The organism is Methylorubrum extorquens (assembly GCF_024169925.1).
GTDB lineage: Bacteria > Pseudomonadota > Alphaproteobacteria > Rhizobiales > Beijerinckiaceae > Methylobacterium > Methylobacterium extorquens_A.
The window spans coordinates 1,795,916-1,908,939 of record NZ_JALJXF010000001.1 but is presented as its reverse complement, the minus strand read 5'-3'; the positions used below and the strand labels follow the sequence as shown (position 1 = coordinate 1,908,939).

The 113,024-nt window shown below is 70.1% G+C and carries 100 protein-coding genes (2 of these 100 running past the window's edge); 41 read left to right on the top strand and 59 right to left on the bottom strand.

The window, feature by feature from the left end:
• The 5 genes from J2W78_RS09035 to uvrB all read right to left on the bottom strand — a co-directional run.
• On the bottom strand, window positions 1–2,276 hold the 5' portion of the coding sequence (locus tag J2W78_RS09035; RefSeq protein WP_253369888.1) for a PAS domain-containing protein. 76 nt of this gene lie to the left of the window's left edge; only the first 2,276 of its 2,352 coding nucleotides appear in the window; it begins with the start codon at window positions 2,274–2,276; its stop codon lies off the left edge, out of view.
• A gap of 108 nt (window positions 2,277–2,384) precedes the next feature.
• The gene (locus tag J2W78_RS09030; RefSeq protein WP_253369886.1) at window positions 2,385–3,113 is read right to left on the bottom strand and encodes a glutathione S-transferase family protein; all 729 of its coding nucleotides are present in this window, start codon (window positions 3,111–3,113) and stop codon (window positions 2,385–2,387) included.
• A 21-nt stretch (window positions 3,114–3,134) separates the two neighbouring features.
• Entirely contained in the window at window positions 3,135–3,812 is a 678-nt protein-coding gene (locus tag J2W78_RS09025; protein ID WP_253369885.1) for a YidB family protein, read from the bottom strand.
• An 89-nt stretch (window positions 3,813–3,901) separates the two neighbouring features.
• Window positions 3,902–4,213 carry a hypothetical protein gene (locus J2W78_RS09020; protein WP_253369883.1) on the bottom strand — a complete coding sequence of 104 codons (312 nt, stop codon included), beginning with the start codon at window positions 4,211–4,213 and terminating at the stop codon, window positions 3,902–3,904.
• A gap of 131 nt (window positions 4,214–4,344) precedes the next feature.
• Complete coding sequence (gene uvrB / locus J2W78_RS09015) at window positions 4,345–7,095, bottom strand: excinuclease ABC subunit UvrB (protein ID WP_253369881.1); 2,751 nt, start codon at window positions 7,093–7,095, stop codon at window positions 4,345–4,347.
• 450 nt (window positions 7,096–7,545) lie between these two features.
• Here uvrB and J2W78_RS09010 point away from each other — a divergent pair, with 450 nt between their 5' ends.
• From J2W78_RS09010 to J2W78_RS08975, 8 genes are all read left to right on the top strand, one after another.
• A complete protein-coding gene (locus J2W78_RS09010; protein WP_253369878.1) occupies window positions 7,546–8,223 on the top strand; it encodes a hypothetical protein in 678 nt (225 codons plus the stop codon).
• Complete coding sequence (locus tag J2W78_RS09005) at window positions 8,210–8,632, top strand: transcriptional regulator (RefSeq protein ID WP_253369877.1); 423 nt, start codon at window positions 8,210–8,212, stop codon at window positions 8,630–8,632. The genes J2W78_RS09010 and J2W78_RS09005 overlap by 14 nt, the downstream gene beginning before the upstream one ends.
• Window positions 8,633–8,702: 70 nt before the next feature.
• Window positions 8,703–9,413: a di-trans,poly-cis-decaprenylcistransferase gene (locus tag J2W78_RS09000; RefSeq protein ID WP_253369875.1), complete on the top strand. Its 711-nt coding sequence runs from the start codon at window positions 8,703–8,705 to the stop codon at window positions 9,411–9,413.
• A gap of 138 nt (window positions 9,414–9,551) precedes the next feature.
• Entirely contained in the window at window positions 9,552–10,925 is a 1,374-nt protein-coding gene (creD, locus tag J2W78_RS08995) for a cell envelope integrity protein CreD (RefSeq protein ID WP_253369873.1), read from the top strand.
• 96 nt (window positions 10,926–11,021) lie between these two features.
• Entirely contained in the window at window positions 11,022–11,540 is a 519-nt protein-coding gene (locus J2W78_RS08990; RefSeq protein ID WP_253369872.1) for an ankyrin repeat domain-containing protein, read from the top strand.
• A gap of 87 nt (window positions 11,541–11,627) precedes the next feature.
• Window positions 11,628–13,133 (top strand): glycerol kinase GlpK, encoded by a 1,506-nt coding sequence (gene glpK / locus J2W78_RS08985; RefSeq protein WP_253369871.1) that lies wholly within the window; start codon window positions 11,628–11,630, stop codon window positions 13,131–13,133.
• Window positions 13,133–14,296 (top strand): alpha/beta fold hydrolase, encoded by a 1,164-nt coding sequence (locus tag J2W78_RS08980; RefSeq protein WP_253369869.1) that lies wholly within the window; start codon window positions 13,133–13,135, stop codon window positions 14,294–14,296. The genes glpK and J2W78_RS08980 overlap by 1 nt, the downstream gene beginning before the upstream one ends.
• Before the next feature lie 402 nt (window positions 14,297–14,698).
• The gene (locus J2W78_RS08975) at window positions 14,699–16,384 is read left to right on the top strand and encodes a methyl-accepting chemotaxis protein (RefSeq protein WP_253369867.1); all 1,686 of its coding nucleotides are present in this window, start codon (window positions 14,699–14,701) and stop codon (window positions 16,382–16,384) included.
• A gap of 53 nt (window positions 16,385–16,437) precedes the next feature.
• Here J2W78_RS08975 and J2W78_RS08970 read toward each other — a convergent pair whose 3' ends face one another.
• The 4 genes from J2W78_RS08970 to J2W78_RS08955 form a co-directional block, all read right to left on the bottom strand.
• Window positions 16,438–17,199, bottom strand: a complete 762-nt coding sequence (locus J2W78_RS08970) for a glycerophosphodiester phosphodiesterase family protein (RefSeq protein ID WP_253369866.1) — start codon at window positions 17,197–17,199, stop codon at window positions 16,438–16,440.
• Entirely contained in the window at window positions 17,196–17,669 is a 474-nt protein-coding gene (locus J2W78_RS08965) for a RidA family protein (protein WP_253369864.1), read from the bottom strand. The genes J2W78_RS08970 and J2W78_RS08965 overlap by 4 nt, the downstream gene beginning before the upstream one ends.
• A gap of 79 nt (window positions 17,670–17,748) precedes the next feature.
• A complete protein-coding gene (locus J2W78_RS08960; RefSeq protein ID WP_253369862.1) occupies window positions 17,749–19,917 on the bottom strand; it encodes a peptidase domain-containing ABC transporter in 2,169 nt (722 codons plus the stop codon).
• Window positions 19,914–21,203 (bottom strand): HlyD family secretion protein, encoded by a 1,290-nt coding sequence (locus J2W78_RS08955; protein WP_253369861.1) that lies wholly within the window; start codon window positions 21,201–21,203, stop codon window positions 19,914–19,916. The genes J2W78_RS08960 and J2W78_RS08955 overlap by 4 nt, the downstream gene beginning before the upstream one ends.
• 499 nt (window positions 21,204–21,702) lie before the next feature.
• Here J2W78_RS08955 and J2W78_RS08950 point away from each other — a divergent pair, with 499 nt between their 5' ends.
• The 4 genes from J2W78_RS08950 to argF all read left to right on the top strand — a co-directional run bounded on the left by J2W78_RS08950 (window position 21,703) and on the right by argF (window position 25,498).
• Entirely contained in the window at window positions 21,703–21,915 is a 213-nt protein-coding gene (locus J2W78_RS08950; RefSeq protein ID WP_253369859.1) for a hypothetical protein, read from the top strand.
• A gap of 308 nt (window positions 21,916–22,223) precedes the next feature.
• The gene (locus J2W78_RS08945) at window positions 22,224–23,129 is read left to right on the top strand and encodes a helix-turn-helix domain-containing protein (RefSeq protein ID WP_253369857.1); all 906 of its coding nucleotides are present in this window, start codon (window positions 22,224–22,226) and stop codon (window positions 23,127–23,129) included.
• 199 nt (window positions 23,130–23,328) lie between these two features.
• Window positions 23,329–24,519 carry an aspartate aminotransferase family protein gene (locus J2W78_RS08940; RefSeq protein ID WP_253369856.1) on the top strand — a complete coding sequence of 397 codons (1,191 nt, stop codon included), beginning with the start codon at window positions 23,329–23,331 and terminating at the stop codon, window positions 24,517–24,519.
• Between the two features lie 28 nt (window positions 24,520–24,547).
• On the top strand, window positions 24,548–25,498 hold the full coding sequence (argF, locus tag J2W78_RS08935) for an ornithine carbamoyltransferase (protein WP_253369854.1): 951 nt from the start codon (window positions 24,548–24,550) through the stop codon (window positions 25,496–25,498).
• Between the two features lie 55 nt (window positions 25,499–25,553).
• Here the strand turns inward: argF and J2W78_RS08930 are convergent, their stop codons facing one another.
• Window positions 25,554–26,024, bottom strand: a complete 471-nt coding sequence (locus J2W78_RS08930; RefSeq protein WP_253369852.1) for an SRPBCC family protein — start codon at window positions 26,022–26,024, stop codon at window positions 25,554–25,556.
• Between the two features lie 17 nt (window positions 26,025–26,041).
• Window positions 26,042–26,464 (bottom strand): VOC family protein, encoded by a 423-nt coding sequence (locus tag J2W78_RS08925; RefSeq protein WP_253369850.1) that lies wholly within the window; start codon window positions 26,462–26,464, stop codon window positions 26,042–26,044.
• Between the two features lie 366 nt (window positions 26,465–26,830).
• Between J2W78_RS08925 and J2W78_RS08920 the strand changes: the two genes are divergently transcribed.
• The 4 genes from J2W78_RS08920 (at window position 26,831) to J2W78_RS08905 (ending at window position 32,439) form a co-directional block, all read left to right on the top strand.
• Window positions 26,831–27,637 (top strand): SDR family NAD(P)-dependent oxidoreductase, encoded by an 807-nt coding sequence (locus tag J2W78_RS08920; RefSeq protein ID WP_253369848.1) that lies wholly within the window; start codon window positions 26,831–26,833, stop codon window positions 27,635–27,637.
• Window positions 27,638–27,640: 3 nt separating this feature from the next.
• A complete protein-coding gene (locus tag J2W78_RS08915) occupies window positions 27,641–29,017 on the top strand; it encodes a dihydrolipoyl dehydrogenase (protein WP_253369846.1) in 1,377 nt (458 codons plus the stop codon).
• Between the two features lie 228 nt (window positions 29,018–29,245).
• A complete protein-coding gene (locus tag J2W78_RS08910; protein ID WP_253369844.1) occupies window positions 29,246–31,873 on the top strand; it encodes a histidine kinase dimerization/phosphoacceptor domain -containing protein in 2,628 nt (875 codons plus the stop codon).
• Window positions 31,874–31,881: 8 nt separating this feature from the next.
• Window positions 31,882–32,439: a biliverdin-producing heme oxygenase gene (locus tag J2W78_RS08905; protein ID WP_253369842.1), complete on the top strand. Its 558-nt coding sequence runs from the start codon at window positions 31,882–31,884 to the stop codon at window positions 32,437–32,439.
• 67 nt (window positions 32,440–32,506) lie between these two features.
• Here J2W78_RS08905 and J2W78_RS08900 read toward each other — a convergent pair whose 3' ends face one another.
• Entirely contained in the window at window positions 32,507–33,667 is a 1,161-nt protein-coding gene (locus tag J2W78_RS08900; RefSeq protein ID WP_253369840.1) for a lysylphosphatidylglycerol synthase domain-containing protein, read from the bottom strand.
• Entirely contained in the window at window positions 33,660–34,112 is a 453-nt protein-coding gene (locus J2W78_RS08895; RefSeq protein ID WP_253369838.1) for a (2Fe-2S) ferredoxin domain-containing protein, read from the bottom strand. The genes J2W78_RS08900 and J2W78_RS08895 overlap by 8 nt, the downstream gene beginning before the upstream one ends.
• Window positions 34,113–34,367: 255 nt before the next feature.
• Between J2W78_RS08895 and J2W78_RS08890 the strand changes: the two genes are divergently transcribed.
• The 3 genes from J2W78_RS08890 (at window position 34,368) to J2W78_RS08880 (ending at window position 37,204) form a co-directional block, all read left to right on the top strand.
• Window positions 34,368–35,714 (top strand): capsule biosynthesis protein, encoded by a 1,347-nt coding sequence (locus J2W78_RS08890; RefSeq protein ID WP_253369836.1) that lies wholly within the window; start codon window positions 34,368–34,370, stop codon window positions 35,712–35,714.
• Between the two features lie 97 nt (window positions 35,715–35,811).
• Window positions 35,812–36,096 carry a hypothetical protein gene (locus tag J2W78_RS08885; RefSeq protein WP_056199878.1) on the top strand — a complete coding sequence of 95 codons (285 nt, stop codon included), beginning with the start codon at window positions 35,812–35,814 and terminating at the stop codon, window positions 36,094–36,096.
• 130 nt (window positions 36,097–36,226) lie between these two features.
• Window positions 36,227–37,204 carry a phosphatase PAP2 family protein gene (locus tag J2W78_RS08880; RefSeq protein WP_253369835.1) on the top strand — a complete coding sequence of 326 codons (978 nt, stop codon included), beginning with the start codon at window positions 36,227–36,229 and terminating at the stop codon, window positions 37,202–37,204.
• A 46-nt stretch (window positions 37,205–37,250) separates the two neighbouring features.
• On the opposite strand, the gene flbD is transcribed toward J2W78_RS08880, so the two are convergent.
• From flbD to J2W78_RS08840, 8 genes are all read right to left on the bottom strand, one after another.
• Window positions 37,251–38,624 carry a sigma-54-dependent transcriptional regulator FlbD gene (gene flbD, locus J2W78_RS08875; protein WP_253369832.1) on the bottom strand — a complete coding sequence of 458 codons (1,374 nt, stop codon included), beginning with the start codon at window positions 38,622–38,624 and terminating at the stop codon, window positions 37,251–37,253.
• Between the two features lie 153 nt (window positions 38,625–38,777).
• Entirely contained in the window at window positions 38,778–39,125 is a 348-nt protein-coding gene (gene fliN / locus J2W78_RS08870; RefSeq protein ID WP_253369830.1) for a flagellar motor switch protein FliN, read from the bottom strand.
• Between the two features lie 5 nt (window positions 39,126–39,130).
• A complete protein-coding gene (locus tag J2W78_RS08865) occupies window positions 39,131–39,757 on the bottom strand; it encodes a FliH/SctL family protein (RefSeq protein WP_253369828.1) in 627 nt (208 codons plus the stop codon).
• Window positions 39,754–40,809 carry a flagellar motor switch protein FliG gene (gene fliG / locus J2W78_RS08860; RefSeq protein ID WP_253369827.1) on the bottom strand — a complete coding sequence of 352 codons (1,056 nt, stop codon included), beginning with the start codon at window positions 40,807–40,809 and terminating at the stop codon, window positions 39,754–39,756. Before fliG ends, J2W78_RS08865 begins: the two co-directional genes overlap by 4 nt.
• A gap of 43 nt (window positions 40,810–40,852) precedes the next feature.
• Entirely contained in the window at window positions 40,853–42,475 is a 1,623-nt protein-coding gene (gene fliF / locus J2W78_RS08855) for a flagellar basal-body MS-ring/collar protein FliF (RefSeq protein ID WP_253369826.1), read from the bottom strand.
• A 256-nt stretch (window positions 42,476–42,731) separates the two neighbouring features.
• Window positions 42,732–43,007, bottom strand: coding sequence for a CtrA inhibitor SciP (gene sciP / locus J2W78_RS08850; RefSeq protein WP_056238806.1), 276 nt, complete (start codon window positions 43,005–43,007; stop codon window positions 42,732–42,734).
• A gap of 141 nt (window positions 43,008–43,148) precedes the next feature.
• Window positions 43,149–43,829, bottom strand: coding sequence for a flagellar hook assembly protein FlgD (locus J2W78_RS08845; protein WP_253369824.1), 681 nt, complete (start codon window positions 43,827–43,829; stop codon window positions 43,149–43,151).
• Between the two features lie 9 nt (window positions 43,830–43,838).
• Window positions 43,839–45,230, bottom strand: a complete 1,392-nt coding sequence (locus tag J2W78_RS08840; RefSeq protein WP_253369823.1) for a flagellar hook-length control protein FliK — start codon at window positions 45,228–45,230, stop codon at window positions 43,839–43,841.
• 334 nt (window positions 45,231–45,564) lie between these two features.
• On the opposite strand from J2W78_RS08840, the gene mnmA reads away from it, so the two are divergent.
• The 4 genes from mnmA (at window position 45,565) to J2W78_RS08820 (ending at window position 50,058) form a co-directional block, all read left to right on the top strand.
• A complete protein-coding gene (gene mnmA / locus J2W78_RS08835) occupies window positions 45,565–46,722 on the top strand; it encodes a tRNA 2-thiouridine(34) synthase MnmA (RefSeq protein ID WP_253374004.1) in 1,158 nt (385 codons plus the stop codon).
• A gap of 133 nt (window positions 46,723–46,855) precedes the next feature.
• Window positions 46,856–47,512: a class I SAM-dependent methyltransferase gene (locus tag J2W78_RS08830; RefSeq protein ID WP_253369821.1), complete on the top strand. Its 657-nt coding sequence runs from the start codon at window positions 46,856–46,858 to the stop codon at window positions 47,510–47,512.
• A gap of 37 nt (window positions 47,513–47,549) precedes the next feature.
• Window positions 47,550–48,380, top strand: coding sequence for a TVP38/TMEM64 family protein (locus tag J2W78_RS08825; RefSeq protein ID WP_253369819.1), 831 nt, complete (start codon window positions 47,550–47,552; stop codon window positions 48,378–48,380).
• Between the two features lie 169 nt (window positions 48,381–48,549).
• Entirely contained in the window at window positions 48,550–50,058 is a 1,509-nt protein-coding gene (locus J2W78_RS08820) for a sensor histidine kinase (RefSeq protein ID WP_253369817.1), read from the top strand.
• Between the two features lie 40 nt (window positions 50,059–50,098).
• Here the strand turns inward: J2W78_RS08820 and J2W78_RS08815 are convergent, their stop codons facing one another.
• Both J2W78_RS08815 and J2W78_RS08810 read right to left on the bottom strand, forming a co-directional pair.
• The gene (locus J2W78_RS08815) at window positions 50,099–51,676 is read right to left on the bottom strand and encodes a DHA2 family efflux MFS transporter permease subunit (RefSeq protein WP_253369815.1); all 1,578 of its coding nucleotides are present in this window, start codon (window positions 51,674–51,676) and stop codon (window positions 50,099–50,101) included.
• A 145-nt stretch (window positions 51,677–51,821) separates the two neighbouring features.
• On the bottom strand, window positions 51,822–53,027 hold the full coding sequence (locus J2W78_RS08810; protein WP_253369813.1) for an HlyD family secretion protein: 1,206 nt from the start codon (window positions 53,025–53,027) through the stop codon (window positions 51,822–51,824).
• A gap of 141 nt (window positions 53,028–53,168) precedes the next feature.
• On the opposite strand from J2W78_RS08810, the gene J2W78_RS08805 reads away from it, so the two are divergent.
• Window positions 53,169–53,831, top strand: a complete 663-nt coding sequence (locus J2W78_RS08805; protein ID WP_253374003.1) for a TetR/AcrR family transcriptional regulator — start codon at window positions 53,169–53,171, stop codon at window positions 53,829–53,831.
• Between the two features lie 4 nt (window positions 53,832–53,835).
• Here J2W78_RS08805 and J2W78_RS08800 read toward each other — a convergent pair whose 3' ends face one another.
• Window positions 53,836–55,599 carry an acyl-CoA dehydrogenase gene (locus J2W78_RS08800; RefSeq protein WP_253369811.1) on the bottom strand — a complete coding sequence of 588 codons (1,764 nt, stop codon included), beginning with the start codon at window positions 55,597–55,599 and terminating at the stop codon, window positions 53,836–53,838.
• Window positions 55,600–55,708: 109 nt separating this feature from the next.
• On the opposite strand from J2W78_RS08800, the gene J2W78_RS08795 reads away from it, so the two are divergent.
• On the top strand, window positions 55,709–56,698 hold the full coding sequence (locus J2W78_RS08795) for an L-threonylcarbamoyladenylate synthase (RefSeq protein WP_253374002.1): 990 nt from the start codon (window positions 55,709–55,711) through the stop codon (window positions 56,696–56,698).
• A 181-nt stretch (window positions 56,699–56,879) separates the two neighbouring features.
• On the opposite strand, the gene J2W78_RS08790 is transcribed toward J2W78_RS08795, so the two are convergent.
• From J2W78_RS08790 to J2W78_RS08770, 5 genes are read right to left on the bottom strand one after another with little or no spacing between them, the layout of a single operon-like run.
• Window positions 56,880–58,643, bottom strand: a complete 1,764-nt coding sequence (locus tag J2W78_RS08790) for a PAS domain-containing sensor histidine kinase (RefSeq protein ID WP_253369809.1) — start codon at window positions 58,641–58,643, stop codon at window positions 56,880–56,882.
• Entirely contained in the window at window positions 58,633–58,971 is a 339-nt protein-coding gene (locus tag J2W78_RS08785; protein ID WP_253369807.1) for a circadian clock KaiB family protein, read from the bottom strand. The genes J2W78_RS08790 and J2W78_RS08785 overlap by 11 nt, the downstream gene beginning before the upstream one ends.
• On the bottom strand, window positions 58,968–59,345 hold the full coding sequence (locus tag J2W78_RS08780) for a circadian clock KaiB family protein (protein WP_253369805.1): 378 nt from the start codon (window positions 59,343–59,345) through the stop codon (window positions 58,968–58,970). Before J2W78_RS08780 ends, J2W78_RS08785 begins: the two co-directional genes overlap by 4 nt.
• The gene (gene kaiC, locus J2W78_RS08775) at window positions 59,342–61,069 is read right to left on the bottom strand and encodes a circadian clock protein KaiC (RefSeq protein WP_253369803.1); all 1,728 of its coding nucleotides are present in this window, start codon (window positions 61,067–61,069) and stop codon (window positions 59,342–59,344) included. The genes J2W78_RS08780 and kaiC overlap by 4 nt, the downstream gene beginning before the upstream one ends.
• Entirely contained in the window at window positions 61,059–61,289 is a 231-nt protein-coding gene (locus J2W78_RS08770; RefSeq protein WP_253369801.1) for a hypothetical protein, read from the bottom strand. Before J2W78_RS08770 ends, kaiC begins: the two co-directional genes overlap by 11 nt.
• Window positions 61,290–61,483: 194 nt before the next feature.
• Here J2W78_RS08770 and J2W78_RS08765 point away from each other — a divergent pair, with 194 nt between their 5' ends.
• Window positions 61,484–61,870, top strand: coding sequence for a response regulator (locus J2W78_RS08765; RefSeq protein ID WP_253369799.1), 387 nt, complete (start codon window positions 61,484–61,486; stop codon window positions 61,868–61,870).
• Window positions 61,871–61,894: 24 nt separating this feature from the next.
• On the opposite strand, the gene J2W78_RS08760 is transcribed toward J2W78_RS08765, so the two are convergent.
• From J2W78_RS08760 to J2W78_RS08750, 3 genes are all read right to left on the bottom strand, one after another.
• Window positions 61,895–63,265, bottom strand: coding sequence for an ATP-binding protein (locus J2W78_RS08760; protein WP_253374001.1), 1,371 nt, complete (start codon window positions 63,263–63,265; stop codon window positions 61,895–61,897).
• An 85-nt stretch (window positions 63,266–63,350) separates the two neighbouring features.
• Entirely contained in the window at window positions 63,351–64,034 is a 684-nt protein-coding gene (locus J2W78_RS08755; RefSeq protein WP_253369797.1) for a response regulator transcription factor, read from the bottom strand.
• Window positions 64,035–64,058: 24 nt separating this feature from the next.
• Window positions 64,059–64,391 (bottom strand): PepSY domain-containing protein, encoded by a 333-nt coding sequence (locus tag J2W78_RS08750; RefSeq protein ID WP_253369796.1) that lies wholly within the window; start codon window positions 64,389–64,391, stop codon window positions 64,059–64,061.
• A 166-nt stretch (window positions 64,392–64,557) separates the two neighbouring features.
• Here J2W78_RS08750 and J2W78_RS08745 point away from each other — a divergent pair, with 166 nt between their 5' ends.
• Entirely contained in the window at window positions 64,558–65,184 is a 627-nt protein-coding gene (locus J2W78_RS08745) for a thermonuclease family protein (protein WP_253369793.1), read from the top strand.
• 147 nt (window positions 65,185–65,331) lie between these two features.
• Here J2W78_RS08745 and J2W78_RS08740 read toward each other — a convergent pair whose 3' ends face one another.
• From J2W78_RS08740 to J2W78_RS08715, 6 genes are all read right to left on the bottom strand, one after another.
• Complete coding sequence (locus J2W78_RS08740) at window positions 65,332–65,625, bottom strand: hypothetical protein (RefSeq protein ID WP_253369791.1); 294 nt, start codon at window positions 65,623–65,625, stop codon at window positions 65,332–65,334.
• A gap of 4 nt (window positions 65,626–65,629) precedes the next feature.
• Entirely contained in the window at window positions 65,630–65,977 is a 348-nt protein-coding gene (locus J2W78_RS08735) for a DUF3325 domain-containing protein (protein ID WP_253369789.1), read from the bottom strand.
• Window positions 65,974–67,566 (bottom strand): PepSY-associated TM helix domain-containing protein, encoded by a 1,593-nt coding sequence (locus tag J2W78_RS08730; protein WP_253369788.1) that lies wholly within the window; start codon window positions 67,564–67,566, stop codon window positions 65,974–65,976. The genes J2W78_RS08735 and J2W78_RS08730 overlap by 4 nt, the downstream gene beginning before the upstream one ends.
• Window positions 67,563–67,865, bottom strand: a complete 303-nt coding sequence (locus J2W78_RS08725) for an iron transporter (RefSeq protein ID WP_253369786.1) — start codon at window positions 67,863–67,865, stop codon at window positions 67,563–67,565. Before J2W78_RS08725 ends, J2W78_RS08730 begins: the two co-directional genes overlap by 4 nt.
• 11 nt (window positions 67,866–67,876) lie before the next feature.
• Window positions 67,877–70,219 carry a TonB-dependent siderophore receptor gene (locus J2W78_RS08720; protein WP_253369784.1) on the bottom strand — a complete coding sequence of 781 codons (2,343 nt, stop codon included), beginning with the start codon at window positions 70,217–70,219 and terminating at the stop codon, window positions 67,877–67,879.
• A 242-nt stretch (window positions 70,220–70,461) separates the two neighbouring features.
• Entirely contained in the window at window positions 70,462–70,947 is a 486-nt protein-coding gene (locus J2W78_RS08715; protein WP_253369782.1) for a hypothetical protein, read from the bottom strand.
• Window positions 70,948–71,289: 342 nt separating this feature from the next.
• Between J2W78_RS08715 and J2W78_RS08710 the strand changes: the two genes are divergently transcribed.
• From J2W78_RS08710 to J2W78_RS08690, 5 genes are all read left to right on the top strand, one after another.
• Window positions 71,290–71,481 (top strand): hypothetical protein, encoded by a 192-nt coding sequence (locus J2W78_RS08710; protein ID WP_253369780.1) that lies wholly within the window; start codon window positions 71,290–71,292, stop codon window positions 71,479–71,481.
• A 509-nt stretch (window positions 71,482–71,990) separates the two neighbouring features.
• Window positions 71,991–76,715 carry a malectin domain-containing carbohydrate-binding protein gene (locus J2W78_RS08705; protein ID WP_253369778.1) on the top strand — a complete coding sequence of 1,575 codons (4,725 nt, stop codon included), beginning with the start codon at window positions 71,991–71,993 and terminating at the stop codon, window positions 76,713–76,715.
• A 77-nt stretch (window positions 76,716–76,792) separates the two neighbouring features.
• Window positions 76,793–78,316, top strand: a complete 1,524-nt coding sequence (locus J2W78_RS08700; RefSeq protein WP_253369776.1) for a phosphomannomutase/phosphoglucomutase — start codon at window positions 76,793–76,795, stop codon at window positions 78,314–78,316.
• A 392-nt stretch (window positions 78,317–78,708) separates the two neighbouring features.
• The gene (locus tag J2W78_RS08695) at window positions 78,709–80,139 is read left to right on the top strand and encodes a calcium-binding protein (protein WP_253369774.1); all 1,431 of its coding nucleotides are present in this window, start codon (window positions 78,709–78,711) and stop codon (window positions 80,137–80,139) included.
• 433 nt (window positions 80,140–80,572) lie between these two features.
• Entirely contained in the window at window positions 80,573–82,000 is a 1,428-nt protein-coding gene (locus J2W78_RS08690) for a calcium-binding protein (RefSeq protein ID WP_253369773.1), read from the top strand.
• Between the two features lie 136 nt (window positions 82,001–82,136).
• Here the strand turns inward: J2W78_RS08690 and J2W78_RS08685 are convergent, their stop codons facing one another.
• The 6 genes from J2W78_RS08685 to J2W78_RS08660 all read right to left on the bottom strand — a co-directional run bounded on the left by J2W78_RS08685 (window position 82,137) and on the right by J2W78_RS08660 (window position 89,704).
• The gene (locus J2W78_RS08685) at window positions 82,137–82,397 is read right to left on the bottom strand and encodes a hypothetical protein (RefSeq protein WP_253369771.1); all 261 of its coding nucleotides are present in this window, start codon (window positions 82,395–82,397) and stop codon (window positions 82,137–82,139) included.
• Complete coding sequence (locus tag J2W78_RS08680; RefSeq protein WP_253369769.1) at window positions 82,397–84,601, bottom strand: GumC family protein; 2,205 nt, start codon at window positions 84,599–84,601, stop codon at window positions 82,397–82,399. The genes J2W78_RS08685 and J2W78_RS08680 overlap by 1 nt, the downstream gene beginning before the upstream one ends.
• A 71-nt stretch (window positions 84,602–84,672) precedes the next feature.
• Window positions 84,673–86,208, bottom strand: a complete 1,536-nt coding sequence (locus J2W78_RS08675) for an exopolysaccharide biosynthesis polyprenyl glycosylphosphotransferase (protein WP_253369767.1) — start codon at window positions 86,206–86,208, stop codon at window positions 84,673–84,675.
• A gap of 63 nt (window positions 86,209–86,271) precedes the next feature.
• Window positions 86,272–87,279: an NAD-dependent epimerase/dehydratase family protein gene (locus J2W78_RS08670; protein WP_253369765.1), complete on the bottom strand. Its 1,008-nt coding sequence runs from the start codon at window positions 87,277–87,279 to the stop codon at window positions 86,272–86,274.
• A gap of 647 nt (window positions 87,280–87,926) precedes the next feature.
• Window positions 87,927–88,706 carry a WecB/TagA/CpsF family glycosyltransferase gene (locus tag J2W78_RS08665; protein ID WP_253369763.1) on the bottom strand — a complete coding sequence of 260 codons (780 nt, stop codon included), beginning with the start codon at window positions 88,704–88,706 and terminating at the stop codon, window positions 87,927–87,929.
• Complete coding sequence (locus J2W78_RS08660; protein WP_253369761.1) at window positions 88,703–89,704, bottom strand: UDP-glucuronic acid decarboxylase family protein; 1,002 nt, start codon at window positions 89,702–89,704, stop codon at window positions 88,703–88,705. Before J2W78_RS08660 ends, J2W78_RS08665 begins: the two co-directional genes overlap by 4 nt.
• A gap of 450 nt (window positions 89,705–90,154) precedes the next feature.
• Between J2W78_RS08660 and J2W78_RS08655 the strand changes: the two genes are divergently transcribed.
• From J2W78_RS08655 to J2W78_RS08645, 3 genes are all read left to right on the top strand, one after another.
• Window positions 90,155–91,519 carry a polysaccharide biosynthesis/export family protein gene (locus J2W78_RS08655; protein ID WP_253369759.1) on the top strand — a complete coding sequence of 455 codons (1,365 nt, stop codon included), beginning with the start codon at window positions 90,155–90,157 and terminating at the stop codon, window positions 91,517–91,519.
• A 67-nt stretch (window positions 91,520–91,586) separates the two neighbouring features.
• Entirely contained in the window at window positions 91,587–92,996 is a 1,410-nt protein-coding gene (locus tag J2W78_RS08650) for a mannose-1-phosphate guanylyltransferase/mannose-6-phosphate isomerase (protein WP_253369757.1), read from the top strand.
• Between the two features lie 9 nt (window positions 92,997–93,005).
• Complete coding sequence (locus tag J2W78_RS08645; protein ID WP_253369756.1) at window positions 93,006–93,365, top strand: hypothetical protein; 360 nt, start codon at window positions 93,006–93,008, stop codon at window positions 93,363–93,365.
• Between the two features lie 217 nt (window positions 93,366–93,582).
• On the opposite strand, the gene J2W78_RS08640 is transcribed toward J2W78_RS08645, so the two are convergent.
• The 14 genes from J2W78_RS08640 to J2W78_RS08575 all read right to left on the bottom strand — a co-directional run bounded on the left by J2W78_RS08640 (window position 93,583) and on the right by J2W78_RS08575 (window position 106,214).
• Window positions 93,583–94,272 (bottom strand): response regulator transcription factor, encoded by a 690-nt coding sequence (locus tag J2W78_RS08640; protein WP_253369753.1) that lies wholly within the window; start codon window positions 94,270–94,272, stop codon window positions 93,583–93,585.
• Complete coding sequence (locus J2W78_RS08635; RefSeq protein WP_253369752.1) at window positions 94,269–94,880, bottom strand: MxaH protein; 612 nt, start codon at window positions 94,878–94,880, stop codon at window positions 94,269–94,271. The genes J2W78_RS08640 and J2W78_RS08635 overlap by 4 nt, the downstream gene beginning before the upstream one ends.
• The gene (locus J2W78_RS08630) at window positions 94,877–95,833 is read right to left on the bottom strand and encodes a YncE family protein (RefSeq protein WP_253369750.1); all 957 of its coding nucleotides are present in this window, start codon (window positions 95,831–95,833) and stop codon (window positions 94,877–94,879) included. Before J2W78_RS08630 ends, J2W78_RS08635 begins: the two co-directional genes overlap by 4 nt.
• Window positions 95,830–96,360 (bottom strand): SRPBCC family protein, encoded by a 531-nt coding sequence (locus J2W78_RS08625; protein ID WP_253369748.1) that lies wholly within the window; start codon window positions 96,358–96,360, stop codon window positions 95,830–95,832. Before J2W78_RS08625 ends, J2W78_RS08630 begins: the two co-directional genes overlap by 4 nt.
• Complete coding sequence (locus tag J2W78_RS08620; RefSeq protein ID WP_253369746.1) at window positions 96,360–97,370, bottom strand: vWA domain-containing protein; 1,011 nt, start codon at window positions 97,368–97,370, stop codon at window positions 96,360–96,362. The genes J2W78_RS08625 and J2W78_RS08620 overlap by 1 nt, the downstream gene beginning before the upstream one ends.
• Complete coding sequence (locus J2W78_RS08615; RefSeq protein ID WP_253374000.1) at window positions 97,367–98,005, bottom strand: MxaK protein; 639 nt, start codon at window positions 98,003–98,005, stop codon at window positions 97,367–97,369. The genes J2W78_RS08620 and J2W78_RS08615 overlap by 4 nt, the downstream gene beginning before the upstream one ends.
• Entirely contained in the window at window positions 98,005–99,087 is a 1,083-nt protein-coding gene (locus tag J2W78_RS08610; protein WP_253369745.1) for a vWA domain-containing protein, read from the bottom strand. Before J2W78_RS08610 ends, J2W78_RS08615 begins: the two co-directional genes overlap by 1 nt.
• 4 nt (window positions 99,088–99,091) lie before the next feature.
• Window positions 99,092–100,015 (bottom strand): nonribosomal peptide synthetase MxaA, encoded by a 924-nt coding sequence (locus J2W78_RS08605; RefSeq protein ID WP_253369743.1) that lies wholly within the window; start codon window positions 100,013–100,015, stop codon window positions 99,092–99,094.
• Between the two features lie 5 nt (window positions 100,016–100,020).
• Window positions 100,021–100,890, bottom strand: coding sequence for a DUF58 domain-containing protein (locus tag J2W78_RS08600; protein ID WP_253369741.1), 870 nt, complete (start codon window positions 100,888–100,890; stop codon window positions 100,021–100,023).
• Window positions 100,887–101,918 (bottom strand): AAA family ATPase, encoded by a 1,032-nt coding sequence (locus J2W78_RS08595; protein WP_253369738.1) that lies wholly within the window; start codon window positions 101,916–101,918, stop codon window positions 100,887–100,889. The genes J2W78_RS08600 and J2W78_RS08595 overlap by 4 nt, the downstream gene beginning before the upstream one ends.
• Before the next feature lie 177 nt (window positions 101,919–102,095).
• A complete protein-coding gene (locus J2W78_RS08590) occupies window positions 102,096–102,386 on the bottom strand; it encodes a methanol dehydrogenase [cytochrome c] subunit (RefSeq protein WP_253369736.1) in 291 nt (96 codons plus the stop codon).
• Window positions 102,387–102,535: 149 nt separating this feature from the next.
• Window positions 102,536–103,129: a cytochrome c(L), periplasmic gene (gene moxG, locus J2W78_RS08585; protein ID WP_253373999.1), complete on the bottom strand. Its 594-nt coding sequence runs from the start codon at window positions 103,127–103,129 to the stop codon at window positions 102,536–102,538.
• Between the two features lie 44 nt (window positions 103,130–103,173).
• A complete protein-coding gene (gene moxJ, locus J2W78_RS08580) occupies window positions 103,174–104,052 on the bottom strand; it encodes a methanol oxidation system protein MoxJ (RefSeq protein WP_253369734.1) in 879 nt (292 codons plus the stop codon).
• Window positions 104,053–104,333: 281 nt separating this feature from the next.
• Window positions 104,334–106,214: a methanol/ethanol family PQQ-dependent dehydrogenase gene (locus tag J2W78_RS08575; RefSeq protein ID WP_003599114.1), complete on the bottom strand. Its 1,881-nt coding sequence runs from the start codon at window positions 106,212–106,214 to the stop codon at window positions 104,334–104,336.
• A 370-nt stretch (window positions 106,215–106,584) separates the two neighbouring features.
• Between J2W78_RS08575 and J2W78_RS08570 the strand changes: the two genes are divergently transcribed.
• Window positions 106,585–107,466, top strand: a complete 882-nt coding sequence (locus J2W78_RS08570) for a S1 family peptidase (protein ID WP_253369733.1) — start codon at window positions 106,585–106,587, stop codon at window positions 107,464–107,466.
• 150 nt (window positions 107,467–107,616) lie between these two features.
• Entirely contained in the window at window positions 107,617–107,814 is a 198-nt protein-coding gene (locus J2W78_RS08565) for a hypothetical protein (RefSeq protein ID WP_253369731.1), read from the top strand.
• Window positions 107,815–107,925: 111 nt separating this feature from the next.
• Here the strand turns inward: J2W78_RS08565 and J2W78_RS08560 are convergent, their stop codons facing one another.
• On the bottom strand, window positions 107,926–108,660 hold the full coding sequence (locus tag J2W78_RS08560) for a DUF4336 domain-containing protein (protein WP_253369729.1): 735 nt from the start codon (window positions 108,658–108,660) through the stop codon (window positions 107,926–107,928).
• Window positions 108,661–108,987: 327 nt separating this feature from the next.
• Here J2W78_RS08560 and J2W78_RS08555 point away from each other — a divergent pair, with 327 nt between their 5' ends.
• The 4 genes from J2W78_RS08555 to glmS form a co-directional block, all read left to right on the top strand.
• On the top strand, window positions 108,988–109,887 hold the full coding sequence (locus J2W78_RS08555; RefSeq protein ID WP_253369728.1) for an MBL fold metallo-hydrolase: 900 nt from the start codon (window positions 108,988–108,990) through the stop codon (window positions 109,885–109,887).
• 11 nt (window positions 109,888–109,898) lie between these two features.
• Entirely contained in the window at window positions 109,899–110,426 is a 528-nt protein-coding gene (locus J2W78_RS08550) for a DUF2243 domain-containing protein (protein WP_253369726.1), read from the top strand.
• A gap of 364 nt (window positions 110,427–110,790) precedes the next feature.
• Window positions 110,791–112,176, top strand: a complete 1,386-nt coding sequence (gene glmU / locus J2W78_RS08540) for a bifunctional UDP-N-acetylglucosamine diphosphorylase/glucosamine-1-phosphate N-acetyltransferase GlmU (protein WP_253369723.1) — start codon at window positions 110,791–110,793, stop codon at window positions 112,174–112,176.
• 176 nt (window positions 112,177–112,352) lie between these two features.
• Window positions 112,353–113,024, top strand: partial view of a glutamine--fructose-6-phosphate transaminase (isomerizing) gene (gene glmS / locus J2W78_RS08535; RefSeq protein WP_253369721.1) — the 5' portion only. 1,155 nt of this gene lie beyond the right edge of the window; 672 of the gene's 1,827 nt are visible here — the first part of the coding sequence; the start codon lies at window positions 112,353–112,355; its stop codon lies off the right edge, out of view.

Below are 113,024 nucleotides of genomic sequence, written 5' to 3'. Positions count from 1 at the left end.
TAGGGCTTGCGCAGCAATTCGAACCCATGTGCGTCGTCCTGCGCCAGGACGTGGCTGTAGCCCGAGGTAAGGACCACCGGCAGGTCCGGAAAACGCTCGCGCAGGATGCGGGCCAGCGCGATGCCGCCCATGCCGGGCATCACGACGTCGGAAAACACCGCCTCGAACGGCGTCTCGGTGCGTTCCAGCTCGACCAGGGCCGCCTCGGCATTCTCGGCCCAGACCGGCTGGTGGCCGAGTTCCTCCAGGATCTGGGTGCAGAAGCGGCCGACTTCGAGGTTGTCCTCGACCACGAGGATCCGCAGATGCGCCTCGGCATCCGCATCCGGCCTCGGCCGGGCAGCGGCGGGGGCCTCGAGGGGAGCAACGACCTCGGGCAGGTAGAGGGTGAAGGTGGTGCCCTCGCCCGCGCGGCTCCACACGTCCACATCCCCGCCCGATTGCTTGGCAAAGCCGATCACCTGGGAGAGGCCGAGGCCCGTGCCGCGGCCGACCTCCTTGGTGGTGAAGAACGGCTCGAAGATGCGGGAGAGGTCGGCGACGGCGATCCCGGTGCCGGTGTCGACGACCGAGACCGCGACGAAGGGACCCGCCGAGCCGGCATGGCCGCGGATCGGCGGCATCGGTACGGCGCCGTCGAGGCGCAGGGTCAGGCGTCCCTCGCCGTCCATGGCGTCGCGGGCGTTGACCGCCATGTTGACCAAAGCCGTCTCGAACTGGCTCGCATCGGCGCGGACGTAACAGGGGGCGCCGGGCAGGTCGGTGACCACGCGGATGCGCGCGCCGGTCACCGAATCGAGCATCTCGCAGATGCTGCGCAACCGTTCGCCGACATCGAAGGTCTCGGGCTTGAGCGCTTGGCGCCGGGCGAAGGCGAGGAGCTGGCCCGTCAGCTTCGCCGCCCGGTCCACGGTGTCGGAGACCGCGTCGAGGTAGCGGCGCTTGCGCTCGGGCGCGAGGTCGGGCCGGCGCAGGAACTCGACCGAGGAGCGGATGATGGTGAGCAGGTTGTTGAAGTCGTGGGCCACACCCCCGGTGAGCTGGCCCACCGCCTCCAGCTTCTGCGACTGGCGCAGGGCGTCCTCGGCGTGCCGCTGCTCAGTGATGTCGCGGCCGAAGCCGTAGAGCAGGCCGTCGGCGGGCACGATGGTCCAGAGCACCCGGCAGGTGCCGCCGTCCTTGGTCAGGCAGGTCAGCTCAAGGTCGGTCGAGGCGCCGGCCGCGAGCCGTTCCAGCGCTGCCTCGGCCGCCGCCCGCTCCTCGGGCGCGAAGAAGTCGGGCACGTGGCGGCCCACCGTCTCGGCCCGCGACCAGCCCAGCGTCCGGCTCCACGAGGGGTTCACCGCGCCGATCCGCCCGTCGGGGGTGGCCACGACCTTGAGGACCGGTGAGAGCGTCCAGACGCGGTCGCGGTCGCGCCTTTGCGCCACCACTTCCGCTTCCAGGTCGGCAGCCTTGGAATGGAGCAGGTGCTCCACGCGCCGCCGGGCCGTGATGTCCTGGAACAGCACCGCGACCTGCCGGCGCGACGGCGGCTCGATGCGGAAGGCGGCAAGTTCGAGGTAGCGCCCGGTGGCGACCAACTCGCGCTGGAAGCGAATCGGCCGGCCGGTGCGCAGGACGTCGCCGTAGAGCGCGAGCCAACCGTCGGCCTCGTCGCCGACGATCTCGCGCAGGCGTCTTCCCTCCACGTTCTCGATGCCGGAATGCTGGGCGTAGGCACGGTTGGCGGTGACGTGGACGTAGTCGCTCAAGGGGCCGTGCGGGCCGTCGATGAACTCGATGACGGCGTAGCCTTCATCCATCTGCTCGAACAGCGTGCGGTAGTGCTGCTCACTCTCGGCCAGCGCCGTGCCCTGGGCCCGCTGCTCGGTCACGTCCCGCACCACGCCCGCGAGCCGCAGGGCCGCGCCGTCCGCATCGCGCTCGATCTCGAGGGTGCGGGCGATCCAGCGCGGGGCCCCGGTTCGGGGATCGCGGACGCGGTAGACCGCCTCCTCGGACGAGGCACCCGAGAGGATTGCCGGATCCTCCTCCGGGAAACGCTCGGCGAACGCGGCCAGCGCGTATCGCTCACACACTTCCAGGCCGTGCAGGCGGCAGAAGGCGGGGCTCGGATGCAGCACGCCCGCGCGCAGGTCGAGGGTGAAGACACCGATCCCGGCGGCATCCTGCACCCGGGCGAGTTGGTCCTGCGCCGCCCGCAACGGCTCCACGATCCGAAAGCGCGCCGATTCGGCGCTCGGTTCCTCGGTGATGGGGGGAGTCTCGGGCATGCTCACGCGGGTAGGTGTAGCACGCCGTCAGGCGTCACAAGCGCGACCGTTTGGCTGAGAAACAGTCTTCACGACAATGTCAAAGGTTAACCCGCGCGCGGCGGTTCGTCAGCCGACATCGAGTTCCGGATAGCGCCGGAAGATGCCGGCTTCGTTGAAGGGAAGGCACCGCTCGCTTGCACGATAGGCCGCGATCCGCGGCAGCTGCCCGATTCGCTCCGCGTGGGCGACGATGCCCGGCGTCTGCGCCAGCGCCCGGGCCGCAGCCCTGGGAAAGGCGTAGCGCAGGCCCGCCACGAGCTGGAACAGCGACGTGTCGGCATAGCTCATTGCGCCGCCGACCAGATGCTCCGGCCCCACCGGGTTGCCGGCGAGCACGCGCTCGAACCAGTTCAGGAACTTCGGGATGCGGTTCTCGCAAAAATCCTCTGCGCGGCGGCGCGCCTCGGGTCGCTGATCCTCGTAATACAGGCCGACGCCGACCGGGTGATGGGTGTCGTGCGCCTCCGCCACCATGTCGGCGATCGTGAGCTGGATCTGGTGCGTCCAGATCCGGTCGGCCTCGTCCGCCCCGACGAGGCCGAGGCGCGGCCCGAGATAGAGCAGGATCGCCGCAGTCTGTCCGATCACGCGGTCGCCGTCCTTGAGGAAGGGCGGGGCGAAGGGCGGGCGGACCGGCTCGTCCTCCAGACGGTCCATCATCGCCGCGATGCCGCCGCCCTCCGCCTCGGGCTGGCGGGCGACATCCACGTAATCCGCCCCGGCCGCTTCGAGGGCGAGCCGCACGAACTCGCCGCGGCCGGGGATCATCGGCCAGTAATGCAGCTCGTAGGCCATGGCGGAATCCTCAATCCAGGCTCACCAGCCGCCGCGTTCCTCATGGCTCGGCGCCCGGCCCTGGGGCGTCAGCGCGTCGATCACACCGGGCAGGGCCTGGGCGAGCTGCCCGAGCAGATCCTCGCGCGGCAGGCCGGTCTCGCGACTCAAGCTGTCGAGGGTGTTCGGGCCCAGCGCCTCGGCGAGGCGGTTCGGCGCGATCTCGCGGTTGGGGCCGTGGCCGATCCACGAGCCGATCACGTCGCCGAGGCCGCTGCGCTCGAAGCCCTGGATCAGGCCGTCGAGCCCATGGGAGGCCGCGCCGCTGCCGTCATCCGGCTCACGGTCGAGCCCGGCATAGGGGCCACCGCCGGGCGAACGGTGCCCGGAATGGCCGTCGCCGGGGCCGTCGAGCATGCCGGCGAGGTCGCCGAAATCGCCGCCGAGGTCGTTGCCGGCCTCGCTCCCCTGAGCCGGTGGCCCGCTGCGGCGGCCCTGGTTGAACCCGCCGAGATCGCCGTCGTCGGAGCCGGGTCCGGGGAGGGATCGGCCGTCGGATCCCGGTGAACCGCGGCCGAGGATATCGCCGAGCCCACCCCCGCCCTTGGCGAGCAGCAGCATGAGGAGCGCCTTCACCACCGGCGAGGCCAGCGCCCCGCCGCGCCCGCCCCCCAAAACCTGTCCGACGACTCCGCCGATGACCTGATCGAGCAGCCCCATGCGTTTCCTCCCGCCGGTTCACGCCACCATTCACGCCCGTTGCGGCGGCCGTGCCGGTCCAACGGCGAACGCAGGGGTGGGGTTGCGGATCAGTTCTCGTGGTTCGAGCGGAACGGCTTCGAGAGGTGATCGGAGGGATTGGTGCGCACGGTCTTTCCGCTCTTGCCCTCCGGCACCACCGCGGTCGAGGAGCGGATTGCGCTCGGGGGTGAGACCTCCCCGGTCGGCCGCTCGGCGGAGCGATCGTTGCCGCGCACCGTATCGGTGCCGGAGGGCAGGGTGCCGGCGGTGGGCTGATCGTTGGGGTTGGCCGCGCTCTGGGCCTGCACCGGCACCGACAGGCTCAGGCTGCCGAGGAGGGCACCCAGAGCGGCGCGAATGAGGGGAGAGGGGGATCGCATCGGTCGGCTCCATCACGCTTTGCGCCATTACGCTTGGCGCCGCCGGGCGGCCTCGCAGCCGAGCCGCCCGGCGGTTGCAGGATCTGAAGAGCCAATCGCAGGCGACGGCCGAGGTTCCGCGTTCGGGCGCCTCAGCCCCGCTTGCGCCCGCCGCCGCCCTTGTAGCGGGGCTTCTGGCCGCCGAGTCCTTGCGTCGAGCGCGCCTTGGGCCGCTCCTGCCAGGGCACGGCGTCGGCCGGCAGCTCGCGGTCGGTGCCCGGGCCCATATTGTCGAGGGTGGGCTTCGAGATGCGGCTGCCCTTCTGCCCGTAGCGGCCGGCCTCGCGCTCGATATCGCCCTGCCGGGCCATGGGATCGTCGGAGACCATGAGTTCGGTCGCCTGGAGGCGCTTGAGCTCGTCGCGAAGCCGCGCCGCCTCCTCGAAGTCGAGATCGGCGGCCGCCGCGCGCATCCGTTTCTCGAGGTCGGCCATGACCGCCTTGAGGTTGTGGCCGACGGTGATCGCGTCCTTGGCCAGCCCCGTATCGACGCGGACGTGGTCGCGCTCGTACACGCTCTCGAGGATGTCGCTGATGCCGCGCTTGACCGATTGCGGCGTGATGCCGTGCTCCTCGTTGTAGGCGAGCTGCTTCTGGCGCCGCCGCTCGGTCTCGGCCATTGCCCGCTCCATCGAGCCGGTGATGTTGTCGGCGTAGAGGATGCAGCGGGCATCCGCGTTGCGGGCCGCGCGGCCGATGGTCTGGATCAGCGAGGTTTCGGAGCGCAGGAAGCCTTCCTTGTCGGCATCGAGGATGGCCACCAGCGCGCATTCCGGGATGTCGAGGCCCTCGCGGAGGAGGTTGATGCCGATGAGAACATCGAAGGCACCCAACCTCAAATCGCGAATAATCTCGATGCGCTCCAGGGTGTCGATGTCGGAGTGCATGTAGCGCACCCGTACCGAGTTCTCGTGCAGGTACTCGGTGAGATCCTCGGCCATGCGCTTGGTCAGCGTCGTCACCAGGGTGCGGTAGCCGGCCTGGGCGACTTCGCGGACCTCGCCCAGCAGGTCGTCGACCTGGGAGCGGGCCGGGCGGATCTCGATCACCGGATCGACGAGGCCGGTGGGGCGGATCACCTGCTCGGCGAAGACGCCGGCCGTGCGCTCCATCTCCCACTTGGCCGGAGTCGCCGAGACGTGGACCGATTGCGGGCGCATCGCGTCCCATTCCTCGAACCGCAGAGGGCGGTTGTCGAGGCAGGAGGGCAGGCGGAAGCCGTACTCGGCCAGCGTCGCCTTGCGGCGGAAGTCGCCCTTGTACATGCCGCCGATCTGCGGAACCGTGACGTGGCTCTCGTCGGTGAAGACGAGGGCGTTGTCGGGCAGGTACTCGAACAGCGTCGGCGGCGGTTCGCCGGGCTTGCGGCCTGTGAGGTAGCGCGAATAGTTCTCGATGCCGTTGCAGGCGCCGGTGGCCTCGATCATCTCGATGTCGAAGGTGCAGCGCTGCTCCAGCCGCTGCGCCTCGATGAGGCGGCCCATCCGGGTCAGCTCCTCGACGCGGCTCTTCAGCTCGGTCTTGATGCCCTTGATCGCCTGCTGCAGGGTGGGGCGCGGCGTGACGTAGTGCGAGTTCGCGTAGACCTTCACGAACTTCAGCTCGTTGAGCTTCTTGCCGGTCAGCGGATCGAACTCGACGATGGATTCCACCTCGTCGCCGAACAGGCCGACGCGCCAGCCGCGATCCTCCAAGTGGGCCGGCCACAGCTCGATCACGTCGCCGCGCACCCGGAAGGTGCCGCGGGCGAAGTCCGACTGGATGCGCTTGTACTGCAGCGCCACGAGGTCGGCGATGAGCTGGCGCTGCTCGATGCGCTCACCGAGGGTGACGGTGAACGACATCGCCGTGTAGGTCTCGACCGAGCCGATACCGTAGATGCACGAGACCGAGGCGACGATGATGACGTCGTCCCGCTCCAGCAGGGCGCGGGTGGCGGAGTGGCGCATCCGGTCGATCTGCTCGTTGATCGAGCTTTCCTTCTCGATGAAGGTGTCGGACCGGGGGACGTAGGCCTCGGGCTGGTAATAGTCGTAGTACGAGACGAAGTACTCGACCGCGTTGTCGGGAAAGAAGCTCTTGAACTCGCCGTAAAGTTGCGCCGCGAGCGTCTTGTTCGGCGCGAGGATCAGGGCCGGGCGCTGCGTCTCCTCGATGACCTTGGCCATCGTGAAAGTCTTGCCCGAACCCGTGACGCCGAGCAGCACCTGATCGCGCTCGGCGGTCCTGACACCCTCGACCAGGGCGGCGATGGCGGTCGGCTGGTCGCCAGCGGGGGTGAACTCGGATTTCAGCGTGAACGTCACGCCGCCCTCCGATTTCGCCGGCCGCTCCGGGCGGTGCGGCACCCAGGCCTCGCCGTTCTTGAACAGCGGGTTGCCCTCGACGAGCAGCCGCTCCAGCGCCTCGACGGTGGCCGAGACGCCATCGGTGGCGAGCGAGGGCGCCTCCGCTTCGGGCGCGGTTTCCGGTGCCGGGCCGTCATCGGGCGGGACGAGGCCGAGCGCCTGGGCCAGCCGCGGGTCGACATCGGCTGCGTCGCCGATGGCGAAGCCCGCCTGCGGCGCCTCGGCGAAACCGTCCTTCGCGATCTTCTTGTAGGCCTTCGCCTCACCCTTCTGTCCGCGTCCCTTCCGGGGCGGCTCCGGCACGGGCTCGGCCGCCTTCAGACGGTTGCGGTTGAGCGCCGGATTGAGCAGCGCGGCGAGATGCTCGTCGAGCGGCATCAGCTCGGGCCGGTCGGCCTTCGCCGTCGTCTTCGAGGTCGCCTTGGCCTGTGCTTTGGCCGTCGCCTTGGCGAGTGCTTGGGCCGGGCTCACGCGCGGATTCTTGGGTGCGGGCATGGCGACAATATGGGCCCGTCGGGCGATCTCCGGAAGAGTCCGAACGGTCCGAGATTGTCCCGGCTCGCGGCCGTTTCGGGCCCGGACTGGCTTCCGTGCGTTCTCATCGCAGGGAGACCGCCGTGAAAACGGTCATCCTCCGCGCGGCTGAGGCGGATCTGCCGCGCACGCGACCTATCGGATTCCTCGCCGGACGGATCTGGTGCCGGACGATTTCGACATGATGCACCGGGAGGAGATCATCCGGTTGTTCGAGGGTGACGCGGACGCGTGAGGCTCCTCCTCGACACCTGTCTGCCGATCTGATCATCGGCGCGGCGGCTTCGTTTCATCCCCACTCCGGCCGCCACCGTCCTCATCGCGCTCATCCGAACGAATGCCGCTTGACGGCTCTGCACCCGCGTGTACTTTGCAATGCAAAGCGCGCCTCGACGCGGGAAGACGAACCCCATGCGTGACACCCACGGCGACCTCGACAGGGCGCTGGCCGACATCGTCGCGATCCGGATGCAGATCGCGCGGGACACGGCCTTCCGCGGCCTCGGCGCGGCGACGCTCGCCGCGACCGGCGCGCTTGCCCTCGTCGTCGCGGGGGCCCAGTCCCTGCTGCTCGACGACCCGACCGCACGGCCGGTCGTCTTCTTCGGCCTCTGGGTCGCCGCTGCCGTCACCGCTTGCCTCCTGATCGGCTTCGAGGCGGTGCGCCGCTCGCGCCGGGTCCATTCGGGGCTGGCCGACGCGATGGTGTTCAGCGCCATCGAAGGGTTTTTACCCGCGGGTGGGGCGGGCCTCTGCCTCGGGCTCGTCTTCGCCCGCTTCGCGCCGGACCAGCTCTGGATGCTGCCGGGCCTGTGGCAGGTTCTGGTCGGGCTCGGCCTGTTCGCCTCCGCCCGCATCCTGCCGCGCACCGTGCCGCTCGCGGGCGCGTGGTACCTGCTCGCCGGACTCACGGTGCTGGCCCTCGCCAGCGAGACGCGCCACCTCTCGCCCTGGCTGATGGGCGTGCCCTTCGCGGTGGGGCAGGGGCTCGTCGCCATCATCATCCACCGCCATTCGGGCCCAAGTGACGGATCGACTGACGGATCGACTGACAGATCTGCCGACGGAGACGCCGATGCCGACCTCTGATCGCAGCGACGCCCGCTTCTCCTACGAGGGGCTCGACCGGATCATCCACGAGCGGGCGCGGCTCTCGGTGCTGACCTCCCTGGTCTCGCATCCCCGCGGTCTCGCCTTCCCCGATCTCAAGCGCCTGTGCGGGCTCACCGACGGCAATCTCAGCCGCCACCTCGCCGTGCTGCAGGAGGCCGACCTCGTCAGCCTGGAAAAGGGCTACGACCAGAACCGGCCGCAGACCCTCTGCCGACTGACGCCTTCCGGGCGCTCCCGCTTCCTCGATTATCTCGGGGTGCTGGAGCAGGTGGTGCGCGACGCCGCACAAGCCGCGGGCAAGCCACAGAATGCCGCTGGCCGGTCCCAGGCTGCCGAGGACCGGCCCGCCGCCCAGGACCGTTCCGGCCTCGCCGAACCGGTCTGACGACCACTCCCGACATTCCACCGAACGCCGCGTCCCCCGCGTGTCTCGCACTTCGCCCGGAGACTTTACGATGCAAAGCCCTCTCGATCGCAGATCAGGTCTTCACGCGGCGATCATCATGGACGGCAACGGCCGCTGGGCGAGCGCCCGCGGCCTACCTCGGGGTGCGGGCCACCGGGCGGGCGTCAAGACGATCCAGCGCGTGGCGGAGGCCGCTCCCGCGCTCGGCATCGGCACGCTGACGCTCTACGCCTTCTCCAGCGACAACTGGCGCCGCCCGGCCGAGGAGGTCGGCGGGCTGATGCGGCTGTTGCGGGCCTATCTGCGCGGCGAGACCGACCGGCTCGCCCGCAGCGGCACCCGCCTCACGGTCATCGGCCGCCGCGACCGCCTGCCGCCCGGCATCCCGGAGGCGATCGCGCGGGCCGAGGCCGCGACCGCCACGGGTGACCGGCTGCACCTGCGCATCGCCGTCGATTACTCCTCGCGCGACGCGATCCTCGCCGCCGCCGCCCGGCTCGGGCCGGCGGGCCTCAGCCGCGAGGGCCTGAGCGAGGCCCTGGGAGCGGACGGGGACGTCGATCTCCTGATCCGGACGGGGGGCGAGAAGCGGCTCTCCGACTTCCTCCTCTGGGAGGCCGCCTACGCCGAACTGCACTTCACCGACCGGATGTGGCCCGATTTCGGCGCCACCGACCTCGCCGCGGCGGTGTCCGACTTCACCGCCCGCGACCGCCGGTTCGGCGGGCTGAACCCGCCCGCGGTACCGCGGGCCGCCTGACGCTGTCGCGAGTGCCGCGCGCCGGCCCGTCCGAAACCTAATCCAGAAGTGAGTGCGGAGAGCCCCGCCGTTCCGGCGGGCGACCACGCGGAGGCGATGTGCGCTTCCGCGAACCATCCCCCTTGCCCGGAGCCCCCGATGAGTCTCGCCCCGCCGATCCCAGCCTCCTCGCCCGACCAGGAGACCGCGCGGCCCTTCGCGTGGCACCGGCTGCGGCGGATCGCCGGGCTGACGCTGGTGGCCGGAGCGGCCTGCCTCGGCGCCCTCTTACTCGTTGGCGAGCGCCAGGATCGGCAGCGGGAGGTCGAGGCCGAGATCGCGAGAGCCTGGGGACCGCCGCAGCAGGTCCAGGGACCCGTGATGGTTCTGCCCTTCACCGACGATTCCGGCCAGCCGCGCCATGTCCTCGCAGCGGCCCGGTCGGCGTCCTTCGACGTGACCCTCGACACCGCCGAGCGCCGCCGCGGCCCGTTCGCCGCCACCGTCTACGACGCGCGCGTCAAGCTCGCCGGCCGCTTCGAAGTGCCGGACGAGGGGCAACTGATTGACCTCCTCGGTGCGGCCGGGGCGCGGATCCACTGGGATCGGGCCCTGATCGGTCTCGCGGTGGGGCGCCTGGGTTCGGTCAATCCCGGCGACGGGATCACCATCGACGGGCGCAAGGAGACCTGGGGGACCTGCTCCACCTTCGCGCTCCGTGGCGCGGCCTGCCCCGGTGAGCGCTGGGTTCTTGCCCCGCTCAAGACGGCAGGCCGTCCCGAGGGGGCCGTCGCCTATACGGGCGAGATCGGATTGCGGGGAACGGGGGAGATCACCTTCGTGCCGAGCGCGCCGCAGGCTGAACTGACGCTCGCCTCTCCCTGGCCGAATCCGAGCTTCTTCGGGGACGTACTGCCCGCGACCTACACGATCACGAAGACGGGCTTCACGGCGAATTGGCGGATCGACGAAATCAGCGCGCCGCGAGTCGTGACCGGCACGCTGCCTGGGATGATCCCGGAGGCCACGGCTCGGCTTGCGGGCTCCGGCAGCTTCGGCGTCGCGCTGGTCGAGGGCATGCCCGTCTACCGGATGATCACCCGTGTCGCGAAGTATGGGCTTCTGCCGGTCGTGCTGGCCTTTGCCCTGCTCCTTGCCTTCGAGGCGACGACGCGGCTGCGCATCCACCTCGTGCAATACGCTCTCGTCGGGATCGCCATGACGCTGTTCCCGCTGATGCTGCTCTCGTTCAGCGAGTGGCTCGGCTACAACGCCGCCTTCGGCCTCAGCGCCGGGCTCGTCGTGGCTCAGACCAGTCTCTACACGGCCGCGGTCTCGCGCGAGGTCACCGTCACCACCGTGTTCGGGGGGCTGATGTCGGCGCTGTTCGGCTTCCTGTTCGTGCTGCTCGGGCTTGAGGTTTACGCGCTTCTGGTCGGCACGGTGGCGGTGTTCCTAGCACTGAGCGCCGCCATGGTGCTGTCGCTCCGGTTCGACCCGGCCGGCTCGCGCGCCGTACCGGCCCAGGCCTGACCGGCTGGCCGGACCGCGCGGCGGCGCTACCTACCGGCGCCATGTGAGACCGCCGCGCGGCGGCCCTCCACCCACCGAACCCGTGACGCGAAAACCATGTCCGCTGACCGCCCCGCCCTCGACGACGAGACCCTCGCCTTCGCGGCTCGCCTCTTCCAGTACGCCCGGATGGGCCATGCCGACGAACTGGCCGAGCTGTTCGGGCAAGGGCTGCCGGCGAACCTTCGCAACGACAAGGGCGACAGCCTGCTGATGCTGGCCGCCTATAACGGCCAGGCGGCGACGGCCCGCGTGATCCTGGAGGCCGGGGGCGATCCCGAACTCGCCAACGACCGCGGCCAGACCCCGCTCGCCGGCGCCGCCTTCAAGGGCGATGCGGACATCGTCCGGCTGCTCCTGGAGCACGGCGCGCAGGTCGACGGGGTCGGCGACGGCAGCCGCACCGCGCTGATGGTGGCGGCGATGTTCGACCGCACCGAGATCGTCGATCTACTGCTCGCCCAAGGCGCAGACCCGTCCCGGCGCGACGCTTCGGGGATGAGTGCCGCCGACATGGCCCGGCAGATGGAGGCGCAGAACACACCGGCCCAGTTGGAGCGCGCGCAAGCCGGGTGACCGGTTCCGGCGCACGCCGCCTCGTGTAGGATCGGGGCCGAGCCGGGGTCAAAAATCCCGGACGCGGAAGACGCCGGGAGAGTGGCCATGCCGGATGCGGTCGGGGCGATCGACCAGGGCACCACGAGCACGCGCTTCATCGTGTTCGACCGCCGGGGTACGATCCTGGCGCAGGCCCAGCGCGAGCACGAGCAGATCTTTCCCCGTCCCGGCTGGGTCGAGCACGACCCGAGGGAAATCTGGCGCAACACCCATGCGGTGATGCGCGAGGGGCTGGCCCGGGCCGGGCTGGCGCCGGGGGATCTCGCCGCCATCGGCATCACCAACCAGCGCGAGACCGCCGTGCTCTGGGACCGGCAGACCGGCGAGCCGCTGCACGATGCCATCGTCTGGCAGGACACCCGCACCGACCGGTCCGTCGCCGCGCTCGCCCGCGACGGCGGGCGCGACCGCTTCCGCGCCAGCACCGGCCTGCCGCTGGCAAGCTACTTCTCCGCCTCCAAGCTCGCGTGGCTGCTCGACCACGTGGACGGGGCGCGGGCGAAAGCCGAGGACGGCCGCGCCTTGTTCGGCACCATCGATTCCTGGCTCGTCTGGAACCTCACCGGCGGCCCGGACGGGGGGCTTCACGTCACCGACGTGACCAATGCCAGCCGCACGCAGCTCATGTCGCTCGCGACCCTCGACTGGGACGAGGCCATGCTCGGCGTGTTCCGCATCCCGCGGGCGGTGCTGCCGCGCATCGTCTCCTCCAGCGCCGTGCTGGGCGAGGCCCGCGATCCGTTTCCCGGCGTGCCGCTCGGCGGCATTCTGGGCGACCAGCAGGCGGCGCTGTTCGGGCAGACCTGCTTTTCCGCAGGCGAGGCCAAGAACACCTACGGCACCGGCTGCTTCGCGCTGATGAACACCGGCCCCGAGCCCGTCACCTCTTCGGCCGGGCTCGTCACGACGGTGGCCTACCGGCTCGACGGACAGCCCCCCGCCTACGCGCTGGAGGGCTCCATCGCCATCACCGGCGCCCTGGTGCAGTGGCTGCGCGACAATCTCGGGCTGATCGGCGCGTCGAGCGAGATCGAGGGGCTGGCCCGCAGCGTCGAGGACAATGGCGGCGTCTACGTGGTGCCGGCCTTTTCCGGCCTCTACGCCCCGCACTGGCGCGACGATGCCCGCGGCCTCATCATCGGCCTGACCCGCTACGCCAACAAGGGCCACATCGCCCGCGCCAGCCTGGAGGCCACCGCCTACCAGACCCGCGAGGTGCTGGAGGCGATGGAGCGCGATTCCGGCTGTCCGATCGCCGAATTGCGCTGCGACGGCGGCATGACCGTCAACGACCTGCTGATGCAGTTCCAGGCCGATATCCTCGACCGGCCGACCCTGCGCCCGAAGGTTTCGGAGACGACGGCGCTGGGGGCAGCCTACGCTGCGGGGCTTGCCACCGGTTTTTGGAAAACCCTCGAAGATCTTCGCGACAACTGGGCCGTGGACAAGCGCTGGCATCCGCGTATCGAGGCAGAAGAACGTCGAGCACTGTTCGCCGGCTGGGGCCGGGCGGTGGAGCGCTCGTTCGGATGGGTCGAGGAGGACGCTTGATGGGTGCTCGGATACGCTCGCTTCGCACGGCTCTGCTGATCTCGTCCTTGGCGCTGACACCGCTCGCGGTCGGTCTCGCGCCGGCCCCGGTCCTCGCCGCGCCGGCCGCCGCCTATCCGGGCCAGCAGGAGGGCGATTTCGTCGCCGAAAACTTCAAGTTCGCCAGCGGCGAGAGCCTGGACAAGGTGAAGCTGCACTACACCACGCTGGGCACGCCGCATCGCGGCGCGGACGGCGAGATCGACAACGCCGTGCTCGTCCTGCACGGCACCACCGGCACCGGAAAGAGCTTCCTGATCCCGACGCTCGGGCCGGAGCTGTTCGGCGAGGGCGCGCCGCTCGATGCCGGGCGCTGGTACGTGATCCTGCCCGACGGGCTCGGCCGCGGCGGCTCCTCGAAACCGTCCGACGGCCTCAAGGCGCATTTCCCCCGCTACGGCTATGGCGACGTCGTGGAGGGCCAGCACCGGGTCGTCACCGAGGGGCTCGGCGTCAAGCACCTGCGCCTCGTGCTCGGCACCTCCATGGGTGGGATGCAGGCCTGGATGTGGGGCGAGCGCTATCCCGGCAGCATGGACCTGCTGATGACGGTGGCGAGCCAGCCGATCCCGGTGAGCGGGCGCAACGCCCTGTGGCGGCGCCTCTTGATCGAGGGCATCCGCACCGATCCCGACTGGAAGGGCGGCGAGTACACCGCGCAGCCCCGCAGCTTCGGCCGTATCCTGCCGATCTTCAACATCATGACCGAGAGCGTGCTCGGCCTGCAGAAGCAGGCTCCGACCCGCGCCGCGGCCGACACGGCCTACGACAAGATGATCGCCGGCTACGAGAACAAGGCCGACGCCAACGACTGGCTGTACTGGTTCGATTCCTCCTACGATTACGACCCGTCGCCGGACCTCGAAAAGATCACGGCGAAGGTGCTGGCGGTGAACTTCGCCGACGACGAACTGAACCCGCCCCAGCTCGACGTGATGAACGCGGCGATCGCGCGGGTGAAGGACGGTCGCTTCGTGCTGGTCCCGACCTCGCCCGAGACGCACGGCCACCAGTCGCTGCGGTTCGCCAGCTTGTGGAAGAGCTACCTCGCGGAATTTGTGAAACAGCCCGAGGCCGCGACCGAGAAGAAGAGCTCGCCGGAGCGGCCGGAGGGCAGCCGGTAACGCTTCGGGCGAGGGCGAGGAGGCCGGAGCATGTCGGCGCGTGACATCCTCCGGCTCGTACGGTGTCCGGTTGATCGGTTCGGTTCAGCCCCCATCCCCGTCATTCCGAGGCGCTGACAAGCGAACCCGGAATCCACGATTGACCCCGACGCCATGCTTCGGTGTCCGCATCACGGACGGATCCCGGGTTCCGCCGTGCGGCCCCCCGGATGACGAGGGAGGTGACACCGGAGGAGTTGGCCGGAGACGGCATTGCTCCACACGCAGTCGTGATCCGGCACCCTGCATGTTCGAGCCTGCGGTGCAGGCCGCCGCATGCACTTTCCTGCAGAAATCGAGAGAACCTTAAGTAATCTGCGGCAAGGTGGCGCCCTGAGCGTACAACCTACCCCCGGATTCATGATGCGCGTGTCCCTCAAGACTGCCCTGGCGGGCTCGTTCAGCCTGTTGGCCGTGGTTGCCGCGGTTCAGGGGGGGATCAGCGTCGTCAAACTTGCGGCCATCGATCACGAAGTCCGCGACATCGCCGACAATTGGCTGCCCTCGGTCGGGCTGCTCGGCGATATCAGCACCGCGACGCGGGACGAGCGGGTGAAGACCTACCGCTACGTCGCCGCCTCGCCGACCGGCGCCGTGCTCGCCGAGAACGAGAAGAGCGTGCGGGCGAGCCAGGCGGCCCTCGAAGCCCTACGCCGCGCCTACGAGCCGATGATCGCCTCCCCCGAGGAACGGGCCCTGTACGAGCGCTTCGCCTCGACCTGGACGACCTATACGGGCCGGGTCGAGGCGATCGTCGCCCTGATGCGGGAGGGGCGCCAAGCTGAGGCGCTGGCCCTCCTCACCGGGCCCGAGGCCTTGGGCCTCGCGCAATCCGCGACCAAGGCGCTTCAGGAGAACCTCACCCTCAACAAGCGGGGCGCCAAGCAGAGCGTCGAGGGCGCTGTCGGAAGCGCGGCCTCCGCCACGGCCGCCGCCTGGGTCGCCATGGCCGTGACACTGCTCTCGGCACTCGCCGCCGCCCTGTTCGGCTGGTTCGGGATCTCGCGGCCGATCACGCGGATGACCGGGGCGATGGGTGCGCTCGCGGGCGGCGACGCGGCGGTGGCCGTGCCGGGGCGGGGGCGCGGTGACGAGATCGGCGCCATGGCCGCGGCGGTGCAGGTGTTCAAGGACAACCTGATCCGCACCCGCGCCCTGGAAGAGGAGACGCAGGCCGCCCGCGCCGGCGCCGAAGCGCAGCGCCGGGCCGCCGCGCGCGCCCTGGCCGACGACTTCCAGCGCGCGGTCGGCGGGATCGTCCAGGGCGTGACCGCCGCCGCGACCGAGCTTCAGGCCACTGCCGGGGCCATGACCGCCAACGCCACCCGGACCGCCGACCAGTCCGGCACGGTGGCCGCAGCGGCGGGGGAGGCGGCTGCCAATGTCGGCACGGTGGCCGCTGCGGCCGAGGAACTCGGCGCCTCGGTGCAGGAGATCGGCCGGCAGGTCGACGGCTCGGCGACGTTGGCGCAGGCCGCCGTGGCCGAGGCCGGCGAAACGGCGGCCCTCGTGCGCGACCTCTCGGACGCCGCCGCGCGGATCGGCGACGTGGTCGCGATGATCGCGACCATCGCCGGCCAGACCAACCTGTTGGCGCTCAACGCCACCATCGAGGCGGCCCGTGCGGGCGAGGCCGGCCGCGGCTTCGCGGTGGTGGCCGCCGAGGTCAAGGAACTCGCCAACCAGACCGCGCGGGCGACGGAGGAGATCACCGGGCAGATCGGCCGCATCCAGGGCGCGACGGGGCAGGCGGTTCGGGCCATCGACGGCATCTCGGGCCGCATCCGCGAGATCAGCGGCGTCGCCACCGGCATCGCCGCGGCGGTCGAGGAGCAGGGCGCGGCGACGCAGGAAATCGTGCGCAACGTCGCCCAGGCCGCGAGCGGGACCGGATCGGTCACGCGCACCATCGCGGAGGTGGCGGGCACGGCGGAGGAGACCGGGGCGGCGGCGGCCCAGGTGCTGGCCTCCGCGACCGAGCTGTCGCGCCAGTCTGAGTATCTCGGCGCGGAGGTCGGACGGTTCCTCGATACGGTTCGCGCGGCGTGAGCCGGCAGGGCTCTGCCCTGGACCCGCCAAAGGGCTTGCCCTTTGGGAGCCCGTTACGGACGAAAACCCTCGAAGACCATCTGGTCGGCGTGCTCGCGGGCCAGCACCCGCTGCGCCTCGGTGCGAACCGTCCAGGTCATCACCGGCATGTTCCCGAGCCGGCGGCAGAGATAGGGGACCGGGCCCGGCAGGTCGCCGACGCGCCAGGACAGGAAGTGCGGCCGGCTCACATGCAGGTGGAGCAGGCCCGACAATTCGGCCCGCACGGACGGCGCCAGCAGCGCGTAGTGCGGATCGTCCTGGCTCGCCTCAGCGACGATGCCGCGGGGCAGGTTCGGCGCGATCTCGGCGAGCGTCGCGACGATGCCCGGATCGAAGGATTTCAGCGCCACCGGCGCGTCGAGCCCGGCAACGATCTCGGCGGTGCGGCGGGTGAGCCGCCGGTCGCCGTCGAAGCGCGACTTGATCTCGACGATGACCGGGACGCGGCCCGCGACCCGCGCCAGGAAGTCCGGCAGGGTCGGGATGCGCTCCCCCGAGCCGGCCACGGTCAGCGTGCCGAGTTCGGCGGCCGTGCGGGATTCCACCGGCTCGGAGACGCCGGTGAGGCGCCCGAGCGCCTCGTCGTGGAACACCATCGCCTCGCCGTCGGCGCTGAGCTGCACGTCGCACTCGATGGCGTAGCCGCCCGCCACCGCCGCCTCGGCCGCGGCCAGGGTATTCTCGGGGATGCCGGCGGGGCGGTCGTGCAGGCCGCGATGGGCGATCGGACGGGCGATGAGCCAGTCCGGCGCCCGCTCCAGCCCCCCGCTCACGCGACCTCGAACATCGCCTCGACCTCGACGGCGGCGTCGAGGGGAAGCTCGGCCACACCCACCGTCGAGCGGGCATGGCGGCCGCGGTCGCCCAAAATCTCGACCATCAGGTCCGAGGCGCCGTTCATGATCGGGGCAAGACCCGAAAAACTCGGCACCGCGTTGATGAAGCCGCCGAGCCGCACGCATTGCACGACGCCGTGGTCGAGGTCGCCCACCGCCGCCTGGACCTGGGCCAGCACGTTGAGCGCGCAGAGCCGGGCCGCCGCGATACCCTGCTCGGCCGAAACCTCGGCACCGAGCTTGCCCTTGTGGGCCGGGTCGAGGGTGCCGTCCGGCCCGAAGCAGATCTGGCCGGAAATGACGACGAGGTTGCCGGTGCGGATATAGGGCACGTAGTTCGCGACCGGGGCCGCCGCCTTCGGCAGCTTCAGGCCGAGCGCTTCCAGACGTTCCTTGACCGAGTTCATCACCGTCTCTCCTTGATCCTGCGGGGCTCTGAGCACGGGCGCGGGGCGATCCGCAAGGGGGCGTGTGGCGTAAGGCTCCTCAACCGGCGGTCGCCGTCGCCTGCGCCGAAACCCGCGGCGCGTCGGCGGAAAAGTCGTAGCGCAGATCGGCATGGGCCACGGTCGCCGGGCGGTGGGCGACGATGACCCGCGTCATCTTCAGGTCGCGAAGCGCGGCGGCGATCACCGCCTCGGTCGGCTCGTCGAGCGCACTCGTCGCCTCATCCAGAAACAGGATCTCCGGGCGGCGGTAGAGGGCACGCGCCAGGATCACCCGCTGGCGCTGGCCGCCCGAGAGCGTCGAGCCCATGTCGCCCACAAGCGTCTCGAAGCCCATCGGCGTGCGGGCGATGTCGTCGAGTATCGCGGCGCGGGCGGCGCATTCGCGGATCCAGCCGGGATCGGGCCGCTCGTCGAAACAGGCGATGTTCTCGGCGATCGAGCCGGCGAACAGCCCGTCATCCTGCATCACCCCGGCGATGCGGGCGCGGTAGGCCGCCAACCCCCCGGAGCGGATGTCGCGGCCATCGACCAAGACCGCGCCCTCGGAGGGGGGCAGCAGGCCCATCAGGATCTTCATCGCCGAACTCTTGCCGCAGCCCGAGGGGCCGGTGATGGCGAGGCTTTCGCCCGGCGGCACCTCCAGGCCGAGATTGCGGAACACCCAGGGCTCGTCGTCGCCGTAGCGCAGGGACAGGCCGACCGCGCGCAGACCCGCGCCGCGCACCGGCGGACGCTCTCCGGCGAGGAGGGCAGGGCCCGCGACCGGGGCCACCGCGGCGGGCATCGGTGCGGCGGCCTCCTCCGGCTCGGTCATGACGATGTCCGAGAGCCGGTCGGTCTGCACGTTGAGCATCCGGAGCTGGAAGCCCGATTGGATCAGGTTGCCGATGCGGGTCGAGAACTGGTCGCGATAGGCCAGAAACGCCACCAGCATGCCGAGCGTCATCGACTGGTCGATCACGGCCCGGGCGCCGAGCACCAGCAGGATCAGCCGGTCGGCGCCGAACAGGAACTCGTTGCCGCGCCCGAACACGAGGTCGAGCCGCTGCAACCGCAGCCGCGCGTTCAGCGCCTGGACGAACTGGTTCATCCACGTGCCGCGGCGGCGCTCGCGCAGGTTCAGGAGCTTGACGCTCGCCATGCCGCGCACGGTCTCGATGAAGTGGCTCTGCTGGCGTGCCTCCGCGACGATCGCCTCCTCGGTGCCCTCGCGGTAGGCCTTGTAGGCGGCGATCCGAAGCCCCGCGTTGAGCGCGGTGGCGGCGAGCGCCACGAGGGCGAGCCAGCCGCCGTAGAGGAACAGCATGATCAGCATGCCGACCGACATCAGCCCGTCGAGGAGTGCCTGGACGAGATCGGTGGTGATGCCCTTCTGGATCGTGGCGAGCGTGCCGAAGCGGGAGATCACGTCGCCGACATGCCGCTTCTGGAAATAGTCGAGCGGCAGCCGGGAGAGGTGGTCGAACAGCGAGCCCGACCACTGATAGTTCAGCTTCGTCCCCGTGAGCATGATCGCCCAGCTCCGGGCGACGCCGAGCCCCAGTTGCAGCACGAGCAGCAGGGCGAGGCCGAGGGCGACGACGAGGAGCAGGTCGAGGTCGCCGTTCACGATGACCTCGTCGATGACGATCTGCGATGCGATCGGCATCAGAATCGCGACGAGTTCGATCCCGAGCGAAAGCGCCAGGATCTGCGCCATCGCCGAGCGGATGCCGGCCATGCCCCGGAACAGGTCGGAGAGCGCGAGGCCCTTCACGGCCCGCTCGCGCACGAAGCTCTGGTTCGGTGCCACCTCCAGGGCGACGCCGGTGAACTCCCGCGAGGCTTCCGCGAGGCTCAAACGTCGGCGCCCGCGAGCGGGATCGTGGATCACGATCTCCCGGCGCCCGACCCGCGCCAGGACGACGAAGTGGTTGAGCCCCCAGTGCAGGATGCAGGGCAGGCGCAGGCGGCCGAGATCGGGCAGTTCCACCCTGAGCGCCCGCGTCGAGAGCCCCATCGTGCCCGACAGGTCCATCAGGTTGCGCAGGGTCATGCCCTTGAGCGAGAGGGCGTGGCGGGCGCGCAAGCTTCCGAGATCGACCCGGCGGCCATGGTAGCCCAGCACCATGGCGAGGCAGGCCATGCCGCACTCGGCGGCCTCCGCCTGGAGCACGACCGGCAGGCGCCGCCGGAAGCCGAACTGAAGATCCGACAGCAGGCTCAACGTACCCCTCCTTCGGTGACGAGATCGACGCTGCGCTTGACGTGGTAGAGGGGGTCGAGGAGCCAGCGGTAGAGGGCGCGCTTCTCGAGCGCGATGTCGGCCTCGACCCGCATCCCGGCCTCCAGCCGGCGCGGCTCGCCGTAGGCCGTCACGCTGTCGGCGTCGGGCCGCACGATGATGCGGTAGACGCCGGCCTTCCCGGCATTTTTGGCCGTGTCCCTCGCCGCCTCGGGCTGGGCGTCGCCTTCGAGCGGGGCGCGGGTCACCTCCGTCACCGTGCCCCGGTGCAGGCCGAAGCGCTGGAACGGGAAGGCGGCGTAGCGCAGCATCACGGAAGCCCCGGGCTCGATGAAGCCGATCGCCGAGGAATCGACGAACAGGTTGGCCTGCAGCCGGCCCTCGCTCGGCAGCAGGGTGAGCAGGTTTGCCCCCGCCGCCACGGTCTGCCCGGCCTGCGCCCGGATCGAGGTGAGGATGCCGCGCTCGGGCGCGCGCACCTCGATGGCGCGGCGCGCCTCGCTCTCGGCCCGCTGCTGTTCGAGCTGCGCGGCGGTGCGGTCGAGTTCGGCCAGATCGCGGGCCAGGGTCTCGTCGAAGGTCGCGAGCTTGGCGCGCAGATCGCCGAGCTTGCCCTCGACCTGAAGCCCGCCCTGGCGGAACTGCGCGAGCTGCGAAGTCGCCTGGAGGTAGAGGTAGTTCTGGCTCTGGAAGTCGGCCGCACGGGCAAAGCCGCGGGTCACGAGGTCGGCGAGTTCGTCGGCGCGCGCCTTGAGCGGCGGCACCAGCTTTTCCTGGAGCGCGAGTTGCTCCTCGATCTTGGCCCGCTGCGCCTCGAGGTTGGCGACTTGCTCCCTCAAGCCCTCCTTCTCGGCGGTGGCCATGGCGGCGCGGGCGGCGCGCTGGCGCTCCACGCTCTCCCGCTGCCGGCCGAGTTGGGCGATCACCCGCTCCTGCGTCGGGCCGCTCGCCGAGACCGCGTCGAGGTCGATGGTGAAGAGGAGTTGGCCGCGCTCGACCCGGTCGCCCTCTTTGACGCCGGACGCGCTGACGCGCCCCGCCAGCGGGCTCGCCACGGTGATGAGGCCGACATCGGGGGCGAGCAGGCCCTCGGCATGGACCCGGCGGGTGTAGCTGCCGAGCCAGGCGTAGACGCCGACGAGGATGGCGAAGGCGAGGCACAGGCCGACCACCACGCGGATCGCCAGAGGCTGGATCACCTGAGCCTCGCCGAGCCAGGCGCTTCGTCGTGCCTCCACGACCTCGCGACGGAACAAGGGCGCGTTCACCGGGGGGCCTCCTTGCCCGTCGCAATCAAACGATAGGATGCGTTGTTCTGACGCATGTAGGTCATAATCCGCAACAGAATCAAATTTTTAGCTGCGATCGTCTCGCGGGCGGCCGGTTCCTCGGCGGACAGGTCAATTTTTGTCCCCTGTACGGGGGGCGCTCGTCCCGCCGACCTCACCCCGCAAAGGATTCCGCGAAGGCCGGCCAAGCCGGTCGGCCAAGGGGGGCCCCAAGGGGGAGTGTGCGGCGAACGCGTACGGCCGGTGGCGGAGCGTGGAGACCGGATGCGACTGCTGGTCGTGCTGTGAGGGATCAAGATATGTCCATCCGAGAAGTCTCAAGCCGATCACCCCGGACCGTATACCGCAGCCTGGGTTGCCTGCCGGAATAATATCCGTACCTTATCCAACAGAGCGACGGACTATCGCCGCTCTTATTCCACAGGAAGACAGAAATACAGAACGTTCTTCCAATATCATTCGGACAAAGGAGAAAACCATGCAGCAGAACATTGATGCCGTCCGCGAGCTGAACGCTGCGGAGCTGGATCAGGTCGGCGGCGGTCTGTCTCTCGGCCTCGATCTCGATCTCAGCAGCGAACTCGGGGCCGTGTCCGGTGTCGTCGATCAGGTGGGCGGCCTCGTCGGCGGCACGCTCGATACCGTGCTCGGCGCGGTGGGTGGCCTGCTCGGCGGCCTGCTCGGGAAGTAATTTCTCCTCCTGATACGGTTTCCCACGGAAGCGGCCGACCCCACCGCTTCCGTGGGCCTCGCGCGGGACGCGGCGACCGGGCGCGCCCTCGACGGGCGCCTCCCGCTGGCACGATCGACCGCGGGCCGGGGAACCGGTCGAGGGAACGACCGCGAGGGCGGGCCGTTTTCATCCGTTCGGATCGAAGCGTTGCCGTGTCCGCCGCCGTTCCCTCGGTTCCGGGTGAGGGCGGCCGAGACAGCCAAGGCAATAAGGATTTCGAGGCGCGCCCCGGAGGCGCGCCAGCGAGAGGGAGAACGACGCGGCCGATGAGCGTTCCGTTCGTCAACGCCTCGGTGCAGGGCGATCTCAGCGCCCCGCCCGACCGGATTTTCGGCCAGATCCCCGCCAGCGGCCTCGACGGCATCGCCTTCCTCGATTTCGCCTACGAAACGGCGGGTTCCAGCACACACCGGGTCGATGGTCTTCTTGTCGGCACGTGGCACGGCGGCTGGTACGGTCTGAGCCGGACTACGCTCACCTTCAGCGGCGACAGCCCGACCGGCAGTGAGCCCTGCGACGAGCGCACCGGCGAGGCCTTCGTCCTGCGCGGGCCCGGCTATGCCGGCCGCACGCTCTGGAGCGGGCAATGCCGCGGGCGCTATCTCGCCTTCATGCCCGCCGCGGTGGAGCGGATGATCGAGGCGCCGCTCTCGCATCTCCGGATCGATTCGATCACCTGCGATCTCACCGAGCGGATGACCGTCTCCCATCTCCTGGCTGCCCTGGGGCAGGCGGCCAGCGGCCACGACAGCGCCGCGGACGCGCTTCTGGTCGACAGCGTGGCGCTCGCGGTGCTGCGCGCCTCCGGCGCCCTGTCGAGCCCGCCCACCCGCAAAAGCGCGGCACTCACCGCCCGGCAGGCGCGGCGGGTGCGCCAACTCGTCGCCGAGCGGATCGATGCGCCCCTGTCTCTGGGAGAGATGGCGGCGGTAGCGGGCCTCAGCGAGGGCTACTTCGTGCGCGCCTTCAAGGGCACCTTCGGCGTGACGCCCTATCAATATGTGTTGCGCGAGCGCGTGACGCTGGCCCAGTCGCTGATCCGCTCCGGCACCGTCTCCCTGAGCGAGGCCGCCCTGCGTGCGGGCTTTCCCGACGCGCGGCGGATGGGGCGGACCTTCCGCAAGATCATCGGGCGCTCGCCGACGGAATCGACCCGGCTGCAGCGGGCCTGAACCCGGCGATCGGGTGCCGGACGGCACCGCGGCACGACGATTTCGGGCGGATCGCGGTGCCGCGGGCCGCCCCGGCGCCGTCCTGCGATTGACAGAAGCGCCTCGTTTCTTAGTAATCGCGCGCGTGCCGCCCGTCCCCCGAGGCGGCACTTTCTTTTGGCGACTTCCCCCTGGATCGAGCCCGAGGAGACGGACCCGCGTGACCTCCGCCCTGCTGCCGACCTATGCCCGCGCACCGATCGCTTTCGAGCGAGGCGAGGGCGCATGGCTGGTCGCCGAGGACGGCGACCGCTACCTCGATTTCGGTGCCGGCATCGCCGTCAACGCCCTTGGCCACGCCCATCCGCATCTGGTCGAGGCGCTGACGGCGCAGGCGCAAAAGCTCTGGCACACCTCGAACCTGTTCCAGATCCCGCAAGGGGAGCGGCTGGGCCAGCGGCTCGTGGACGCGACCTTCGCGGACGTGGCCTTCTTCGCCAATTCCGGCGCCGAGGCGAATGAAGCCGCCATCAAGATGGCGCGCAAGTACCACGCGGCGGGCGGCCATCCCGAGCGCTACCGCATCGTCACCTTCGAGGGCGCCTTCCACGGCCGCACGCTCGCGACCATCGCGGCCGGCGGCCAGCAGAAGTACATCGAGGGCTTCGGCCCGAAGGTAGAGGGCTTCGATCAGGTGCCGGTCGGCGACCTCGCCGCCCTGGAGGCCGTGATCGGGCCGGAGACCGCCGCCCTGATGATCGAGCCGATCCAGGGCGAGGGCGGCCTGCGGGTGATCGCGAGCGAGACGCTGCGGCGCCTGCGCGCCCTCTGCGAGGCGCACGGTCTGCTCCTCATCATGGACGAGGTGCAGACCGGCGTCGGCCGCACCGGCAAGTTCTTCGCGCATGAATGGTCGGGCGTCACGCCGGACATCATGAGCGCGGCCAAGGGCATCGGCGGCGGCTTCCCGCTCGGCGTCTGCCTCGCCACGGCCGAGGCCGCCCGCGGCATGACGGCGGGCACCCACGGCACCACCTTCGGCGGCAACCCGCTCGCCATGGCGGTGGGCAACGCCGTGCTCGACGTGGTGCTCGGTGACGGCTTCCTGGCCCATGTCGAGCGCATCGATCTGCTGCTGACGCAGAAGCTCGCGGGTCTGATCGACCGGCACCCCCACGTCTTCGCCGAGTTGCGCGGGCAGGGGCTGATGCGGGGCTTGAAGCTCAACCTGCCGAACACCGAGTTCACGGCGGCCGCGCGCGCGCGGCACCTGCTGGTGATCCCGGCCGGCGACAACGTGGTCCGCCTCCTGCCGCCGCTGATCGTCGGCGAGACGGAGGTGGACGAGGCCGTGGCCCGGCTCGAGGCCGCGGCGACCGATCTGGAGGCGCAGATGCGCGGGGCCGCCTGAGGGCGGCACCGCGAGCGTAGATATTGAGATGACCACGACCCTGAACGGCAGCGGCCCGCATGTCCGCCACTTCCTCGACCTGAAGGACCTCTCCGCCGAGACCCTGCGCGGTATCCTCGACACCTCCGCCGCGATGAAGCGCGCGCGGGTGAAGGGCCAGCGCGCGGCGGAGCGACCGCTCACCGGCAAGATGCTGGCGATGGTGTTCGACCGGCCCTCGACCCGCACCCGCGTCTCCTTCGACGTGGCGATGCGCGAACTCGGCGGCGACACCCTGATGCTGACGGGCAAGGAGATGCAGCTCGGCCGCGGCGAGACGGTGTCCGACACCGCCCGCGTGCTGTCGCGCTTCGTCGATGCGATCGTGATCCGCACCCTCGATCACGGCCTGGTGATGGAGCTGGCCGAGCATGCCGAGGTGCCGGTCATCAACGCGCTGACCAAGGCCTCGCATCCGTGCCAGATCATGGCCGACCTGCTGACCTTCGAGGAGCAGCGCGGGTCGATCCAGGGCCGCACGATCGCGTGGTCGGGCGACGCCAACAACGTGCTGGCGAGCTGGGTCCACGCCGCCGCCCGCTTCGACTTCACCCTCAACGTCGCCGCGCCGCGGGAACTGGCGATGCCGCCGGCCCTCGTCGATTGGGCCAAGCGCGAGGGCGCGCGGGTCAACGCCACCACCGACGCCTATGCGGCGGTCGAGGGGGCCGATCTGGTCGTCACCGATTGCTGGGTCTCCATGGGCGACGATGACGAGCATTACCGCCACAACCTGCTCTCGCCCTACCGGGTGGACGCGGCGCTGATGAAGGCTGCGTCCAAGGACGCGCTGTTCATGCACTGCCTGCCGGCCCATCGCGGCGAGGAGGTCACGGCGGACGTGATCGACGGGCCGCAATCGGTGGTGTTCGACGAGGCCGAGAACCGACTGCACGCGCAGAAGGGCATCCTGGCGTGGTGCCTCGGCGAGCCCGCCTGATCCGAGGTCACGACCATAACCCTCCCCCGCAGAGGGGGAGGGTTTCTCGGAGCCGTCAGCTCAACCCCGTCACCACCTCGGTGAGCTGATCCGCGCAGATGCCCCAGCCCTGCTCGAAGCCCATCGCCTCGTGCGCTTGGCGATCCTCCAGCGTCCAGTGGCGGGCGCGGGCGGTGTAGCGGGTGCCGCCGGCCTCGTCGGCGAAGGTGAGGATCACCGTCAGGAACGGCTTCTCGGACGGCACCCAGGCCGACGTGTAGGCGTCGGTGACGACGAGGCGCGTGTCCGGCACCACCTCCAGATAGACGCCCCGGTTGGGCAGATCCTGCCCGTCGGGACTGCGCATCACGACGAGACTCGACCCGCCCGGCCGCAGGTCGAGTTCGGCGACCGGCGTCGTGTAGGGTTTCGGGGCGAACCAGCGCTTCACCAGCTCCGGCTCGGTCCAGGCGCGCCAGAGCGCCCGGCGCGGCGCCGGGATCAGGCGGGTGAGGACGAGGTCGCGGGGATCGTCGGCGTCGCTCATGCTGTCTCTCCGATGGTTCAGGCTGGGCGCTTGGCTTGGTTCATCGCCCAGATCACGCCGAACGGGTCGCGGAGCTGCCCGTAGACGTCGCCCCAGAACATCTCCTGGTAGGGCGTCACCACCTCGGCGCCGGCTGCGACCGCCCGGTTCCACCACACGGCGATGTCCTCGACCGGCAGGAGCAGGCTGAAGGCCTGCGGCGCCTGGAGCGGGTGGCCGTATTCGGGAAAGGCATCGGAGAGCATCACCGACGTCCCGTTCACGACGAGGTGGACGTGCATGGTCCGCCCCTTTTCGTCCGGGGGCACGGAGGCGACGATCTCGGCGCCGAAGGCGTTCCGGTAGAACTCGGCCGCCCGCAGGGCGCCATCGAGCGTGAGATAGGCGACCACGCCGCCCTTCGGGGGCACGGCCGGTGACGCCGCGTCGGTCTCGCTCATCGTCGCTCTCCCTGTTCGCTTCTCAGGCGTCGCGGCGCGGAGGGTGCCGCGCGTCGCCGGTTCGCGCAAAGACTTTTTGGAGAGGCGTCTCCCGAGGCCGCCATGTCGTCCCTGACGGACCCGCCCCGTTTTCCTCCCCCTCGCGCGAACGGTCGGATCGCCGCAGTCGAGGGCCCGGCTGGAACGATCCCCCACGCCCTCCGTTGGCACGCGGTTTTGGAGTGCCTCACACAACGCCCGATCACCGATCGTCTCGCTTCCGGGCACGGCGGTGCAGCGGGGGTTGTGTGAGAGACACTGAGCAAATGGTCGCCGCGCCGACGCCGCACGGTCGAACCGGACGCCGCCAACAAAGAGGATCGATTCATGGATCTCGGCATCAGCGGCCGCGTCGCGGTGATCACCGGCGGCGATTCCGGCATGGGCTACGCCAGCGCGGAATATCTGCTGCGTGAGGGCGTCAAGATCGTCCTCTCCGACCTGAAGGAGAAGGAACTGGGGGAGGCGGCCGCGCGGCTCGCGGCACTCGGCCCGGTCAAGTCCTGCCAAGCCGACCTCTCGTCGGATGCGGGCGCGCTCAAGCTGCGCGACTTCGCCGAACAGGCCTTCGGCGAGACACCCACCATCCTCGTCAACGCCGCCGGCGTCACCGGCGCCACCGGCGACTTCCTGGAGATCGACGACGAGGGCTGGATGTCGACGATCCAAGCCGACCTGATGGCGGCGGTGCGGATGGCGCGTGCCTTCATCCCCGGAATGCGGACCCAGAAATGGGGGCGGATCGTGTTCTTCACCTCCGAGGACGCGGTGCAGCCCTATGTCGAGGAACTGCCCTACTGCGCCGCCAAGGCCGGCCTGATGAACCTGACCAAGGGCCTGTCCAAGGCCTACGGGCCGGACGGGGTGCTGGTGAACTCGGTGGCCCCCGCCTTCGTCGCCTCGCCGATGACCGATGCGATGATGGAGAAGCGCGCCGGGGAACTCGGTGTCTCCTTCGACGAGGCGATCGAGAGCTTCCTGGAGGAAAAGCGCCCCGGCATCGTCGTCAAGCGGCGCGGCCGGGTCGAGGAGGTCGCCTCGGCGGTCGCCTTCCTGTGCTCGGAACAGGCGAGCTTCATCACCGGCGAGAACCTGCGCGTCGATGGCGGCGCCGTCCTCACCATGGCGTCCTGAGCGATGCGGGAACTCTCTTGCGACGTCGCGGTGATCGGGGCCGGCACCGCCGGCATCGCCGCCCACCGCGCCGCCCTCGATGCGGGCGTCCGCGCCGTGCTGATCGAGCAGGGCCCCGGCGGCACCACCTGCGCCCGCGTCGGCTGTATGCCCTCGAAGCTGCTGATCACCGCAGCCGAGGCGGCGCAGGAGGCCCGCGAGGCGCATCGGCTCGGCATCCGCGTCGGCGAAGTGCGGGTCGATGGTCCGGCGGTGCTGGCCCGGATGCGGCGCCTGCGCGACCGCTTCGTGGGGTCGGTGTTCGAGGGGCTCGACGCCTTCCCCGACGAGACGCGCCTTACGGGGCGAGCCGTGTTCGAGGGGCCGGATTGCTTGCGGATCGACGACCACACCCGCCTGCGCTTCAAGGCGGCGGTGCTGGCGACCGGGTCCAGCCCGAGCGTGCCCGAGCCGCTGAAGGGGCTGGGCCACCGGGTTCTGACCACCGATACCGTGTTCGAGATCGAGGACCTGCCGGCCTCGCTCGCCGTTCTCGGTGCCGGCCCGGTCGGCCTCGAACTCGCCCAGGCCATGGCCCGGCTCGGCGTGGCGACCAGCGTGTTCGATCCCGGCGACAGCCTCGGGGGCTTGCGCGATCCCGATCTGAAGCGGGCCGCCCGCGAGATCTTTTCCGATGCCTTCGACCTGCATCTCGGCGCGAACGTCGAGAGCGGTGAGGCCGCGGGCGAGGGGGCACGCCTCGGCTGGAGCGGTGACGCGGGCAAGGGCGACAAGACCTTCGATCGGGTGCTGTCTGCCGCCGGCCGTCCGCCGAACGTTTCGGGAATGGGTCTGGAGCACACCGGCGTGACCCTCGACGACCGGGGCGGCCCGGTCCACGATCCCCGTTCGCTGCTCTGCGAGGGTGCGTCGATCCTGATCGCGGGCGACGCCAATGCCGACCGCCCGGTACTGCACGAGGCCAGCCGCCAGGGCCGCATCGCCGGCCGCAACGCCGTGCGGCTCGCCCGCGGTGAAGGGATCGAGCGGCCGGAGCGCTGGGTGGCGCTCACCATGGTGTTCAGCGATCCGCAGATCGCCGTGATCGGCGGCGGCTTCGACCCCGAGGCGGATCGCCGCGTCGGCCGCGCCGATTTCTGCGACCAGGGCCGGGCTCGGGTGATGGACCGGGCGCAGGGCGGCGTCCGCCTCTACGCCGAGGCCGACGGGCGCCTCGCCGCCGCCGAGTTGATCGGCCCTGAAGCGGAGCATCTCGGTCACCTTCTGGCCTATGCGGTGCAGGACGGGCTGGACGTGCGGCGTTTGCGCGACCGTCCCTTCTACCATCCGACCCTGGAAGAGGGTCTCGATACGGCGCTCTCGGATCTTGACGATCACTGAAGGAAGCCGATCGCGCCGGGGCTGCCACCCTGCCTTCGCGAGGATGCGGGGTCGCCGCTCGGCCGCTGCCGCGTCCAGCGATGCACGGTGCCGCGGGGGAATGTATGTAATCAGACAAAGCTTGGTCTTGTCAGACACTTGGTACGGCCTTCACGAGTGCCGAGACGCGTGCCGAGGGCAGACTCGGCATTGCCTAACCGGGGCGCGGCAGGCATACCGACTGCCACAATGGTCGATCCGTCGGAGATGAACGCCGTGGGGCCGAACGGTGGTCCGGTCGACCTTCCGGTCGATCTCGATGCCCTCACCGCTGAGCAGCGGGATGAACTCGGCGTGGGCATTCTTGCTCTCAACGCCGTCGGGATCGTGCTCGCCTGCAATCGGGCCGCGGGAACGCTGTGCGGCCTGTCGCCCGACACGATGATCGGGCGCCATTTCTTTCGCGAGCTCGTGCCGAGCGCCAACGTGCCGAGCTTCTACGGCCGCTTTCTCAGCGGCCAGCGCCGGAGCGCGACCGATCAGGCCTTCGAATTCGTGTTCGGCCGCATTCCGGCTCCCCTGCGGGCACGAATCGGCCTGCGGTCCGGGGCGGGCGGCCGCGTCTGGCTCACCATCACCCCGCTGGAGCAGATCGCCGCCGGCCCCTCGCGTGAGGCCGTCCTCGCGGCGATCGCCCAGCGCAGCCGCGCCGAGCCGGTCGATCCGAGCCTGTGCGAGCGTGAGCCGATCCACATTCCCGGCTCGATCCAGCCGAACGCGGTGATGCTTGCCGCCGATGCAGCGAGCCTCGAGATCCTGGCCTTCAGCGCCAACGCCGCCGACGTGCTGGCGCCCGAGCTTTTTCCGCCCAACGGCCTCAACCTGGAGGCGGTGCTGCCGGGTGCGATCGTCTCCGCGATCCGCGACGGGCTCGCCGCCCACACCCTGACCGACGGGCGGCTCCTGCGCCGCTCGCTTACGCTTCCACCGCGCGACGAGCGCCTCCACCTCGTGGCCCATGCCCATCTCGGCCGAGTCATCATCGAATTGGAGCTGGCGCCGGAGCGCCCCGAGGACTTCCTCGCCGCGAGCCCGCTCGACGCCGAACTCGCCATGATGCGGCTGCGCGCCGCTGAGACCTTGACCGAGGCAGCACAGATCGCTGCCCTCGAAATCCGCGCCATGACCGGTTTCGAATCGGTGCTGGCCTACCGTTTCGACGCGGATTGGAACGGAGAGGCCATCGCCGAGGACATGGTGCCGGATTGGCAGCGCCCGCTGATCGGCCTGCGCTTTCCCGCCTCCGACATCCCGGCCCAGGCTCGCGCCCTCTACACAAAGGCCAAGAGCCGCTTCGTGATCGACCGCGACTGCGTACCGGTGCCGCTGGTCGCCGACCGCTCTGCCGGCAACGCACCGATCGACCTCACCTTCGCGCAGAACCGCTCGCTCTCGCCGATCCACCTCGAATACCAGCGCAATCTCGGCGTCGACGGCTCGATGTCGATCTCGATCATGGTCGAGAACCGGCTCTGGGGCCTGATGATCGGCCATCACCGCCGGCCGCACTACGTCGCGCCGGAGACCCGCGCCGCGGCGACCGTGCTCACCGACGCCTTCGCCATGCGGGTGCAGGAGATCGAGGGCAAGACGCTGTGGGGCGAGCGGCAGCGCCATCTCGACGTCCAGGGTCGGCTGGTGCGCGGGCTCACCCGCTCCGACGACTTCGTGGCTTCGCTGACGAACGGCAACCCGACGCTGCTCGACCTGTTCGAGGCGACGGGCGCGGGCATCATCTCGGACGAGTCCGTCTGTCTCGTCGGGGCGACCCCGCCCGAGGCGGCGGTGCGCGCGCTCGCCGACTGGCTGCGGCAGAGCTTAGCCCCCGGTGAGACCACCTTCGTCACCGACACGCTGGTGCTGCACCACGCGCCGGCCTCCGCCTATACCGAGGTCGCCAGCGGCCTGCTCGCGGCCTTCGTCGGCACCTCGCGCCAGCATCTGCTGTTCTGGGTCAAGCCCGAGGTGCCGAGCACGGTGACCTGGGGCGGCGACCCCCGCAAACCCGTCCTGCCCGGCAGCGGCCCGGTGGCGGTGCTGCCGCGGCGCTCGTTCGAGCGCTGGATCGAGGAGCGGCGCGGCCATTCCGCCCCGTGGGCTACGTGGAAGGTGGCGCTCGCCGCACAGCTCGCCGACGCCGTGGACGGCGTGGTGCTGCGCCAGCGCCGCAAGATCGACGAGCTGACCGGGCTGCTCGCCGACAAGGAGCGCCTGCTGGAGCAGAAGGATCTGCTCACCCGTGAGATCGACCACCGGGTGAAGAACTCGCTGCAGATCGTGACGGCCTTCCTGCACATGCAGCGGCGCCATATCGCCGACCCGGAGGCGCGCCAGGCCTTCTCCGAGACCTCGGCCCGCGTCATGAGCGTCGCGCGGGTGCACGACAGCCTGTACCAGGGCGAGAGCATGGAGCAGGTCGATCTCGGCCAGACCATCCAGGCCCTGTGCAGCGATCTGGCCGGCATGGCCGGCGACGAGCACAGTGTCGAGATGACCGCCGAGCCCGGCCTGATGGTGCCCTACCAGCACGCGGTGGCGCTCTCGCTGATCACCACCGAACTTGTGACCAACGCATTCAAATACGCCGGCGGGCCCGACAAGGGCGCGCGGATCAGCGTCACCGTGGCGGGCGGCGAGGGGGCGGCCGTCCGCCTCAAGGTCTGCGACGACGGGGAGGGGATGCCGCCGGGCTGGGAGAACGCCAAGGCGCGGGGCACCGGGCTCGGCATGAAGCTGATTCGCGCCATGCTCGACCAGATCGGCGCCCGCCTCGACGTCGAGAACGCCGACGGCGCCTGCTTCACCGTTCACGCCTGAGCCCCTTCGTGAGCGACAGCCTGCACGCCCGCCTGCGGGAGGCCACGCAAGTGGCGCACGAGGCGCTGGAGCGCGACCTCGATTGGGAGGCGCGCGTGGCGACGCTGCCCGGCTACCGCGACCTGCTGGTCCGCCTGCGCGGCTTCCACGCCGCCTACGAGCCGGCGATTGCGGCCGCGCTCGCGGACGCAGCCTTCTTCGATCCGCGCCGACGGCTTGCGGGTCTCGATGCGGATCTGCACGCCCTCGACGGGGCGGCGCTCGGCACTCAGCCCATGCCCGCCGCGCCCCGCCTCGACGGGGCGGGCGCGGCGCTGGGCGCGCTCTACGTGCTGGAGGGCTCGACGCTGGGCGGCGCCGTCATCGGCCGCCACGTCGCCCGCCTGCACGGGGAGGGCGTGCCGCTGGCCTATTATGCCGGCCGCGGTCGCGCGACCGGACCGCTTTGGCGGGAGTTCCGCGAGCGTCTGGACGGTGTGCCGGAGGCAGAGGCCGCCACCGCCTTCGCCGCCGGCATCGCGACGTTCGAGGCGATGCGCGGGTGGCTGACGACGAGCGAGGGCTGATCGGCTAGGTTTCTCCAGGGCTCCGCCCTGGACCCGCGAAAGGACCTGTCCTTTCGAAACCCGAAACTCAGCGCGGTGGCAACACCTGCGCCCGCTTCGCTTCCAGCGTCTGCCAGACGATCAGCGAGGGCAGGCCCAGCGCCACGTCGGGCACGCGCTTGGCGAGCGACAGGGCGATGGCGGTGCCCGCATCGAGCCCGAACAGGGCGCCCACCACGACGAAGCCGCCCTCCTGCACACCGAGCCCGCTCGGGACGGCGAAGGCCGCCGACTTGATCGCCTGCGAGAGCGATTCCAGCACCAACACCTCGGTCAGGCTCACCTCGACACCGATGCAGGCGAGCACGATCCAGATCTCGGCCGCGCCGAGCCCCCAGGCCACGGCGTGCAGGGCGACGGATTGGGCGATGCGCCCGCGGCGGCCCCGCGCCCAGACCGCATCGAGGGCCTCCTGCACCGAGAGGATGCCCGCCGCGCCCGCCTCCGGTTTTGCCCCCTCCGGGGCCGCCGAGCGCAGGAAGCGGCGTCCGAGGGCGGCCAGGCGCCGCTCCAGCCCCCGCGCCACGCCGAGCGTCTGCAGGGCGAAGAAGGCCGCGACCGCCGCGACCGCGACCACCGCGGCCTGCGTCGTCCACCACGCGAGCACGGCAGCGGCCTCCCCCGGCAGCCGCCAGAGCAGCCCGGCACCGAACCCGGTGAAGGCCACCTGCGTCGCGACCTGGATCAGCATGTCGGCCAGCAGCGAGGCGGCCGCGAGGCTGCCCGCGACGCCCCAGAAGGTCAGCAGGCGCCCGCCCACCACCTCGCCGCCCACCGAGGCGACCGGCAGGAGCACGTTCACGCCCTCTCGCACGAAGCGCAGGATCACGAAGGCGCCGGTCTCGATCGGGGGCTCGGCGGCCTTCGCGGGATGGATGTGACGTCCCGAGGGCGGGATGCCGCGCAGCAGCCGCGCCCAGGCGAGCCCGCACAGCAACACGATGACGGCCCGCACCCCCACGATGGCCGCCAGTCCCGCCGGACCGATCCGCCCGAAGGCCGTACCGATCGCCGCAAGGTCGTTGGTGGCGACGAGCCAGACGCCCAGCCCGAGCCCGACCAGGGTGCCGACGAGCGGCAGCCGGCGCAGCAGCCCGCGCAGGAGACGCCCCGGTAGCGGCACTTCGGCGGGCCGGTCCGAGGAGGGATCGTCGCGCCCGTCCCTACGGCCGGCGGGTGCCTCAGCCATTGCCGGCTCCATCGGGCGGAACGGCCGGGCTCGGCTCGGCCGCTGTGAACACCGCGACGGATGCGGCCGGCGACGGCACCACGGCGGCGAGGGTGAGGGCTAAGGGACCGAGGGCATCGAGGGCCGGATCGACGAGGATGACACGGCGGCGCGCCAGGGATTCCGGCGTGGCCAGCGTCAGCATCCGCTTGGGGCAGGGCCCGAGACAGCCCGTTTCCAGCACCCGGACCTTGCCGGCGCCCTTTTTCGCGCCTTGCCTGAACGCCCGTTTGACGGCACGGCCGAGCTGCTTGCGGTCCACGCCCTGGCGCTTGGCGCATTTGCGGCACACCAGCACGAGGTCCGAGAAGCCCGCCTTGGCCGTCCTGGCCTTGGTCGTCTCGGCCCGGGCCGATTCGACCCGGTCTTCTCGGGGCGCCCCACCCGGATCCTGCCGCCGTCCCACATGTCCTCCCGTCCGGCCCTTCGATTCGGGCCGTACTCCGTTTCGGGGGCGGTATCGCAGCCCCCCTGCCCAGGGCGCAATCCCGGCGGATCGCCGCGCCTTAAAAAGGGCCGAAAAGAACGTGACCTGAGCCTTCAGACAGGATGCCGCCCCGAGCTTGCCGAAGCGTCCGGCCCGAGCGTATCGCGAGGGGACGGGCGCGAGGTCCCTCGCGCGGGCGGGCTCCGGCCGCGGATCCGTGAGGACCCCCATTCGATGAGTTCCGACGACGAGGTCAAGCAGGCGACCAGGGTCCGGCCGAGCCCGAGCGTCCAGTCGCTGATGGATCTTGCCCGGCGCTCCGTGCCGGATCTGCGGCGCAACGCCGAGACGATCGAACCGGTCTCCCCGGGCAAGGGCCGGGGCTTCGGCGGGGCGCTGGTCGAGCGGGCGCGCCGCACCCTCGAATGGACCCGGCTGCCCGGCCTGCGGCCGCGGGAGGCGCGCCCGCCCGAGCGGATGGCCAAGCGGCTGTTCCGCAGCTACTGCCTGTTCGCGCTGGCGCCGACCGCGGTGGTCGGCCTCTACGTCTTCGCGATCGCCAGCCCGCAATACATCGTCGTGTCGCAGTTCGCCGTGCGCGGCAACGTCGAGCCGATGGCCAGCGCCGAACTCGGCCTGCACAGCGACCTGATCCAGAAGCACAACAGCCAGGACAGCTTCATCCTGCGCGACTACATCGGCAGCCGGCCGATGGTGGAGGCCGTCGACGCCAAGCTCGGCCTCGAACGGATGTTCTCGCAGGACGGGATCGATTTCTGGGCCGGCTACGGCGCGGGTCAGCCGATCGAGAAGCTGGTGCGGTACTGGCGCCGGCAAGTGGTCCCGCACATCGATGCGATTTCCGGCGTGATCCACCTGAAGGTGCGCGCCTTTAAGCCCGAGGACGCGGTCGCGATCTCGCAGGAGGTGATCGCCCGCTCCGAGACCTTGATCAACAGCATCTCGCGCCGCGCCCAGGGCGACATGATCGCCAACGCGAAGAAGGAGGTCGAGCAGTCGTTCGAGCGGCTCAAGCAGGCGCGGATCGCGATGCAGGAGTTCCGCAACCGCTGGGGCATCATCGACCCGGTGAAATCGGCCGAGGCGGCCGTGACCACGATCGAACTCCTGCGCAAGGACAAGATCAAGGCGGAGAACGACCTGCGCGTGCTGCGCGACTCCAAGCTCGACGAGAAGAACCGCGGCATTCAAGTGCTCGTGGCCACCGTCGGCGCGCTGGACGGACAGATCAAGGATCTGCAGGGCCGGCTCACCACCGACGGCATCGTCTCGAATTCCGAGCACAACCTCACCCAGGCCCTGCTCGAATACGAGGGCCTGATGGTCGAGCAGACGGTGGCGGAGAAGCTCAACGCTTCGATGCAGATGATCCTCGACCGCGCCCGGATCGCGGCCGCCAAGCAGCAGATCTATCTGGCGACCTTCGTGCCGCCCCTGCTGCCGACCTATTCGGAATATCCGGCCCCCTTCTACGCCTTGTTCGCGGCCCTGTTCTGCTTCACCGTCCTGTGGAGTTCGGTCTCGCTCGTGACCGCAGCGGTCAACGACAACCGGCTCTAGATCCTTGTCGTGACACGCATTCCGACGAGCTGGCTTCCAGTTCGTCGGAATGCGTTCTAAGCGGCGGCAGGCAAACGGCTTTCATCGAACGGCTTCCATGGCGGATTTCACCGATCTCATCGCGCGCGCCGTCAGCCCGTCCATGAGTCGGGAGGAGCGCGATCAGGTCTACACCGTGGTCCGGCAGGCGGTGCAGCGGCTCCAGGACCGCGAGGGCCTCGCCGGCGACGATCCCCGCATCTTGCTCCAGCGCCACCTGATCGAGGAGACGATCCGCGACGTCGAGTTCGACATCGTCCGCTTCCTCACCCTGCGCAAGATCGAGCAGGCGCGCGCGGCGCAGAACGCCGAGTACGAGGCGCAGTTCACCAAGAAGCGGTGAGGGGCCGGCAGCCTCTCGCAGCAGCGGCCGGCACGGGGCCGCGGTAACAAAACAATACAATTGATAGTTGTTTTCATGCGATGGAAACAACTCATGCATGACGCTTGGGCCTCCGGCCAGCGAGCGCTCCATGCCTGTCCCATCCCTCTTCACGTCCAGGGTGGCGGATGCCGCCGGCCCGTCGCTGGCCACCTACGGCCTGCTGGTCCTGTCGGGCGCCGCCGCCCTGTGCGTCCAGAGCCTGACGGGCGTCTGGCTCAGTACGTCCGGCGTCCAGTGGCTGGCGCCGCTGTCGATGCTGGCGGGCGCCGTCTACTTCAACACCCGCGCGATCCGCCCCCGCTTCGGCGCCGCGCTCGCCCTTCTCGCGGTTCTGATCGTGCAACTGCCCATCACCAGCGCCCTGGCCTACGGTGTTCAGGCTTTCAGCCTGCCGCTGCGCGACGACTGGCTCCTCAGGATCGATCGCGCCTTCGGCTTCGACTGGCCGAGCTTCCAGGCCGCCATGGTCGAGCGGAGCGGCCTGATGGAGATCCTGGGCCGCGCCTACGAGACGTTCTTCATGCAACTGGCCCTCGCGCCCCTCATCCTCGCGGCTCTGGGCGCGGTGCGCCGGGCCGATCGTTTCGTCGCCGCCTTCATCCTCTGCGTGATGGCGACGACGCTCGTCAGCGCCGTGCTGCCGGCCGAGGGCGCGGCCGGCCTGCTCGGCCCGGACAGGGCGCATCTGCTGTTCCAGGGCGCGACGCCGCTCGGCGATCTGCACGCGTTGCGGGCCGGCTCGCTGCGGGCCGTGGCGCTGGAGGCGGTCGGCCCGCTGATCTCCTTCCCGTCGCTCCACTGCGCCGTCGCCTACCTCGTGACGGCCGCGCTCTGGCCGCTGAGAGCTCTGCGCTGGGCCGTGCTTGCGCTGAACGCCGTGATGACGGTCTCGGCCGTGACGCACGGGGCCCATTATGCCTGCGATTGCGCCGCGGGCCTGCTCGTCGCCGCCGTCTCGTTCCATGCCGCCGGCCGGCTGGGTGCCTGGAGCGATGCGGCGCTCGGGCGGATGCGCGGCGCTGCCGGCCGCACCCGCCTCGCGGGACCCGATGCCGCCGCCGGCTGATCGGCTCGGTCTGTCGACCGTCCTCGCGAGGCGTCCGAAAGCCGTCTCAGCCGTAGGCCGCCATGGCCCGCACGCCGCCGGGCTCGGCCACCTTCACGCCCGCCTCGACATACTCGTTGAGCTTGTTGCGTAAGGTTCGGATCGAGATGCCGAGGATGCGCGCGGCGTGCGTGCGGTTGCCGAGGCAATGGTCGAGGGTGTCGAGGATCAGGTCGCGCTCGACATCCGCCACGGTGCGCCCGACGAGCCCGCGGGTCGCCGCCTCCGCCGCGCTCGCCGCCCGCTCGACCGGGCCGGAGGCCGCCGTCGGCGCCGCGAGCGATTCGCCCTCCGGGCTCAGGATCGCCTCCGGACCGATCTCGGCGCCTTGCGCCAGGAGCACGGCGCGGTGGATCGTGTTCTCCAGCTCGCGCACGTTGCCGGGCCAGGGGTTGCGGGCGACCAGGGCCTGCGCCTCGCGGGTCAGCGGACGCAGCGACAATCCGTTCAGCTCCGCGTATTTGCGCGCGAAGTGGGCGGTGAGTTCGAGGATGTCGGCCAGCCGCTCGCGCAAGGCGGGCAGGCGCAGATGCACGACGTTGAGGCGGTAGTACAGATCCTCGCGGAACGTGCCCTTCTTCACCTCGTCGGCGAGGTTGCGGTTGGAGGTGGCGAGCACGCGGATATCGACCTTGACGGGGGCGCCGCCGCCGACCCGGTCGATCACCCGCTCCTGAAGCGCGCGCAGCAGCTTGGATTGCAGCCGCACGTCCATCTCGGAGATCTCGTCGAGGAGCAGCGTGCCGCCATTGGCCTCCTCGAACCGGCCGATGCGCCGGGCGACCGCGCCGGTGAAGGCGCCCTTCTCGTGGCCGAACAGCTCGGATTCGAGCAGGGCCTCGGGGATCGCCGCGCAATTGACCGAGACGAACGGACGGCTCGCCCGGTTCGACTTGGCGTGGACGTGGCGGGCCAGCACCTCCTTGCCGGTGCCGCTCTCGCCGGTGATGAGCACGGAGGCTTCCGAGCGGGCGACCTGCTCGGCGAGCCGCACCACGCGCTCCATGGACGGATCGCGCCAGATGAAGCTGCGGGCGTCCGCCGCGACGGCCTCGAGGACCGCCGCGATCAATTCGGGATCGGGGGGGAGGGGGATGTACTCCTTGGCCCCCGCCTGGATCGCCGCCACCGCGGCGCGGGCGTCGGAGGCGATGCCGCAGGCCACCACCGGTGTGCGGATGCGCTCGTCTGACAGAGCCTGCACCATCCGGCGGATGTCGAGGCCGACATCGACCATCACGAGGTCGCCGCCCTTGGCGCGCAGGGCCGCGAGCCCCTGGTCGATCCCGTCGGCGTGGGTGACCGAGGCGCCGCGGTTCATGGCGATCTTCGAGGCGGTGACGAGTTCGCTCGAGAGCCGTCCGACGATGAGCAGCCGCATGGCGTGGTATCTCCGAAAATTCGATCCGTTTCAGGTGGCTCGCCCCGGCCTGCGATGACCCTTCATCGCAGGCCGCCCCCGCGACTGCGGGGCGGCGGCCGCCCGCCGGACGTGCCGACACGGACCGGAGGTCCGGATCGGCACAACAGAGGATCAGTGATCGTTCTTGATGATCTCGGTCATGGTGACGCCGAGGCGCTCCTCGACCAGCACGACCTCGCCGCGGGCGACGAGGCGGTTGTTGACGAAGATGTCGATGGCCTCGCCGACCTTGCGGTCGAGTTCGAGCACGGCGCCGGGGCCGAGCCGCAGGAGGTCGCCGATCGGCATGCGCGAGGAGCCCAGCACCGCCGAGACCACCACCGGCACGTCGAAGACCTGTTCGAGATCCGCCGCGTTCTTCGGGCTCGTCGGCGCGTCGCGGACGGAAGCTGCACCGCCCTCGTCGTAGGGCAGGTCGCCCTCGTTGAGCTGGGGCAGGCTGAAATCGTCGCTCGACATCGGGCTCAGGCCTCTGCGCTGGCGAAATTAGGGGAAAGTGCGGCCTCGACGGCGGCCTCGATGCGGGCGCGCTCGCGCACGACGCCGCCGTCGGCCCATTCGAGCCGGGCATCGCCCGGCGCCATGTCGGGTTCGCCGAGCACCACGAGGCGCCCCTCGAAGCCGTTCTCGCGCGACAGGCGCCGCATCAGCGCCTCCGCGTCATCGACGAGCCCCTCGCTCACCCGCAGCACGAGGTGGGGCACGCCGCGCAGATGCCGGAGCGCGGAGCGGGCCGCCTCCTCCACTGTCGCCAGCGGGCGCGCGTCGAGGGCGTCCCCCGCGATCCGGCGGGCGAGCGCCGCCGCGAAGGCCAGCGCCTGCGCCTCGCGCTCGCCGTCGCGGGCGTCGGACTGGTTGAGGAGGCCGGCGGCGGCGAGCCCGACCCGGGTCAGAGCGTCGGCGAGCCGGGCCTGCTCCTGGAGCGCGGCCTCCGCCCGGCCGTCCTGAAGGCCGCGGGCGTAAGCCGCCGCCTCGATGGCGGCCCGCTCGGCCTCCGCCCGGGCCGAGGCCTCCGCGTCGGCGGCGGAGGGCCCGCGCGGGCGGCCGAAATCGGTGTCGAACAGGAAGGGGCGGGAGGCTCTCGGGCTCAATAGACCAACTCCTCCTCGCCGCCGTTCTTGGCGATCATGATCTCGCCCTTCTCGGCCAGCTCCTTGGCCAGTTCCGTCATCTTGGCCTGCGCCTCATCGACCTCCTTGAGGCGGATCGGCCCCATCGAGCCCATCTCGTCGGTGAGGTTCTTGGCCGCGCGGGTCGACATCTGGCGCATGAAGAAGGCGCGCACCCGCTCGTCGGCGCCTTTCAGCGCGCGGCACAGGGTGTCGTTGTCGACCTTGCGCATCAGGGTCTGGACCGAGCCCGGATCGAGCTTCAGGAGATCCTCGAAGGTGAACATGAGCTGGCGGATCTTCTTGGCCGAGCCGCGGTTGGCCTGGTCGATCGCGGCGAGGAACCGGGTCTCGGTCTGCCGGTCGAAGGCGTTGAACACCTCGGCCATGAGTTCGTGCGCGTCGCGCCGCGTGGTCTGGGCGATGGTCGAGACGAACTCGGTGCGCAGCGTCTCCTCGATGTGACGCAGGGCCTCCTTCTGGACGGTCTCCATGCGCAGCATCCGGTTCAGCACGTCGATGGCGAACTCCTCCGGCAGGATGGTCAGCACCTTGGCGGCGTAGTCGGCCCGCACCTTCGACAGCACGACGGCGACCGTCTGCGGGTACTCGTTGCGCAGGAAGTTCGCGAGGATCTCGGGGTCGATCTGGGTCAGGCTCGCCCAGACGCGCTTGCCGGAGGCACCCTTGATCTCCGCCATGATCGAGGAGACCTGCTCAGGGGGAAAGATTTTGAGCAGGAGCGACTCGGTGCGCTCGAAGTTCGAGGTGATGCCCCCGCCCGAGGACAGCCGCGAGACGAAATCGACGATCAGCCGCTCGACGGTGCCGGCTTCCAGCGAGCCGAGCTGCACCATGGCGTGGCTGACGAGCTTGATCTCGTCCTCGTCGAGGCGCTGCCAGATCGGCGCACCCTCCTCCTCGCCGAGCAGCAGCAGCAGGGCGGCGGCGCGCTGCGGGCCCGGCATCTCGGCGAACGCCCTCGAGGCATCGACGCTCTCCATGGCAGCGTTGAAGTTTACGCCCGCGGACACGAATTCCCTCCTCTCTTCCGGTTCTGCGTGGTGTCAGCGTCCATCAGGAATCATGGATCCAGTTGCGCAGCACCTCGACCGTCTCGGTCGGACTCGCCCGCACCATGTCGACCACGCGCTCGACCGTCTCGGCCTGGATCTGGCCGTTGATCTTGGCCGACTCGAGGAACTTGTTGGTGGTGTTCTCGCGGACCGCGATCTCGACCGGCCCCTCGCCGCCCGCCGCCCCGGCCAGTGCAAGCGCTCCGGCCGGTCCGGCGAGCGCCACCGGCGCATCGGATTCGAGCACGCGGCGCAGGAGCGGACGCACCACCGCCATCAGCACGACCAGGGTGAGCAGGCTCAGCACCGTGAGCTCGACGAGGCGCATCACCTCTTCCTTGGTCGGGTTCAGGAACGACTGGATCAGGCCGGGCTCGGAGAATTCGGGCGCGGTGGGGGTCTCGGCAAAGCGCAGGTTGACCACCTCGACCTGATCGCCGCGGACCTTGTCGTAGCCGACCGCGGTGCGCACCAGCGCGGTGATGCGCGCGATCTCGGCGTCGGAGCGCGGCTGGTAGGCGGGTCGGCCGTCGGCACCGGGGGCGTAGACGCCGTCGACGAGCACCGCCACCGACAGACGCCTGAGGCGGCCGCCCTCCAGGGTCTCGACCTTGGTGACGCGGGAGATCTCGTAGTTCGTCGTCTCCTCGTTCTTCTGCGACGAATCCTTCTGCTGCGGCTGGGCCTGGGTCTGGCTGGCGCCCGGCAGCTCGTTGCCGACGCTGACCTGCCCCTCCGCCCCGCCGGTCAGGGAATTCTCGGAGCGTGTCTGGGTGGAGCGGACGACGCGGCTCTCGGGATCGAAGCTCTCGGAGCGGCTCTCGACCCGGTTGAGGTCGAGTTCGGCGGTGACCTGCACCCGGGCGCGGCCCTGGCCGACGATGCCGGCCACGATCTCCTCGATCTGCGAGCGCATCCGCCGCTCGATGCCGGCCTGCCGCTCCTCCAGGGCGCCCGCCCCGTCGGCTTCCGCGCCGCGGGCGCCGTCGGCGAGCAGCCGGCCGCGCTCGTCGACGATCGAGACCCGCTCGGGCTTCAGGCCCTCGACCGCGGAGGCGGCCAGATGCCGGATCGCGCGCACCTGGCTCGCATCGAGGTCGCCCATCAGCTTGACGACGATGGCGGCCGACGGCGCCTCGCGGTCGCGCTCGAACAGGCGGCGCTCGGGGATGACGAGGTGGACGCGCGCCGCCTGGACCCGGCCGATGGCGCGGATCGAGCGGGCGAGCTCGCCCTCCATCGCCCGCAGGTGGTTCACGTTCTGGACGAAGCTCGTGGAGGAGAAGGCGTCGCCCTTGTCGAAGATCTCGTAGCCGATGCCGCCTTGGGACGGCAGGCTCTTTCCGGCGAAGTCCATGCGCAGCTTGGCGAGGTCGGCGCGGGGCGCCAGCACGGTCTGGCCCAACTCGCCCTTAGTCTCGTAGGTGATGCCGCGCGCGTCGAGTTCGCGGATCACGGCCGAGGAATCCTGCATCGACAGGTCGGAGAACAGCACGCCCATGTCGGGCCGCGAGACCCGCAGGATCACGAAGGCGAAGAAGCCGACCAGCGTCAGCGTCACGGCCGCCATCGCGGCGATGCGCGCGGGCCCGAGCTTCGTCACCAGATCGAGGATGGGTTTCACGGACGACGCCTGCGCACAGCGGTGCGGCCGCCAGGGTGTGCGGTCGCCCGGCAAGAATTGCCCGGTGCGTGGTTAGCGAGGCGTTAACGCGGGGCCTGTCACCGTCACGAATGGTGCCGCGGATGGCGCCGAGGCGAGGGGATCGGACAGGCCGCGGGGGCCAAAAACGACGAGAGCCGCCCCGGTGCGCCGGAGGCGGCTCCTCATGCGTTGCGCGAACAGGTCGTGCGCAACGTACGGGTCGAACTGGCGAAGTTCAGTGCCGGTAGTGCTGGATGCGCGTGGTGCGCAGGCCGGCGAGTCCGTGCTGGTCGATGGAGTACTGCCAGCTCAAAAATTCTTCCGTGGTCAGGGTGTAGCGTTGGCAGGCCTCCTCCAGGCTGAGCAGACCGCCGCGTACGGCGGCGACGACCTCGGCCTTTCGACGGATGACCCAGCGACGGGTGGAGACGGGGGGAAGATCGGCGATCGTCAGGGGGCTGCCGTCGGGCCCAATCACATACTTCACGCGGGGCCGGGGTGTTTCGGTCATGATACGCTCTACACTCGACTGACCTGTCGAGAGGGAAGCTACTTGCACCCGCTTAAAAGTTCTTGAAGTCGGCCGATCGAATGCGACTCGATTGTTGTGAGCAGATGTGGACAAATCCGGATCCATCGATGCTGCAACGCATCAAGAGCTTGGTGCAGAAAGCGTTTTCACGCTCGAGGCCGGCACCCGGGCGTTGCCGATCGTCAGCACGGGCTCGGAGCCGCTGAGGTCGACGCCGTCCACTTTGCCCGAAACCTTGGTGTCGACGGTGACCCTCGTGCCCGTCGTGTCGAGGGCATCCACGGTGATCGTGTAGCGCCCGTCCTTGGCCGAGAGGCCCGAAGTCCCGGTGCCATCCCATTCGAAGGGTTGCGCGCCGGCCTTGAGCGTCGTGGTCTTGGTGGCCACCACGGTGCCGTCGCTGGCCTTGAGGGTGATGACGGCCCTGGCGGCGGCCCGGTCCGGGGTCAGCGTCCAGGTCGCCTTGCCGTTCGTGAGGTCGGTGGTGGCGCCGTCCGCCGTGATCGTGCGGCCGATCAGGCCGGAGGCGGACGAGGCCGATGCGGCCTTGGAGTTGGTCAGGATCGTGTCGAGCGAGGAATTGGTCTTGAGCTGCTGCTCGACGCCCGCGAACTGCACGAGTTGCTGGGTGAACTGGTTGGTATCGAGCGGGTCGAGCGGGTTCTGGTTCTTGAGCTGCGTGGTGAGCAGCGTCAGGAACTGCGTGAAGTTGCCCGCGATCGACTTCGTATCGGTGGTCGAGGCAGCACTCGCGGCGGTGATGCTGGTGCTGCTCGTATTGCTCGTGATGCCGGCGGCCATGGCGTCGTCCTAAATCCGGATGTCGAGATTGCCGACGGCACGGAGCTGCCGCAGGGGAAGGGCGTCGAGCGGGGAGGGGCGGGCGTCCCGTCCGCCCAGCCCGCCGGGGCCGCCGTCGGAGCGGTCGCGGGAGGCGGATTCGCCGTCCCGGCCGCCCTGGGATGCGGTCTCGCCGCGCAGGGACAGGTCGATCCCGCCCCCGCCCGCCTCGGCGCCGACGTCGAAGCCGGCCTGCGCGAGGGCCTGCTGCAGGGAACCCGCATCGCGCTGGAGCAGGGCGAGGGTCTCGGGACGGTCCACGATGAGATGCGCCCGCGCCTTGCCTCCCGCCTTGTCGAGGTCGAGCGACACGTCGATGCGGCCGAGTTCGACCGGGTCGAGCCGGATCGCGAAGCGGTTCACCCCTGAGAGCGAGCGCAGCCCGATCGTCATCGGCACGGCGCCCAAGGGGATCGGCGGCGTCGCCGGCTGGGGCGCCGCCGTTGCGGCATCCGGCGCTTGGGCGGCCTGCGGGCCCTGCGCGGCGGCGACGCCGCCGGGCGGGGTGAGAGCGGTTCCGGCGGTGGGGGCCGGAATGGTTGAGGCGGTCGGTGTCTGCGCCTCGGTGAGCGCCGCTTCGAAGCCGGCTGTGCCCGCGGCGGCGGAGGCGGGGGCCTCCCCCGGGCCGGCCTTCGCGGCGTGACCGGTTGCCGTCGCCTCGCCGGGCAGGCCCGTGACGGGCTGATCCGCCTCCACCCCGCCATCGCCCGCGGACACACCCGCCGCCGCGCTCGTCGGCGCTGGCGCTGGCGCCGGAGCGGGGGGCGGCGCGAGGAGGGCGGCGGGATCGGCGGATTCCGGCGATGCGGGATCGGGCTCGTCCCGTTCCCGTGCCTCGTCCTCAGACACCACCGCGGCTCCGGCTTCCTTGGCAGCGGCCTCTTCCGCAGCCGCTTCCTGCGCCGGTTCCGCGCCATCGGCAGCCGGGCGTTCCGGCCGCTGCGAGGCGGAGTTCGCGGCGGCGCCCGGACCTCGGGCGGAGGCGGCCTGCGCGCCGTCCTGCGCCGTCCTTGCCGCGAGGGGCTTGCTGCGGGCGGAGGCAGCCTGGGCGCGGCTCTCCTGCAAAGCCCCGGACGGCCCACGCTCGGCCCTGCCGTTCTCGGCTCTGTCGCTCTCGGCCGCTCCGGTTCTGGCAGTCCCGGTCTTGGCGCTCTCGGTTTTCGCCGCGTCGGCCCTGCCGCCATCGCTGCGGGCGGAGGCGGTTTCGTCGCGGCGGGATGCGGGCCGGGCCGGTGCCGCCGGCCTCCGCTCCGCAGCCTCCAGGCTGAACCGCGCCGTGCCCTCGCCCCCCCGCGCCGCGGACGCGGCCGGCCGCAGGGTCTGCCTGAAAAACGCTTCCGCCAGATCTGCGCGCGAAACCACGATGCCGTCCCTCTCCTTCGTCGCCGAAGCCGGAAGAGGCCAGAGCAAGCCGCGCACCATCTGTCGATAGCGGCCAAGCCGCTGATAAGAAGAAAGAAATATTTTTTCGGTGAAGGCGCGCCTCGCGCCGGCCCGGCGGGATCTGCCGGCCTCCCGGCAGGATTTGCCGGCCGCTCGGGGCCATGATCCGGACTTTGAACCGGCTCTCCGCGTCCCCATCCCTGGAAAGTCGGGATCGGGATCGCTATAGACACCGGACATGCGCCCGGACTCCCCGGTCCGGCGCGCGCCCGAAGGCTCCGCCAACGGCCGGCACCCGGCCCCATCACCGGCCATGAACTCGCTGGATCTCCCGAAGCCTCCGCACGAGACGCGCGTCGTCGTCGCCATGTCGGGCGGCGTCGATTCGTCGGTCGTGGCCGGCCTGCTGAAGCGCGAGGGCTACGACGTCGTCGGCGTCACGCTCCAGCTCTACGATCACGGCGCGGCGACCCATCGCAAGGGGGCCTGCTGCGCCGGCCGCGACATCCACGATGCGCGGGCGGTGGCCGAGACGCTCGGCATCCCGCACTACGTCCTCGACTATGAGGACCGCTTCCGGGAATCGGTGATCGACCGCTTCGCCGAGAGCTACCTCTCGGGCGAGACGCCGATCCCCTGTGTCGAGTGCAATCGCTCGGTCAAGTTCCGCGACCTGCTCGGGATGGCTCGCGACCTCGGCGCCGAGGCTTTGGCGACCGGCCATTACGTGGCGAGCCGGGCGCGGCCGGAGGGCGGACGCGCGCTCTACCGCGCCCTCGATCCGGCCCGCGACCAGAGCTACTTCCTCTACGCCACGACCCCGGAACAGCTCGCCTACCTGCGCTTTCCCCTGGGCGAGCGTCCCAAGGACGAGACCCGCGCGCTCGCTCGGGAGCTGGGCCTCGCCGTCGCCGAGAAGGCCGACAGCCAGGACATCTGCTTCGTGCCCCAGGGCGGCTATGCCGACGTGATCGCCAAGCTCCGGCCGGAGGCGACCCGCCCCGGCGAGATCGTCGATCTCGACGGCCGGTGCCTCGGCGAGCACGAGGGCATCATCCATTACACGGTGGGCCAGCGCCGCGGCCTCAAGCTCTCGGCCGGCGAGCCGCTCTACGTGGTGCGGCTGGAGCCCGAGACCGCCCGCGTCGTGGTCGGCCCCCGCGCGGCGCTCGCCACCCGCCGCATTCGGCTCACCGACCTCAATTGGCTCGGGAGCGGCTCGCCCGAGGCGCTCGTGGATCTGCCCGTGGCCGTGCGCGTGCGCTCGACCCGCGAGCCGCGGCCCGCGCGCCTGTCGTGGAACGCTGCCGAGGCCTGCGCCGAGGTCGAGCTGCTCGTCCCCGAGGATGGGGTCTCGCCGGGCCAGGCCTGCGTGATCTACGCCGACGACGGTCCGCGCGCGCAGGTTCTCGGCGGCGGCACCATCCGGCGCATCGGTGCGTTGCAGGCAGGCGCTGCCGAGGCCGCCTGATGGGGTTGCTTCGCGCCGGGCTGATTTCGGTTTTCCAAAGGTTCATCGACGTTCACGCGCTCCAGGCTGCGCGCGGGCCTGCGCCCGAGCCGGGAAGCGTCGTGAGCCGCGAGTCGGAGAAGGTGACGGTTAGATGCTGAGCGAGCGGGCGCCCGAGGCCGGGCCCACCACCGAGCTGATGCGCAAGGCCTATGCCCGCTGGGCGCCGGTCTACGATGTCGTCTACGACAAGCTCACCGAGCCGGCCGCCCGCGCCGCCGTCGAGGCCGCCGTCGCCCATGGGCCGCGGGTGCTGGAGGCCGGTGTCGGCACCGGCCTGTCGCTCGGCTACTATCCCCGCGACAGCTTCGTCTGCGGCGTCGATCTCTCCGAGGACATGCTCAAGCGCGCCCGCGGCAAGGTCCACCGCAAGGGGCTGACCCACGTGAAGGGCCTGCAGGTCATGGACGTGTGCCGCCTCGGCTACGCCGATGCGAGCTTCGACGCGGTGGTGGCGCAGTTCCTCATCACCCTGGTGCCGAACCCGGAAGCCGCGCTCTCCGAGTTCCTGCGCGTAGTGCGCCCCGGCGGCGGCATCGTGCTCGCCAACCATTTCGGCCAGTCGAACGGGCCGGTGGCGCGGGTCGAGGAGATCGTCGCGCCGCTCTGCACCAAGATCGGATGGTCCTCCGACTTCAAGGCGACCCGGATCGAGGCCTGGGCCCGGCGCAACGGCGTCGAGGTCGTCGGCCTCGCGCCGACCTTCCCCGGCGGCTTCTTCAAGATCCTGCGCATGCGCAAGCCGGGCTGAGGACGGGCACGCGAAATCCGCCCGGGGAGGCAGGCCGATGACGCCAGGGGGCGGGGAGGGGATTCGGCCGACGGACCGGCATGACGACCGTGCGGCCGAGCCGCCGGGCTTGCGCCGGCCCTGGCTGCGCTGGCTCCCGCTCCTGGTGCTGGCCCTCATCTCCGTCGGCGTCCTCGCCTCGGGCGGCGCCCGCTTCCTCGATCTCGACCGGCTCTCCGAGTCGCGGGTCTGGCTTCAGGCGCTCATCGCCGAGGACCGGGTGCGGGCGATCGCGCTGGCCTGCCTCGCCTATGTCGGCTCGGTGGTGGTCTCGCTGCCGGCGACGCTGGTGCTCACGGTGCTGGCCGGGCTGCTGTTCGGCCCCGTGACGGGGGCCCTGATCGCCATCGCCTCGTCCACGACGGGGGCGGCGATCGTGTTCTCGGTCGGGCGCTACGCCGCCGGCGACCTGATCCGGCGCAAGGCCGGGCCGCGGGTCGGCCGCTTCGCTGACGGCTTCCGCCGCGACGGCTTCGGATACATCCTGATCCTGCGGCTCCTGCCGATCTTTCCCTACTGGATCACCAACCTCGCTCCGGCGGCCTTCGGCGTGCCGCTTGCCACCTTCGCGCTCGCCACCCTGCTCGGCCTGACGCCGGGCGCCTTCATCTATGCCGGGCTCGGTGCCGGCCTCGAAGACCTGCTGGCCACGCGCGACGCAGCGAAGGCGGCCTGCCTCGCGGCCGGGGGAACGGATTGCTCGACGGGCATCGATCTGCGCGCGCTGGTGACGCCCGGCATGGTGGCGGCGCTGGCGGCCTTGGCAGGATTTGCTCTTTTGACAGTTTATCTGCGCCGATGGCTTGAGCGGCGGACGCTTCGCGCATAAGACTTGCGCACAAACGAATGGCGCGCGTCGCCGGACGGTCGCACAACCTGTGCGACAGGGAGAAGCCGGTAAACGGCGTGCGCCATCCGAATTTGGATGACACAACGACGGGTGACGCTTGAAACGGCCCCGCCTTCCGTTTCCTGGCCGGCGATCCGAGCCGGCGAACGTGGCGCAGAATGATCCGGCGGCGACCGCCGCCCTGCCCTGGCACATCGAGACACCGGCCGGCCCTCGGTCGCCGTCGCGCGCGCGCGCCTTCCCCTGGCACGGGCGGCTCGGCCTCTCCGGCCGGCTGTTCCTGCTGACGGTGGCCTTCGTCGTCCTGGCCGAGATCCTGATCTACGTCCCGGCGGTGGCGACCTACCGGATGTCGCGGCTCTCCGACCGCGTCGCCGCGGCGCGGGTCGCCGCCCTCGTGCTGAACGCAGCCCCCGAGGGGCAGGTCCCCGACGAGACCGCCCGGCGCCTGCTCATGGGGGTCGGCGCCCGCGCCATCGCCGTGCGGGTCGGCGAGACGTGGCGCTACCTCACCGACGGACCGGCGCCGTCCGCCGTCGCCGAGACGGTGGATCTGCGCGAGCGCGGCCTGACGGGTTCGGTCGGCGGCGCCTTCCGGACGCTGTTCCTCCCCACCGAGGCGCCGATCCGGGCGATCGGACCGGGGCAGGACGGCTTCGACGCCGTCGAGGTTCTGCTCGACGAGGGCCCCTTGCGGGCGGCCCTGGCCGATTTCTCGCTCCGGCTGCTCGTCGCCTGCCTCATCATCGCGGCTCTGGCGGCCGGGCTCGTGTTCTTCGTGCTGCAGCGGGCGATCGTGCGGCCGGTGGTCCGGCTCGCCCGCGACATCGCCGCCTTCGCCGACGATCCCGAGCGGCCCGACCGGGTCGCCCGGCGCTCAGCGCGCACCGACGAGATCGGCGAGGCGGAGAACGCGCTCGCCCGGATGCAGGTGGCGCTCGGCGGCGAACTGCGCCAGCGGCGGCGGCTGGCCGAACTCGGCCTCTCGGTGAGCAAGATCAACCACGAACTGCGCAACCTGCTGACCACCGCCCAGCTTCTCGGCGACCGCCTGGAAAGCGTCTCCGATCCGCTGGTGCAGCGCGTCGCGCCGCGGCTCGTGGAAACCCTGGACCGGGCGATCCGCTTCTGCGAGGCGACCCTCGCCTATGGCCGCGCCACGGAGCCGAACCCGGAGCGGCGCATGGTGGCGCTGGCGCCCCTGCTTGAGGAGCTGACCGACCTCGCCGACCTGATGCCGGCCGCCCGCATCCGCGTGGAGGTGCGCACGGTGTCCGATCTCGAGATCGACGTCGATCCCGAACAGCTCCTGCGCGCGCTGACCAACCTCGTGCGCAATGCGGTCCAGGCCCATGCCGCAGCCAAGACCGCCGAGGGCAGCGTGCTGATCGAGGGCGTCCGGAACGGGGCGCCCGGCACCGGTTCGGTCACGATCTTCGTGACCGATAACGGCCCCGGCGTGCCGGAGCGGGCCAAGGCGAACCTGTTTTCCGCCTTCCAGGGCTCGACCCGCGCCGGCGGCACCGGTCTCGGCCTCGCTATCGCTTCGGAACTGGTGCGCCTCAACGGCGGCACCCTCTGCCTCGACGAGACCGCGGACGGCGCGCGGTTCCGCATCGTCATCCCGGACCGCGCCGCGGGTGTGAAGGCGGCGTAAGGCGGGTCGTCCGCGTGAAGCCGGAAGTCACTGCTCGCCCTCAATGCCCCGCACCGGCCGGGGCCGCTCCGCGCGGACGCCGGATCAGCGGCGTGCCGCAGGCCATCACCAGAAACAGCACGGTAAGGACGAGGAACACGTCCTCGAAGCTCATCACCAAGCCTTGAATCCGCACGGTGTTGTTGAGCGCTTTCAGCGCCATGCCGTTGGCGTCGCCCCCGAACACCTCGAACTGGCGCCGCATGGCGTCGAGGCGCTCCAGCGCGGCGCCGTTGGCCCAGGTGAAGCGCTCGTGCAGGCGCGCGAGATGCAGATCCCAGCGGGCGTTGAGCACCGTGTTGATGAGGGCAAGGCCGACCGCGCCGCCGAGGTTGCGCGTGAGGTTGAACAGACCGGATGCGTTCTTCATCCGCTCCGGCGGCAGGGTGCCGAGCGCGATGTTGTTGATCGGGATCATGCACAGCATCAAGGAGCAGCCGCGCAGCACCTGGGGCCAAAGCAGCTCGTCGAAATCCCAGTCCTTGGTCAGTCCGGTGACGATCCAGGTGCCGAGGGCAAAGCCGGAGAATCCCATCGCCATCATGATGCGCGGATCGAGCTTGGCCGACAGCTTTCCGGCGATCGGGGCGGTGGCGAACATGCACAGCCCCGAGACGAACATCGTCTCGCCGATCTGCAGCGCCGAGTAGCCGCGCACGCGGGCGAGATAGACCGGGTAGAGGTAGGTCAGGCCGTAGAGGCCGATGCCCATCACGAAGCTGAAGACGCAGCCGGCGGCGAAGTTGCGGTCCGAGAAGGCGCGTAGGTCGACGATCGGCTGGCGGGCGGTGAAGACGCGGGCGAAGAACAGGACCGCCGACACCATGCAGACGATGGCGCAGACGAACACCGCCTCGTCCTGCAGCCAGTCGTGGTTCGGGCCCTCCTCCAACACGTATTCGAGGCAGCCGAGGAAGCCTGCCATGAAGGCGAGCCCGGCCCAGTCGAAGGACTTGAGCAGGTCGAAGTTCGGCCGGTCGAAATCGATCAGGAGGAAGGTCGAGATCGTGACGAAGATGCCCGGCACGATGTTGATGAGGAACAGCCAGTGCCAGGAGAACAGGTCGGTGAGGTAGCCGCCGATGGTCGGTCCGATGGTGGGGGCGAGCGTCGCGACGAGGCCGATCATCGGCGAGACGATCGAGCGCTTGGAGGGCGGAAAGATCGTGAAGGCCGCCGCGAACACGGTCGGGATCATGCCGCCGCCGATGAAGCCTTGAGCGGCGCGCCACACGATCATCTCGCCGATCGACGAGGAGGTCGCGCACATCAGGCTCATCAGCGTGAAGCCGGCGGCCGAGATCGAGAACATCCAGCGCGTCGAGAGCACCCGCGACAGGGTGCCGGAGAGCGGGATCGAGATCACCTCGGCGATGAGGTAGCTCGTCTGCACCCAGGGGATCTCGTCGCCCGACGCCGAGAGGCCGGCCTGGATCTCGTTCAGCGAGGCCGAGACGATCTGGATGTCGAGGATCGCCATGAACATCCCGAACACCATGCACAGGAACGCCACCATGCGGCGGCGGTCGAGGGGCGGGTCGGCGGCGGGGCTTGCGGCGAGGGTCGCGGTGGCGGCCATGGGGCGCCTCGGTGACGGTTCGAGGATCCGTCCCACTCGCGGCTTCATCCTTCGAGGCCTGCGCTTCGCAGCGCGACCTCAGGAGGGGGTTGCGGGTGGGATGAGCGGTGGCGCCGGCCGGCTCTCGCAGGCTGGCGATAAAGTCTCAGTGTCGGGCGGCGAGCCGCTGCACCGGCGCGTCGGCGCCCTCGCGGGTATCGACCTTCACCACCACGGACAGGCCGGGCCGCAGCAGGCCCTCGCGGGCGACATCCTCGGGCACGTGGACGCGCACCGGTAGGCGCTGGACGATCTTGGTGAAGTTGCCGGTGGCGTTGTCCGGCGGCAGCAGGCTGAAGACCGAGCCGGAGGCGGGCGAGAGCGACTCGACCGTGCCGACGATGTCGCGGTCGGGATAGGCGTCCACGTGGATGTGGACCTCCTGGCCGGGCCGGACGCGGCCAAGCTGCGTCTCCTTGAAGTTCGCATCGACCCGTACGCTCTGCAGCGGCACCAGGGCGGCGATGCGCGAGCCGGGGGAGACGTAGGCACCGGCTTCCACCGCCTTGTTGCCGACGACGCCGTCGAAGGGCGCGCGGATCACCGCGAAATCGAGGTCGCGCCGCGCGCGGTCGGCGGCGGTGCGCAGTTCCGCGGCGAGGTTCTGGGCCTCGCGTGTCTGCGCCTTCAGCACTTCGACATTGGCTCGCGCAGCGACGAGGGCGGCCTCGGCCGACTTCACCGCCGCCTCGGTGCGATCGCGATCGGCCTTGGCCTGATCGAGACGGGATTTCGCGACGAAATCGGCCTGCATCCCCGTGGCGCGGGCGTAGTCGGCGCCGGCCCGCACGGCGTCGGCCCGCGCGGCATCGATCTGCGCTGCGCTCTGCAGCACCTGCGCCTGCGCGGCTTCCGCCTGCCGGCCGACGCGGGCGATGGTACTCTCCTGGGTGGCGAGCTTGTCCTGCGCCGCCGTCACCGCGAGGCGGTAATCGCCGTCGTCGAGCCGGGCGATGACGTCGCCCCGCTTCACCGCCTGCCCGTTCACCACCGGCACCGCCGCCAGATAGCCCGACACCTTGGCGGCCAGAACCGAAATGTCCGCCTGCACGTAGGCGTCATCGGTGCTGACGAAGAAGCGCCCGACCGTCCACCAGTCCCAGCCGGCATAGGCGCCGCCGCCTAGGCCTGCGCAGAGCACGAGGCCCAGCACCGCGCGCCGAACCGGCCGGCGTGGCTTGGCGGCGGAGGGCGGCACCGGCTCGGCGACAGGGGCGAGGCGCACGGCCGGCGCGCGGTCGGCCTCGGCCCGCTCCTCCTCGGCCGTCTCAAGGGCGGCCTCCGACCGGCGGGAATCCTCACGCAGCGACATGGCTGACATCCCGGACATGCATTGACCGAACCGTTCGGTCACCCGACGGGTCGAGTTGACGCCGCCCTCATTCGGAGGCTAGCTAACATTGACTGAACGGTTCGGTCAATGCGGACAAGTCAGGGTCAGCGGGTTCAGGCGATGGCGAGTGCGGCGATACAGGAGCGGGGGCAGGCGGCCCCCCAGGGAACGCCCACGGGCGAGAGCGAAAAGCGCCGGCAGATCCTGGAGGGCGCGCGTCAGGTGTTCATGGCGTCGGGCTTCGACGGGGCCAGCATGGGCGAGATCGCCAAGACGGCCAACGTCTCGAAGGGCACGCTCTACGTCTACTTCGACAGCAAGGAAGCCCTGTTCGAGGCTCTGACCACCGAAGCGAAGGCGGGTTTGGCCGAGAACCTGTTCCGGCTCGACGAGGACGACCCGGATGTCCGCGCCGTGCTGACGCGGCTCGGGACCAGCTACCTCACGATGATGGCGCGGCCGGAGCACGTCTCGATCATCCGCATGGTGATCGGCGCCTGCGAGAAGTTTCCCCGGTTCGGGCAGGCCTTCTACGAGGCCGGCCCGGCCTGCGGGGTCGGGCGGCTGAAGGCCTATATCGACGCCCAGGTCGCCGCCGGGCGCCTGCGCGCCGACGACACGGATCTTGCCGCCAAGCACTTCCTCCAGCTCTGCCAAGCGGGGATGCTGACGCGGCTGCTGTTCAACGCCGGTGAAGCGCCCGACGAAGCCGAGATTGGCCACCGGGTCGCGGAAGCCATTCGCGTCTTCTACGCGGGCTACGGACCGTCCACGGCGGGGTGACTGCTCACCCCGCAAGCGCGAAGGCGGGATCGTCGGCGAAGTCCCCGCCCGAGAGAATCGACTGCTCCAGGCCGGTCGCCGCCGGTAACAGGTTCTCGGCGAAGAAGCGGGCGAGCGCGATGCGTGCGGCGTGGGCGGGGTCGGTCTCGCCGGCCTTCACGGCCGCGCTCGAAGCCAACCCCGCCGTCGCGAGGCAGGCCGCGCCCTGAACCAGGCCGAACAGGCGCAGATACGGCGTCGCGCCGGGGAGCGCCTCCTGCGGCCGGTTCGAGGCGAGCGCCTTGAGGAGGAAGCTCGTCGCCCGGTCGAGGCTGCCGATGCCCTCGCGCAGGCGCGGTGCCGCGTGGCCGAAGCCGGGCGCGCCGTCCTTCAGGAGCCCCTCCGCCACCCGCCGCATCGTGGCGATCTGCGCGCCGACGGTGACGCCGCCGTTGAGCGGCAGCTTGCGGGTGACGAGGTCGATCGCCTGGATGCCATTGGTGCCCTCGTAGATGCCGAGGATGCGTGCATCGCGCATGAGCTGGGCCGCGCCCGTCTCCTCGACGAAGCCCATGCCGCCATGGACCTGCACGCCGAGCGAGGTCACCTCGTTGGCGATGTCGGTCGAGAAGGCCTTGGCCACCGGCGTCAGCAGCGAGGCGCGGTCATGCGCCGCCTTCCCCTCGGGGCCGTGCGCGGCGTCGAGCGCTTGCGCGGTGAGGTAGCAGATGCCGCGGGAGGCCGCCGTGTAGGCCTTCATGGTCAGCAGCGTGCGCTGGATGTCGGCATGCGCCACGATGGCGCTGACCGGCTCAGGGGAGCCCGGTGCCCGGCCCTGGCGGCGCTCGCGGGCATAGTCGAGGGCCTTCTGATACGCAGCTTCCGCCACGCCCACGCCCTGCAGCCCGACATTGAGCCGGGCCGAGTTCATCATCGTGAACATGCAGGCCAGCCCCCGGTTCTCCTCGCCGATCAGCCAGCCGGTGGCACCGCCCGCGTCACCGAAGGCCATGGAGCAGGTGGGCGAGGCGTGGATGCCGAGCTTGTGCTCGATGCCCGAACACCGCAGGTCGTTGAGGCGCCCATCCGGCAGCACCTTCGGCACGAGGAACAGCGAGATGCCGCGGGTGCCGGCCGGCGCGTCCTTGAGCCGGGCGAGCACGAGGTGGCAGATGTTGTCGGCCAGGTCGTGCTCGCCATAGGTGATGTAGATCTTGGCGCCTGTGATCCGGTAGCTGCCGTCGCCGTTGGGCTCGGCGCGGGTGCGCAGAGCCGAGAGGTCCGAGCCCGCCTGCGGCTCGGTCAGGTTCATGGTCGCGGTCCACTCGCCCGAGACCAGCTTTTCGAGGTAGCGGCCCTTGAGATCATCGGAGCCGTGGGCGGCCAGCGCCTCGATGCCGCCGACGGTGAGGATCGGGCACAGGCCGAAGGCGAGGTTGGCCCCGTTCCACATCTCGGTGCAGGCGGCGGCGATCAGGTGCGGCAGGCCTTGGCCGCCATGGTCGGGCGCGGCGAGCACGCCGTTCCATCCGCCCTCAACGAAGGCGCGGTAGGCCTCGCGCCAGCCCGGAGGGGTGGTGACGCGGCCGTCCGAGAACGGCGTGCCGTGGCGGTCGCCGATGCGGTTCAAGGGGGCGATGACGTTGCCGGCGAACCGGCCCGCCTCTTCGAGGATGGCCCCCGCATCGTCAGGGCCGATCTCGGCCCCGCTCTGCGCCAGCACGGCGTCGAGGTCTGCGACGTGGCGGAGCGTGAAGACTATCTCCTCGACGGGCGCGCGATAGCTCATGATCCGTTCACCGCTCCTCCCGCCGCGCGTCGAGGGGGCGGCGATCCCGTTTGACGGCTTGCGGCTGAAGGGTCTACGGCCGGCCGTTCTTCCTCGCATCCACTCCGACATGGACGCCCTACCGTCAACCATCCCCACGCTGCGCCTGTCGGCCGACGCGGACGGCCTCGCGCGGGCGGCTGCCCTGATCCGGGCCGGGCGCCTCGTCGCCCTGCCGACGGAGACGGTCTACGGGCTCGGGGCCGACGCCACCGATCCGGAGGCGGTCGCCGCGATCTATGCCGCCAAGGGCCGCCCGCGCTTCAACCCGCTGATCGCCCATGTCGCGACGCCTGAGGCTGCACGGGCCGAGGGGGTGTTCGACGAGGCTGCCCTGCGGCTCGCTGAAGCCTTCTGGCCGGGGCCGCTGACCCTGGTGGTGCCGGCGGCCCCCGGCGGCTCGGTCTGCGATCTCGCCCGGGCCGGGCTCGACAGCGTCGCCTTGCGCGTGCCGGCCCACACCATCGCCCGCGCGCTGCTGGAACGGGCCGGGCGGCCGGTGGCGGCGCCCTCGGCCAACCGCTCGGGGCGGGTGAGCCCGACAAGCGCCGACCATGTGCTGACCGATCTCGACGGGCGCATCGCAGCCGTGCTCGACGGGGGCGAGTGCCCGGTCGGGGTCGAGTCGACCGTGGTCGCCTGCCTCGGCGGGCCGCCCCGGCTGCTGCGCCCCGGCGGGGTGACGGGGGAGGCCCTCGCGGCCGTGCTGGGCTTTGCCCCCGAGGCGGCCGGTGATCCGGGCTCGCGACCCGTGGGCCCCGGCCTTCTCGCCTCCCACTACGCGCCGCGGGCCGGGGTGCGGCTCGGCGCACAGAGTGTTGAGCCCGGCGAAGCGGTTCTGCTGTTCGGTGCCTTCCGCCCCCCTGGGCTGGAGCATGCGGCGGCGGTCGAATCCCTGAGCGAGCGCGGCGATCCGGCCGAGGCCGCCACCCGGCTGTTCGGAGCCCTGCGTCGGCTCGACGCCTCGGGCGCCCCGACCATCGCCGTCGCCCCGGTGCCGGAGGAAGGGCTTGGCGAGGCGATCAACGACCGCCTACGCCGGGCTGCGGCGCCGCGCTAAAAACCGGCACGATTTTTCGTTGAACTTTTTTGCGGAACCAAACCGCCCTCGGTGCATTGTCCGATCACGAAGGCCAGTTCAGCCCCCAATGGCCTTTTCCCTTCAAGGCTCGGAGCAATCCGAGCCTTTTTTCTTGCCCGCAGCGTAAGCTGCTGCAGGCCAAGGGAAAATCATCGGAAAATCACTTCGCCCTTGCGCTGCGCCGCTGGATCGCCCGGCGCAGGATGCGCGAGAGGTCTTCCACCGAGTAGGGCTTGTGCAGCAGCGGGAAACCGTGGCGCCCATCCTCGGCCAGCACGTGGCTGTAGCCGGAGGAGAGCACGATCGGCATGCCGGGCGTCCGCCCCAGGATCGTGCGCGCGAGTTCGACGCCGTTCATGCCGGGCATCACCACGTCGGAGAACACCACGTCGAAGCGCTCCGGCGTCCGGTCGAGTTCGGCCAGCGCCTGCTCCGCATCCATCGCCCAGACGGTGCCGTAGCCGAGTTCGGCGAGCGCCTGCGTCGCGAAGGCGCCGACCTCGCGGTTGTCTTCGACCAGAAGCACGCAGGTGCCGTGGCCGGGGGCCAGCGGCTCGGGCTCGTCGGCGGACTCGACCATCGTCGGCGCGACCTTGGCCCGCGGCAGGAACAGGGTGAAGGTCGTGCCCTGTCCCAGCGCGCTCTCCACCGCGATGTCGCCGCCCGACTGCTTGGCGAAGCCGAAGACCTGGGACAGCCCGAGGCCGGTGCCCTGGCCGACACCCTTCGTCGTGAAGAACGGTTCGAAGATCCGCGTCAGGTCGGACGGGGCGATGCCGGAGCCGGTGTCGCCGATCGACACCGCCACGAAATCGCCGGGCACGGCCGGATGGGTGCGCAGCGCCGGGATCTGCCTGGCATGGCCGACGCGGATGCTCAATGTACCCTCGCCGTCCATGGCATCGCGGGCGTTGACCACCATGTTGACGAGCGCGGTGTCGAACTGGCTCGGATCGGCTTCCACGAGGCAGGCGAAGGGCTCGCCCGCCGCGTCGAAACAGGGCTCGATCAGGGTTTTCACCTGGATGCGCGCGCCGGTGAGCGTGCCGACCATGTCGGCCACCGACGCGACGCCTCGGCCCGCATCGAACACCTCGGGTTTCAAGGCTTGGCGCCGGGCGAAGGCGAGGAGCTGGCCGGTCAGCTTGGCCGCGCGGGCCACCGTGTCGGAGATGGCATCGACGTAGCGGCGGCGGCGCTCCTCGGCGAGATCGGGGCGCTTGAGCAGGTCGGTCGAGGATTTGATGACGGTGAGCAGGTTGTTGAAGTCGTGCGCCACGCCCCCCGTGAGCTGGCCCACCGCCTCCATCTTCTGGCTCTGGCGCAGGGCCTCCTCGATCCGCTCGCGCTCGGCCACCTCGGCGCGCAGGCGCGCGTTGGCCTCGGCGAGTTCGTGCAGGCGCAGCCGCTCCGCCGTGAGGTCGGTGATCACCCCGCACAGGAGGAGGGTGTCGCCGTCGCCGTCGAGGCGGCTCAGCGACAGGTAGGCCGGGCGCTCGATCCCCGCCTCGTCGCACAGGGCGATCTCGCCGCGCGCCGGCATCCGCGCCGCCTGAGAGATCAGGGCGGCCAGGGTCGCCCCCTGGCCCTCGGCGGCGAAGCGCGCGAAGGGCTGGCCGATCAGGCGCTCCTGCGGGGTTCCCAGGGTCTCGGCGAGCCGGCGGTTGCAGTAGAGCAGCGTCCCGTCCGGGCCGAGGGTGAAGGCGCCCTCCTGGATCTGCTCGATCAGCACCCGGTAGGGCCGGTCGGCATTCTCCAGGGTATAGACGAGCCGCTCGCCGCCCGGACCCTCGACCACGATGGCGTCGAAATCGCCCCGGCGGATCGCCGCGAGGGTGTCCTCGACCTCCTCCAGCCGCGTCTCCAGTTCACGGATGCGCGCCTGCGCCTCGTCCAGCGCCGTGGAAGCGGGCTCAGCGCTCATCGGCGATCTCGATCTCGCGCGCGAGGTCTTCGAGCCCAAGCCCGTCGAGGACGCGCCGCTCGTCGCTCAGATCGCCGGTGATGCGCCGGGCGGGGAGGGGGGAGAGCCGCACCAGGGTCGGCGCCGCGACCACGCCGTCCGCGCCCGCGAGCGCCGATTGCTGGTAGATGTCGACCACTTCGAGGTCGCATGCGCCCCCGAGCCGATGTTCGCACAGGCGGCGCACGCTCTCGATGCTGCGGGTCGAGCGCGGCGAGGTGCCGGCGACGTAGAGGCGCAGCCGGGTGCGCCCGGCTTCCCCGTGGCCCGTGATGTCCCCGCCGCTCAAACGCCGTCCACCTTCGTTGCGGGATTTGTCTCGGCGAGGTTCTGGGGCCGGATATCGAGGCCGACCAGCACCTTCTCGGTGTTGGACAGGTCGCCGATGATGCGCTTGAGCGGTGCGGGCAGGCGGCGCACGAGGGTCGGGATCGCCAGGATCTGGTCGCCGGCCGCGAGCTGCGGGTTCTTCATCAGGTCGATGACCTCGATGTCGTAATGGCCGGCAAGGTGCTCCTCGCAGAAGCGCTTGAGGTTGGCCATCGCCGTCAGCGACTTGGCGGTCTGTCCGGCGACGTAGAGGCGCAGGTGGTAATGGCCCTCCTCCACCATGCCGGCGGCGTCGGCGTCGAGCCCGTCCTCGGTTGGTTCGGAGCCGCTCATTGGGTGCCTCCCCGGCGGGTCGAGAGAATGCGCCGTTCGCTCGTCAGCATCGCCTCGCGCATCTCGTCCTCGCTCAACAGCACCGCCTCTTCCTCCGCCGCGACTTCCAGGGTGGCGCGCAGTTCATCGATCTGGCGCTCCAGCGACTGGCGCCGCCGCTCCGCCTCGCGCCGGCGGCGGCGGCTCTCCTGTTCGCGGCGCAGACCGGCGGCGGCTTCCTCCGCCTCCTGCACGATGCGGGCGGTGCCTGTCAGCACGCCCGCCGGGCCGATATAGGCGTCGACGAGGGCGATGCCGTCGCCCGACATGCTGAACTCGCGCACTTGGTTCGAGTGACGCATGCCGCGGGCCTTGATGACGTAGAGCGTGCGCGAGCGCTCCCCGTTGGCCTCGACGTTGAGGAGCTTGATCCAGGCATCCATCAGCGAGGAGACGCCGATGTTGCTGTCGTGGTCGAGGCTGCCGTCCTCGCGCAGGCTGGTGAACACCGAGGTGATGCCGCGGCTCTTCAGCATGTCGACCATGCGCAGCATCGTCGCCTGAAGCTCGGCCGGCGGGCCCCGCAGCGCCGAGAGCGGATCGACCACCACCACGGAAGGCGCGAAGCGGTCGATATCGCGGTGCATGCGCGCCAAGTGCATCTCCAGGCCGTAGAGGCTCGGGCGCGCCGCTTCGAACCGCAGCAGGCCCGCCTCGACATGGCGCGCGAGGTCGAGGCCGATCGAGCGCGCGTTGCGGATGATCTGGTCGCCGCTCTCCTCGAACACGAAGGACATGCAGCGCTCGCCGCGGGCACAGGCCGCGTCGACCATGCTCGAGGTGATCATGGTCTTGCCGGTGCCGGACTCGCCCGAGACGAGGATACTGGTGCCGCGGTGGAAGCCGCCGGGTTCGAGCATCGCGTCGAGGCCGGGGATGCCGGTGGAGGCCACGCCGTCGGGAAGCCTGTAATCGAGGTCGGCCGCGGTGACGGGCAGGACGCTGATGCCCTCGGCGTCGATCAGGAACGGGTACTCGTTGGTGCCGTGGGCCGAGCCGCGATACTTCACCACCCGCAGGCGGCGCGTCGTGATCTGGTCCTCGACGCGGTTGTCGAGCAGCACCACGCAGTCGGAGACGTATTCCTCCATCCCCTGGCGGGTAAGCTGGCCGTCGCCGCGCTCGCCGGTGATGATCGCGGTCAGCCCCCGGTCCTTGATCCAGCCGAACAGGCGACGGAGTTCGGCACGCAGCACCGTCTCGTCGGAGAAGCCCGCGAACAGGGTTTCGATGGTGTCGAGCACGACGCGCTTGGCGCCGATCGAATCCACCGCGAAGCCGAGGCGGATGAACAGCCCTTCGAGGTCGTACTCGCCGGTCTCCTCGATCTCGCTTCGCTCCACGCGGATGTGGTCGATGGCGAGCTTGCCCTGTGCCACCAGCCCGTCGAGGTCGTAGCCGAGGGAGGCCACGTTGGCGACGAGATCATCGGCGCGCTCCTCGAAGCTCATGAACACGCCGGGCTCGCCGAAGCGGGTCGCGCCGTTGACGAGGAAGGTGGTGGCGAACAGCGTCTTGCCGCAGCCGGCGGCGCCGCAGACCAGCGAGGGGCGCCCCTTCGGCAGGCCGCCGAAGGTGATGGTATCGAAGCCGTCGATGCCGGTGGCGACTTTCGCGAGCGCGGGAACGCCCTTGGATGCGTCTTTGGGCGTACCTTGGGGCGGGCTTGCGGATTCAGACGCCAAGGCAGGTCTCCAGCGCGGTTTCTTCCCCGGCCGTCATCGGGGGCAACCCGTCCGGTCCGCTGTCCAGGCGCAGGATCGTCATGGAGGAGCGCTGCGGCCGGGATACGAAGAAGGGGGCGGGCGCCGGCAGCGGCGCCGGTCGCAGGCGCCGACGGGAGGGGACGGAGGCGTCGTGAGGCAAGGGCGTCGTCATGAAGGTGTCATGGCGGGCCTCGATCACCCGATTCTGGCTCCCGTAATGCAAAGGCCAGGGGGTGGCAATACACGGCCCGGCGAGCGCCCGGCAGGCTCGTCGGGCCGTGATTCATGTCGATACTTCTTCGAATCTTCTGCGGCTCCGCTGAAACCAATCGCCGCGCGGGCACTTTGAGGAAAGCCGCCTCCCTTCGAAATTCTGCAGCTCGCTTCACCCCAATGTCCTGTCTGTCCGAGCCGACCTATCCGTCCTCCGCGCCGCACATCCTCGTCGTCGAGGACGAGTGTTTCGTGCGCATGGTGGCCGTGGACATGCTGGAGGATGCCGGCCTGCCGGTGGCCGAGGCTTCCGATGCCGACGCGGCCCTGAGGCTGCTGGAGGGGAGGGCGCAGGCTTTCGACACGCTGTTCACCGACATCGACATGCCGGGCTCGATGGACGGGCTGACACTGGCCGCACGGGTGCGGGCACGCTGGCCGCATATCCGCCTCATCGTCACCTCGGGCCGGGTCCGGCCACACGCCGACGACCTGCCCGATGCCGGCTTCCTGCCGAAGCCCTATTGCCGCTCCGACCTGCTCGGCGCGCTCGCCCAAGTCGCCTGAAGCTTTGTCGATCCGGCATCGGCCTCAAGCCGCCGGGACCGGCCAGATCATCTCCACCCGAAGGCCACCGAGTTCGGAGCGGTTGAGATCCATCCGCGCACCGACGCCCTCCGCGAGGTCGCGGGCGATGGCGATGCCGAAGCCGGTGCCGGGCCGGGTCTCGTCCCAGCGCCGGCCGCGGGCGATGCCGGCGATGGCCGCCTCGCTCATGCCGGGGCCGTCATCCTCCAGCACCAGACGGTGTTCGCCGCCCTCCGCGCGTCCCGAGACGCGGATGCGGCGGTGGGCCCATTTGCGGGCGTTGTCGAGGAGGTTGCCCAGGATCTCGGTGAGGTCGCCCTCGTCGCCGGGGAAGGCGATGTTTTCCGGGACTGCGATCTCCCAGCGCAGGGCCTCGCCCTCGGGCAGGCGCTTGAGGGCTCCGACGATCCGCGCCATGGCCGGTCCGATAGGGCAGGCGCGCCGCCGCAAGCCCCCCGACGCGGCCCGCGCCCGGGCGAGCGTGCGCTCGACCTGCCGGCCCATGGCGTGCGCCTGCTCGGCGATCTCGGCCGCCAGGGCAGGGGCGGCGGCTTCCGTGCGGCGGGCCAGCGCGTCGAGCACCGCGAGCGGGGTCTTGAGGCCGTGGGCCATGTCGCCGGCGCCCGTGCGTGCCCGCTCCAGGTCGCGCTCCTGCGCGTCGAGCAGGCGGTTGAGGTCGGCCACCAGCGGGCGCACCTCCTCGGGAAAGGTGTCGGGCAGCCGCGCCTGCGTCCCGGCATGGATCGCGGCGAGATCCGCCCGCAGGGTCCGGAAGGGCGCCAGCGCCCGGCGCACGAACAGCGACATGGCGAGCGTCAGCGCCGCGAACAGCGCGCCGAGCGAGGGCACCAGCAGGCGCAGGAAGGTGGCGCGGCTCTGGGCCAAGTCGCGCCGGTCCTCGGCCACCGTGACGGTGAGCGCCACCGCGCCGCCGTTGCCCGGAATCGAGACCCGCCGGGTCACGGCGATGAGCCGGCCGCCATCCGGCCCGGCAAGGTCGCCGACCGCCGGCTCCTCGGAGGTGTCCGGAACCGTACCGAGGCTGCGGTCCCAGAGCGAGCGCGAGCGCAGAGCGGTGCCGTCCGCATGCTCGACTTGGTGCCCGACTTGCCGCTCAACCTGCCAGTAGAGGCCGCCATAGGGCGTCGAGAAGCGCGAATCCGGCGGCTCGCGCGGCAGGGTCGGGGCTCCGTCCGGCGCCAGGGCGACCTGCCCGGCGATGAGCTTGGCGGTGCGGTCGAGGCCGTCGGCGGTGCGGGCGTCGAGCACCCGGTCGAAGATCAGCGTCAGCCCGATCCCGGCCAGCACCAGCGCCAGGGCGATCAGCCCGGCGGCGGCGAGTCCGAGCCGCAGGCGCAGCGAGCCCCGCTTCAGGAACGGCATCATGGACCGGCGCCGTCATTCCCTCTGCCCGCGCGCGGGCAGAGGGGTACGTTTCCCTGATCCCTTGCACCCAAGCTCATCGCGCGTCCGTGCTGCCGGGGGAATCGGACGGCACGAGGTAGCCGTGGCCGCGGCGGGTCTCGATGATGCCGGGGCCGAGCTTGCGCCGCAGCCGGGTCAGCAGGGCCTCCAGCGCGTTGGCCTCGCGGTCGCTGTCGCTGCCGTGGAGATGGTCGAGCAGCTCGCCCGCCGCCACGACCTGCCCCTGGCGGTGGAGCAGGAAGGCGAGGAGGCGGTATTCGAGCGCGGTGAGGTCGGTCTCGCGGCCCGCCACGGAGACCGCACGGGTGCGGGTGTCGAGTTCGACCGCGCCCGCCCGCAGGACGGGAGAGGCGTGGCCGGCGGTGCGGCGCAGGATGGCGCGCAGCCGTGCCACCAGCTCCTCCATCCGGAACGGCTTGACGAGGTAGTCGTCGGCGCCCGCGTCGATCCCCTCGACCCGCTCGCGCCAGCCGTCGCGGGCGGTGAGGATCAGCACCGGAAGGGCGACGCCGGCCCCGCGCAGGCGGCGCAGCACGCCGAGCCCGTCGAGGCGTGGCAGGCCGAGGTCGAGCACCATGGCGTCGTAGGTCTCGGTGTCAGCCCGGAACCACGCCGCCTCGCCGTCGCCGACGATCTCGGCGATGTAGCCGGCCCGCTCCAGACCCTCGCGGATGTCGGCCGCGATGCGCGGCTCGTCCTCTACGACGAGGATGCGCATGTCGTCCCCGGAAGCGCGCAGGCCTCAATCATCGTCGTCCACGTCGAGGAGCTTGAGGGAGCTGGCGTCGATCTTCACGTCGCGGCGCCGCCCGTCGGTGCCGAGGATGCGCAGCTTGTAGAGCCAGCGCCCGTCGTCGCGCTTGAGGTCGAGCGCCACCACGTCCCCCGGTACGGCGGCGCGGGCGGCGGCGAGCACCGCGTCCAGGGGGCGGATCTCGCCCCGCTCCAGGGCCCGCCGCGCCCGCTCGCCATCGTCGTCGGCTCGCGCAGGGGAGGCGCCGAAAGGCACGGCACTCAGAGCCGGGATCAGCGCGACGAGTGCGAGGAGGAGAGGGCGGAGCGGGAAAGGGGACATCGGGGCACGAGCCATGGCGCGGCGCAGAGATGCCCGAGCTCGGCTGACGCGAGGCTGACAGGCGGCGTCAGGCTCGCGCGACAGCCCGTCTGCGAGAAGGCGGCATCGACGGCGCAGCGCCTCTGAGCGGCGCGCCGAATGCCCTCTTCCCGAAAGCCCCATTCCGATGTCGCTCACCGCCGCCATCCTGCTGATCTACGCCGCCTGCCTCGTCGGCACCATCGCCAGCCCGGCCCGATCCCACGACGATCGCCCCTCGGGGGCCCCAAGTGCAGAGCCAAGTGCCCGGCGCCTGCTCGCCGCGCTCGCCGTTCCCGCGCTGGCGCTGCTCACCGGTCTCCAGGCCCCGCCGGCCCGCGCGGGCGAGGCCGCACCCCGGACCGTGAGCGGCCCCGCCACGGTCGTCGACGGCGCGACCCTCGACCTCGGCGGGCGGCGCCTGCGGCTCTACGGCATCGACGCGCCCGACCTCGACCAGACCTGTTCCGACGGGCATGAGCGCGACTATGCCTGCGGCCGCGCCGCCGCCGAGGCCCTGACGGCGCGGATCGGCGGGGAGAGCGTGACCTGCGAGCTGCGCGGGTCGGACGGCACCGCGCTGTGCCGGCGCGACGGCGAGGACCTCGCCGCCTGGATGGTGGCCAACGGCTACGCCATCGCCGACCGGAGCTCGCCGGCCGCCTACGAGGCCCAGGACCGGCGCGCCTGGGGCCGCCGTGTCGGGCTGTGGTCGGGTGTGTTCGAGATCCCCGCCGACCGGCGCCGGATGCGCCGCGCCAGCGCCTCGCTCTGATCCGGTTTCCGCTTGATCCAAGCGGGGACCGGATAAGCAAGCCCGCGCGGCGCCTGAGGAGGGGACCCCATCGCGCGAGCGCGATGGGGTCCCGCCGAAGCCCAAACCCGCCATCCCGAAGGGATCAACCGGATTGGGTATGAGGCGTCACCCCCGCCGCGCGAGCCCACCCGCGAAGTCGCGCAGGGCCGCCTCGACCAGGGCGGCGACCTGCGCGTCCGTCTTCGGCGCGCGGATCACGAGGCTCGCCATCACCTCCGGATGGACCCGCCGCTGCTTCGACGTGCGGGCATGGTTCGACAGGCGCAGCCGCTCCGGCCCCTCGCCGCGGGCGAGATAAAGGCTGTCGCCGCGTTCGTTGCGGGCGGTCTCGCGAAAGCCGTGCGCGGTGAGCAGGCGGCTTGCGAGGGCGAGCGCCTCGCGGGGCGGGAGCGGGGCCACAGATTCAGGCGACGGCGAGAACCGCGAGCGGCAGCGCGGCCGCGACGAGGGCGGCGAGCGCGGCGGGGGCGACGTAGCGCGGCCGGTAGGACAGGAGCAGCACCAGCCCGAGCGCCGCGCCGGTCAGCGCGCCGATCCACTGGACGGGACCGAACGCCCAGCCCTCCCAAAGCCCGGCGACGACGAAGGAGAGCGCGATGGCGCCCCAGCCGAAGAGGCGCAGGCGTAGCACCGCCGCCCGCTCCGCCTTGCGGTCGAACACCTCGGTGTGGTGCCGGTTCAGGCTGAGGCAGAGGGCAGCGAGCGCGGCGAAGCTCAAGCCAAGGTTCACGGCGAGGACGAGGGGCGTCATGCGTGGGTCGGCTCCGGGCGCCGCGCGGTCTGGCGGGCGGGAGAGGCGGGAACCTGGGCAGGCCTTGCGGCCCGCTTCGGCGCCTCGTAGCGCAGGATCTTGCGGGCGGCGAGCGCGAACAGGCCTGCCAGCAGCAGCATCGCCCCGTCGAACCACGCGAAGAGCGGATCGCCGCCCCCCAGTCGCAAGGGATGGTCGGGGATCGTCGCGATGTCGGCCGCGACCACCGCGAGACCCAGCACCGACACGGCGGCCAGACCCTCGCACCACGCCCGGCGCTGCGGACGGACGAGCGGCACCAGGGCCGCGACGATCCAGGCGCCGAAGAAGACGCGGATCTCCCACTCCTCGCGCCCGGCGAGACCGACGGGCAGGAGCCGGTTGGCGAGGAAGAAGCAGGCGATGGCCGCCGGCAGGCCGGCGATGCTGCCGACGTTCAGCGCCTGGACCAGCCGCAGGCCGAAGAAGGGCCGCTCCCCCGCCTTCGGCAGGCGCGCCAGCGACCAGAGCACGACGCCGGTGGCGACCATGGCGCAGCCCATGACCCCGCACAGGAAGAACACCAGCCGCAGCAGGGTGCCGGCGAAGTGCGCCTCGTGCAGGCCGGTCATCACCGTGAAGGTCTTGGCCGCGGGCTTGAGGCCACCGTCGCGGACTTCGAGGATTTCGCCGCTCACCCCGTCGAAGGCGATCTGCGGATGCTCGTGCGAGAGGCCGTGCGGCTCCTCGAACACCGCGACCACGGTGGCGTTGGCGTCGCCCGGATTGACGATCATCAGCCGCTCCAGCGGCTCCGCCCGGGACGCGAGCGCCCGCTCCACGATCGGCCCGAGCGGCGCCAGCGCGGCGGCCTGCTTCGCGGGCGGGCGCGGGGTGGTGGTCCAGTTGGCCTCGGTGAAGAAGGTCTGGCTGTTGCCCTTGTAGGCGGTGGTCACGCCCCAGGGCATGTAGAAGGTCGCGAGGGTGACGATCCCGGTATAGGTGATCATCACGTGGAACGGCAGCGCCAGCACGCCGGTGACGTTGTGGGCGTCGAGCCAGCTGCGCCGGGGCGCCTTGTCGCGGCGGAAGGTGAAGAAGTCGGCGAAGATCCGCTTGTGTGTGACGATGCCGGAGATCAGCGCCACCAGCATGATCATCGCGCAGAGGCCGACGACCCAGCGCCCCCAGAGCGGCGGCATGTGCAGTTCGAAATGGAAGCGGTAGAGGAAGTCGCCGCCCTGCGTGTCGCGCACGGTGGACTCGGCCCCGGTGCGCGGATCGAGCAGGATATGGCCCGGACGCTCGCCCGGCCGGGTGCGCCAGAACAGGTCGAGCACGGGATTGTCGGGTTGCGGCAGGCCGACATACCACGTCCGGGCCTTGGCCGCGTGCTGGCCGAGATAGGCCACCGCATGCTCTGCCGCTGCTCCGAGGGCGGCGGCCTCCACCGGCTCGACCTGCGTGAATTCGGGGCGCATCCAGCGGGAGATGTCCGGCCGGTAGTAGCTCGCGGTGCCGGTGACGAAGATCGCGAACAGCACCCAGCCGACGATCAGGCCGGACCACGTGTGCAGCCACGCCATCGATTGGCGGAAGCTTCCCTTCATGGCGTGGATCCTCCCATCGCCAGCCAGAGGAGGGCGCCCAGCACGACGGCCGTGCCGGCCACGGTGAGGAGCGCCCGCAGCAGCGTGCGCATCGAAAAGACGAGGACGACGATGCCCGCCATCACGGCGAAGCTGAGCAGCGTCGCCGTCGCCACCGCCTCCGAGCGCGCCATCGGCAGGGTTAGCGACAGAAGCGCGGTGGCCAGCGCCGCGACGCCGTAGCCCCCGCCCGCCGCCAGCACGACCCGGCCGGCCACGGAGGCCCGCTCAAGCGCCGTCGTTCTGCCCTGTGCCGCCATGCGAAGGCCTCCTACCAGCGGTAGCGCAAGGCACCGTAGACCGTGCGCGGCAACCCGTAGAAACAGGTTTGATAGCTGAAGCAACCGGTCACGTAGCGCTCGTCGAGGAGGTTCTGCGCGTTCACCTGGAGCTGGAAGCCCTGCAGCGTCGCGTCGAGGTGTCTCAGGTCGTAGGTGAGCAGGGCATCGACGAGAATGCTCGCCGGCACCTTGAAGGTGTTGGCCGGATCACCCCAGGAGGGGCCGAGGTATCGGACGCCGCCGCCGACCCCGAGTCCGAGCAGTGGCCCTTCGGTGAAGCGATAATCCACGAACAGCGAGGCGGTGGAGTCCGGCACCTGCACCGGCCGGCGGCCGGCGAGCGGCACCGACTGCCCGGTCAGCTCGTTGGTCGTGAGGGTGATGTCGCTGACGTTCCGGGTATCGAGGATCGAGAAGCCGCCGATGAGGTTCAGGTTCTCGGTGATGTTGGCCCGTGCCTCGAATTCGATACCCTGGACGCCGACCTCGCCGGTCTGGACCACGAAGTTGCGCCGCTCCGGGTTCGGGTCCGGCTGCGTCGCATTCGAGCGGCGGATATCGAAGGCCGCCGCGGTCAGCAGGATGTCGGTGCCGGGGGGCTGGTACTTGATGCCGGCCTCGTATTGGTTGCTGGAGATCGGCTCCGGAATGCGGCCGATCGTGCCAAAGGCCGGATCGAAGATGCGCCCGGCGGTGATCGGCTCGAACGCCTCGCTGTAGGAGACGTACGGCGCGATGCCGTTGTCGAACAGGTAGAGAAGGCTCGCCCGCCCCGTGAAGGCATCGGCCGGGACGTTCTGGATCGCCAGCGCGCCGGTGGCCAGCGTACGCGTCGGGCCGCTCTGCCGGGCCACGTCGTAGCGACCGCCCAGTGTCAGGACGAGCCGGTCGAACTTGATCTGGTCCTGGAAGTAGACGCCGGTCTGCTCGGCGGTGATCGCCGCCTCCGTGGTGAAGGCCGGGAAGTTGATGTTCATCTCGTAGTTCGGGAACAGCACGTTCAGGTCGGGCGCGCGCGGGAACGGGGTCGCGAGCGTGCGCGTGCGGAACGTACGGTGATCGACGCCGAGCAGGGCGGTGTGCGCCACCGGACCGGTCTCGAAGTTGGCCACGAAGTTGTTGTCCATCGTCCAGGCGTCGATGCCGACCTGGGTGCCCCCCTGCGAGCGGCCGAGGATCGGTCCGGTGGACGCGGTCACCGTGTTGAAGGCGCCGTAGACGCTGCGATAGTCACCTTCCGTGCGCAAGTAACGGCCTGCCGAGTGGAAACGCAGGTGCTCGTTGATGCGATGATCGAACAGGTAGCCGACCGAGGCCTGGGTGCGGTCGGAGCGCTCGATGTTGCGGTCGCCGTCGTAGAAATCGACCGGCAGGCGCCCGATCACGCCGTTGCCGAAATTGCGCGGGAACACCGTGCCGATTGCCGGGAAGCCGCCATAGAAGCCCGAGAACGGGTCGCGCTGGTAGTTTCCGATGACCGTGAGCTGCGTATCCGCGTCGGGCCGCCATGTGAGGCTCGGATTGATGAAGAAGCGCTCGACCTCCGTGGTCACTACCGGCCCGTCGCCCTTCCAGCCGAGGCCGATCACGCGGTAGGCGAACTGGTCGGCCACGCCGCCGGTGCCGTCGCCGACCGGGCCCCCGACATCGAAGCCGCCACGCACCTCGTTGAAGCCGCCGCCCTGCACGAAGATCTCGCCGTGACGGACGAATTGCGGCACCTTGGAGACGAGGTTGACGATGCCGCCCGGCCCCGACTGTCCGTACAGGACGGAGGCGGGTCCCTTGATGATGTCGACGCGCTCCAACCGGAAGGGATCGATGGTCGGCGAGGCGTCGCGGCTCCCGGGAAGCGGCAGGCCGTCGAGGAAGACCGGCGCGGTGAAGCCGCGAATGGAGAACTGCTCCAGACGGGTCGAGCCCGCGCCGCCGCGCTGCTCGGTGGTGACGCTCGGCGTATAGCGCAGCGCTTGGTTGATGGTCAGCGCGTTCTGATCCTGGATCTGCTTGCGGCCAACGACGGAGATCGACTGGGCCGTCTCGAGGATCGGGGTGTCGGTCTTGGTCGCGACGGTGCTGCGGCTGGCGACGTAGCCCGGCACCGCGCCCGAGGCGCCGCCGGGGCCGTACAGCGCGCCGCCGAGCGTGGCGCCGCGGCCTTCGCCGGTCACGCTCAACTCGGACAACTCGACGGCGCCGGCCGCATCCTGTGCCAGGCCCGGCACGGCGAAGCCGAACAGGGCCGTTCCCGACAGGAATGTCGAGGCGAGCAGGCGCAAGACTCGGCCCGCACGCGGAGCCGGCCGAGCGGAGACGGCGCGATCTTCGAACATCTTTTCCGGTACGCTTTTAACCTAGGTTATGAGAACCTAAGAGGACACGATGATTTGTGCCCCGCGTATGACAAACACCGAATGATGCATGCAAGATCTATGTTTTATAACTATTATAAGTACAAATACTTGGGCGCTCGATTAAGTTTGTGCGCAATCATTTTTACTGTCCGAAATTCTTCTGGTCTGTTGCGGTTCCGCATCGGTCGCACCGGTTCGGATTACATGCTCGGGACGGCGAGCTACAGATCCGTTCGGCCCGCTTCGCTCAGGACCTGCCGGCGCTCGATCGGATCCCAGATTCCCTCGAAGACCGGAGCCGGGCCCTTGGATCGCTCGTCGGCCGGCATCACCGCGACCGGAGCGATCGTCTGCTCCAGAGTGGGCGCGAGGAGCAGCACGGTCGCAAGGGTGCTGAACGCGCACAGCGCGATGATCACCCAGCGCGGCGCATCCCAGCTATGAAGGACCACGGATCCGGCCGCGAGGAGCGCGGCGGATCCGACGAGTTTGGGAAACATCGAAACCTCATCCGATACGATACCGGCCCCCGGTGCGAGCGGGATGCCACCGTGTTTGTGTCGGATCGGGACATGTGCCGGATGGATCGCGCGCCCCGCCCTGGCCTGTGGTCGTTTGGCCGGACCAGAGCCCTCAAGCGCATCCGATGGGGACGCCGCGACGAAGTGACGGGCACGGACCGAAGCGCGGCACACGATCTTGCGCAATAGTGATGTGCCCCGCCTATGTCATGAACCATATTTCATGTAAGGAGCCTGCAACGGCTCCACGGTTCCGAGTGATCGGGGGGCGAACAGTTTCGACGATGGAGACCGGCCCCCAATGACAAGCGTGTTGACGGTAATGGCTCTTCTGATTGCCCCCGTGGGGGCCCTTGCGTTCGGCGCCTGGGCGTTCGGACGTCTTCGTCCCGCATCCTGACGCACGACATCGCCGCCCGCTGGATCGGGCGGCGGCGCTCCGATGCGGCGTCCTGCCGATTTCCGACACAAAGCGGCATCACCGATGGGGCATCGTGAGGCGCGTACCGGCGAAGGGAGATCCTGCGCATGACGCTTCTGCTTCGGTTCACGCGGGGCTTGGCCTCCGCCGTGCACGGTTTCGTCCGCCTCTCGCCCAAGGTGATTCCTCTCGCGCTCGTCTCGATGGTCGGCCTCTCGTCCGGCCGGACGGCGGATGTCGACCGCGACCGCGACGGTGAGGAAGCGACCCGCTCCATCGTCTATCGCCACTACATCTGAGCCCATGCCGACCGCTGCCGACCGCGCGAACAGCGGCCCGTCCTCTCTGATGCGAGGATCGGCCGGCGCGGGGCGATCCCGGCTCGGGTATTCTTCCACCTGTGACGGCTCGATCCCCGAGGCGACGGCCCTTCCCGGAATCCAGCACCCACGCATCGTCCGGCGCATGGCCGGCTAGATCGTCCTGGATATCGGATCCAGGACGACGCTCTAGGTTCTTGTTTTTGCATCGTCTTTTTCCGAAAGCCGGTGGCCACCTTTCGGGACGATGCTCTAAGCTCTGCTCGAATGCTCCGCTCCCGGCGCCGTACGATCGAGAGCGGCTCTTACTCCTTGTGCCGAGGCCTGCTCTTTCGCTGAACCGGCATCCACTTCGGTGGAGAGCGCCCTAGCCCGGAAGAGCGCCGCGGAATACCGCTGCGCGCATGAAGCCCGGATCGGGCGCGGATACGGTCGCCCCCAAGTCTGATGTTGAGTCCGATCTCAAGTCTGGCGTGAGGGGGATGACCATGGCCGACGTCACGTTTTCTCAGTCGACACTTGCCGGTTACTCGGGGCTGGCCTCGGCTCTGCAATGGGGCCCGGACGGGCGACTCTACGTTGCCGAGCGGTTCGGCAGCATCAAGGCCCTGACGGTCGCCCAGAACGGCAACGGCTACGTCGTCACCCAGACGGAATCGATCGACCTCATCCTGAACCTGCCGAACCACAACGACGACGGCACGCTGAATGCGAGCCTGAAGGAGCGGCAGGTCACCGGCATCCTCGTCACCGGCACCGCCGACAACCCAGTCCTCTACGTCACGTCGAGCGATCCCCGCATCGGCGCCGGCAATGGCGGCGAGGACACGAATCTCGACACCAACTCATCGATCATCTCGCGGCTCACCTTCGATTCCGCGACCGACACGTGGAAGAAGGTCGATCTCGTGCGCGGCCTGCCCCGCTCGGAGGAGAACCACTCCGCCAACGGCATGGCGATCTCGCCCGACGGCAAGACGCTCTACGTGGCGGTGGGCGGCAACACCAATGCCGGCGCACCCTCCAACAACTTCGCCGGCTTGCCGGAATTCGCCTACGCGGCGGCCGTGCTCAAGGTCGATCTCACGGCGCTCGACGCCATGACGCTGAAGAACCCGAACGGGCTCAACCCCTACCTCTACGACCTGCCGACCCTCGACGACCCCTACCGCCCCAACAACGGGACAGCGGGCAACGAGAACCCGGACGGCTCGGACGTCAGCGGCCCGTTCGGGGGCCGCGACGGGTTCAACATGGCCAAGATCACCGCCGACAGCCCGGTGCAGATCTACTCGCCCGGCTATCGCAACGCCTACGACGTGCTGCTGACCTCCGACGGCAAGATGTTCACCTACGACAACGGCGCCAACAACGGCTGGGGCGGGCGCCCGTCGGATGCCAACGGCAACGTCGTCACGAACCAGAACCAGATCCCGCTCAACACCCCCGATCTCGATGGCGGCACCAAGCGGCTCAACTACGACCAGCTCCACGAGATCACGGGGGAGGGCTATTACGGCGGCCACCCCAACCTCGTGCGGGCGGTAGGGGGCCAGGCCGGCTGGATTCTGACGCCGGGGGCGGGCGTCACGGGGGCGACCTTCCTTCCTCAGGGCAGCGCCGGCCTGCCCGCCGACTTCGACTCGGTGATCCCGGCCGGCACCGCCGACCCGCGCGAGAGCGTGTTCTTCGAAGGCGGCATCAGCGACGGGGCGCTGGATACCGGCCAGGGCTCGCTCAACGGGCTGGCCGAATACACCGCCTCGACCACCTGGGCGACGGCCGACGGCGGCACCACGAGCATCAAGGGCGCGATCCTCGTCACCGATCTGGCGGGCTACCTCCACATCATCCCGCGCAACGCCTCGGGCGGGGTCGACACCACCATCGGCGCCGCCGGCCAGATCGTGGCGGCGGGCAAGCAGGTCGTGCCGATGGGCGGCGGCGCCCCGCTCGGCATCGACGCGGTCGGCGACGGCAAGCCGTTCGCCGGCACCGTCTGGGTGACGACGCTGGCCGACGGCAACATCAAGGTGCTGACGCCGGGACCGACCAACCCGCAGAACCTCGACCTCGACGGCGACGGGATTAACAACACGCTCGACCCCTTCGCCCTCGATCCCGACAACGGCACGGCCGGCACGGACGTGATCTCGGGCGGCGAAACGATCGTGTTCAATTTCGAATCCGGCTCGATCCCCGGCACCTTCGGCGGCAGCGGGCTCACCGGCGCGATGATCAACGGGCTCGACCCGTTCCTCGACGGCGGCCTCTATACCTCGGCCAATATCATCGCGGGCGGCGCGGGCGGCGTCATCCAGTTGAAGAACGTGCAGGAGGGCGACTTCACGGAAGGGAACAACACCCTCAGGGACGCGCTCCAAGCCGGCGTCACCTTCGACGACAGCGTGGCCACCGCCAACGTCACCATGACGATGTCGAACTGGATTCCGAACGCCACGAGCAACGGCGGCTTCCCCTCGGCGGGACTTCAGATCGGCACGGGCGACCAGGACAACTTCATCAAGCTGGTGCTCGGCGGGCGCGGCGAGAGCGCCGGGGGCAAGTATACGAGCGCGATCTTCGAGACCTCGATGGAGAATCTCGGCGTCGCGCAGACCGCGGCGGTGACCAACAACGCGCTCCTGAGCGCGACGAGCGCGAGCTGGGTGCAACTGCGCCTTGCCGTGAACCTCGAGACCAACACGGTGACGCCCTACTGGCGCTTCGGCACCGGGGCGGTCTCTTCCGCCACCGACGCGAACACCAGCTTCACCGCCGGCACCAGCCTGAGCGTGCCGAGCGGCAGCGCGCTCTTGAAGGCGATCCAGGGCGACTACACCGTCGGCGGCAAGGCCAGCGGGATGGCGGTGGGCCTGCTCGCCACCTCCAACGACGGCGAGCCCTTCACGGCGGATTTCGACGGGATCACCATCACGACGACCGCCAAATCGGGCACGACGAACCCGGTGGTCGCCGCGATCAATGCCGGCGGCGGGGCGCTGACGCAGGACGGGATCGGTTTCGAGGCCGACCAGTACTTTACCGGCGGCGCCACCTTCATCGACATGGCCGGCGGCAACGGCCTGCAATCGGCTTTCACCAACACCGTCTACCAGACCGAACGCTACGGCAATTTCAGCTACGCGATCCCGGTGGCCAGCACGAGCCAGGCCTACACGGTCGAACTGCGCTTCGGCGAGCTGTGGTGGAGCAATCCGGGCCAGCGGGTGTTCGACGTCACGCTCGAAGGCCAGACCATCCTCAACGACCTCGACATCCTGGCCCAGACCGGCAATTTCAACACGCCCTACACCTACGTCTCGGGGCCGATCACGGCGGGTGCCAACGGCACGCTCGACCTGCAATTCGCCAACGGCATCGACAACGCCAAGCTCAGCGGCATCGTCGTGCGCCAAGCGAGCGGGGGCGGCGGCACCGACATGACCAAGCCGACGGTGGGGCCCTTCACGGTCCAGGCGCCCGTGGCGGGAGACGCGAGCGCCAGCGTCACGGTGGTCTACAACGACGCCTCGGGCATCAACCTCGCCAGCATCACCGCGGCCGACATCGCGGTGACGGGCCCCGGCGCGATCGGCGCCATCAGCCTGCAATCCAAGACGAGCACGGGCGCCACCTCGGCCACCGCCACCTACATCGTCGCCGCCCCTACGGGTGGCTGGACCAACGGCCAGTACACCGCCACCGTCAAGACCGGCGAGGTGGCGGATGCGAGCCCGGCGGGCAACACCAACCTCGCGGCCTCGCAGCTCTTCTCGGTCCAGACCAGCAGCGCGGGCGGGATCGTCGCGGCGATCAATGCGGGCGGCGGGGCGCTGATCCAGGACGGGATCAGCTTCTCGGCCGACCAGTACTTTACCGGCGGCGCCACCTTCATCGACGGCACCGGCGGCAACGGCCTGCAATCGGTCTTCACCAACACCGTCTACCAGACCGAGCGCTACGGCAATTTCAGCTACGCGATCCCGGTCGCTAGCACGAGCCAGGCCTACACCGTCGAGCTGCGCTTCGGCGAGTTGTGGTGGAGCAATCCGGGCCAGCGCGTGTTCGACGTGTCGCTGGAGGGCCAGACCCTCCTCAACGACCTCGACATCCTGGCCCAGACCGGCAACTTCAACACGCCCTACAGCTACGTCTCGGGTCCGATCGCGGCGGGTGCCAACGGCACGCTCGACCTGCAATTTGCCAACGGCATCGACAACGCCAAGCTCAGCGGCATCATCGTACGTCAGGCCACGGGCAGCACCGACACGACCGGGCCGAGCATCGGTGCCTTCACCGTCGACGCTCCCGCCTCCGGCACGGGTGGGGCCAGCGTGACGGTGGTCTACAACGACGCCTCGGGCATCAACCTCGCCAGCATCACGGGGGCCGACCTCGCGGTGACGGGAGCCGGTGCGGCCGGGGCGGTCAGCCTGCAATCGAAGGTGGCGACCAGCGCGACCTCGGCCACCGCCACCTACCTCGTCGCTGCCCCGAACGGCGGCTGGGCCGACGGCCAATACACCGCGACCGTCAAGGCCGGCGAGATCGCCGACGCAAGCCCGGCGGCCAACACCAACGCCGCCGCCTCGCACGCCTTCACCATCGACGTGACGCCCGGTGGCGACACCCTCGTCATGGCCATCAATTCCGGCGGGGCGGCCCATACTCGTGCGGACGGGACGGTGTTCGAGGCCGACACGGCGGCCACCCCCCACCGCTTCTACCTCGCCGGCCAGGACGGGAACGCGACCTATTCCGACGTCGATCCGATCGCCGGCACCACCGACGACGCGCTCTACCAGAACCAGCGCTTCGGCTGGGCCAGCGCCTCGACCACGGATGCCGACGACGGGCGCTTCGGCTACGCCGTCAAGAACGCGGATGGCAGCGCCCTAGCCTCCGGCTCCTACGAGGTGATCCTGCACTTCGCCGAGATCTACAACCAACCCGACGATCCGGGCGGCCTCAGCGGGGCGGGCCAGCGCCAGTTCAACATCGGCATCGAGGGCACCGCGATCGCCAACTACGATATCTGGGCCGCGGCGGCCGCCGGGGCCACCGCGACGACCCTGACGCGGACGGTCTCGGTCACCGACGGGACGCTCGACCTCGCCTTCTGGCAGGGGGCAGCGGAGAACCCGACCGTGGCGGCGATCGAGGTGTGGAAGGTCAATCCCGCCTCGGCTCAAGACGGCCTCTTGGTCTAAACTCTCAACCGATTTCCGGCTTCCCTTCCGGCGGCGTGCGGCCTCTCGGCCGCCGTCGCCCTCGCGAAAGGTCCGTCATGTCCGTCGATACCTCCAAGGCCTTTCCCACGCCCGTTCCGAAGCTCGAGCCCAATACCTTCACGTTCGAGCAGTTGCCGATGGTCAAGCCCACCGGCTTTCGCGAGTACGACGCCCGCTGGCTGTTCCCGGGGGAGATCAACCTGATGGGTGTCCAGGCGCTCGGCCTCGGCCTCGGCACGCTGATCTATGAGCGCGGCGTGCGCCCCGACATCGTCACCGGCCATGACTTTCGCAGCTACTCGTCCTCGATCAAGCTCGCGCTGATCGCCGGGATGCAGGCGGCGGGCCTGCGGGTGAAGGATATCGGGCTCGCGCTCTCGCCGATGGCCTATTTCGGCCAGTTCGCCCTCGATTGTCCCTGTGTCGCCATGGTCACCGCCTCGCACAACGACAACGGCTGGACCGGCGTGAAGATGGGCGCCGAGCGGCCCATGACCTTCGGCCCCGACGAGATGGGCCGCCTCAAGGAGATCGTCACCACGGGCGCGTTCCGGTACCGCGACGGCGGCGCCTACGAATTCGTCTCCGACTTCGCTCAGGTCTATCTCGACGACCTCGTGGCGCGCGCCAAACCCGTCACCCGCAAGCTGAAGGTCGTGGCCGCCTGCGGCAACGGCACGGCCGGCGCCTTCGCCCCCGCACTCCTGGAGCGGCTCGGGATCGAGGTGATCCCGCTCGACGTGGAGCCGGACCATTCCTTCCCGCGCTACAACCCCAATCCCGAGGACATGGCGATGCTGCACGCCATCGCCGACAAGGTGCGCGAGACCGGTGCGGATGTCGGCCTCGGCTTCGACGGCGACGGCGACCGCTGCGGCGTGGTCGATGACGAGGGCGAGGAGATCTTCGCCGACAAGATCGGCGTCATGCTGGCCCGCGACCTGTCCAAGCTGCACCCGAACGCGACCTTCGTGGTCGATGTGAAATCGACCGGCCTCTACGCTGCCGACCCCGAGCTGCAGGCCCGCGGCGTGCGCACCGATTACTGGAAGACCGGCCACTCCTACATCAAGCGCCGCGTCAACGAGCTCTCGGCGCTGGCCGGCTTCGAGAAGTCGGGCCACTTCTTCTTCAACGCGCCGGTCGGCCGCGGCTACGACGACGGCCTGCTGACCGCGATCGCGGTGATCGAGATGCTCGACCGCAATCCGGGGCAGACCATGGCCGACCTCTACCGGGCGCTGCCGAAGACCTGGGGCTCGCCGACCATGTCGCCGCATTGCGCCGACGAGGTGAAGTACGGCGTGGTCGATGCGGTGACCGAGCGGTTCCGGGCGCTCCAGGCCTCGGGCGAGCCGGTCGGCGGCCATCCGATCACCAGTCTCGTCACGGTCAACGGCGTGCGCGTGACCACCGCCGACGGCACCTGGGGGTTGGTGCGGGCCTCCTCGAACAAGCCGGAACTCGTGGTGGTGGTGGAGAGCCCGGTCTCGGAGGCGCGGCTGCGCGAGATGTTCGCGGCGGTGGACGGGGTGCTGCGCCAGCATCCCGAGGTGGGCGCCTACAACCAGACCATTTGAACACACCTGCCGAAGGGGCATGTGATCACGTTTCCAGCGAATCACCTCGGTTATGGGTGCGGCCCTCTCGTCGTGCGCGGGGAGAGGGCTGCACCAGCCAACCGAAGACCGTAGTTAAGGCACGCTCCAGGAAGGGGGATTTGCAGGCAGCCGGCCCGGCGAAACCCAGGCCGGGCGAGCAAACGTGGCCGTTAGGCAACAAATCGTTCGTCTGTCAGAAAATTTCTGACAAAGCTCGCTAAGAAAACAGCATTGAGCTGAACCATTTTCGCGTGTCGATACCTCGGGGGGATTAGTCCTCACGGGGTACGTTGCAGATTTACGTAATCGATCTGCCCCTTAACATTCGTTAGGCCCGCTCCGTTGCGATCACCGCATCTCAAGGAGCCGTCATGCCTACGGGCCAAACCTATAGCACCACCCCCATCCGCACGACGTACAACGGACAGGTTATCGAAAATCTGGATCTCTGGGTCTCCGACGGCGACGCCATCCGGGTCGATCACGACAACGTCGTCATCCGCAACGTCACCATCCACCACGCCGACGGCAACGGCATCGTTGTCGAGGACGTCAGCGGCGTCACAGTCCAGAACAGCCTCATCGTCAATTCCGACCCGCCCACGGGCAACGGCGGCGAGACCGATGCGGAGACCACCGGCATCCGGGTCGTCAACGCGTCCGGCTTCACCGCTTCGCATGTGACCCTGCGGGACAGCGGAACCGGCATCTATCTCGGCCAATCCCCGAACGCGAAGCTCTCCTACATCGAGGGCCACAACTTCCACGGGCCGTTCCCCGGCGGTCAGCTCGTTCAGTTCTACCAGTCGCCGAATGGCAGTCTCTCGGACTTCGCCGTCACCAACGATCCGGGCCACTCGCATGTCGAGGACAACGTCTCGATCATCGACAGCCGGAACGTCTCGATCGCCAACGGCGTGATCGACGGCAACAACTCGCCGAGCGGTGCCGGCGTGATGTTCGAGGGGAATTCGCAGGGTGGCCACGTCCAGAACGTCGACGTGATCCACATGAGCAACGGCGGCTTCTCGTCCTACTCGGACGACGTGTCCTTCGTCGACACCCGCTCCTTCGACAACGATGCCGGTGATCAGGGCCGCGGCGTGTCGCTGTCGAACGGGCTGATCTGGAACACGAGCGGGCACAACGTCACGATCGAAGACTCGACCTACACGGATCCTGGGGTTCCCAACAACATCGTCTGGGGCACCTCCTCGGCCGGCGCGGACGTGTCGGCCGCGCCCTCGGCCACGCCGATGACGCCGATCCACAACGTGTTCGACGGGACGGTGCCGGGCAGTGCGCCGGCTGCGCCTCCGGCGCCTGCCCCGACCCCGACTGCTCCGGCCGCCAGCCCGGCACCGGCCGGCACGGGACTCGACCGGGACGGCACGGCGGCCGCCGACACGATCACCGGCTCGCGCTTCGCCGACGACCTCGACGGGCGGGGCGGCAACGACACGCTCAAGGGGATGGCCGGCGACGACCGCCTCTACGGCGGGGCCGGCAACGACCGGCTCGACGGCGGCAGCGGCACCGACCACCTCTGGGGCGGCGCCGGCGCGGACCACTTCGTGTTCAAGGCCGGCAACGGCACCGACTGGGTCGAGGACTTCCAACTGCGCGGCACCGCACAGGACGTCGTCGAAGTGAGCAAGGCGATGTTCAGTTCCTTCAACGCCCTGCTCTCCGCGGCCCACGATGTCGGCTCGGATGTCGCCATCACCTCGGGCGCCGACACGCTGTGGCTCGCCGACATCCACAAGGCGCAGCTCTCGGCCGGCGACTTCCTGTTCGTCTGAGAAATTCTCGCGAAGCGTCCGGTGCGCCGTCGCCTCCGAAGGGAGGCGCATCGGTCACTGGAGGTTTCGCGGGGCCAGAGCATCGTCCCGAAAGGTGGCCGCCGGCTTTCGGAAAAAGATGATGCAAAAACAAGAAGCTGGAGCATTGGCCGGTCGCGGCCGCGGGATCCTCCGCGGCCGCGACCGGCATTGCCGCGCCAGCGAATCCCCCGCCGCCCGAACAAGCGTGGCCATATGGTCACACCGGTTGTGCGCTGCGAGAAATATCGAGCTGCGATGCCGTGGCTAAAAGCTTTGCTGTTAATGACTTCCCGGGCCGAGTAGGCCTCATGGCCTAGCGCAGATTGATTGCGTTGCAGATTTGCTAGGTCGATCCACTGATTCTATTCATATATTTGTTGATTTTGTTGTAATATTAACAAATGGAGCCAATATGCCCACGGGTTTGACCACCAGCAGCACCCCCATCCGTACGACGCATGACGGACAGGTCATCGAAAATCTGGATCTCTGGGTCTCCGACGGCGACGCCATCCGCGTCGAGCACGACAACGTCGTCATCCGCAACGTCACCATTCATCACGCTGACGGCAACGGCATCGTCGTCGAGGATTCCAGCGGCGTCACCGTCGAGAACAGCCTGATCGTCAATTCCGACCCGCCCGACGGCAACCAGGGCCTGGCCGGCGAGGCCACGGGCATTCGGGTCGTCAATGCGCCCGACTTCACCGCCTCGCACGTAACCTTGCAGGACAGCGGGACCGGCATCTATCTCGGTCAATCGCCCGGTGCGACGCTCTCCCACATCGAGGGGCACGACTTCCACGGGCTCTATCCGTCGGGCCAGTTCGTCCAGTTCTACCAATCACCGGATGGCAGCCTCTCGAACTTTGCCGTTAGCAACGATCCGAACGGCTCGCATGTCGAGGACAACGTCTCGATCATCGACAGTCCCAACGTCTCGATCAGCAACGGCGTCATCGACGGCAACAACTCGCCGAGCGGCGTCGGGGTGATGTTCGAGGGCGAGTCCCAAGGCGGCCACGTCCAGAACGTCGACGTGATCCACATGGGCAATGGCGGTTTCTCGTCCTATTCGGACGACGTGACCTTCATCGATACCCGCTCCTTCGACAACATCGCCGACGACCAGGGCCGGGGTGATCCCCTGTCCAACGCCGTCATCTGGAACGCGACCGGCGACGACGTGTCGATCCTCGACTCGACCTACACCGACCCGGCGGTGGCCAACAACATCGCCTGGGGCCCGTCCTCGGCCGGCGCGGACGTGTCGTCGGCGCCCTCGGCGACGCCGATGACGCCGATCCACAATGTGTTCGATTGGGTCGCGGGCACGGTCGGCGCCGTCGCCGGGGCCGTCACGGGCAACAGCCCGGCATCGCCCGCGGTCGCCGCTTCACCCTCCGGCACCAGCCTCAACCGCGACGGCACCGCCGGGGCCGAGACGATGACCGGATCGAACGCCGCCGACGACCTCGACGGGATGGGCGGAAACGACACGCTCAATGGGCTCGCCGGCGACGACCGCCTCTACGGCGGGTCCGGCAACGACCGGCTCGACGGCGGCAGCGGCACCGATCATCTCTGGGGCGGGGCCGGAGCCGACCGGTTCGCGTTCAAGGCCGGCAACGGCACCGATTGGGTCGAGGATTTCGAGACCGGCGGCTCCGCCCCCGACGCGATCGAGATCAGCCGGTCGATGTTCGGCTCGTTCGATGCCGTCCTGGCCGCGGCGCAGAATGTCGGCACCGATGTCGCGATCCGCTCAGGATCGGACACGCTCTGGCTCGCCGACACTCAGAAGGCCGAGCTGAGCGCGGGCCACATCCTGTTCGTCTGACCGCGATGTCCGCCCGGTGAGGCGGCAAGATCCATCCCTCCGCCTCATCCTGAGGGGGCCGCGTCAGCGGCCCTCGAAGGATCTTCCAGGGATCGCGCGGGCTCCGGAAGATCCTTCGAGGTTGCTTCGCAGCACCTTAGGATGAGGCCGTGGGTGGGAAAGCATCGACGCCCTGGCCGTGCCCGTGGCAGCGATGGGCGGCCAGGACCCGCTCGATCCCGGCCCGGAACGCGGCGAGCGTGCCCAGCGGCCGGGCGCAGCCGCCGCAGGCGATGGCCGCCTCGGCGGTCGGGTCCGCCGGCCAAGTGACGGCGGGGGAGCCGCAGGCCGCGCAGGCGAAGGTTCCCGCGCTTACGAGGATCGCCGCCCCTGGGCTTGCTGCGGATTGCGCGCCCATTACGCGCTGTTCCGGTAGTAGTGCGAGAAGTCGCGGTAGAGCGTGCCGCGATCGGCGGCGCGGCCGTGGTGGCGCTTCAGATCGACCTTGTTCAGGACGAGCCCGGCGACCGTCAGGCCGAGCCGGTGCATGTAGGCGAGGCTAGCCGTGACCGCGGCCTTCTGCGTGCCGTGCCACGCCACGACATGGACCACGGCGTCGGCGTGCTGCCGTAGGAGCGCCACGTCGCCCAGCAGCAGCACCGGGGGCACCTCGACGAGGATGATGTCGTAGCGCTCGCGCGCCTCCCGCACGAGCATGCCGAAGGTCGGCTCGGCGTAGATGTCGTGCCCGTCCTTGAGGCCGGAAACGCGGCGGATGGTCGAGATGCGGCCCTCCGCCTCCTCGTCGTCGGCGGGCGTCTCGTGGCCAAGATTGCCGTGGCGGGCGTCCTCGATCGCCGCGCGGCGAGGCGAGCCGTCGAGGATCAGCACCCGGCGCCCCATCGCGGCGAGCGAGCGTGCCACCGAGCGGGCGACGACGGATTTCCCCTCGCCGGGCATCGCGGAGGTGACGAGGACGACCTTGAGCGGCTCGCGCACCGCGACGAGTTCGGCCACGGCTGCCCGCACGGCCTCGCGGAAGACGAGATCCTGCTCCAGGCGCTCGCCCGATTGCGCACCCGCCGGCCGGTTCGGCAGCAGCGCGAGGCAGGGCAGGCCGGTCTCGGCCTCCATCTCGCCCTGGCTGCGGTAGCCCCGGTCGCGGCGGTCGAGTCCGAGCGCCAGCACCGAGCCGGCACCGGCCCCGGCGAACAGGCCGAGGCCGAGCACGAGGCCGAGGCCGGGCCCGGTGGGCAGGGTCGGCACCTTGGCCGGCGCCAGCATCTGCGCCATCACCGGCTTGAGTTCGCTCAGCGCGTTGGCGGTCTGGTAGCCTTCATCGAGGACGCGCAGGCGGTCGCGGGCGGCCGTCGCGTCGGCCTGGAGGGCGCGCAGCTTCGATTCGAGCGCCTTGCTCTCGATGAGCGAGCGGCGGACCGTCGTGACCCGTGCCTCGGCCGAGGCTTCGAGCCCGCGGGCGGCGCCGAGATCGACCTCCACCAGCTTCAGCACCTCGGCCATGCGGAGCTGCAGCCGCTGCTGGAGCGCGGCGATCGAGGCTTTGAGGCGCAGCACGCTAGGATGGTTGTCGCCGGAGACGGCGGTGAGTTGCTCAAGCTCCTGGCGCAGCTTGCTGTCGTCGGCCAGCATCTGCTGGATCACCGGCGAGATCGTCGTGTCGCTGGCGTTCGGCACGCCGCCGAAGCGCATCACGTCCCCGGCGCGCTGCAGCCGCGCCTCCTCCGCCAGCCGCTTGGCCGAGGCGCTGGAGAGTTCGGTCAGGGCGTCGCGCAATTGCTGCTCGCGCAGATCCACGCCCTCGCGCACCGACTCGACGAAGCCCGTGCGCTTGCGGAAGGCGTCGATCTCGCTGTCCAGGCGGGCGAGTTCGCCGCGGGAGACCCCGATCTGCTCGGCGTACCAGCGGCTCGCTCGCTCGGTGGCGAGCGAGGCCGCCTGCATCTTGCGGGCGAGGTACTCGGTGGCGAAGGTGTTGGCGGTCTCCGCCGCCCGCTTCGGATCGCGGTCGCGGTAGCCGATCGTGATCAGGTAGGCCTTGGCGTCGTTGCCGACGGTGAGCCCGCGCAGGAGCCGCTGGGCCTGGGCGTCCCGCTCGGTCTCCTGCTGCGCGGTATCTTCCGAATGGGTGCCGGGGAGGGCGGGCAGCGCGGCCTGAACCCGATTCTCGAGGGCTTGCCGCAGGGAACCGACCCATCCCGCGGATGCCTCCTTGGCGGCCTGCCCCGCCTGTGCCGCCTGCTTGGCTTGCCCGGCTTCCTCGAGCCGGCCCGCCACGGATTGCGCGATGGCGAAGGAGCGGATGATCCGCGCCTCGCTCTCGACGACCGAGGCTGGCTCCAGAGCGATCTGCGGGCCGGACTTGCCGGTCCCGCGCACGTCCTGGGTCTGGCCGAAATCGAACTGGAGCAGCACCTCGGCGGTGTAGCTCGGCGGCAGGGCGAGCGAGGCGGCTCCGGCCGCCAGCGCCGACAATCCGGCGACCGAGGCGATCATCAGCCGGCGCCGCCAGAGCACCGCGAGGGCGTGCCCGGTGACCGCCTCGTAGTGGGAGGTCAGCGATCGCCCGCCGCCGGGCGGGTCGGCTTCGTGGAACGGATCCATGGGTCACGCCTGCGTCGGGATCGAAGAAGGGGAGCGCGTCGCGAGGGGAGGAGGGGCCGGCAGGCCCCTCGTCAGCGGGCGCCTTTGGCGGTGAGCACCGCCGGCACCGTCTCGAGGAGGATGTACAGGTCGGTCCAGATCGACCAGTTGCGGATGTAGAAGCTGTCCTGCTGCTCCTGGACCGTGAGGTCGCCGTCGCTGCGGGCCGAGATCTGCCACAGGCCGGTCAGGCCCGGCGGCACGCTCACCCGCAGCGCCTGGAAGGCCGGGCCGAACCGCTCGGTGTGGTAGGCGGGGAAGGGGCGGGGCCCGACCACGCTCATGTCGCCGCGCAGCACGTTGAGGAGTTGGGGCAACTCGTCGAGGCTGGTGCGGCGGATGAAGCCGCCGATGCCGGGCAGGACGCGGGGGTCGTCGCGCAGCTTGCAGAACCGGTCCCATTCGCGCCGGGCGGCCTCGTCGGCGGCCAGATGATCGGCGAGCCGCGCCTCCGCGTCGCGGAACATGCTGCGCAGCTTGTACACGCGGATGGTGCGGCCATCCCGCCCGACGCGGGGCTGGACGTAGAAGGCCGGGCCCGGATCGGCGATCTTCACGCCAAGCGCCAGCACGCCGATCAGCGGCCCGAACACGAGAAGGGCCGGCACCGTCACGGCAAGATCGAGCGCGCGCTTGAGGCGCAGGTTGTGCGGCAGGAAGATCGCCCGGCGCACGACGAGCCCGACCACGGGACCGAGGCAGCGGGTCTGGAGGCGCACGGTCTCCACCTCCGGCGCGTGGTGGGCCACGAGCACCTGCCGGAACGGGTGGCGGATGAGCCAGGCGAAGCGGGCGGGCTCGCGCTCGCCGGGCGTGCAGATGGCGACCTCGGCTGCGTCCAGCAGGCTCGCCATGCGCTCGGCCGCCCGCTCGGCGTCCTCCGCCGGCCCCGGCGGCAGGTTGGTGCGGAAGGGCTCGACGGTTTGATCGGCGTTCCGGACGATGCCGATCGGTCTGAGCCCGAGTTCCGGCCGTGCGGCGAGGCTGCGGGCGAGTTCGGCGGCGCCCTCGCCGTAGACGATGGTCGCCGCCCCCCACATGCCCCGCCGGACGAGACGCGCACGCACGAACCCCTCCGCGTAGTGCCCGAGCGGGATGGCGAGGAGGGCGGCGATCCCGGTGGCGGTCCAGGACCACGGCCAGGACCAGGGCCCGCCGCCGACCAGGACGGCGGCGGCGAAGGCGAGGGCGGCGGCCAGCCCGCGGCGGCGCAGCCGCTCGATCGGCTCCGCCTCGATCGGCTCGTAGAGGCCGCACAGGGCCAGGGTGCCGATCTGCAGGGCGCACCAGCCGATCAGCAGGGCCGGCGCGAGGCCGGAGGCCGCTCCGGCTGCTGCCATCACGAGCAGGCTTCCCCCGCAGGCGGCCAGCACGGCGACGACATCGCCGCCGAGCAGGGCGCCGGTGACGATCCGGCGCCGCGCTTCGGCGATCGTCTCGGCGCGTCCGGACCGGGTGGGTCCGAGACGCTCCTTGAGACGCTCTTTCAGGCGGACTTGCAGGCGCCCTTGCCAGCCGGCTCCGCCGGACGGCACGAGGCCGGTATTTGCGACATCGACGTCCGGCATGGGCTCGCTCGTGCTGCGTGACGGGCGGGAGGGGCGGGCGGAAGGCGCGGGATCGGCCCGCGCTTACTCGGCGGCCTGCCGGGGGGCGGTGTCCGCCTGTGCCGCCTGGGCCTGGACCTCCCGGATCTGCTCGTCGATCCAGCGGTAGGTCGGCTGCAGGCCCTCGCGCAGGTGGATGCCGGGCTCCCAGCCCAGAACCTCGCGCAGGCGGGTGTTGTCGCTGTTGCGCCCGCGCACGCCCTGCGGCTTGCTCAGGTCGAACGACTTGTGGATCGTCTTGCCGGAGACTTCGGCCACGAGATCGACGAGGCCGCTGATGCTGACGAGTTCATCCGTGCCGAGGTTGAGCGGCCCGTGATGGTCCGACTGCATGATGCGGTAGATGCCCTCGACGCAGTCGTCGACATACATGAACGAGCGGGTCTGCTGGCCGTCGCCCCAGATGTCGATCGTGCCGCCGTCGGGCGTGCGCGCGATCTTGCGGCAGAGCGCGGCGGGCGCCTTCTCCTTGCCGCCGTCATAGGTGCCGAGCGGCCCGTAGACGTTGTGAAAGCGGACGGAGCGGGTCGGGAAGCCGTAATCCTCGGTGAAGTACTGGCAGAGCTTCTCCGTGTAGAGCTTCTCCAGGCCGTAGCCCTCCTCCGGAGCCGCCGGGAAGGCATCCTCCTCCTTGAGCGGGATCACGCTCGGCACGTCCTGCAGGTGCTGCGGGTAGACGCAGGCCGAGGAGGAGAACAGGAACCGCTCGACCCGTGCGTCGAAGGCGGCCTTCAGCATCTGCGCGCTGATCATCGTGTTGTTGAACGTGATCGAGGCGTGTGCGCCGGAGATGTAGCCGATCCCGCCCATGTCGGCTGCGAGATTGTAGACTTCGTCGACGCCCTTCACCGCCTCGCGGCATTCCTCCAAGGACCGCAGATCGGCGAGCATGAACTCGTCGGCGTCGCTGTGCCCGAAATCGGGGTATTTAATATCGACGCCGCGGACGTGATAGCCGTGGCGACGCAGGTACGTCACCAGATGTCCACCAATGAAACCGCCGGCCCCGGTAACAACTGCGCTCTTCGACATGGGTGTGACGCCTTTTCTGCTTTGGCGCTTCCATTCTTATTTCGAGGGCGGTCTAAGCATATCTTCTCGATGGGCGATCATACTTTCGCGCTACGGTAATCCTTTGGGGCGCTGCGCGACCAAGTGGAGCCCGGCACGTCGAAAGAGAGCCTGATGGAGCGCGTGCCGGGTGCCCCGCAAGAGCCCCGCTGCTCGCGATATCGGCATGAGAAAGCCCCTTGAATGATGACAGCCGGAGACGTGGCCCGATCGTGTCGGATCGGGCCACGTCTCCGGACAGGGGCTGATGCGGTGACCGGTTGATCGCTTCGGGGCGTGCGGATCCCCCCTTTCCCCGCGTGCGGGAAGAGTCCCGGAGGCACCCTGCCGTGCCTGCGGGAAGCCGAAGCGGAGGTGAGGGGGCGCGCCGGAGGAGGCTGTTCCTGAAGCGCCCCCTCACCTTCGGCTGCCGCCTCGCTTCATGCCCCGACGAGGGGGCATGAAGCCCTCTCCCCGCGTGCGGGGAGAGGGGAGCCAACGGTGCCCGAAGCAATCAGCCGGAAACCGCAGGTAGCTCCTGTCTCTCACGAGTCTCCCCATCCGCGGAGGGCGTCAAGTTATTGCCGGGTATTGTTTCTTTGGAAGAGCGTCCCTCTCGGGGACGGTTTCTAGAACGATCGGCGCGGTCGCGACGGCGCGTTCAGGAGCTGGAACGCGGCGCGCAGCATGAATTCGGGCACGATCCGCCCGTAGCGGCGCGACAGCCGGCGCGGTTCGGTGCCGAGGCGGAAGGCCCATTCGAGCCCGCGCCGCTGCATCCAGGCCGGCGCCTGACGCTTGGTGCCGGCGAGGAAGTCGAAGGCCGCGCCGACGCCGACCATGACCGGCACATCGAGCCGGTCGCGGTGGCGCGCCATCCAGTATTCCTGCTTCGGGGTGCTGAGGCCCACCCACAGGATGTCGGGCGCCGCCGCGTTGATGCGCGCGATGATCGCCTCGTCCTCCTCCGGCGTGGCCGGGCGGAAGGGGGGCGAGAAGCTGCCGGCGACGGGCAGGTCGGGGAACTGCTCCGTCAGCCGCGCGGCCAGCCGCTCGGGCAGGCCGGAGCCGCCCCCGAAGTAGTATTGCCGGTAGCCCTTGCGGGCGGACAGGGCCGTGAGCGCGCGCATGAGGTCGGGTCCGTAGACCCGCTGCGTGTGCGGGAAGCCGAGTCGGCGCGCCATGAAGACCAGCGGCATCCCGTCCGGCGTGACGAGGCCGGCGCCCTCGTGGATCGCGCGCAAGGCGCGATCCGTCTGGCACTCGATGACGCCGTGGGCGCCGGTGATGCAGACGTAATGGCGCTGGCGGCCGAGGATCCAGTCCTCGACCGCCATCACCGCGTCGTCCAGGGTGATCGCGCTGACCGGCACCCCCAGGATCGGAACGCGGGGGAGGGGCACGCTCATGAGCCGGTCTTCGCGAGTTCGGGCAATGCCGGCTCGAACGGCGTCACGCTCGAGCCGGAGGCCGAGAGCAGCGCCTCGAAGTAGCCGATCGTCCGCGTCAGCCCCTCGTCGAGATCGACCTTCGGGGTCCAGTGCAGCATCGCCTTCGCCCGGGTGATGTCGGGGCAGCGCTGGCGCGGGTCGTCCTGCGGCAGCGGGCGGTAGACGATCTCCGAGCGCGAGCCGGTGAGCGCGATGATCCGCCCGGCGATCTCGGCGATGGTCACCTCGGTCGGGTTGCCGAGATTGACCGCGCCGTCGAGCGTGCCATCGACGTTCATCAGGCGCATCAGCCCCTCGACGAGGTCGTCGACGAAGCAGAAGGCGCGGGTCTGGCGGCCGTCGCCGTAGAGGGTGATCGGCTCGCCCCGCAGCGCCTGCACCACGAAGTTCGAGACGACCCGGCCGTCGTCGCGGTTCATCCGCGGCCCGTAGGTGTTGAAGATGCGCGCCACGCGGATCTGCACGCCGTGCCGACGCTGGTAGTCGAAGAACAGGGTCTCGGCGCAGCGCTTGCCCTCGTCGTAGCAGGCGCGCGGGCCGCTGACGCTGACGAGGCCGCGATAATCCTCCGGCTGCGGGTGCACGTCCGGATCGCCGTAGATCTCGCTGGTGGAGGCCTGGAGGATCGGGATGCCGAGCCGCTTGGCGAGCCCGAGCATGTTGATGGCGCCGATCACGCTCGTCTTCGTGGTCTGTACCGGGTCGCGCTGATAGTGGATCGGTGAGGCGGGGCAGGCGAGATTGTAGATTTCGTCCACCTCGACATGGAGCGGGAAGGTCACGTCGTGCCGCATGACCTCGAAGCGCGGGTTGCTCAGGTGCCCTGCCAGGTTCGCCCGGTCGCCCGTGTAGAAATTATCGACCGCGAGCACGTCATGCCCCTGCGCCACCAGTCGATCGCACAGGTGGCTGCCGACAAATCCGGCTCCACCCGTCACGAGGATACGCTTCTTCATCGCTCGACGTCTCCAATTGTCGGTCGATCCCAGCTTAGAAGACCTTGATCGGGTGCGGCATTGCTGTTTCGAGGAAGACGCGACGTCCTGCGTGCGAAGGCGGTCTACCGCGATCGGGAGGCGTGAGGCCCGTTCTTGCCGTGGGCCAAGCGGCGCGCGCGGAATCGGTTCCCAACCGCGCCGCGGCGCCGCAACCGGCCCCGTCGGACTAACCCGGTCGCGAACCCTCAGGTGACCGAATAGCCAGAGCCAACGGAGAGGAGCTCTGGCATTCAAACAGGGCGTCACGACAGCCCGGCCGCCTCCCGCTTCTCCCCGGCGCTCCCTCGAGCACGGAAGGCTTCGGGCAGGCACCGCCGGGGTACCGGCCGAGCGGGCAAGTCTCCCGAACGGCCGCGTCGCCGGCCGGCGCCCGGCAAGCGGACTGCAAGCGGCCCGAGAGGCGAAGGCATGCTCGATTTCAGGACATTGCGGTTTCGGGACGGCGAGGGGCGCCGCGCAGCGCTCGGCGCCATGCTCGGCTCGGGCCTCGTGCTCCTTCTCGCGAGCGCCCCCCTGGCCGCCGAGGCGCAGGCTCCGGAGGCCTTGCCGGAGCCCTCCGCCGAGACCGCGCTGCTGCTGTCGAGCGGCGACAAGGTGACGATGGTCGTCTTCGGCCAGACAGACCTGACCGGCGAGTACGTGGTCGATGCGGTGGGCGACCTAAACCTGCCGATGGTCGGGCGCGTCCGGGTCGCCGGGCTGTCGTCCGAGCAGGCCGAGACCCTGGTGCGCACCCGACTCAACGACGGTTACCTGCGCTCGGCCACCGTCAGCCTGCGGCTGTCCGAGATGAAGCCGGTCTACGTGCTCGGCGAGGTGCGCTCGCCCGGCAGCTACACCTACCGCTACGGCCTCACCGTGCTCGGCGCGGTGGCGCTCGCCGGCGGCGGGCGGGTCGGCGACCGCTCGATCACCGAACTCAAGGGCGAGGTGCTGACCGCGCGCGAGCGTCTGCGGAGCCTGGAACTCGCCCGGCTCGCCCAGCGCGCCCGGCAGCTTCGGCTGGAGGCCCAGCGCGACGGACGCGCAAGCTTCGTCTCAGACGAGCTGATCGGTCCGGAGGCGACGGCGCTGCTGCGCGGCGAGCAGGAGATCTTCTCGCTCCAGCGCGAGACGGAGCGGAGCGAAATCGGTCTGATGCGCCAGCAGGTCGAGCGGCTGGAGACCGAGCGGACGTCGCTGACCCAGCAGCGGTCCCTGATCGAGGAGCAGGTGAAGCTGACCGAGGCCCAGGTCCGCAACTATGCGCGGCTGACCGATAACGGTCACGGCCTGCAGACGATCATGGTGGACCGGCAGCGGGAGAACGCCCGGGTGCGGGCGGAACTCGCCCGGATCGACGCGGAACTCGCCCGCAACGGCACCGCCACCGGCGAAATGACCCTACGCCAGCGCGACACCGAGAACGGCCATCGCCGCCGGGTCGTGGCCGACCTTCAGGCCACCCGGCAGCAATTGCTGGAGACGGAGGCGAGCCTGCCCATCGCCCGCGACCTCTTGGAGAGCCGCGCCCGGCGGCTTGCTGCCTCCGACGGCGGCACCGAGGCTACCGGCTGGGCCGTCGAGGTGACGCGGACCCTGCGCGACCGGGCGGTGACGTTCCGGGCCAGCCTGACCTCCGTGCTGCTTCCGGGCGACGTCGTGCAGGTCTCGCCCGCCAAGGCCGGCACCGGAGAGGCGCCGGCCCCTGCCCCCGCCCGTGGCGGGGCGGCCGCTCCCGGCCCCGTCTCGCAGGCGGCACCCGCCCTGCGCAGCGCGGTCGAAACCCCCTGACCCCTTTTCCCAAGTCCCTTTTTCCAAGCCCCTTTTCCCAAGTCCCAGCACAAAAGGACGCCCGTCGATGCCTGCACGGATCCAGCCCGTCATCCTCTGCGGCGGCTCGGGAACGCGGCTCTGGCCCACCTCCCGCAGCTCGATGCCGAAGCAGTTCGTGCCCCTGCTCGGGCCGCACTCGACCTTCCAGCAGACCCTGATGCGGCTCCAGGGCCCGCTCTTCGCCCGGCCGATCGTTGTGGCGAACCGCGATCACCGCTGCCTCGTCGAGAAGCAGGCGGCGGCCATCGATGCGGGCGTCACCCTGCTGCTGGAGCCGGAGCGCCGCGATTCCGGCCCGGCGATCCTGGCCGCCTGCACCCTGGTGGCGCGGCAGGATCCGGACGCGGTGGTGCTCGTGCTGCCCTCCGACCACATCGTCACCGAGCCGCGGGCCTTCCGCCGGGCGGTGGCCTCCGCCCTGCCGGCGGCGCGGGCGGGGCGGCTCGTCACCTTCGGCATCGAGGCGGATCACGCCAGCACCGAATATGGCTGGATCCGGCCCGGCACGCGCGTCGAGGCGCGCTGCCATGCGGTCCACACCTTCGCCGAGAAGCCGGATGCGGCCCGTGCCGCGACCTACCTCTCGGACCGCTGGCTATGGAACTCCGGCAACTTCCTGATGCGCGCGGACACCCTGTGCGCCGAGTACGCCGCGTTCGATCCCGGCACGGCGGCCGCCGCCGCGCGGGCGGTCGAGGCCGCCGCCGACGAGGGCGGGGCGGTCGCCCTCGACGCCGAGGGGTTTGCCGGCACCCACAAGACCTCCCTCGACTTTGCGGTGATGGAGAAGACGAGCCGCGCCGCGGTCGCGCGGATGCGCTGCGGCTGGTCGGATGTCGGCAACTGGAACGCGCTCTGGGCGATCAGCGAGCGGGACGACCTCGGCAATGTCAGCCGCGGCGCGGCCGAGCTGTTTGACACCGAGGGCTGCTTCGTCTCCTCGGAGGGGATGGTGACCTCGCTCGTCGGCGTGCGCGACCTCGTGGTGGTGGCCGAGAAGGACGCGATCCTGGTGGCCGACCGCAGCCGCTCCGGCGACGTGCGCAAGATGGTCGAGATCCTGCGCAGCAAGGGCCGGCCCCAGGCCGAGTGGCACGCCTCCTCGCACCGCCCCTGGGGTAGCTACCGGGTGCTGGAGGCCTCCGACGGCTTCCAGGTCAAGCGGATCACCGTTGCACCCGGCGGCCGGCTCTCCCTTCAGAAGCATCGCCACCGGGCCGAGCACTGGGTCGTGGTGCGCGGCTGCGCCCGGGTCACCGTGGACGACACGGTCGCCGATTACCGCGAGAGCGAGCACATCTTCATCCCGCTCGGCGCCATCCACCGCCTCGAGAATCCCGGCAACGACGATGTCGAACTGATCGAGGTGCAACTCGGCAGCTACCTCGGCGAGGACGACATCGTCCGCCTCGAGGACGCCTACCACCGCGCCTGACCGCTCGCCATGACAGCCCCCGAGGAGCGGATAACGGAGACCGGACCGGACGCCGCGGCGTCCGAGCCGGCGGAGCACGGCGCCCTGACCCGGCACTGGGACAGCCTGGACGGGGACGCCGCCGCGTTGCTCGGCGCGGTGGAGCGGAACCTCGATCGGGGCCGGGACCGCGGGCCGGAGGAGGGCCGCCGTCCGGCCCCGCTCGGCGGGGAGCTGCACCGGCCCCGCCTCAACGGTCCGACGCGCACCGCGAGCCAGCCCGATCGGCCGAAGCGCTGGATCACCGCCATGCTCGCCGCGGCGGCCCTGACGTTGCCCTTCGCCACGCCCGCGGGCGATGCCAGCCCGCGGGCCCCGTTCGCCGAGTGACGGCGATCCAACCCGCCCCTCATCCTTCGAGGCCCACTGTCGCGGGCACCTCAGGAGAGGGTGAGGACGGGATGACTGTTCGCTTGCCCGCCGGCCGCCCCTTCGAACGGACTCATACCAAATCCGGCTGATCCCTTCGGGATGGCGGATTTGGGCTTCGCTCAGGCGCCGCGCGGGCTGAGCGATACGATCCCCGCTTGGATCAGCGGAAACCGTATCACAGCAGCGCGTTGCGCCGGTTGACCGCGATCTGGACCAGGCCGGCGCGCGACTCGACGCCGAGCTTCTTGCGCATGCTGGAACTGGCATTGATGATCGTGCGGTAGCTCACCGCCATGGCGCTGGCGATGGCGTCGTAGGATTTGCCCTGGCTCAGCAGCGACAGGATCTGCAATTCGCGCGCGCTCAAGGTGGCGAGCGGGGCGGGCCGGGCGCTGCGGTTCAGCATCGCCACGTCGGTGGCGAGCGCGTGCGGCAGGTAGCCCTGCCCGGCATGGACCGCGTCGAGAGCCTCGATGAAGGCGTCCGATCCGGCATCCTTGAGCGCGAAGCCGAGGGCGCCGCTCTCCAGGGCGCGGGAGACCAGCACCGGGTCGGCATGCATGCTGAAGACGAGGATGCGCGCGGCTGGATCGAGCGCCCGGATGCGGCGGATCAGCGACAGGCCGGACAGGCCGTCGTCGCGAAAGCTCAGATCGGCCACGACGAGGGCCGGCCGGTGCCGGTGGAACAGGCGGTAGCCCGAGACGATGTCGGCGGCCTCGTAGACTCGGGCCACGCCCGCGGCTTCCGCCAGCCGGCGCACCCCCTGCATCACGATCGGGTGGTCGTCGATGACGAGCATCGTCTCCGGACGCACCGGCAAGGTCCGAGGCAGGGGCCGGGCGGAGGCACGTCCATCACTCAAGGCCGCCCTCCCGTCTGTTTTTCCGTTTCCCGGGGCGGATCGGGCGGCATCTCCGGCGCGGCGATGTCCGGCCGCTCGCGGGCTTCGAGGCGGGTGAGGGCGGTGGCGTGGTCGGCGCCCTGGGCGCGGGTGTTGTAGTAGTGCTGGCACATCTCGCCGTAGAGACTCTTGTGGCGCCCCCGCACCGACGCGATCGCGCCGAGGCCGTCGATCAAGCCGCGATAGGATTCCGTCTTGCCGATCTCGGACAGCATCTGTCCGAGTTGCACCGTGCGGTTGGCGATCATGCGCTTGTCTTCCACGAAGGCGCTGCGCGCCCGGTCGAGGGATTCGCGCAGTTCCCTGACTGCAGCCGCGTCGCCGGGCAAGGGGTGTCCCGCCTCGCGTCCCGCGAGCCAACGGGCAGGATCCGTGCCGTCGGTGGGCGAGAGCCAGTCGGGCAGGTGGTCTTCCGCGGTCGAGGCGACGATGGCTGCATCATCGCCCCGGTCGGGCGCCGCGTTCGACGCCTCGCCGGAGGTTTCGCCGCGGTCGCAGGCGGAGAGGAGAAGCAGGGCGGCGAGCCCGGCCGCAAGACCGACAAAATGACCGGCGGCGAGCGGTCTCATTGCAGGGTTTCCTTCGCCGGGGCGGCGATCGCGAGGCTGCGCGGGCCCTCGGCGACCGGCAATTGGGTGAGTTCCTTCAGCGTGGCGAGATCGATGACGGACACGGTGTCGGAGAACCAGTTCGCCACGTAGGCCTTTCCCCCCTCGATCACGATGCCCTCCGGGTAGCGGCCGACGCCGACGGTCGCCGCGGTTGCGAGCGTGCCCGCATCGAGCACGGTGACCGTTCCGGCATGCTGGTTGGTTACGAACACCCGCGCCCCGTCCGGGCTCACGGCAATGCCGTAGGGCATGGCGCCGGCCGGCACGGTGGCGAGTGCCTTGAGCGCCCCCGTGTCGATCACGGTGAGGTCGTTGCTGCGCACGTTGCCGACATAAAGGCGGCGCTCGTCCGGGCTGAGCGCCAGGGCGAAGGGGGCGGTGCCCACGGGAATCGTCGCGAGCCGCGTCATCCGCGCCCCGTCGAACACGCTGACCGCATGGCTCTCCCGGTCGGCGACGTAGAGCCGGCCGGCCCGGTCGAGGGTGATGTGCGCCGGATCCCGGCCGGTCTCGGCGGAGGCCTCGACCGTGCCGTCCGCGACCGAGAGCCGATCGACGCGGTTGCCCGACCAGTCGTCGACGAACAGAGTCCGCCCGTCGGCCGAGGCGGCGAGGCCGAAGCCCTGGCCCTTGTAGGGGAGGCGGCGCAACACCGCCCCCGTGGCGGCGTCGGCGACCGTGATCGCGTGTCCGTCGGGATGGCTGAGGAACACCAGCCCGCCGCCCGCCGCCACCGTCGCGGGGGCAGAAGCGACGGTGGCGTGGCCCGCGACCGCGCCCGCCTCGACGCGCGTGACCTGCGCCCCCTGCTGGCTCGCGACGTAGACCGTCGCAGCCTGAGCCGGTTGCCCGGCGGGCAGGCCGGTGAGGGCGAGCGGGAGGATCAGCGCGGCGAGGGCGGGACGGATCATTTTGCCTTGCCACCCTCCACGGCCGCCTTCAGGCCCTTCAGTCCCTCGGAAAAGTACGTGTTCATCGCCGCCTTGCCGGCCTCGTCGCTGAGGTTCTCCGGCGGCTCGTTGCCGGTATCGCCGCGATAGAAGCGGCCCATCCACTCGACCTTGGAGCCGTCGCCCTCCGGGCTCACGGTGAAGGTCGCCGAGTAGGACGAGACCGGCAGTGCCTTCAGGTCCGGCTCGCCCATCCGGTAGGAATAGGTGCGGCCCTCTGCCTTGTACTCGTCGAGGCTCTCCTCGATCTTACCGCCGCTCTTGAAGGTGAGGGTGCGGGTGCCGCCATCCTTCGAGCCGCTGCCGTCCGCCTTCTCGATCGCCGGGTGCCACTTTCCGATGCCGGCGAAATCGCCCGCCACCTTCCACACCGCGTCCGGGCTCGCCTTGATCGTGATCGATTGGGAGACCTTCTGCGGGGTCGGGCCGTGGGCGAGTGCGGCGGTCGCGGCGAGCGCGAGCGGAAGAACGAGAAGGGACAGACGCATTATGACATCCTGCTGGGGGTGGAGGGTGTGAAGCGGGCGCGGCGCGCACCCGCGAGGAAGACGGCGAGCACGAGGGCTAGAGCCGCCGCACCGAGGAAGGGGCGGAGGTCGAGCCGGCTCGGAAGGGGGCGCGGCGTGGCGGCCGCGAGGAGGGGGGCGCGCAGGTCCGGCCCGTCGAGATGGGCGTAGGCGAGGCCGGTCTGGGCGGCCAAAGCCTTCAGATGCGGCTCGCGCACGGAGGAAAGATGCTCCTCGCCGCGCGCCGCCGCGCCGCCGAAGGGGGCATTGCGCGGGTTGTAGCCCTCGCGCGATTCCGCGTCGGCCGGCGGCGGGCCGAAGCGGTTCTCCTGCTGCACGTCGGTCTCGGCGTAGAAGCCGGTCTCGCGGCCGCGATCGTTGAATTTCGGGATCGGCGCCAGCGCGTGGCCGCCCGCCCCGACGATCAAGCCGCGCACCGCCCCCGGCTTGCCCTCGAAGGGCGGGATGCCGTTGGCCGGCAGCGGTGGCGTCTCCTGGCCGTCGGTGATGAACAGGAGGTCGGCGTCGAGTTCGCCGGCCATGGTGATGGCCCGGTGCAAACCAGAAGTGATACGGCTGTCGCCCTCCCAGGCCATGCGCCAGTCGAGCGCCGCGATCGCCCCGTCGAGCGGCGCGAAATCGGCGCAGACCTCGATCGGCGCGAACAAGAGGAAGGGACGCCGCTCGGTGAACAGGGCAAGCGCGAGGCGCGAGCCGCAGGGCAGTTCGGGGATCAACGCGCGCAGGGCCGCCTTGGCGGTGTCGAGCCGGCTCGCCGGGCGCCCATCGCTTGTATAGTCGCGCACGTTCATACTGCCGGTGATGTCGACCACCGCCAGCACCGCCACGCCCGAGCGGGTGAGCGGCAGCGGCGGCACGACGATCGCGAGCACCGCGAGAAGCAAGGCTGCGGCGAGCGCCTGGAAGCGGCGGTCGCGCAGGTTTCTGGCGAACGGAAGCTCGGCCCAGGCGCTGGCCCCCGGCCTCCTCATGGCCCGCCTCGTGGCTGGCCGGGGATGTCGGTCCAGATCTGCTTGGGCTCGGCCTTCAGCTCGTCGCCGAACTTGCGGTCGAATTCCGGGAAGTCGCGGATCAGGCGCGAGGCGACATCGAAGTTGAACTTCGCGTCCCAGAAGTCGGGCCGGGCCTGAAGCGCCCGGCGGTAGTCTTGGCGTGCGAGCGTGACCTGCGGGCCCGCCTTGTCGAGTTCGCTGCGCTCGATCAGCCGGAAGGCTTCGCGGATGCGGGCATTGGCGACGATGTAGCGGGCGCGCGCCGCCGCGTCGGCGGATCGCCGATGGTCGAGGGTCTCCAGCAGCGGCTCGGCCTCACCGAGGCGGTCACGAAACGCCAGGAATTTCGTGCGCGCGACGAGGAGAGCGTCGGGGGCGTCCGGCGGGACGGCGATGTCGCGCCCCGTTTCCAGCTCCGCGATGACCGCATTGGTGCGCGCGTCCCGCCAGGCTGTGAGCGCGAGGGCCGCGGCGGCGGCGAGCAGCAGGATCGGCAGCAGCACGAGCCCGTAGGGGCGAAAGAGGCGCCAGCCCTGCGCTGCGCCCGCACCGATCCGGGCGCGCAGGGATGGGGAAGGGGATTGGGAATGCGCGTGGGAGAGGGCGGAGGGCATCATGCGGCGGCCCTTTTCGAGACGGCGACCGCCTCACCAGTGGCGGGAGCCGGATCAGCGGGGCGCCGTGACGGCGCCCGCGCCGACACGTGGACAAAATCCGTCTCCGCCAGCTTGGCCAGCACGAGGAGGAGCAGGCCGAAGGCCGCCAGCGCGTAGGCCCAGCCGGTGAGGTCGCGGCGCGGGCGCTCCTCGGTATAGGGGATGGGGTCGCGCTCCAGCGCCTCGATCTGGCGCACGGCATTCGCCACCGCGTCGGCGCCCTCGGCCTCGAAGGCGCGGTAGGGCACGCCGAGGCTCTTGAAGAACAGGTCGAGATGACGCTCGGGCGCGGCCTGCGGCGTGTCCTCGCCCGCAGGCTTGTCATAGATCGAGGGCGAGCCCTTGGTACGCAGGAACAGCCAGTAGAGGTTCGGCTGCACCTTCGTGAACTCGGCGCGCAACTGCCCTTGGATGCGCGGATCGATCACCGCCGCGCCGTCCGAGACCAGCAGCAGGGCGCGCGACACCCCCGGGGCACCCGCCCCGAACTGCGACAGTGCCATCCCGAGGCCGCGGGCGACGTTGGTGTAGTCGAGGCCGGGGCGGTCGATGGCGGCGACCGCCGCGCGCACGGCATCGTGCCGGTCGGTCATCGGCACCACGAGCATCGGCGCGGTCGAGAAGGCGGTCACCGCGAACTGATCGTGGGCGCGCTCGCCGACGAAGTCGCGCAGGATGCGCCGGGAGGCGGCGGCCTTCGATTCCTCCGCTCCCGAGGGCTGCCGGCCGGCAAAGGTCTCGTTCATGCTGCCCGAGCGGTCGATCAGCATCGAGATCTGGGCGCCGATGCCGGTGCGGGTCACGCGTTCGCCCGCGCGGTACGGCCCGGCCAGCGCCAGGACGAGGCCGCCGACCGCCAGCATGCCGGCGGCGGTCAGGGCGATCCGCAGGCCGGAGGAGAGCGGGTCCTCGGGGGCCGCCGCGACCGACGAAACCGCGCTGCGCCGGGTGACGGACAGGAGCAGCGGCAGCAGCGCCAGCGGCAGGAGCCACAGCAGCCAGGGCGTGGCCACGCCGAGTGCGGGGAGGAGCGCCGTCACCGGGTCACGCGCTCCGCTCGACCGCGCCGAGCCGGCGCAGCAGCGCCTCGGCTTCGGGCAGGGGCAGCGTCGTCCCGGCCCCGGCGGTGTCCCGGCCGAAGAAGGCCAGCCGCGAGGCCGAGAAGAACTTTTGGAGGCCGCTCGCCTGTCCCCGGAAGGCGGGATGGCGGCCGAGGAAGTCGGGCAGGTCGTCGGCGAGCACTCGGCGTCCGTCGGTCGCGTCGAGGCCGCGATGCAGGGCGAGCAGCGCCTCGCGGTAAAGGGCTTCCCCCTGCGACTGCCGCTTCGCCCGGCCGAGTGCTTTCAGCGCCTGCGCGAAGGGCCGACCGCGGCGGGTCCCAAAAATCCACCACGCCCGGTCATAGGCGAGCAGCCCCAGCGCCAGGACGGCGAGCGCCAGGAAGCCGGCGGCGGAGGCCAGCGTCGGCTGCGGATCGAGGCGCGGGGCGCGCCCGTCGGGCCGCAGGTACTCGGCCGGGTCGTCGCGCCGCTCGGGCTGCACCTCGCGCAGGGGCGAGACGCCGATCTTCCAGGTGGGCACCTGCGCCACCGCCGTGGTCGATCCGTTCGTGCCGGCGCTCTCGACGGTGACGGGGAAGCCCGGCACGTCGAGGGTGCGGGCATCGAGCGCGACGTAGAAGTCCTGATAGGTCAGGCGCAGCCGGATCACATGCGCGCCGTCGGCAGCCCGGCTTTCCTCCGTGCGCACGTCGCGCAGGTCGAGCCAGTAGGTGACCGGGCCGGGCTTGGGCAACGACGGGCGCTGCAGAGTGAAGCCGGGATCGGTGCGGATCTCAGCCTGGACCTGCACGAGGTCGCCCTGGAAATAGCCGAAAGCGCGGGGCGTGCGCAGCTCGACGCTGCGCACCTGGGCGGCGGCCGGCAGCGACACCAGCGCGAGGAGGATGGCGAGGGGAAGCGCGCGCATCGCTCTCACGTCGTCATCAGGTGGCGGCTCAGCGCCTCGGCGTCGAAGCGGTCGGCGAGCCGGAAGGGCGGACGGGCGAAGGGAGCGCAGATCCGGCGCAAGCGTTCGACGCGCTCGGCCTCGCGGGCGATCCAGCGGCGGCGCAGGGATGGGCGCAGGAACACGAGGCGTCGCCCAGCGCCCTCCAGGTCGTCGAGTTCCACGAGGCCCCAGGCCGGCAGGTCTTCGGCCTCGGCGGAATCGGCAAGCAGCACCGGGGTCACGTCGTGCAGTGCCAGCGCCGAGAACACCCCTTCGATCAGCCCCTCGGGCCAGCGGAAATCGGAGACGAGGAAGATCAGCTTCGGGCGCCCGGCGAGGCGGCGCGCGGCCTCCAGCAGGCCTTCGGCGCCGTGCCCATCGCAGGTCGCCTCGCGCAGGCGCGCGGCGGCGGCCTGGGCGGCGGCGCGGTGTCGGGTCGCGGGCAGAGTGAGGTCGTCGCGCAGGGTGTCGTCGCAGGCGATCACGCCGAAGCCGTCGCCGATCCGCGTTGCTGAGCGGGCGAGCGTGGCGCAGAAGGTTTGCGCCAGTTCGCGCCGGTCGGCCCGGCCGCGGAAGCGCATGGAGGCGGAGAGGTCGACCAGCGCGTAAGTCTCGACCGGGCTGCGCGCCTCGAAGCGGCGCACGAACACGCCCTCGAACGGGTCGCGGAGCGACGCGCGCAGGTCGATGCGCCGGGCATCCGGCAGGCGCGCGAAACTGACCTGATCGCGGAACGTGCCGAGGCCGCCGGCATCGCGCCCGCGATGGGCGCCGACTCGGTGTCCGCCGGGTCGCCAGCGCGGCAGATAGATGATGTCGGCCCCATCGTTGACCCCGTCCTCCGGGCCGCTCACGGGGCGGGCACCGTCTCGAACACGGCGCGGATGAGGTCGGGCACGATCTGCGCGCGCCGCATCTCGTAGACGGGTTCGAGGAAGACGCGGTGGGCCATCACCTCGGGGAAGACGGCGCGGATATCCTCCGGCACCAGCCAGTCCCGGCCCTCCAGCCAGGCGCGGACGCGGGCGGCGCGCACGAGGAAGGCGACGCCGCGGGGCGAGGCGCCGCCCTGGATGAGGCGGTCCATGTCGATGCCGGGCAGGCGGATGCCGGCGGGGCCGGGACGCACCAGCGCCTCCCACAGGCCGACGACGTAGGCCTCGATCGCCGGCTCGGCCGAGATCGCGTGCTGGATCGCGCTGGCGATGGTGCCGATGCGCTCGAAATCGAGCACGCCGGCCGCGACCTCTTCGGTGAGCCGGTCGGTGTCGTGGAAGCGGGGATCGAACACGAGGTCGCGGCGGGCCTGCGCGTCGCGCGGCGCCTCCATGCCGATCTCCATGAGGAAGCGGTCGCGGGCGGCGGCCGGAAGCTCGAAGGTCTCCTCGCGCTCAACCCGGTTGCGGTCGGCGAAGACCTGAAGGTTGGGGAAGCGGTATTCTCGGTTGAAGGCGGTGACGCTGCGCTCGGCCATGATGCGCAGCAGCAGTGCGTGAACCTGGGGCCGGGCGCGGTTGATTTCGTTGAAGAAGAACACCGAGAGGTCTTCGGCCCGCCGCAGCACCGGGCCGGGCTCGACCCGCGGGCGGCCGTCCTCGCCGAGATAGGTGTGATAGATCAGATCCGTCGGCATCATGTCGACGGTGCCCTCGACGCGCTCGTAGGCGCCGCCGAGGCCGCGGGCGACCGCGCGCAGCAGCGTGGTCTTGCCGACGCCGACATCGCCTTCGAGCATGACATGGCCGCGGGCGAAGATCGCGATCGTCAGGAGGCGGATCGCCCGTTCCTGGCCGACGACGGCCTTGCCGATCTCGCGCTCGAAGCGCGCGGCGGAATCCCGCCAGTCGGTGAGCATGGCGTCGCCGGGGCGCAAGGTGTTCATTCGGCGGTTGGCCTTTGTTTGCCGTCTTGGGCGCCCCAGGCGCCATGGGCCGCCGCCACCTCCGCTCCGTTTTGGAGACGGATCGGGGCAGGGCCTGTCCGGATGGGGCGCCGGGCGGTGCCTCCTGGACCACCCCCGCCCCGAACCCCTCCCCGCGAGGGGAGGGGACAAAACGGCTCAGTTTGCCGCGATCTTGCTGACGTCGTACTCGAACTTGCCGGTCTTCTTGAAGTTCTCGACGCGCTTCTTGTTGCGCTCTTCCATCTGCTTGATGGAATCGGCCTGCTTGTTCAGCTCCTTGGGATCGTGCTTGGGATCGTACTTGGAGCCGGCGATCTTCTCGGGGAAGCCGGGCTTCGGCTCCCAGCAATTGCCCGCGGCCTTGCACTTGGTGCCGTCATAGGCGAGCGCCGGGGCGGCGAGGCCGGACAGGGCGATGGCCGCGGCGGCGATGAGAGTGGTCTTCATGGTTTCCTCCACTTTGTGAGACTTGCTCTTGACTGAGCCTGCTCTTCTTGGGGCTTGATCGTCCGGGGATCTCGCCGCGAGCGGCGATGCGATCCCACGGCCCGCCCCCTCGATCGCGCCGGTTCGAGCCGGCCCGAAACCCGAAAGGATCACTCCTCCAGCGGCTTGCACTGGCCCTTGGCGTCCTTCGGGATGACTTCGCCCTGCTTGTAGGGCGTGTAGACCTTCTTCTGCTCGTCGTTCAGCCACACGGCGTCCTGCTTCGGCCCCGTATAGAGGTGACGAATCCAGGCGATGGTCTGCAGCATCTCGTCGGGCGTCAGATTCTCGTTGTGCGGGCCCATCATGCCGTTGGCGCCGCCGAAGATCGTGGCGAACAGGCCCACATCCGTCGTGTTGGACGGGTAGGTCCAGTAATTGTCGTTCAGCCCCGGTCCGAGCTTACCCTCGGCGAGGTGGCCGTGGCAGCCCGAGCACGAAGTCGCGAACAAGCTCTCGCCGTTCCGCAGGCAGGACTTGTCGTCGATGTAGCTGTTCTCGCCGGTCTCGAGGAACTTCTTCACGGCGGGCGTGTCGCGGCCGCCTTCCTTGCCCTGCGTGACGTCGAGCGCCTCGCCGGTCACGGTGTTGCGGAAGGTCACGCCCGTCTGCGGTCCGGCCTGGGGCTGCGCCAGGGCCGGCAGAGAGCCGCCGACGAGCGCGAGGCCGAGGAGGGCGGCACCGATCTTTGTCCGGTTCATCATCGTCTTGTTCTTGGTCCTCATCGCAATCGGGATCGTTCGACGGATCAGTTCGAGACGGGCAGCACGGGGACGCCCTCCTCTTTCAGGATCGCCTCGATCTTCGGCTTGGCCTTTTCCAGGGCGGCGTCGATCTCCGCCTTCAGGGCGGTGTCGTCCTTGCGCACGCCCATCGACTGGTCGAAGCTCTGCGGCATCTTCTGGCCGTCGCTGCGCGCAGTGTCGTCGGGCACCGGGGTCATGCGCAGCTTGGTCGAGGAGTCGCGCACGTAGCGGGCGACGTCGGGCCCGAAGGCCACGCCAACCTCGGCCTTGCCGGTGGCCACCTCGCTCACCATCCGGCCCGGATCGATCTGGGTGTACTGGTTGCGCGGCGCGCGGAAATTCACCAGCGAGTAGAGGTAGGCCATATCCTCTTCGTAGCGGCCGATATCCTTGAGCATCGCCTCGCCGGGCGTGCCGAAGCCGACCACCATGTGGCTCACTTCCTTCAGCCGCGGATCGGACCAGGACTTGATGTCGAGATCCTTGTCGGCGCGGGTGAGGAAGACGTAGCCCGAGCGGTAATAGGGCTTGCTGGCCAACACACGCGGGTCGTCGGCATCGAGCCCGATCACCACGTCGCAGGTCTTCTTCTCCAGCCCGTCGCGCACGAGGTAGATCGCCGGCTTGCCGAGCCACACGAACTGGGCTTTGCGGCCCATCGCCTCGGCGACGGCGGTGGCGATGCGGTTCTCGAGGCCCGAGCCGTCCTTGATCGAGAGCGGCGGCTGCTCGGCAGCGCAGACGCGCAAGGTCCCGGCATCGGGTTTCGCGGTCTCGGCGGCCTTCGAATCCTGCGCCAGGACGGGCGCGCACAGACCGGTCAAGGCAGCGAGGGCGACGGCCGAGGCGACGGCCCGGCGGCGTCCGTTCACGAGCGACATCTTCGTTTCCTCTGGATTATTCTTATCGAGTCTTGGCGCGGGGTCTCTCGGCGCGGACCTGTTTCGTCCATCCTCGCATCGCGCATCTCCCGTGCAGAACAGGATGGGCGGCCCTCTGCCGGCCCGGCACCGTCCTGCGAAGAGGGGCGGGGAGCGCCGACCGATCGCGGAGCCCGCGAGAGGCCAGCGCTCCCTCAACCCAGCCCCTCCCCCGGGCGAGGGGGGGAGGGGCGGTCGTCATTCGCCGTCAGGCGGCACGGACCTTCGGTCCGATGGTCGCCTTACTTGGCGGCCGACTTCCACTCGCCGACGTTCGGATCGTCGTAGGGGCCCTTGCCGTCGAGCGAGAACACCACCACGCCGCCACCCATCTGGGTGTAGTTGGCGAGCTTCTTGAAGGCACCCACCGCGCCGAGGCCGGCGGTCGGGTCGGCGAGGTCGAACACGAGGCCGACACCCGGCCAGCCGCCGACGCCGTAGTAGATGGCGACGTACTGCGTGCCCTTGTGGGTGTAGGTCATCGGGTAGCCGATGGCGCCGGACGGGATCTTGAACTTCCAGAGAAGGTCACCCGTGTCGGAGTCACGCGCCTTCAGGTAGCCGTCGAGCGTGCCGTAGAAGACGAGGTCGCCCGCAGTGGCCATGGTGCCGCCCCACACGGCGAAGCGCTCCATCTTCTCCCACTTATAGTCGCCGGTGATCGCGTTGTACGCCTTGATCTGGCCGAGACCTTCGTAGTTCTGACGGTCGCCCTTCGGGCCCGGATACATGTTCAGCGTCGCACCGACGAAGAACTGACCCGCACGATAGGGAAGCATGAAGGGCTCCCAATCCATGCAGATGTGGTTGATGCCCATGAAGAACAGTTCACGCTTCGGATCGTACGAGTCGTGACCCTGGTTGTGGTAGCCCATCGCCGAGGGGCAGATGTCCTTGGCGAGGTGGTCCATCCGGGTGCCGTACTCCGGATCGCGCACCGGCTGGCCGGTCTTGAGATCGACCGACTTGAACACGTTGACCGTGTCGTCGAGCTTGTTCGCCGAGACGAGCGCGCCGTCGGTGCGGTCGAGCGTGTAGACGATGCCGTTGCGGTCCGGGTGGGTCAGCAGCTTGCGGGCCTTGCCGTCCTTGTCCTTCTGCTCGGAGAGCATCATGACGTTGACGCCGGCGTAGTCCCACTCGTCGTGCGGGGTCTTCTGGTAGCCGAACTTGGCTTCACCCGTATCGGCGTCGCGGCCGAAGATCGTCATCGTCCACTTGTTGTCGCCCGGACGCATGGTCTCGTTCCACGGCGCCGGGTTGCCGGTGCCGAAGTAGATCAGGTTCGTGCCCGGATCGTAGGCGTACCAGCCCCAGTTGGTGCCGCCGCCGATCTTCCAGGCATCGCCCTCCCAGGTCCCGGTGCCGAGGCCCTTCTGACCGTAATGGGGGTTCTTGATGTTGAAGTCGGAGGCCAGCAGCAGGTCCTTGTCCGGACCCGTGGCGTAGGCGCGCCACACCTGCTCGCCGGTCTTCACGTCGTAGGCGGTCAGGTAGCCGCGCACGCCGAGCTCGGCGCCCGAGGAGCCGATGATGACCTTGTCCTTGACGACGTAGGGGGCGATCGTGAGCGTCGAGCCGACCTTGATGTCGGAGTTCTCGACCTTCCACACCGTCTCGCCGGTCTCGGCGTTGAGGGCGGCGACGTTGCCGTCGAGCTGGGTCTTAAGGATCAGCGCCGGGGTCTTGCCGTCGCCGGGCCAGTAGGCGAGGCCGCGGTTGACGAGGTCGCAGCAGGCCACCGCGCGGGCGGCCGGGTTCTGCTTCGGCTTGTCCTGCCACAGGATCGTGCCCGGATCGTCGAGGCCGAGAGCGAAGGTGTTGTTCGGGAACGAGGTGTGGATGTACATCTTGCCGTCGACGACGAGCGGCGCGCCCTCGTGGCCGTTCAGAAGGCCGGTCGAGAACGTCCAAGCCGGCCGAAGCTGCTTCACGTTGCCCTTGTTGATCTGCTTCAGGTCGCTGAAGTTGTTTGAATCGTAGTTCTTGCCGGGCATCACCCAGTTGTCGTCGCTCTTCGACAGCTCGACCAGCTTATCGTTGGCGTAGGCCCCGCTCGACAGCGCGGCCGGCGCGAGCGCCAGCATCGCCAAGGCCGAGACTGATGTCACAAACCTGCTCATCCTGCGTCTCCTCGCTGAACCGCCTCGCCTTTCGGCCTCGCGGTATCTCTCAGACGTTCTTCTGAGGTTCCAGGACCGCTCGGAAGTCCTTCGAAGTGCCGCACCGTAGATCTAAGAACATTCTTAGATTTTCGCGGTCTTATGAAAGACTTATTAGCGTCCCTTCGCCTATATTTTCTAGGCTTTGATTGGACGCGATGTCTTTAGCTGGTCGGACATTTCTTATCAGGAAGATAAGGCAATCATAAATGTGCCAAGGCGTAGTGTCGCAACGTGTTGGCCTTGTCTTGACCGGGGGCGGGACCCGTCGCACCGTGGCCTTCAACGGGCCCTCGCGAAGCGGCCCGACCGAGTGGGAGGCTTTTCGGCCATGGCGCAGGGGCAGCGCGCGCGGGGCGGTCTAGCGGTGTGTGGGTTCTTCGCCCTCGTGGCGTGGGCTGGCACCGCACGCGGAGACGATGCGCCGCACCCGCCGCCCGATGCACCGGCCCGAACACAGACGCGAGACGTCACCGAAATGGCCGCGCTCTATCCACAGGACGGGCGCCGCGACCTGACCAGCAGTGATCGGGCCCGCTATCCGGGGGCGGGTGTCCTCTGGTGCCGCCGTTCGGACGGCGTGCCGCAGAAGGCGGCCGCCGCGTGGCTGATCGGCACGCCCTCGCTCGTGATGCTGAACGCGCACAACTTCCGCAACCGGCAGCTCGAAACGACGCGACAGGTCGGCGACTGCTACTTCCAGATTGGCGGGCGCAACTATGATTTCGTTGCCGACAGCCTGCATCTCGGCGTCGCTGCGGACGCGACGCGCCTCCACATCACCGACGACTGGGCGCTCCTGCGCCTCGTGCGGCCGGCCGAGGCACTGCGCCAGCCGCTGCCCGATGCGCCCCCCGACCTTTCCACCGGGGACCTGTCGCTCGCCGTGACCCTAGTCGCCCCCGGCGGCCACCAGAACTACCGGGGTGACAGCAGCCTGGAGACCTGTACGGTGCGCCGGATCGATCCGCCGACGGAAGGCGGCATCCGGCGGGCCCGCCACGACTGCAACGACGGCTATGGCGGCTCGGGCTCGGGGCTGTTCGACGAGGCGGGGCGGCTTGTCGCCATGCAGAGCGCCTCGCTCTCCATGAACTCCCGGCACGCCTTCGACATCGAGTTCCATTACGGCTCCGCCCTGCTCATCGAGGGCGCGTTGCTCGACGCCCTGCGCCGGGCGCAGCGGGAGGACACGCCGCCGCAGGCACCGTAAGCCGCGACCCGTACCGGCTCTGGAAAGCAAAGGATTCCCACAGGCAAGCCCGGCCCCGCTTGCGCGGGTGAGACAGGATGCGCCTGGAACACCCTCCGAGAAGCCCGGTTGCCCGGACTCAAACCGAAGACACCGGGAGACGACGTTCGCATGTCGAAGCATCTGAAGACGGATACGCCGAGCGATGCCGACCTGAAGGGTAATCCGGGCATCGGGCAGTCGAAGGGACTGACCGGAACCGACCCGGAGATGATCGAGGGGGATTCCACCTTCGAGGGCGATGTCGAGAACGAGACCACGCCGGAGGGCGGGGTCGACCCCGATCACCGCGGGCGCACGAACGCCTGAGCGATCGGCGGGGAAGCGCCGGGCTGGTCTTAAACTGCCTCACAAAACTCCCGGTCCTCGACCGTTCTCGTTCCAGCGACGACAGCGCGGCGGGAATCTTGTGAGAGATATTTAGTCGAGCAACCAGCGGAGGGAGCGGCGCAGCTCGGCTGTGCCGTTCCGATCGAACCAGGCGCCGTGGCTGAACACCACCCGCTCCGGCGAAAAGTCGACGAGTGCAGCGGCGGCACGGGCCGCGTCGCGCTTGCGCAGGCGCACCACGAGCCTGAGATAGATCGGCGCCCGCCCATCGGGTGCAGTTGCCCCGGCGATCCGCAGGAGCGGGCGCAGCAGGGGCGGGAGCTTATCCGGTTCCAGGTTCAACACGAGGTCGGTCAGGATCAGCGTGGCCGAGGCGGCGTGGAAGAAGGCCACTTCTCGGAAGCCGAAGCCGCCGGGTACGACCACCTGCGAAAGGTCGTCGGCCCATTCGGGCGGCGGCGCGTCGCCGAGATCCCGGTCGAGCCGCACGCCCGCCTGACGGACCTGCCGGCGCTCGCGCAGGTTCGGGGCGGCCCAGGTCAGGGCCTGCGGGCAATGCCGCTGCCATTCCTTCAGATAGGTCCAGTGCCCGATATTGGGCGCGACGAGGTGGCGAATCGGCCCGAGCACCTCGATCTCGCGGTGCAGACGCGCGTCGTAGCGGGTCGGCGAGTGCAGCCATAGGCCGCCATCGGCGAGCCGCACCACGGTCATGCGCACGGGCAGCGGCAGGCCGGCGGCGTGGATCGGGCCGCTGTCCACGATCCACAGGCCGAAGGCTACGGGTTTGAGCCTGTCGAGGGGCGGATAGGTGGGATCACTCACGGCATCGGGTCCGGAATCGAGGGCTTTGCGGGAGGCCGGTTATGGAGCCGCCGCTCGGCAGCCGCGTGACAGGCGCATCGAAGGCGGCACGGGACATCATGAGCACGGTGACGGACCCTGAACGCGTATAGGCCGGGTCGCCCCGGTGGCCGATAGGCTTCCAACCGGAGCGCGCACACTCGGTTTCCGAATGAATGCCCCCGCGGCCGCCGTTTCTGTCCTGTCGCGGTGCGGGAACAAAGCTTTCGCCCCGGCCTTCCCGTGACGACCCTTCCCGCAGGCCGGAGCGCTCACCGGCTCCCGTCTTCCCTCGCATAGGAGAAGGCCATGGCGCAGCAGATCCCGATCAGCCGCGAGGCCCGTGCCGACGATCCGCGGGCCGATGCCGAGCGCGACGACGGCACCCACGAGATCGCGCCCGATCTCGCCTATCGCCGCCTCGTGCTGGCCAACGTCGTGTTCGTCGGTTTCTCCGGCGCGGGTGACCGCAACTGGGTCCTCGTCGATGCCGGCATTCCGGGATCGAAGGCCGCGATCCGCAGCGCCGCCGCCGCCCGCTTCGGCGAGGGTGCGCGCCCGGCGGCCATCGTGCTGACCCACGGCCATTTCGACCATGTCGGCGTGCTGGAGGATCTGGCGGAGGAGTGGGACGCACCGGTCTACGCCCATGGGCTCGAACGCCCCTTTCTCGACGGCAGCGCCGCCTACCCGACGCCGGATCCGAGCGTCGGTGGAGGCCTGATGGTGCGCATCGCGCCGCTCTACCCCACCAAGCCCGTGGATGTGTCGTCGCGCCTGCAAGTTCTGCCCGCCAACGGCAGCGTGCCGCCGATGCCGGGCTGGCGCTGGCTCCATACGCCGGGCCACGCGCCGGGTCACGTCTCGTTCTGGCGCGAGGCCGACGGCAGCCTGATCGCGGGCGATGCCTTCGTCACCACCGCCCAGGAATCGGCCTATGCCGTGATCACACAGGCGCCGGAGGTGCACGGCCCGCCGATGTATCTGACCCTCGATTGGCCGGCCGCGGGCGCCTCCGTGCGCAGCCTTGCCGCCCTTAAGCCCGAACGTGTGGTAACCGGCCACGGACGCGCCCTCCACGGGCCGGAGCTGCGCCGCGGCCTCGATGCGCTGGCGCAAGATTTCGAACGCGTCGCCGTGCCGGATCAGGGCCGCTACGTCGAGACCCCGGCGCGGGCCGAGGATGGCTCCGCCTACCGCTCGCCGTGAGGTCGGCGTCGATGCCCGATCAAGTGAGCGCTCCCGCACCGACGGAGGGGGCCGACTTCCCGGTCGCAGCAGGCGTGCTGTTCGGGCTCGGCCTCGGCGGCTTCTTCGATGGAATCGTGCTGCATCAGGTGCTGCAATGGCACCATATGCTCAGCTCTTGGTACCCGATCACCTCGATCGACAACCTCGAACTCAACACACTGTGGGACGGGATTTTCCACAGCGCCACCTACGTCTTCGTCGTGGTCGGGTTGTTCATCCTGTGGCGCCGGGCGCGGGGACGGCATCTGCGCTGGTCGAACCGGGCGCTGGCCGGCAGCCTTCTCGTCGGCTGGGGGCTGTTCAACTTCGTCGAAGGACTGATCGATCACCAGTGGCTCGGCGTGCACCACGTCAACGAGCGGGTGGACCGGTCGCACTGGCTGGCCTGGGATCTCGGCTTCCTCGCCTGGGGCCTCGCCATGCTGCTGTGCGGCGTCTGTCTGCTGCGGACGGGGCGCCGGCCGACCGGGGCGGCTCCCGCCGCGCTGCGGCGATGAGGCGGGCGGGAGAGGGCGGCCTGCGGAGGGAAACGAAGCCCCTACGGAGGGCTTGGCCCTGGCTCGTCCTCGCCGCGGGCCTCGGCCTCGCGACGATACCGGCTTGGCGCCTTCTGGCGTTTGGCATCCGGATGAGCGCGGAGGATCTGCTTCAGATCCGCTGCCTGCCGTGGTGAGTACCTCTCCGGTCGCGGCCTCGTCCTCGCGCCGCTGGAGCGGCGCCGTTCCGCACGCTCTTCGCGCACGCCGTCCGATCGGCTAAACGGGCCCTCGATTCAGTGTCTTCACGTCGCCCCGCTGCGCCGTCGCGGCCGGTGGCCGGGCGTCTCGTGAAGCCTTCCCAGACGGCAGAGAGCGGATTTCGATGACGGCAGGCGCGAACCACGGGGCGGAGAGCGGCTTCACCGCGATCGTGCTGGCAGCCGGCAAGGGCACGCGGATGCGCTCCGACCGGCCCAAGGTCCTGCACGCCTTGGCCAACCGCTCGATGCTCGGCCACGTGCTCGCCGCGGTGCAAGAGGCAGGAGCCTCCCGCCTCGCCGTGGTGGTCGAGCCGGGCCGCGAGGACGTCGTCCGCGAGATCGAGCGGCTGGCGCCCGGTGCCGGCATCCATCCGCAGGCCGAGCGGCTCGGCACCGCGCACGCGGTGCTCGCCGCCCGCGCCGCCCTGGAGGGCGGGCAGGACGTGATCGTGGCCTTCGGCGACACGCCCCTCGTCACGGCCGAAACCTATGCCCGCCTGCGCGCGCCCTTGCGCGAGGGCGCGGCGGTGGCGGTGCTCGCCTTCGAGGCCGCCGACCCCACCGGCTACGGGCGCGTACTGACGGAAGGAGGCCGCGTCCTGGCGATCCGTGAGGAGAAGGATGCCACGCAGGACGAGCGGCGGGTCAACCTGTCGAATGCCGGGCTGATGGCGCTGTCCGGTCCCCACGCCCTCGGCCTCTTGGAGCGGATCGGCAACGACAACGCCAACCGCGAATACTACCTCACCGACGCGGTGGCGCTCGCCGCTGCCCACGGTCACTCCGTCGCCGTGGTCCCCGTGGCCGAGGCGGAGGCGCAGGGCGTCAACGACCGGGTGCAGCTCAGCCAAGCGGAGGCGACGATCCAGGCACGCCTGCGCCGGGCGGCCCAACTCGGTGGGGCGACGCTGATCGCGCCCGAGACGGTGTTTCTCAGCGTCGATACGATCCTCGGCCGCGACGTCGTCGTCGAGCCGCATTGCGTGTTCGGCCCCGGCGTCGTCGTCGGCGACGGCTGCACCATCCGCGCCTTCTCGCACCTTCACGACGCCCGGCTGATGGAGGGCGCCGATATCGGCCCGCATGTGCGCCTGCGCGGTGGTGCGGTGCTGGAAGCGGGCGTCCATCTCGGCAACTTCGTCGAGATCAAGAACGCGACCCTCCACGCGGGCGCCAAGGCCTCGCACCTGACCTATCTCGGGGACGCCGAGGTCGGAGCGGGCGCCAATATCGGCGCGGGCACCATTACCTGCAATTACGACGGTGTGTCGAAGCACCGCACGCTCATCGGCGAGGGCGCCTTCATCGGCTCGAACTCGGCGCTGGTGGCGCCGGTCAGCGTCGGCGCGGGCGCGCTGGTCGGGGCCGGCTCGGTCGTCACCCGCGACGTGCCGGCGGACGCACTCGCCGTCGCGCGGGGGCGGCAGATCACCCGCGAGGGGGCAGCCAAGACCCTGCGCCAGACTCTGAAGGCTGCCAAGGCTGCCCGCGAGGCGAAGAAGGACTGAGCGGAAAGTCACGGGGCGGCGGGCGCTGGCCTTCTCGCGCCGCGCTCCGTACAAGCCCTTCCATCCGCGCCACGCCCAAGGTCGGGCTTCCCTTGCACCACAGGAAGCCCCGCCTCGGGCGGACATCCCATCACGGGCTGGAACGGCGCCTCTGACCAACGGCTTCAGGATCGGCCATGTGCGGAATCGTCGGCATCGTCGGGCGTGAATCGGTCGCGGACGCGTTGGTCGAGGCGCTGCGGCGGCTCGAATATCGCGGCTACGATTCGGCCGGCGTCGCCACCCTGGAACACGGCCGGCTCGACCGCCGCCGGGCTTCTGGAAAGCTCTCGAACCTGCAGCTCAAGCTGGTCCAGGCGCCGCTTCCGGGCGCGATCGGCATCGGCCACACCCGCTGGGCCACGCACGGACGCCCCAACGAGACTAACGCCCACCCGCACGCCACCGAGCGGCTGGCGGTGGTCCATAACGGCATCATCGAGAATTTCCGTGAGTTGAAGGCCGAGCTCGTGGCCGCGGGCGCGCGCTTCGAGAGCGAGACCGACACCGAGGTCGTGGCGCAGCTTGTCAGCCATCTGATGGGGCAGGGGCTCGGGCCCGTGGCGGCCGTCGAGGCGGCGCTGCCGCGTCTGCACGGCGCCTTCGCCCTGGCCTTCCTGTTTTCGGGCGAGGACGGCTTCCTGATCGGCGCCCGCCACGGTGCGCCGCTCGCCATCGGCTTCGGGCAGGGCGAGACCTATCTCGGCTCGGATGCGCTCGCGCTCGCGCCCTTCACCGACCAGATCACCTATCTCGAAGAGGGCGACTGGGCGATCCTGACCCGCGACGGCGCCGAGATCCGGGATCTT

What these genes read in the sequence shown, in the direction of transcription:
- J2W78_RS09030 (WP_253369886.1), bottom strand. Translation starts at nt 3,113, where the DNA reads ATGGCCTACGAGCTGCATTACTGGCCGATGATCCCCGGCCGCGGCGAG.
- J2W78_RS09025 (WP_253369885.1), bottom strand. Translation starts at nt 3,812, where the DNA reads ATGGGGCTGCTCGATCAGGTCATCGGCGGAGTCGTCGGACAGGTTTTG.
- J2W78_RS09020 (WP_253369883.1), bottom strand. Translation starts at nt 4,213, where the DNA reads ATGCGATCCCCCTCTCCCCTCATTCGCGCCGCTCTGGGTGCCCTCCTC.
- uvrB (WP_253369881.1), bottom strand. Translation starts at nt 7,095, where the DNA reads ATGCCCGCACCCAAGAATCCGCGCGTGAGCCCGGCCCAAGCACTCGCC.
- J2W78_RS09010 (WP_253369878.1), top strand. Translation starts at nt 7,546, where the DNA reads ATGCGTGACACCCACGGCGACCTCGACAGGGCGCTGGCCGACATCGTC.
- J2W78_RS09005 (WP_253369877.1), top strand. Translation starts at nt 8,210, where the DNA reads ATGCCGACCTCTGATCGCAGCGACGCCCGCTTCTCCTACGAGGGGCTC.
- J2W78_RS09000 (WP_253369875.1), top strand. Translation starts at nt 8,703, where the DNA reads ATGCAAAGCCCTCTCGATCGCAGATCAGGTCTTCACGCGGCGATCATC.
- creD (WP_253369873.1), top strand. Translation starts at nt 9,552, where the DNA reads ATGAGTCTCGCCCCGCCGATCCCAGCCTCCTCGCCCGACCAGGAGACC.
- J2W78_RS08990 (WP_253369872.1), top strand. Translation starts at nt 11,022, where the DNA reads ATGTCCGCTGACCGCCCCGCCCTCGACGACGAGACCCTCGCCTTCGCG.
- glpK (WP_253369871.1), top strand. Translation starts at nt 11,628, where the DNA reads ATGCCGGATGCGGTCGGGGCGATCGACCAGGGCACCACGAGCACGCGC.
- J2W78_RS08980 (WP_253369869.1), top strand. Translation starts at nt 13,133, where the DNA reads ATGGGTGCTCGGATACGCTCGCTTCGCACGGCTCTGCTGATCTCGTCC.
- J2W78_RS08975 (WP_253369867.1), top strand. Translation starts at nt 14,699, where the DNA reads ATGCGCGTGTCCCTCAAGACTGCCCTGGCGGGCTCGTTCAGCCTGTTG.
- J2W78_RS08965 (WP_253369864.1), bottom strand. Translation starts at nt 17,669, where the DNA reads ATGAACTCGGTCAAGGAACGTCTGGAAGCGCTCGGCCTGAAGCTGCCG.
- J2W78_RS08950 (WP_253369859.1), top strand. Translation starts at nt 21,703, where the DNA reads ATGCAGCAGAACATTGATGCCGTCCGCGAGCTGAACGCTGCGGAGCTG.
- J2W78_RS08945 (WP_253369857.1), top strand. Translation starts at nt 22,224, where the DNA reads ATGAGCGTTCCGTTCGTCAACGCCTCGGTGCAGGGCGATCTCAGCGCC.
- argF (WP_253369854.1), top strand. Translation starts at nt 24,548, where the DNA reads ATGACCACGACCCTGAACGGCAGCGGCCCGCATGTCCGCCACTTCCTC.
- J2W78_RS08930 (WP_253369852.1), bottom strand. Translation starts at nt 26,024, where the DNA reads ATGAGCGACGCCGACGATCCCCGCGACCTCGTCCTCACCCGCCTGATC.
- J2W78_RS08925 (WP_253369850.1), bottom strand. Translation starts at nt 26,464, where the DNA reads ATGAGCGAGACCGACGCGGCGTCACCGGCCGTGCCCCCGAAGGGCGGC.
- J2W78_RS08920 (WP_253369848.1), top strand. Translation starts at nt 26,831, where the DNA reads ATGGATCTCGGCATCAGCGGCCGCGTCGCGGTGATCACCGGCGGCGAT.
- J2W78_RS08915 (WP_253369846.1), top strand. Translation starts at nt 27,641, where the DNA reads ATGCGGGAACTCTCTTGCGACGTCGCGGTGATCGGGGCCGGCACCGCC.
- J2W78_RS08910 (WP_253369844.1), top strand. Translation starts at nt 29,246, where the DNA reads ATGGTCGATCCGTCGGAGATGAACGCCGTGGGGCCGAACGGTGGTCCG.
- J2W78_RS08900 (WP_253369840.1), bottom strand. Translation starts at nt 33,667, where the DNA reads ATGGCTGAGGCACCCGCCGGCCGTAGGGACGGGCGCGACGATCCCTCC.
- J2W78_RS08890 (WP_253369836.1), top strand. Translation starts at nt 34,368, where the DNA reads ATGAGTTCCGACGACGAGGTCAAGCAGGCGACCAGGGTCCGGCCGAGC.
- J2W78_RS08885 (WP_056199878.1), top strand. Translation starts at nt 35,812, where the DNA reads ATGGCGGATTTCACCGATCTCATCGCGCGCGCCGTCAGCCCGTCCATG.
- J2W78_RS08880 (WP_253369835.1), top strand. Translation starts at nt 36,227, where the DNA reads ATGCCTGTCCCATCCCTCTTCACGTCCAGGGTGGCGGATGCCGCCGGC.
- flbD (WP_253369832.1), bottom strand. Translation starts at nt 38,624, where the DNA reads ATGCGGCTGCTCATCGTCGGACGGCTCTCGAGCGAACTCGTCACCGCC.
- fliN (WP_253369830.1), bottom strand. Translation starts at nt 39,125, where the DNA reads ATGTCGAGCGACGATTTCAGCCTGCCCCAGCTCAACGAGGGCGACCTG.
- sciP (WP_056238806.1), bottom strand. Translation starts at nt 43,007, where the DNA reads ATGACCGAAACACCCCGGCCCCGCGTGAAGTATGTGATTGGGCCCGAC.
- J2W78_RS08845 (WP_253369824.1), bottom strand. Translation starts at nt 43,829, where the DNA reads ATGGCCGCCGGCATCACGAGCAATACGAGCAGCACCAGCATCACCGCC.
- mnmA (WP_253374004.1), top strand. Translation starts at nt 45,565, where the DNA reads ATGAACTCGCTGGATCTCCCGAAGCCTCCGCACGAGACGCGCGTCGTC.
- J2W78_RS08830 (WP_253369821.1), top strand. Translation starts at nt 46,856, where the DNA reads ATGCTGAGCGAGCGGGCGCCCGAGGCCGGGCCCACCACCGAGCTGATG.
- J2W78_RS08825 (WP_253369819.1), top strand. Translation starts at nt 47,550, where the DNA reads ATGACGCCAGGGGGCGGGGAGGGGATTCGGCCGACGGACCGGCATGAC.
- J2W78_RS08815 (WP_253369815.1), bottom strand. Translation starts at nt 51,676, where the DNA reads ATGGCCGCCACCGCGACCCTCGCCGCAAGCCCCGCCGCCGACCCGCCC.
- J2W78_RS08810 (WP_253369813.1), bottom strand. Translation starts at nt 53,027, where the DNA reads ATGTCGCTGCGTGAGGATTCCCGCCGGTCGGAGGCCGCCCTTGAGACG.
- J2W78_RS08805 (WP_253374003.1), top strand. Translation starts at nt 53,169, where the DNA reads ATGGCGAGTGCGGCGATACAGGAGCGGGGGCAGGCGGCCCCCCAGGGA.
- J2W78_RS08800 (WP_253369811.1), bottom strand. Translation starts at nt 55,599, where the DNA reads ATGAGCTATCGCGCGCCCGTCGAGGAGATAGTCTTCACGCTCCGCCAC.
- J2W78_RS08795 (WP_253374002.1), top strand. Translation starts at nt 55,709, where the DNA reads ATGGACGCCCTACCGTCAACCATCCCCACGCTGCGCCTGTCGGCCGAC.
- J2W78_RS08790 (WP_253369809.1), bottom strand. Translation starts at nt 58,643, where the DNA reads ATGAGCGCTGAGCCCGCTTCCACGGCGCTGGACGAGGCGCAGGCGCGC.
- J2W78_RS08780 (WP_253369805.1), bottom strand. Translation starts at nt 59,345, where the DNA reads ATGAGCGGCTCCGAACCAACCGAGGACGGGCTCGACGCCGACGCCGCC.
- J2W78_RS08765 (WP_253369799.1), top strand. Translation starts at nt 61,484, where the DNA reads ATGTCCTGTCTGTCCGAGCCGACCTATCCGTCCTCCGCGCCGCACATC.
- J2W78_RS08755 (WP_253369797.1), bottom strand. Translation starts at nt 64,034, where the DNA reads ATGCGCATCCTCGTCGTAGAGGACGAGCCGCGCATCGCGGCCGACATC.
- J2W78_RS08750 (WP_253369796.1), bottom strand. Translation starts at nt 64,391, where the DNA reads ATGTCCCCTTTCCCGCTCCGCCCTCTCCTCCTCGCACTCGTCGCGCTG.
- J2W78_RS08745 (WP_253369793.1), top strand. Translation starts at nt 64,558, where the DNA reads ATGTCGCTCACCGCCGCCATCCTGCTGATCTACGCCGCCTGCCTCGTC.
- J2W78_RS08735 (WP_253369789.1), bottom strand. Translation starts at nt 65,977, where the DNA reads ATGACGCCCCTCGTCCTCGCCGTGAACCTTGGCTTGAGCTTCGCCGCG.
- J2W78_RS08730 (WP_253369788.1), bottom strand. Translation starts at nt 67,566, where the DNA reads ATGAAGGGAAGCTTCCGCCAATCGATGGCGTGGCTGCACACGTGGTCC.
- J2W78_RS08725 (WP_253369786.1), bottom strand. Translation starts at nt 67,865, where the DNA reads ATGGCGGCACAGGGCAGAACGACGGCGCTTGAGCGGGCCTCCGTGGCC.
- J2W78_RS08720 (WP_253369784.1), bottom strand. Translation starts at nt 70,219, where the DNA reads ATGTTCGAAGATCGCGCCGTCTCCGCTCGGCCGGCTCCGCGTGCGGGC.
- J2W78_RS08710 (WP_253369780.1), top strand. Translation starts at nt 71,290, where the DNA reads ATGACGCTTCTGCTTCGGTTCACGCGGGGCTTGGCCTCCGCCGTGCAC.
- J2W78_RS08705 (WP_253369778.1), top strand. Translation starts at nt 71,991, where the DNA reads ATGGCCGACGTCACGTTTTCTCAGTCGACACTTGCCGGTTACTCGGGG.
- J2W78_RS08700 (WP_253369776.1), top strand. Translation starts at nt 76,793, where the DNA reads ATGTCCGTCGATACCTCCAAGGCCTTTCCCACGCCCGTTCCGAAGCTC.
- J2W78_RS08695 (WP_253369774.1), top strand. Translation starts at nt 78,709, where the DNA reads ATGCCTACGGGCCAAACCTATAGCACCACCCCCATCCGCACGACGTAC.
- J2W78_RS08690 (WP_253369773.1), top strand. Translation starts at nt 80,573, where the DNA reads ATGCCCACGGGTTTGACCACCAGCAGCACCCCCATCCGTACGACGCAT.
- J2W78_RS08685 (WP_253369771.1), bottom strand. Translation starts at nt 82,397, where the DNA reads ATGGGCGCGCAATCCGCAGCAAGCCCAGGGGCGGCGATCCTCGTAAGC.
- J2W78_RS08680 (WP_253369769.1), bottom strand. Translation starts at nt 84,601, where the DNA reads ATGGATCCGTTCCACGAAGCCGACCCGCCCGGCGGCGGGCGATCGCTG.
- J2W78_RS08675 (WP_253369767.1), bottom strand. Translation starts at nt 86,208, where the DNA reads ATGCCGGACGTCGATGTCGCAAATACCGGCCTCGTGCCGTCCGGCGGA.
- J2W78_RS08670 (WP_253369765.1), bottom strand. Translation starts at nt 87,279, where the DNA reads ATGTCGAAGAGCGCAGTTGTTACCGGGGCCGGCGGTTTCATTGGTGGA.
- J2W78_RS08665 (WP_253369763.1), bottom strand. Translation starts at nt 88,706, where the DNA reads ATGAGCGTGCCCCTCCCCCGCGTTCCGATCCTGGGGGTGCCGGTCAGC.
- J2W78_RS08660 (WP_253369761.1), bottom strand. Translation starts at nt 89,704, where the DNA reads ATGAAGAAGCGTATCCTCGTGACGGGTGGAGCCGGATTTGTCGGCAGC.
- J2W78_RS08655 (WP_253369759.1), top strand. Translation starts at nt 90,155, where the DNA reads ATGCTCGATTTCAGGACATTGCGGTTTCGGGACGGCGAGGGGCGCCGC.
- J2W78_RS08650 (WP_253369757.1), top strand. Translation starts at nt 91,587, where the DNA reads ATGCCTGCACGGATCCAGCCCGTCATCCTCTGCGGCGGCTCGGGAACG.
- J2W78_RS08645 (WP_253369756.1), top strand. Translation starts at nt 93,006, where the DNA reads ATGACAGCCCCCGAGGAGCGGATAACGGAGACCGGACCGGACGCCGCG.
- J2W78_RS08635 (WP_253369752.1), bottom strand. Translation starts at nt 94,880, where the DNA reads ATGAGACCGCTCGCCGCCGGTCATTTTGTCGGTCTTGCGGCCGGGCTC.
- J2W78_RS08630 (WP_253369750.1), bottom strand. Translation starts at nt 95,833, where the DNA reads ATGATCCGTCCCGCCCTCGCCGCGCTGATCCTCCCGCTCGCCCTCACC.
- J2W78_RS08625 (WP_253369748.1), bottom strand. Translation starts at nt 96,360, where the DNA reads ATGCGTCTGTCCCTTCTCGTTCTTCCGCTCGCGCTCGCCGCGACCGCC.
- J2W78_RS08620 (WP_253369746.1), bottom strand. Translation starts at nt 97,370, where the DNA reads ATGAGGAGGCCGGGGGCCAGCGCCTGGGCCGAGCTTCCGTTCGCCAGA.
- J2W78_RS08615 (WP_253374000.1), bottom strand. Translation starts at nt 98,005, where the DNA reads ATGCCCTCCGCCCTCTCCCACGCGCATTCCCAATCCCCTTCCCCATCC.
- J2W78_RS08605 (WP_253369743.1), bottom strand. Translation starts at nt 100,015, where the DNA reads ATGCGCGCGCTTCCCCTCGCCATCCTCCTCGCGCTGGTGTCGCTGCCG.
- J2W78_RS08595 (WP_253369738.1), bottom strand. Translation starts at nt 101,918, where the DNA reads ATGAACACCTTGCGCCCCGGCGACGCCATGCTCACCGACTGGCGGGAT.
- J2W78_RS08590 (WP_253369736.1), bottom strand. Translation starts at nt 102,386, where the DNA reads ATGAAGACCACTCTCATCGCCGCCGCGGCCATCGCCCTGTCCGGCCTC.
- moxG (WP_253373999.1), bottom strand. Translation starts at nt 103,129, where the DNA reads ATGATGAACCGGACAAAGATCGGTGCCGCCCTCCTCGGCCTCGCGCTC.
- moxJ (WP_253369734.1), bottom strand. Translation starts at nt 104,052, where the DNA reads ATGTCGCTCGTGAACGGACGCCGCCGGGCCGTCGCCTCGGCCGTCGCC.
- J2W78_RS08575 (WP_003599114.1), bottom strand. Translation starts at nt 106,214, where the DNA reads ATGAGCAGGTTTGTGACATCAGTCTCGGCCTTGGCGATGCTGGCGCTC.
- J2W78_RS08570 (WP_253369733.1), top strand. Translation starts at nt 106,585, where the DNA reads ATGGCGCAGGGGCAGCGCGCGCGGGGCGGTCTAGCGGTGTGTGGGTTC.
- J2W78_RS08565 (WP_253369731.1), top strand. Translation starts at nt 107,617, where the DNA reads ATGTCGAAGCATCTGAAGACGGATACGCCGAGCGATGCCGACCTGAAG.
- J2W78_RS08555 (WP_253369728.1), top strand. Translation starts at nt 108,988, where the DNA reads ATGGCGCAGCAGATCCCGATCAGCCGCGAGGCCCGTGCCGACGATCCG.
- J2W78_RS08550 (WP_253369726.1), top strand. Translation starts at nt 109,899, where the DNA reads ATGCCCGATCAAGTGAGCGCTCCCGCACCGACGGAGGGGGCCGACTTC.
- glmU (WP_253369723.1), top strand. Translation starts at nt 110,791, where the DNA reads ATGACGGCAGGCGCGAACCACGGGGCGGAGAGCGGCTTCACCGCGATC.